Source organism: Flavobacterium sp. GW821-FHT12A05 (assembly GCF_058807735.1).
The window spans coordinates 1-115,343 of sequence record NZ_JBXAQY010000009.1 but is presented as its reverse complement, the minus strand read 5'-3'; the positions used below and the strand labels follow the sequence as shown (position 1 = coordinate 115,343).

Here is a 115,343-nt window from a genome sequence, read left to right as displayed (position 1 = left end):
TATATAACTTATCTATTAAGATGAAGAAATTTATTGAATCAATAAGTAATGTTTGGAAAATCGAAGAACTGAAAAACAGAATCTTAATTACATTAGGATTGCTTTTAGTATATCGTTTTGGTGCACACGTTACGCTTCCTGGAATTGACGCAACTCAATTAACAGGTTTAGCGGGACAAACTAAAAATGGTTTAGGATCTATCCTAGACATGTTTACTGGGGGTGCTTTCTCTAAAGCTTCAGTTTTTGCTTTAGGTATTATGCCTTATATTTCTGCATCTATTGTTGTTCAGTTAATGGGAATTGCGATTCCTTATTTACAAAAACTTCAAAATGATGGAGAAAGTGGTAGAAAAAAGATTAATCAAATCACTCGTTGGTTGACTATAGCTATTACACTGGTTCAAGGTCCAACTTATATCTATAATTTATACAGAACATTGCCTGGTAGTGCATTTCTACTAGGCTTTAATTCTCCTGAATTTTTGTTCTCGTCAGTTATCATCTTAGTTACAGGTACAATTTTTGCTATGTGGCTTGGTGAGAAAATTACAGATAAAGGTATTGGAAATGGAATTTCATTATTAATTATGGTTGGTATCTTAGCTCGTTTACCGCAAGCTTTTATTCAAGAGTTTACTACGAGAGTTACCAATAACAATGGAGGTCCAATGTTGTTAGTTATTGAAATTATTGTGTGGTTATTAGTAATCATTTCTTGTGTATTGCTTACAATGGCAGTACGTAGAATCCCGGTTCAATACGCTCGTCGTACAACAACTGGTGATTATGAGCAAGATTTGGCAGGTGGTAATAGACAATGGATTCCTCTAAAGCTTAATGCTTCTGGAGTTATGCCAATCATTTTTGCTCAGGCAATTATGTTTATCCCTGCAGCTGTAGCTGGACTGTCTAAGTCAGATACATCACAATCTATTGTTGGTGCATTTAGTAATATGTTTGGTTTTTGGTATAACTTTGTTTTTGCAACTTTAATTATTGTATTTACATTCTTTTATACTGCAATCACTGTACCTACTAACAAAATGGCTGATGATTTAAAAAGAAGTGGTGGTTTTATTCCTGGAGTTCGTCCGGGAGCTGAAACTTCAGATTTCTTAGATAAAGTGATGTCTTTAATAACTTTCCCAGGATCTTTATTCCTTGCTTTGATTGCTGTGTTCCCAGCTATTGTTGTAAGTATTATGGATGTACAACAATCTTGGGCAATGTTTTTTGGAGGTACCTCATTAATAATTATGGTTGGAGTTGCGATAGATACTATTCAACAAATCAATTCATACTTGTTAAACAAACATTATGATGGTTTAATGAAGACTGGTAAAAATAGAAAAGCAGTAGCTTAATATATTTATGGCAAAACAATCAGCAATAGAACAAGACGGATCAATCATCGAAGCATTATCTAATGCGATGTTCCGTGTGGAGTTAGAAAATGGACATATTGTAATTGCTCATATTTCTGGAAAGATGCGTATGCATTATATCAAATTATTACCTGGTGATAAAGTGAAACTAGAAATGAGTCCTTACGATTTGTCAAAAGCAAGAATTACTTATCGATATTAAAGGATATTCACTATGAAAGTTAGAGCATCAGTAAAAAAGAGAAGTGCCGAGTGCATTATCGTGCGTAGAAAAGGAAGATTGTACGTGATAAACAAAAAGAATCCTAGATTTAAACAAAGACAAGGATAATTATGGCAAGAATAGCAGGGGTAGATATCCCAAAAAACAAGAGAGGTGTTATAGCACTTACCTACATCTTCGGATTAGGAAAAAGTAGAGCGATTGAGATTTTAGAGAAAGCTCAAGTTAGCCAAGATAAAAAAGTTCAAGATTGGAATGATGATGAGATCGGAGCGATTCGTGATGCTGTTTCATTTTACAAAATTGAAGGAGAGTTACGTTCTGAAGTTTCTTTAAACATCAAACGTTTAATGGATATTGGTTGTTATAGAGGTATTCGTCATAGATCTGGTCTTCCATTAAGAGGTCAAAGAACTAAAAACAACTCTAGAACTAGAAAAGGAAAAAGAAAAACTGTTGCTAACAAGAAAAAAGCAACTAAATAATAAGTAATATGGCTAAAGCAACTGCAAAAAAACGTAAAGTTATCGTTGAATCAACGGGTGAAGCTCATATTTCTTCGACTTTCAACAATATTATCATTTCTTTGACAAATAAGAAAGGTGAAGTTATTGCTTGGTCTTCAGCTGGTAAAATGGGTTTCAGAGGTTCTAAAAAGAACACTCCGTACGCAGCTCAAATGGCAGCAGAAGATTGTAGTAAAGTAGCTCTTGAGGCAGGACTTAAAAAAGTAAAAGTTTATGTAAAAGGACCAGGAAACGGACGTGAGTCTGCTATCCGTTCTATTCATAACGGTGGAATTGAAGTTACTGAGATTATCGATGTTACTCCAATGCCTCACAACGGATGTCGTCCTCCAAAAAGACGTAGAGTTTAATACTCAAAAATTATAGTATAACCTAGATTGAAAATAGATTATCGAAGGATAAGACCTGAATTCATAATCTCAATCTTAAACAATTCAAAATGGCAAGATATACTGGTCCTAGTACAAGAATCGCTCGTAAATTTGGCGAAGCAATCTTCGGAGATGATAAATCTTTCGAAAAAAGAAATTACCCACCTGGACAACACGGGATGGCTAAAAAAAGAGGAAAAAAATCTGAGTACGCTGTTCAGTTAATGGAAAAGCAAAAAGCTAAATATTCTTACGGAATTTTAGAAAAACAATTCAGAAATTTATTCGAAAAAGCATCAGCTACTAAAGGAGTTACTGGTGAAGTTTTATTACAATTATGTGAAGCAAGATTAGATAATGTTGTTTTTAGAATGGGGATCGCTCCATCTAGAAGAGGTGCTCGTCAAATAGTATCTCACAGACACATTACTGTTAATGGTGAAGTTGTTAATATTCCTTCTTACCACCTTAAACCTGGTGATAAAGTTGCAGTTCGTGAAAAATCTAAATCTTTAGAAGCTATCGAACGTTCTTTATCAAATTCAAGTCATGTTTATGAATGGATTACTTGGAACAATGATCTTAAAGAAGGAACTTTCGTTTCTGTACCTGCAAGACTTCAAATTCCAGAAAACATTAAAGAGCAATTAATCGTAGAGTTGTACAACAAATAATAATTGACTTAGTCGAAATTTATGGCAATATTTAATTTTCAAAAGCCCGATAAAGTTATCATGATCGATTCAACCGATTTTGAAGGTAAATTCGAATTTAGACCTTTAGAACCTGGTTATGGATTGACAGTTGGTAATGCACTTAGAAGAGTTTTGCTTTCAGCATTAGAAGGTTATGCAATTACATCTGTTCGTATCGAAGGTGTAGATCATGAGTTTTCTACTATTTCAGGTGTTGTTGAAGATGTTACCGAAATTATCCTTAATCTAAAACAAGTACGTTTCAAACGTCAAATCGAAGATATCGATAATGAATCAGTTACTATTTCTGTTTCTGGTAAAGATCAATTAACAGCAGGTGATTTTCAAAAATTTATCTCAGGTTTTCAAGTTTTGAATCCAGACCTTGTTATCTGTAATTTAGATTCTAAAATCAAATTGAACTTCGATTTAACAATCGAAAAAGGTAGAGGATACGTTCCTGCTGAAGAGAACAAAAAACAGAATGCTGCAATTGGAACAATTTTTACAGATTCTATTTTTACTCCGGTAAAAAATGTAAAATATGCAATCGAAAATTTCCGTGTAGAGCAAAAAACAGATTACGAAAAATTAGTTTTTGAAATTAAAACTGATGGATCTATTAATCCAAAAGATGCTCTTACTGAAGCTGCTAAAGTTTTAATTCACCATTTCATGTTGTTTTCTGATGAAAGAATTACACTTGAGGCTGACGAAATTGCACAAACAGAATCGTATGATGAAGAGTCATTGCATATGAGACAATTGCTTAAAACTAAGCTTGTTGATATGGATTTATCTGTGAGAGCATTAAATTGCTTGAAAGCGGCTGAAGTTGATACACTTGGTGATTTAGTATCGTTCAATAAAAATGACCTAATGAAATTCCGTAACTTCGGTAAAAAATCTTTAACTGAACTTGATGAACTTGTTGCAGTTAAAAATTTAACTTTCGGAATGGATTTAGCTAAATACAAATTAGATAAAGAATAATTTACTTCATATTTTGCTCTCCATAGTGGATTGTAGCAAGATGAAGATAAAAAAAACACGTCATGAGACACGGAAAAAAATTCAACCACTTAAGCAGACAGACTGGACATAGAAAAGCTATGTTAGCTAATATGGCTTGTTCTCTTATTGAGCACAAACGTATTAACACAACTGTTGCTAAAGCTAAAGCGCTTAAACAATTCGTTGAGCCTTTAATCACTAAATCAAAAGAAGATACGACTCACAATCGTCGTATTGTTTTTGCATACCTACGTAGCAAATATGCTGTAACTGACTTGTTCAGAGATGTGGCTGCTAAAGTTGGAGACCGTCCAGGTGGATACACTCGTATCATTAAAGTTGGAAATCGTTTGGGAGATAACGCTGATATGGCGATGATCGAACTTGTAGATTTCAATGAACTTTACAATGGAGGTAAAAAAGAAGTTAAAAAAGCAAAAAGCCGTCGTGGTGGTAAAGCTAAAAAAGCTGAAGGTACTCCTGAAGCTCCTGCTGCTGAATCAGAAACGACTACTGAAGCTTCTGAATAATTATGAAAGTAATGATTCTATAGAAATCAAGGATAAGCTAATTTTTAGTTTATCCTTTTTTTTTGATTTTTTTTAAAGAGTAAAATTTAACTTATTTAGACGCCTTGGTTTTATTTTTATGAATGAAATTTTTAAAAAATCTTGGCAGCACTCTTTTAAAGAAGTAAATTTGCAAAATATCTAATTACAAATGAAACATCAAAAGTTTCATAAGACGATTAAAAACAATACAAATTAAAGAATGAAATACACAACACGACAAAGCGCCATTTTATTACTTAGCGATGGAACTATTTTTCATGGTAAATCTATCGGGATCAGCGGTAAAACTTTTGGTGAAGTTTGTTTTAATACTGGAATGACCGGATATCAGGAGATTTTTACAGATCCTTCTTATTTTGGTCAAATTATGGTTGCGACTAATCCGCATATTGGTAATTATGGTGTTAATGATTTAGAAGTTGAATCAGACAGCATTAAAATTGCAGGTTTGGTTTGTAAAAACTTTAGCTTTAATTATTCAAGAGAAGGTGCTTCTGGGAGTTTAGAAGATTACTTTACTAAGCAAAATTTAATTTGTATTTCGGATGTTGATACAAGAGCTCTTGTAAGTTACATACGTGACAATGGGGCAATGAATGCTGTAATTTGCACAGACGGTACTTCGATTGAAGATTTGAAAAAGGAATTGGCAGATGTTCCAAATATGGAAGGTCTAGAACTTGCTTCTAAAGTATCTACAACTGAACCGTATTTTGTTGGAGATGAAAATGCAACGTATAAAATTTCGGCACTTGACCTTGGAATTAAAAAGAATATTTTAAGAAATCTTGCTAAGAGAGATTGCTACATTAAAGTTTTTCCATACAATTCAACTTATGAAGATTTAAATTCGTTCAATCCAGATGGGTTTTTCTTGTCAAATGGACCTGGAGATCCAGATCCTTTATTTGGTGCGATAGAAGTAGCAAAGAAAATTCTTGCTGAGGATAGACCTTTATTCGGAATCTGTTTAGGACATCAAGTAATTGGCCTTGCGAATGGTATTGAAACTTATAAGATGTTTAATGGACACCGAGGGATTAATCACCCTGTTAAAAACATTCTTACTGGTAAAGGTGAGATCACTTCTCAAAATCATGGATTTGCAGTTAAGAAAGAGCAATTAGAAAATCACCCAGAGTTGGAGATTACACATGTTCATTTAAATGATGGTACTGTTGCCGGAATGAGAATGAAAAATAAGAATTGTTTTTCAGTGCAATATCACCCAGAAGCAAGTCCGGGACCACACGATTCGTCTTATTTATTTGATCAATTTGTTGAGAATATAAAACTAGCTACCTCTAAAACGATGTAGTTAATAAATAAAGGTGTTTAATAAGGAAAATACGTTTTTAATATTGAATATTTTTATAATTTCGGAAAAAAATATCTTATCTATTAATAAAAAACAAAAATAATGAGTATTATAATTAAAGTTCACGCAAGACAAATTCTGGATTCCAGAGGAAATCCAACTATTGAGGTTGATGTAGTAACTGAGAACGGAGTTTTAGGTAGAGCTGCGGTTCCATCTGGAGCATCAACTGGAGAACACGAAGCTGTTGAATTACGTGACGGAGGTAAGGCTTATCTTGGAAAAGGAGTTTTAAATGCAGTGAACAATGTAAATACTGTTATTGCTGAAGAATTAGTTGGAACTTCTGTTTTTGAACAAAACACTATCGACCAATTAATGATTGATTTAGATGGAACTCCAAATAAATCTAAATTAGGAGCTAATGCTATTTTAGGAGTTTCTTTAGCTGCTGCAAAAGCTGCTGCTAACGAACTAGGATTACCTTTATACAGATATGTTGGTGGAGTTTCTGCTAATACATTACCTGTTCCAATGATGAACATCATTAATGGAGGTTCTCACTCTGATGCGCCTATCGCATTCCAAGAGTTTATGATTTTCCCTGTAAAAGCAACTTCGTTTACTCACGCAATGCAAATGGGAACTGAAATTTTCCACAGCTTGAAAAAAGTTTTACACGATAGAGGTTTAAGTACAGCTGTTGGTGATGAAGGTGGTTTTGCTCCAAACTTAGCTGGTGGTACTGAAGATGCTTTAGATACTATCAAATTAGCGGTTGAAAAAGCTGGTTATACTTTTGGTGACGAAATTATGATTGCTCTTGACTGTGCTGCTTCTGAATTTTATGTAAATGGTAAATACGATTATACTAAATTTGAAGGTGAAACTGGAAAAATCAGAACATCTGAGGAACAAGCTGATTATTTAGCTGAACTTGCTGCTAAATATCCAATTATCTCTATCGAAGATGGTATGTACGAAGATGACTGGGATGGATGGAAGTACTTAACTGAAAAAATTGGAAACAAAGTACAATTAGTTGGTGATGATTTATTTGTTACTAATGTTGCACGTTTATCTACAGGTATTGAAAAAGGAATCGCTAATTCAATTCTTGTAAAAGTAAACCAAATTGGTACTTTAACAGAAACTATTGCTGCAGTAAATATGGCTAAAAATGCTGGTTATACTTCAGTAATGTCTCACCGTTCTGGAGAAACAGAAGATAACACAATTGCTGACTTAGCAGTTGCTTTAAACTGTGGACAAATTAAAACAGGTTCTGCTTCTCGTTCTGATCGTATGGCAAAATACAATCAATTATTAAGAATTGAAGAGGAATTAGGAAGTACAGCTTATTTTCCTGGTTTAAATGCTTTTAAGATTAAATAATCATAAGAGTTATATTAAGATAAACCATTCGTTTTCTAACGAATGGTTTTTTTTTGGACTTTTAACAAATTCATAGCAGTATTCTTTTTTTAATTAGTCTTAAATTCATTAGATTTGGTAAATTATTATTTAAAGAATTATTTCCAATATATTATGTCAAAAATAGCTACATTAGAAATAGATGGTAAAAAGATTGAACTTCCGGTAATCACAGGGAGCGAAAACGAATCAGCTATCGATATTAACAAATTACGTGATTTAACTGGTTTTATTACAATTGATCCAGGTTATAAAAATTCAGGGTCTTGTACAAGTGAAATCACTTTCCTAGATGGAGAAGAAGGAATTTTACGTTACAGAGGATATTCAATCGAAGATTTAGCAGAAAAAGCTAGTTTCTTGGAAGTTTCATATCTTTTGATTTTTGGAGAATTGCCAACTGCAGCGCAATTAGAAGATTTTGAAAATAATATTAGAAAACATTCTTTGGTAAACGAAGAGATGAAAAATATTATTGACGGTTTTCCAAAAACAGCTCACCCAATGGGCGTATTGTCAGCTTTGACAAGTGCTTTGACAGCATTTAATCCAAAAGCGGTTAATGTTGATAATGAAAAAGAAATGTATGAAGCTATTTGTAAAACAATGGCAAAGTTTCTTGTGATTGCGACTTGGACTTATAGAAAATCTATGGGTTATCCGTTAAACTACTACGATAACACAAAAGGATATGTTGAGAGCTTTATGCAGTTAATGTTTAAATTGCCAACAGGTCCTTACGCAGCAAATCCGGTTATTGTTAATGCTTTAGATAAATTATTTATTCTTCATGCTGATCACGAACAAAACTGTTCTACTTCGACAGTAAGAATGGTAGGTTCTTCTCATGCTGGTTTATTTGCTTCAGTTTCTGCAGGAGTTTCTGCTCTTTGGGGACCGCTTCATGGTGGTGCAAACCAGGCAGTACTTGAAATGTTAGAAGAAATTAATAAAGACGGTGGAGATACTGAAAAGTTCTTAGCAAAAGCGAAAGATAAAAATGATCCTTTCCGTTTAATGGGATTCGGACACAGAGTTTACAAAAACTTCGATCCAAGAGCCAAAATCATCAAAAAAGCTGCAACTGAAGTATTAGAGACTTTAGGTGTAGAAGATCCGATTTTAGATATTGCAAGAAAATTAGAAAAGGCAGCTCTTGAAGATGAGTACTTCAAATCAAGAAACTTATATCCAAACGTTGATTTCTACTCTGGAATTATTTACAGAGCATTAGGGATTCCAACAGATATGTTTACTGTAATGTTCGCAATTGGAAGACTTCCGGGTTGGATCGCACAATGGAAAGAAATGCGCGAAAACAAAGAACCAATTGGAAGACCAAGACAAATTTATACTGGACATCCTTTAAGAGAGTTCAAGTCTAACAAATAAAAAAACTAAAGCTTTACTTAACTGTAAAGCTTTTTTTATCTTTGCTCAAAATATAATAAAGTTATGTTGCAATTAAATATAAAGAACGAAACGTCAAGATTGCGTGCTGTAGTTTTGGGTTCAGCCGTTCATAATGGGCCAACTCCTTCATTAGATGAAGCCTATGATCCTAAGTCATTGGAACATATTAAGGCAGGAACATATCCTATCGAAAAAGATATGGTTGCAGAAATGGATGCTTTTAATGCTGTTTTTCAAAAGTATGATGTAACGGTTTATCGTCCGGAATTGATTGAGAGCTATAATCAAATCTTTGCCCGAGATATCGGATTCGTAATTGATGATGTTTTTGTAAAATCGAATATTTTACCTGATCGCGAACGCGAGTTAGATGCAATTCAGTACATAATTGATCAAATAGATCCTCTAAAAGTAGTTCGTCCGCCAGAAGAAGTTCATATTGAAGGCGGCGATGTTATGCTTTGGAATGACCATATTTTTATTGGAACCTATAAAGGAAGTGATTATAAAGATTATATAACAGCCAGAACAAATATGCATGGTGTTAATTTTATTAAAGAACTATTCCCAAATAAAATTGTAAAAGAGTTTGATTTGGTTAAATCCAAATTAGAAGCTCGCGATAATGCATTGCATTTAGATTGTTGTTTTCAACCTGTTGGAAAAGACAAAGGAATCATCTATAAAAGAGGTTTCCGCGAAGAAGCAGATTATTTGTATTTGGTAAATCTTTTTGGGAAAGAAAATCTGTTTCATATTGAAAGAGAGGAAATGTACAATATGTTTTCTAATGTATTTTCGATAGATAAAGATGTTGTTGTTTCTGAGAAAAACTTCACGAGATTAAACAACTGGCTTCGTGCAAAAGGTTTTACTGTAGAAGAAATTCCGTATGCCGAAATTGCAAAACAAGAAGGTTTGTTGAGATGTTCAACATTGCCTTTAATTAGAGATTAAAAAAGATTCTGTAGAGACGCATTGCAGTGCGTCTTTTATGATAAAAAATATATAAAATGAAACAAACAACAAACGCAATTGTAATGATCCGGCCTGTTGCTTTCAGAATGAATGAACAGACTGCTGTAAATAATTATTACCAAAAAGTATTAGACGGCTTATTGCCAAGTACAGTTAATGCTAAGGCACAACAAGAATTTGATGCTTTTGTTGAAAAACTTAGAGCTGTTGGCGTTGATGTAACTGTAATCGAAGATATTTTAGAAACAGATACTCCAGACAGTATTTTTCCAAACAATTGGGTTTCTTTTCACGAAAATGGAGATGTAGCTCTTTATCCAATGTTTGCCGAAAATCGTCGTCAAGAACGTCGCGAAGATATTTTGGATACTTTGGAGGAAAAAGGTTTTGAGATTTCTAATATAATGGATTATACATCTGCAGAAGATGATGGTTATTTTTTAGAAGGAACAGGAAGTTTGCTTTTAGATCGTGCTAATTCAAAAGCATATTGCGCTTTGTCACCACGTGCTGATGAAGAACTTTTTATTGAATTTTGTGAAGATTTCGATTATGCTCCAGTAATTTTTGAAGCATTTCAAACTGTTAACGGAGAGCGTAAGCTAATATATCATACGAATGTTATGATGTGTCTGGGAGAAACTTTTGCAGTTATTTGCGCAGATTGTATCGATGATAAAAAAGAACGTAAAATGGTTCTCGATAATTTAAAAGATGATAAAAAAGAAATTATCTTAATTACTGAGGACCAAGTAAATAATTTTGCAGGTAATATGTTAGAAGTTAGAGGAACAAACGATAAAAAATATATCGTTATGAGTGCATCGGCTCATCAAAGTTTAACTCCAAAACAAATCGAGCAATTAGAAAAACATGCCGAAATTTTAAGTTCAAGCTTAGATACTATTGAAGCTTGTGGAGGCGGAAGCGCTAGATGCATGATGGCTGAAGTATTTTTGCCAAGAAATTAAAACTTATTTTAATATAAAAAAAGGGGATAGAATTCAAGTTCTGTCCCCTTTTTGTTTTTTGTAAAAATGAATTAAAAATTCCCTTTGATGATATTTACAATAGAACTTACTATATATTGAATTCCAATAGAGATTACAATGAAACCTACAATTCTGGAAATTGCAACAATTCCTGACGCTCCTAAAATTCGTGCTAAATAATGTGCGCTTTTTAGAATGACATAAATGGCAACAGCAATTGCTAAAATAGCGAGACAGGAAAAAAGAATTTCTTCCATTTCATGATGTTCCTGATAAAAAGCAATTAATAAAGAAATAGAACCAGGGCCTGCAAGCATTGGTATAGCTAATGGGGTTAAGGCTATATCGTTTCTTTGCTGCACTTCGCTTTCTATTTTTTTATTAATTCCTCGTTTTTTATTGAATTTACCAGAAAGCAATGAAAAGCCAGAATTTACGATTACAATTCCGCCGGCAATTCTTAACGCATCAATACTTATTCCAAAAAAAGTCAAAACATATTGGCCAATGAAATAGGAAACCAATAAAATAATACCAACATTTATGGCTGTCCATAAAGAAATTCTTGAACGTTCTTTTTGAGAGTCATGCTGTGTTAATCCAACAAATATTGGAACAGTTCCAATTGGATTTAGTACTGAAAAAAGTGCTGCAAATAGATAAATAAAAAGATCCATACAATATTGGTTTATGTAGTAAAAATAGTTATTTTTTAATATCTGCAAGTATATTAATACTAGGATATTGTTTTTTTACAGTCAATATTCTAAATCAATAAGATAAGCTAAGCTCATCCTTTTTGACTACTTTTGTGGAATAATTTAAAAATGATGAAAAATAAAAAGACTTTACTTCTTGGTGCTACCACAAAACCAGATCGTTACGCTTATAGAGCAATAAATGCATTAACTGAAAAAGGGCATACTGTTCTTGCTATTGGACAAAATACTGGAGAAGTAGCCGGGGTAAAAATTCACACAAAAGCTGTTCCGGTTAAAAATATCGATACTGTAACTTTATATTTAAATCCTTCTCGTCAAAGAGATTATTACAATTACATTGTTGAGGCACAGCCAAAAAGAGTGATTTTTAATCCAGGAACAGAAAATCCAGAATTATATCAACTATTAGAACTAAATAATATAGAGGTAGAAGTTGCTTGTACTTTGGTTTTATTGGCTACAAATCAGTATTAATTCTAAAGTTTCATGTAATGAGTTTTTATGATTTCCCAGATCGAGTAAAAATTATAAAACGATTTCGTTTGTATCTGGTTTAGAAAGAATTAAAAAAATAACGATTTGTTACTGTAAAGTGTTGATTTTAGATGTGTCAACGCTAGTGATACCATTAAAAATATTACTTTTGCCGTCATGGAATTTTCATCAAAATTAATAGAAAAAGCAGTCAACGAAATGTCGCAATTGCCTGGTATTGGTAAGCGTACAGCATTGCGTTTGGTTCTTCATTTGTTAAAACAGCCAAAAGAACAAACGGGTTTTTTATCGCAGGCGCTGTTGAAGATGCGTGAAGATATTAAGTTTTGTGAAAATTGCCATAACATTTCAGATACCAAAGTTTGTGAAATCTGTGCAAATCCAGTTAGGAACCATCAAACTATTTGTGTTGTCGAAGATATTCGCGATGTGATGGCTATTGAAAATACAGGACAATATAAAGGGATTTATCATGTTTTAGGAGGAAAGATTTCTCCAATAGAAGGGGTTGGTCCAAGTCAGTTAAATATTTTTAGTTTAGTTGAAAAAGTGAAGTCAGGAAAAGTTGTCGAGATTATTTTTGCTTTGAGCTCAACAATGGAAGGAGATACAACCAATTTTTATATTTATAAACAAATTGCCGAATCAGAAATAATAATTTCGACCATTGCAAGAGGAATATCAGTTGGAGATGAATTAGAATACGCTGACGAAATTACACTCGGAAGAAGTATTCTGCATAGGGTTCCATTCGAAAAAACTTTCAAAAATAATTAACTAAAATCAAATAAAAACATAGATTTTCTGGATACTAAAGGAAAAGCTATATTTGCGCTAAAATTTTCATAAATGACAAAAAACAGCTTTTTTATATTATTGCTGATCAGCATATTTTTTACATCTTGTATTCCTGTAAAAGATCTTACTTATCTGCAGGATAAAAATTCTTCAAGTGAACAGACTAACATTGCGGTGGTAGAATCTAAACCATATAGACTTCAGGTAAATGATGTGATAAGTATTAATATAAAAGCAATCGACCCCAAACTGGTTTCTATCTTTAATACAACGGAAAGCAATACAACTACAGGAAGAACAGAATCAACTTTATATTTTGACGGATTTACAGTTGACGATCATGGAAATATAAGAATGCCAATTTTAGGAGAAATTAATGTTATTGGCTATACTCTTGAAGAAGTTAGAGTTAATATTGAAAAAAAATTACTTGAAGAACATTTTAAAAGTGAAGCTAATATTTTTGTTACGGTGAAATTAGCTGGTTTTAGATATACGATAAATGGGGAAGTTGGAAATACCGGCACAAAAACATTATTTCAAGAACGTGTTAATATAATGGAGGCGATTGCGAATTCTGGTGACATTACAACAGTTGGTAATAGAAAAGCAGTTACAGTTATTCGTCAGACACCTACCGGAGTTCAAATGCACGATCTTGATCTTACTGATGTTAATGTTATGAAGTCTCCTTATTATAATCTTCAGCCAAATGATTATATATATGTTAAGCCATTAAAGCAAAAAACTTGGGGAACCGGACAGACAGGTTTACAATCTATAGGGACTATTATAACTTTGTTGTCATTGGCAACAACAGTTTATTTGATAATCAAAAATTAAAACTCTAATCAAAAGATGTTAGATATAAAAGATTTTTCCATTTTCGAAAATCATTCAAATTTTGATTTTAAAGGTTTTTTGCTGAAGATTTTAAGTTATTGGAAATGGTTTTTGGCCAGTTTAATAATTGCCTTTACAATTGCATATCAGGTAAATATTCGAAAAGAAAAAATTTACGGAATGCAAACCATGATTTCTATTAAAGAAGAAAGCAATCCTTTTTTTACATCTAATACAAGTTTGGTGTTTAATTGGGGAGGAATTTCAGATCAGGTTAACGGAATTTCAACAATCTTGCAGTCAAGATCTCACAATGAATTAGTTGTTAATAAATTACAATATTATATTGACTATTTAGAACAAGGAAAATATAATTTAATCGACTCGTATGGAGCTGTTCCTTTTTATGTTGATATTGATAGAACAAAAGGGCAGCTTGCAAATACTTTAATCAAGATTAAGTTTTTGAGTGAAAATGAATATCAAATTGAAATTCCTTTTGAAAGTAATTCTGTTTCAATAATAACTTATTCAACTAATGCATATAGTAACACTTCTGTACAGCCTGTAACTTTTGCAAAAAAGTATAAAGTAGGTGAGCAGGTTTCTCTACCGTTTCTTAATTGGAAATTGCAAATTAATGACAACCCTGGTTTTTATAAAGGGAAAGAGTATTTTGTGAAATTTAACGATTTTGATGGAACTGTTGCCCGCTATCGAGGAATAAGTGTTGATGGAGATAAAAATGCAGGTTCGCTGTTAACCTTGAGTATGCAGGGAACTAACAAAGCCCGAATGGTTGAATACTTGAACTCAACTGTAAAAATGTTGATTAAAATTCAGTTGGATGGTAAAAATCAGTTTGCGACTAATACCATAAGATTTATTGATAGCACTCTTGTTGCAATGGAGTCTCAATTAAAACAAACGGGTAATGAATTAAAAACTTTTAGAAAAGATAAAAATATATTTGAGATAGAAGATGGCGGAGCAAAATTCTCAGATAAAATCATGGACTTCGATGTTGAAAAAGATTTAGTTACAAGAAAAATTGCCTACTATAATTCTTTAAAAACATATTTAAATAACAGTGTAGATTATTCAAGACTTCCTGCGCCTTCTGTTGCTGGTATAGAAGATCCTAATATTGTAACAAATGTTTCAAAACTTATTGCTTTATCTACACAAAGGTCAGAAATGGCTTATGCAGTAAAAAGTGATAAGATTTTCAAGGATTTTGATAATCAGATGCAAGCTGTAAAAAGTGTTTTGTTGGAAAATATTGCATCCGCGAAAGCTTCTTTGTTATATGATTTATCATTAGTGAATTCTAAAATTGGTCAGGCCGAAAGCACGGTAAAAAGACTTCCTGAAGAACAGCAGGAGTTGTTGAAGATTAAAAGAAAATATGATTTAAGTGATAATATTTATACTGAATTTCTTCAAAAAAGAAATGAAGCCGAGATTGTAAAAGCTTCTAATTTATCAGATATTCATTTTATTGATTCTGCAAAAGATATTGGCGGAGGATTAATTGGACCCAAAACTTCGGCAAATTATGTGTTGGCTTTGTTTTTAGGAATTTTAATTCCGCTGATGTTTGTTTTTGCGATTTTCTTTATAAATAATTCAATTCAAAATACGGACGATATTAATAAACTGACCGATATACCAATAATTGGTGTTGTGGGAGTTAATAAAGATTCGGTAAGTCTGGCAGTGTTTGATAAACCAAAATCAGCACTTTCAGAAGCCTTTAGAGGTATTCGTTCATCGTTGCAGTTTTTATACAAAAGACAGCAATTAAACGGTTCGAAAACCTTAATGATAACATCTTCTATAAGTGGTGAAGGAAAAACTTTTTGTTCTATAAATATTGCAACAGTTTTTGCTTTAAGCGAGAAAAAAACAGTAATCGTTGGTTTAGATTTAAGAAAACCTCGTTTAGCAGATGAATTTTGTTTGACTAATAGTCAATTGGGTGTTGTGAATTATTTGATTAGGCAAAATACCTTGGCTGAAATTACAAATTCAACCCAAATAGCAAATCTGGATGTTATACTTTCGGGGCCTATTCCTCCAAATCCATCTGAACTTATTTTGAGTGATGCCATGACGGAATTGATAGAGGAACTAAAACAAAAGTATGATTATATTATTTTGGATACACCTCCGGTTGGTTTAGTTTCAGATGCTTTAGAATTAGTTCAATATGCTGATGTTACACTTTATATCGTGAGACAGAATTATACTAAAAAAGATATGATCACGTTGCTGAATAATAGAATCAAAAGAGGAGAATTAAGTAATGCAAGCATTGTTTTTAATGGTTTCGAAAATAAAGCAAAATACGGTTCTACTTATGGATATGGTTACGGATATGGTGCGTATTCAAATGGGTATCATGAAGAAGAAGAAAAGAAGGGGATTATGAAAATGATTTCTAATTTATTTAGAAAAAAATAATTTACAGAAAATGGAAACTTCAATTCAAAATACAATATTAATTACTGGAGGAGCAGGATTTATTGGTTCGAATTTATCGGAATATTTTTTAGGATTAGGACATAAAGTGATTTGTTTAGATAACTTTTCTACAGGACATCGTCATAATTTGAAAGATTTTATTGAAAATCCTAATTTCAGATTAATTGAAGGAGATATTCGAAGCATTCAAGATTGTAATAATGCTGTTCAAGGAGTAGATTATGTTTTGCATCAAGCAGCCTTGGGATCAGTTCCAAGATCTATAAATGATCCAATAACGACAAACGAAGTAAATGTTTCAGGATTTTTAAATATGCTGGTTGCTTCTCGAGATGCAAAAGTAAAACGCTTTATTTATGCTGCGAGTTCATCTACCTATGGAGATTCTGAGGGATTGCCAAAAGTAGAAGAGGTGATTGGTAAACCTTTGTCGCCTTATGCAATTACAAAGTATGTAAATGAATTGTATGCTGAGATTTTTAGCAGAACCTACGGATTAGAAACTATTGGATTACGATATTTTAATGTTTTTGGAAGAAAACAAGATCCAGATGGCGCTTATGCAGCTGTTATTCCGAAATTTGTTAGACAATTAATGAATCTCGAAAGTCCTATAATTAATGGCGATGGAAATTATTCACGTGATTTTACATATATCGATAATGTAATTCAGATGAATGATTTGGCAATGACAACTGATAGTAAAGAGGCTGTTAATACGGTTTATAACACTGCTTTTGGAGATAGAAATACATTAAATGATTTAGTAAAGTATTTAAAAGAATACTTATCCGAGTTTAATCCGGAAATTGCAAAGGTAGAAGTTGTCTATGGCGAAAACAGAGCGGGGGATATTCCTCATTCATTAGCAAGTATAGAAAAAGCGAAAAAACTGTTGGAATATAATCCGAAATATTCGTTACAAGAAGGACTAAAAGAAGCGGTAAGCTGGTATTGGAATAATTTGAAATAAAAATAAGATAATAAGATAGTAAATGGAAATTACAAAAATTTGCTGCATTGGTGCTGGTTACGTTGGAGGTCCAACAATGGCAGTAATTGCTCAAAAATGTCCACATATTCAAGTTACGGTTGTAGACTTGAACGAACAAAGAATTAAAGATTGGAACGATCCAAATACTGATAATATTCCTATTTATGAGCCTGGACTTTCAGAAATTGTAGCAGAGGCAAGAGGAAGAAATTTATTTTTTTCAACAGAAGTTGAAAAAGCAATTGACGAAGCCCAAGTTATTTTTATATCGGTAAATACTCCAACCAAAACTTATGGTAAAGGAAAAGGGATGGCTGCTGATTTAAAATACATCGAATTATGTGCCAGACAAATTGCAAAAGTTGCAAAACAAAATAAAATTGTTGTGGAAAAATCTACTTTACCAGTTAGAACTGCCGAGGCAATTAAAAGTATATTAGACAATACAGGAAATGGAGTTCAGTTCCAAATTTTATCGAATCCTGAATTTTTGGCAGAAGGAACTGCAGTTACAGATTTATTAAATCCAGACCGAATCTTAATAGGGGGGGATTCCACTCCAGAAGGTGAAGCTGCAATTAATGCTTTGGTTGATGTTTATGCAAACTGGGTAAACAAAGATAAAATTCTAACAACAAATGTTTGGTCATCAGAGTTGTCGAAGTTAACTGCTAATGCATTTTTGGCGCAGCGTATTTCTTCAATTAATGCGATGTCTGAACTTTGCGAAAAAACTGGTGCTGACGTAAATGAAGTGGCAAGAGCAATTGGAATGGATAGCAGAATTGGACCAAAATTCTTAAAAGCTTCTGTTGGTTTTGGAGGTTCATGTTTTCAAAAAGACATTCTAAATTTAGTTTACATTGCAAAATCGTATGGATTAAATGAAGTTGCAGATTATTGGGAACAAGTTATTATTATGAATGATCATCAAAAAAGAAGATTTTCTAATAAAATTGTTCAGACATTATATAATACAGTAGCTGATAAAAAAATTACTTTCTTAGGCTGGGCATTCAAAAAAGATACCAACGACACCAGAGAGTCTGCAGCAATTTACGTGGCCGATGATTTAATTAACGAACAAGCAAAAATTTCTGTCTATGATCCGAAAGTTTCAAGAAATAAAATGCTGAGCGATTTAGATTATTTAGAAACAAGATCTGCGGAAGAAAATGCTAAAGCACTTACGATATTCGATAATGCGTATGAAGCTTGTAAAGGATCTCATGCAGTAGCAGTTTTAACAGAATGGGATGAGTTTACTACTTATGATTGGCAAAAGATTTATCAGTCAATGCATAAACCTGCTTTTATTTTCGATGGTAGAAATATTTTGAATGCAAAAGAATTGCAGTCAATTGGATTTGTTTACAACGGAATAGGTTCGTAATTCGGGCAGTTGAAAGAAGATAAAATTTAAATATGAAAATGAATAGATTGCAAAGGGCGATTAAAAAGTTTTATTTTCAAGATAAGCAAAAATTATGAATTGGTATGTAGTTTATACAAAACCGAAATGGGAAAAAAAAGTAGCTGAAAAACTCACTCAAATAGGAATTGAGTGCTATTGTCCATTAATTACTCAAATTAAAGAATGGTCTGATAGAAAGAAAAAAGTTGAAGTGCCACTTTTTAACTCCTATGTTTTTGTGCAGTTACCAGATTCAGATCGAAATTCGGTGTTTGAGATTGCAGGTGTTGTGCGATATTTGTTTTGGTTAGGGAAACCTGCAATTGTGAGAGATGAAGAAATAGCTAATATAAAGAACAGTCTAAGCGCTTCAAATATAGTAGACGTTTCGGTAACTCAAATTCAAGTAGGTGATAGAATAAAACTAGAAACAGGAGCATTTAGTAATCAAAATGCAATAGTGCAGGAGGTATCAAATACGCATTATATTTTAGTACTTGAATCATTAGGCTGTGTATTGAAAATAAAATATAAATAAATGCGTTTCTAAAAAGGAAACATATTAAATAGAAAGAGAGTTTAATCATTGTTTAATGCTTTATACTCTCTTTTTATTTGTAAATAAAATCTTTATTCGCTGATTAAGAGTTGTTTGTTTTTTTAAGGAAAATTTAATACGATTTCTTTTTTAGTAATACGGGAAACCGTATTGATTAAGTAATGTGAATATGTTATATTTGCCGAAAATGATTTTAAGGCATCTGAGGCAAAGGTTTGTGACTCAGAAGGGCGAAGCCGTGAGTTGTAATGAGTGAAATTATAAAAAAGTAATGAAATTGGAACAAAACATAAAAATAGCTGTTATTGGTTTAGGTTATGTTGGTTTGCCTTTAGCAAGATTATTCGCTACAAAATATCAAGTTGTTGGATTTGACATAAATGAAACAAGAGTTAAAAGCTTAAATTCGGGAATTGATTCAACTTTAGAAATTGATTCTGAGACTTTAAAAGCAGTGTTGGTTAATAATCAGAGTACTGAAATTGGCTTGTACTGCACAAATAAACTTGAAGAAATTGCAGACTGTAATTATTTCATAATAACAGTTCCAACTCCAGTTGATAAAAATAATCGCCCTGATTTAACGCCTTTATATAAATCCAGCGAATCAGTTGGTAAAATACTTAAAAAAGGTGATATCGTAATTTATGAATCAACGGTTTATCCTGGTGTTACGGAAGAACAATGTGTTCCGGTTCTGGAAAAAGTTTCGGGTTTAAAATTTAATGAAGATTTTTTTGCAGGATATTCACCCGAAAGAATAAATCCTGGAGATAAGGAACATACTGTAGAAAAAATTCTAAAAGTTACTTCTGGTTCCACCCCTGAAATAGGTTTAAAAGTAGATGCATTATACAAATCAGTTATAATTGCCGGCACACATTTAGCTCCATCAATAAAAGTAGCCGAGGCTGCAAAAGTAATTGAGAATTCTCAGCGAGACATCAATATTGCTTTTGTAAATGAATTAGCTAAGATTTTCAATTTAATGAATATCGATACGCAGGAGGTTTTAACTGCTGCTGCTACAAAATGGAATTTCCTCCCATTTAAGCCAGGTCTTGTAGGCGGACACTGCATAGGTGTAGATCCATATTATTTAGCACAAAGAGCACAGGAATTCGGATACCATCCCGAAATAATTCTGGCAGGAAGACGTCTGAATGACAGTATGGGAGAATATGTAGCTTCGCAAATCGTGAAGTTAATGATTAAAAAAGGGGTTTCAGTTAATGGAGCCACTTTATTAATGCTTGGAATTACATTTAAAGAGAACTGTCCGGACGTAAGAAACACTAAGATTGTTGATGTAATAAAAGCATTAAAAGAATACGGAATAGTAGTTACAATTTATGATCCTTTAGCCAATGTTGAAGAGGTTAAAAAAGAGTACAAACTAGAAACTATAAATTCTTTGCCAATAGAAAAATTTGATGCTATAGTTTTAGGAGTAGCACATAACGAATTTTTAAAATTAAATTTTTCAGAATTGCAAAAAGAAAATAGTTTGTTATATGATGTAAAAGGAGTTTTAGGTGCTGTGGCTGATAATAGGCTGTAGGATTTAAAAATCCTTTTTTTTATTTTAAATAAAATGGAAAATAATAATTCAATTATACATGTAATTTTAACAGGAGGTGTAGGAAGCAGGTTATGGCCTCTTTCTCGTAAAAGTCAGCCAAAACAATATTTAGAGATATTTGAAAATAAATCATTATTTGAAATGACCGTTGAACGTAATAGTCATTTAGCAGATAAAGTAATGGTGGTAGGGAACGTAGATAATCATCACTTGAGCGGAAAAGTGATGGATAAAACTAAAACTGCTTATTTAAATATTGTAGAAGCTACACCTAGAAATACCGCGGCAGCAATTGCATTTGCTGCCTTTGCATCTAATCCTGATGATATTTTAATTATAACTCCTTCAGATCATATTATTGATAAAATGGATGATTATAATAATGCTATCCAAGAAGCGGTTTTAAAAGCTAAAGAAGGTTATATCGTAACATTTGGAATTATCCCAACCAAACCTGAAACAGGATATGGCTATATTGAGTCAAAAGGTGATAAAGTAATATCATTTCGTGAAAAACCGAATGAAACTACTGCAAAAGAATTTATTGCGAGAGGTAACTTTTTATGGAACAGCGGTATGTTTTGTTTTAAAGCAGGCGTTCTTTTAGAAGAGTTAAAGCAGTTTCAGCCAGATGTTTATGAAAAATCTAAAGAAGTTTGGGAAGCATCGAAAGAGGGATTCTTAGATTTGGATTTATCAATGCAAATTCCTTCGATCAGTATTGATTATGCAGTAATGGAGCGAAGTAAAAAAATTAAAGTAGTTCCTGCTTCGTTTTCTTGGTCGGATTTAGGCTCTTTTGAATCTGTTTACGAGTATTTAGTTTCAAAAGGACATCCAATTGATGCAAATGGAAATATGGTAATAGGGTGTGATAGTCATACTACTTTTTTGGGACTAAAAAATACTATATTCGTACATACTGATACAGCCAATTTAATCTTACAAAAAGAAAATTCACAAGATGTAAAGGATATATATAATGAATTGGAAAAACAAAATTCGGATCTATTAAATTAATTGGAATTTAAATGAAAAAAATTTTAATAACTGGTGGTGCTGGTTTTATTGGTTCTCACGTAGTAAGACGTTTTGTTAATAAATATCCGGAATACCAAATCTATAATTTGGATGCTTTAACATATGCTGGAAATCTAGAAAATATAAAAGATATTGAAAATAAATCAAATTATACTTTTGTAAAAGGAGATATTGTAAATGAAGAATTTATAAACGAATTGTTTGTTAAGCATAATTTTGACAGCGTCCTTCATTTAGCTGCAGAATCACATGTGGATCGTTCTATTGAAGATCCTTTAGCATTTGTTAAAACAAATGTTATAGGAACAATGAACTTGTTAAATGCTGCAAAAAATCAATGGAAAGGAAATTTTGAAGCAAAGCGATTTTATCATATCAGTACAGATGAAGTTTATGGCTCATTAGGTGCAGAGGGGTTATTTACAGAGACAACGCCATACGATCCAAATTCTCCTTATTCTGCATCGAAAGCGAGTTCAGATCATTTTGTTAGAGCTTATGGAGAAACATACGGATTACCTTATGTTTTGACAAACTGTTCAAACAATTACGGATCCTATCATTTTCCTGAAAAATTAATTCCTCTGTTTATAAATAACATTATAAATAACAAACCTCTGCCTGTTTATGGCGATGGAAATTATACACGAGATTGGTTATTTGTAGAAGATCATGCGATCGCCATTGATTTAGTTTTTCATGAAGGTAAAAATCATGAAACTTATAATATTGGAGGTTTTAACGAATGGAAAAATATTGATTTAGTAAAGTTACTTTGTCAAATAATGGATCAGAAATTAGGAAGAGAAAATGGAGCTTCTCAAAATTTGATAACTTATGTTAAAGATAGACCTGGTCACGATTTACGATATGCAATTGATGCTTCAAAAATAAATAAAGAACTAGGATGGAAACCGTCTGTTACTTTTGAAGAAGGTTTAGAAAAAACAATAAATTGGTATCTTAATAATGAAGATTGGCTGCAAAATGTGACATCAGGATCTTATAAAGAATACTATCAAAAACAATATTTATAAAAACAATTTTAAATTAAACTTAATTTTTAAGATTAAATTAAATACACATGAAAAAAATAATATACGTTCTTATTCTGTTTTTTACTTTCTTAGTCTCTTTCAATGCACATGCGCAAGATATTCTTAAATCTAAAGATTTAAGTACAATAAAAGTAGATTATTTATCTGATGATGATTTAGCTAAAATAAGTGCTCAATTGAAAAGTAATAATGCTACTATTGAGCAAGTTGAGCCTATGGCTCTTTCGAAAGGAATGACCCAAACGGAATATAATAAGCTTAGAATTAAAATTAATGAATTTGAAAAGAAAAATTCTAAAGGAGATTCAAAAGACAATAAATCAAAATTAGTAACTAAGGATTCTGGAAGAAAACAAGAAGTAATCAAAAATGAAAAGGTTAAAGATTCTGTAAATGCCTTAATTTTCGGCTCAGAATTATTTGACAATCCTACACTAAATTTTGAACCAGATTTAAAGTTAGCAACACCAATGAACTATGTTTTAGGGCCTGGTGACGAATTACAGGTAAGTGTATATGGCGTTCAGGAATACAATGCCAGTATACCAGTTAGTGTTGAAGGTAAAATTACAATTGATTACGTTGGTCAAATTGCTGTATCAGGAATGTCAATTGAAGCAGCAACTCAAAAAATAAAAGCTGCTATTGCAAGAGTTTATAGTACTGTTCGCTCTGGACAGTCGCAAGTTAGTATTAGCTTAAGTCAAATTCGTACAATAAAAGTAACGATCGTTGGAGGTAAGCAACCTGGGAACTATTCTATTTCTTCTTTGGCAACAGTATATAATGCTCTGCATTTAGCAGGCGGGCCGGGTAAAAACGGAAGTTATAGAAATATTGAATTAATCCGTAATAATAAAGTTTATAGAAACATTGATATCTATAAATTTCTAGTTAAAGGAGATCAATCTGATAACGTTAGTTTAAAAGAAAATGATGTAATTAGAATTCCAGCTTATAGCCAAAGAGTAACAGTTGAAGGAGAAGTAAAACGCCCTGGAATTTTTGAAATGAAAAAAGGAGAAAAATTCTCTGATTTATTAAACTTTGCTTCAGGATTTAATGAATTTGCTTATACAGCTTCAGTAAATGTACTGCAAAAGACAGGAAAAGAATTTAAAGTACATGATATAAACGAAAGTGAATACAATACTTATCAACCACAATCAGGGGATGTTTTTAGAATCACAAAAATTTTAAATCGATTCGAAAATAGAATTAAAATTGAAGGTGCTGTTTTTAGACCTGATTACTATTCTTATAGTGAAGGAATGCGTATTTCGGATCTTGTTACAAGAGCAGAGGGATTAAAAGAAGATGCTTATACAAAAAGAGCAAGAATAATTCGATTAAAAACAAATTTAACTACAGAAATTGTAAATGTAGATTTAAGTGCAGCATTATCAGGAGACTTAAGCGCTGATATAGAATTAAAAAGAGAAGATATTGTAACAGTTTATTCTATTTTAGATTTTAGAGAAGAATATAAAGTGACAATTGATGGAGAAGTTAAAAATCCTGGCGAGTATGAGTATTTTGAAAATTTAACTTTGAATGATTTAGTTGTACAAGTTGGTGGTTTAACTGGCTCAGCTTCTAAAAGAGTTGAGATTGCCAGAATGGTCAAGTCAGATGAAATTGATGATGCTAACCCAAAACGAATAGAATTAGTTGAACTTGAAATTACGGCGGACAATAATGAACAAATTAAAAATTTTGTTCTAAAACCATTCGATGTTGTTAATATTCGCAGAATGGCAGTTTATGAAAAACCTGAGATGGTTAAAGTAAGTGGGGCAGTTACCTATCCAGGTAAATATGTTTTAGCAAATAAAAAAGAAACTGTTTATAATGTCGTAATGAGAGCTGGTGGACTTACATCTATTGCTAATTTAGATGGTATGAAGATAAAGAGGCCAATTAAAGAAGAACAGATTGAACAATTAGAAAGTATTAATCTAAATCTTGAGAAAAAGCAAATTAGTGAAGACGGGAAAGAATTAGATGTAAAAAATAAGGATACCCTAAGTTCTAAATTATCTAAAAAGTTAAGAGATGAATTAAAATTTGCTACAATTCCAGTTAATTGGGAGAAAATTGTAAAAGACAAAAATCATTATTCAAATGTTACATTATTTCCGGGAGATGAGATTGAAGTGGCAGTATACAATGAAGGAGTAAAAGTTACAGGTAATGTTTTGTTAACTTCTGAGATTCCATATAGAAGCGGGAAAGGATTTAAATATTATATAAATTCTGTGGGAGGTGTTGATAATAAAGGGTGGAAAAGAAAAGCTTATATAATTTATCCAAATGGTAAGGCTGCTGTAACAGGATCTTTTTTGTTTTTTAGATCTTATCCAAAAGTAGAGCCTGATTCTCAAATTGTTGTTCCAGAAAAACCAGATAGGAAAAAGATGAGCACGGGAGAATGGGTTGGTATTGGTAGTGTAATTTCTAGTTTAGCATTGTTAATTGTTACAGCGTTTAAATAAATATTTTTGATGAAAGATAAAGCTATTGATAACGATGAAATCTCGTTAAAAGAATTAGTGCAAAAAGCAATAGAATGGTATTACTATTTGCTTTCTCAATGGAAAATTATAGTATTAGTTGGGATAGTTGGAGCTATTTTAGGTTTAACATATTCATTTGTTAAAAAACCTATTTATACCGCTACATTGACGTTTGCTTTAGAAGATGAAAAAGGTGGTGGAGGTATTGGCGGAGCATTAGGCTTAGCTAGTTCATTTGGGTTAGATTTAGGAGGAAATGGCGGTGGAATATTCACTGGCTCAAATTTGACTGAATTGTTTAAATCGAGATCAATGGTGGAGAAAACATTATTATCTCCAGTAAGTGTAAATGGAAAAGTGATTTCTTTGGCAGAAATGTATATTCAGAACAATAACTGGCGTAATAATCCAAAATTTCCTTCTGTCAAATTTCTGCCAAATGATAATAGAAAAACATTTACCAGAGAACAAGATAGTATAATGGGGATGATGTATCAGAATTTATATCAAGGTGCGTTATCTGTTGCCCAGAAAGACAAAAAGATTTCAATAATAAATATTGATGTTCATTCTACAAATGAATTGTTCGCAAAATATTTTTGTGAAGCTTTAGCTAAGCAAGTCTCAGATTTCTATATAGATACTAAAAGTAAAAAAGCTAGAATGAATATGGCTGTTTTAGAACATCAGGTGGACTCAATTAGAGGAGAACTTAACGGTGCAATTACGGGAGTTGCTATTGCTAATGATAACACATTTAATTTAAATCCAGCTTTAAACGTTCGAAGAACACCATCCGCTAGAAGACAAGTAGATGTACAAGCAAACACTGCCATATTAACAGAGTTAGTAAAACAATCAGAACTGGCAAAAGTTACTTTGAGAAAAGAAACTCCATTGATTCAAGTTATTGATAAACCTATTTTACCACTTTTTAAAGAACGTTTTGGTAAAGCAAAAGGACTAATTTTAGGTGGTTTTTTAGGTGGCTTTTTAATTGTTTTTTTTTTAATAGCTAGACGATTGTTCAAATCTATGATGCAATAAAATCAATATTATAATTAATTAAATAAATGAACATTCTAAAACTAATAGGAAGAGAAGAAGAGATATTTGAAAAAGATATTTCAACTTACGAAAATGAATTGTGTTCTATTGTCAATAGTTCTTCTTTTTTGGTGATAGGTGGTGCGGGATCAATAGGCCAGGCAGTAACTAAAGAAATTTTTAAGCGTAATCCAGCAAAATTGCATATTGTTGATATTAGTGAAAACAATATGGTAGAATTGGTCCGTGATTTAAGAAGTTCGTATGGATATATTGATGGAGATTTTCAGACTTTTGCTTTGGATATTGGGTCAATAGAATATGATGCTTTCATAAAATCCGACGGAAAATATGATTTTGTATTAAATCTATCTGCATTAAAACATGTAAGAAGTGAAAAAGATCCTTTTACGTTAATGAGAATGATAGATGTAAATGTTTTTAATACTGATAAAACATTACAACAATCAATCGAGAATGGTGTTAAAAAATATTTTTGTGTTTCAACAGATAAGGCTGCAAATCCAGTGAACATGATGGGGGCATCCAAGAGAATTATGGAGATGTATTTGATGCGGAGAAGCCAGCAGATTAAAATTTCAACTGCTCGTTTTGCTAATGTTGCTTTTTCAGATGGATCACTATTGCACGGATTTAATCAACGGATTCAAAAAAGGCAGCCAATTGTTGCTCCAAATGATGTTAAGCGATATTTTGTGACACCAAAAGAGTCTGGTGAGCTTTGTTTAATGTCGTGTATTTTTGGAGAAAATAGAGATGTATTTTTTCCCAAGTTAAACGAAAGTCTGCATTTAATTTCTTTTGCTGATATTGCTGTTAAGTTCTTAGAGGAAATAGGTTATGAACCTTTTTTGTGTAAAACAGAAGCTGAAGCAAGGAATAATGTTGACGATTTAATCAAGCAAAAAAAATGGCCTTGTTTATTTACTGAAAGTGATACTACAGGGGAAAAAGATTTTGAAGAGTTTTTTACAGCTAATGAGATTTTAGATATGGAGCATTTTGAAAATTTAGGAGTTATCAAAAACGAGGCTAATTTTGACAATTCTAAATTGGATATTTTTACAGCTCGAATCAATAAAATGAAAGCTGATAAAAAATGGGAGAAAGAGGAAATTGTTGAGATGTTTCATGCGATGATTCCTAACTTTGGACATAAAGAGACAGGCAAATATTTAGATTCAAAAATGTAATTATGAGTGCTATAAATTCAGCCATATCTTTTATAAAAGAACAATATAAAACTGAAAGTTTAATACCTCTTCACGTACCATATTTTGGTGGTAATGAAAAAAAATATTTATTAGAAACAATAGATTCTACTTTTGTATCTTCTGTTGGAGCGTATGTCGACCAATTTGAAGTACAAATGCAAAATATAACTCAAACGCAAAAAGCTGTTGCAGTTGTAAATGGCACTTCTGCAATTCAAGTAGCTTTACGCTTGATTGGTGTGGAAGCGGGAGATGAAGTTTTAACCCAAGCTTTAACTTTTGTAGCTACAGCAAATGCTGTCTCATATCAAAATGCAATTCCAGTATTCTTAGATGTTGATTTAGATACAATGGGATTATCTCCTAAAGCTGTTGCTGTTTTTTTGGAAGAATTCGGAGACTTACGTGAGGATGGATGTTATAATAAAAAAACTAAAAGGAAGATAAGTGCTTGTTTGCCAATGCATACTTTTGGATTTCCTGTTCATCTAGACGAATTAATTGCTGTTTGTAGTGCATGGAAAATACCTGTGTTAGAAGATGCAGCTGAATCCTTAGGAAGTCAATATAAAGGAAAACCAACGGGTAGTTTTGGTAAGTTAGGAGCTTTTTCATTTAATGGGAATAAAATTGTTACATGTGGAGGTGGTGGAGCAATTGTTACAAATGATTTGAATTTAGGAGAAAAAGGGAAGTATCTTACAACAACCGCAAAAATCCCACATCCTTATGAATATGTTCATGATGAGATAGGGTATAACTTCAGAATGCCTAATTTGAATGCTGCTTTAGCTTGTGCACAATTAGAACAACTAGATGTTTTTTTAGATGAAAAAAGAAGTTTGGCTCTTGAATATAAAACTTTTTTCTTAACCAATGGAATCAACTTTAGAACTGAAACTCCTAATACAAAAAGTAATTATTGGTTAATGTGTGTGGAATTATCGGATAAAAATGAACGTGATTTGTTCTTAAAAGAAACAAATAGTAGAAATGTGATGACGAGGCCTATATGGCAATTAATGTTTCGTTTACCAATGTATTCCCATTGTCAAAAAGATGAACAAAGGAATGCTGTTTTTTTAGAGGAAAGAATAGTTAATATACCAAGTAGTATTAGATCGATTAAATGAGAATATTGATAATAAGTGATGTTCATGGAAATTTACCATCCTTAGAATATGTACTTAAACAAGAGAAAACAGTAGATTTAATCGTATCATTAGGTGACGTAGTTAATTATGGGCCTTGGAGTAACGAATGTGTGGATTTATTAGATACAGTAGAGAAAAAAATTCTAATAATTGGAAACCATGAGGAAGCTTTCATTTCAGGGATTTATCCTGGAGAAAACCTAATTGCTAAAACTTTTTTTGAACAATGTTATCCTTTATTTAAAAGAAAAGAAAAAATAAGTACTTACATTGAAAATTTTTCTTTTGGTGATTCTCAATTCACACATACCTTAAATAAAAGTTATATATTCCCAGATACTGATATAGAAATAAACAGTAATTTTTTTATAGGACATTCCCATCGGATGTTCAGTAAAATGATTGAAAATTATCGTTTGGTTAACGTTGGAAGTGTTGGCCAAAACAGAGTAAACATTGACGAGATAAATTATGTTGTTTGGGATACTGAAAAGGATTTAGTAGATTTAATTAGAAAAACATTCTCTGCTGATAAATTAATTAAAGAAATGCAAGTCAAAAACTATCCTCAGATTTGTATTGAATACATATTATCAAAAAGAAACTTTTCATTATGAAAAATAAAATAAACATTGCAGTTACCGGAATTGGAAGCTTAATCGGACAAGCTGTCATTAAGTCAATACAGCGATCGGATTTAAATGATAAAATAAATATTATTGGATTTGATTATTTTAAAGATACTGTTGGGAGTTTTTGGATAAATGAGGAATATATTTTGCCTGATATATTAAAACCTGAGGTAACACATCAAGAATGGCTAGATATTATTATTAAAGTAATTATTGATAGAGATATCAAAATTCTATTTGTAGGTGTTGATTTTGAATTACCGATTTTTGCAAAGTATAAAGAAGATATTGAGAAACAAACAGGAGCTGTTATTATGGTTAGTTCAGCAGAAGTTGTTGAAATAGCTGACGATAAATACTTAACATATGAATTCTTAAAGAAGAATGGTCTTCTACATCCTGAATCTTATTTGCCTGAGGAGGTAGATTATGATAATTTAAACTATCCAGTAATAATTAAACCTAGGAAGGGAGCAAGAAGCGTTGGTGTCCATAAGATTAAAGATAAAAATCAGTTATTAAAAATAATAGATGAAGTAACTAGTCCAGTTATTCAAGAATGTGTTGGAAACGATGTTGATGAATTTACATGCGGGACTATTTATTTAAATAATGAATTAAAGAAAATTATTGTTTTACGACGAAGCCTAAAAGAGGGAAATACATTTATATCCCACTATATGAATGATTTTCCCGATATAATAACTACATATTTAAAAGAGGTTACTGAGTGTCTTAAACCTTTTGGAGCATGTAATTTTCAATTAAGATTAGATAAAAATGGATTGCCTAAGATATTTGAGATTAATTCTCGTCATTCAGGTACTACATATATACGTTCTTTATTTGGATACAAAGAAATCGAATATATTATTAACTTACTTTTATTTAATAAAGAAATCGAATTTGATTTGAGTGAGGGAACAGCAGTAAGATATTATGATGAGTTTTTTATACCAAAAAAATAAAATTACTAATCAATATTAATAAATTATTCAAATGTTTAAGCATCTTAAATTTATCCTATTTTATCCTAAGATTGGTCCTGACATGTATTTAACACATTGGTTGTTGTTTTTTAAAACTTCCAGATTATGGTTTCAAAAACGTAAAATCGGACAAATAGGTAAAAATTCTGAAATTAGGCCCTATTGTACAATTATAGGGACAAAAAATGTGGTAATTGGGAAAAATGTTATTATACCGAACGGAACAACCTTAGGCAGTTTGCCAGGTGATAAAAATTCAATTATTTATATTGATGATGATGTATTATTAGGGCCAAATGTTGCAATTTATAGTAGTACTCATAATTTTCAGGATATAAGTAAACCAATAAAAGAGCAAGGATATAACGTGGCCATTACAAGGCTAAAAAGTGGTTGTTGGATAGGTATAAATTCAGTTATTTTACCTGGCGTTACCATAGGAAAAAACAGTGTAGTTGCAGCTAATTCAGTTGTGAATAAGGATGTTCCTGATTTTACAGTTGTTGGAGGATGTCCTGCTAAAATAATAAAAAAAATAGATGGTAGTAAATAAAGAAAAGGTTTTTATAATTGCTGAAGCAGGTGTTAATCATAACGGAAGTATGAAACTTGCTAAAGAGTTAATTGATGTTGCTGTAGCTGCTAAAGTAGATGCAGTTAAATTTCAAACTTTTATTGCGGAAAATGTAATTTCTAAACATGCTGAAAAAGCTGATTATCAGAAAACAACAACAGGACAGAATGAGAGCCAATTAGAGATGGTTAAGAAATTACAATTAAGTTTTGATCAATTTGACGAATTAAAACTTTATTGCGAAGAGAAAGATATTATGTTTCTTTCTACACCATTTGATATGCAAAGTATTGATTTTCTTAAAACCATGCAAATGGGATTGTGGAAAGTTCCTTCAGGTGAAATAACAAACGTTCCCTATCTTCAAAAAATTGGTTCATTTAATGAAGAAATTATTTTTTCAACAGGGATGTCAACTTTGGGGGATATAGAAAATGCTTTGGCAATTTTAATTGATGCCGGTACACAAAAAGAAAATATCACTGTGCTTCATTGCAATACCGAATATCCTACGCCAATGCATGATGTGAATCTTAAAGCTATGTTGACAATAAAACATGCATTTGGAGTAAATGTCGGTTATTCAGATCATACATTAGGAATAGAAGTTTCTGTTGCGGCAGTAGCAATGGGAGCAAGAGTTATAGAAAAACATTTTACAACAAGTAATTTGTTAGAAGGTCCAGATCATAAAGCTTCATTAGAACCAGATGAATTGAAAAGTTTAGTAAGTTCTATTCGTAATATTGAGAAAGCAATAGGAACGGGAATAAAATTACCTACTCAGTCAGAAAAAAAGAATATCAACATCGCAAGAAAGAGTATTCATTTAGGAAAAGATATTAAAAAAGGTAAAGTGTTAGAGTTCGATGATTTAGTAGTTAAGAGACCAGGTAATGGGATAGATCCAAAATTTATTAGTGAAATTGTTGGGTGTATTGCAAAAGAAGATTTGAGAGAAGATACTCTTTTGCATTTTAATAATATAGAATGGAAATAGCGGTATTAACTAGTTCTAGAGCTGATTTTGGATTTTATAAACCTCTTTTGAATATTCTTGCAGATAAAAAAGAAGTTCACGCTAACTTAATAGTCTTTGGAACTCATCTTTCCCAAGCACATGGTTATACAATAACTGATATAATAGATTCAGGATACAGCGTATTTAAAGAAATAGATGTAATACCGAAAGGAGATACTCCGGAAGATATTGCTAAAACAATAGGTAATGCTCACATAAAGTTTGCAGATTTTTGGGCTATGAACCATTTTGATTTGATTCTTTGCTTAGGTGATAGGTATGAAATGTTTGCAGCTATATCTGCTTCGATCCCTTTCAATATACCTATTGCTCATATTAGTGGAGGTGAAGAAACATTAGGAGCGATTGATAATGTATATAGACATTCCTTATCATTAATGGCTAAATTTCACTTTACTAATACTCAGAATAATGCAGAAAGAGTAAAACAAATTACAGGTTCAACAACAAATATCTACCATACAGGATCGTTAGCAATTGATAATGTCAATGATACAAAGCTTTATAATTCAATTGAATTTAAAGAAATTTTTAACTTTGATTTAGATCAACCTTTTATCCTGTTTACTTTTCATCCTGAAACAGTAGAGTATGAAAAGAATAAAGAATATGCTCAAATTATTGAAAATCTACTAATAGATATAGAATATAGTGTTTTAGTAACAATGCCTAATGCAGATACAATGGGAGGTGTTATTAGAGAGGCCTTACATAAAGCTGCAGATAAGAATAAGAATATTTGTCTTATTGAATCATTGGGGTCGAAAGGTTATTACACTGCTTTAAAAAATAGTATTTTAGTTCTTGGAAATTCATCGAGTGGTATCGTTGAGGCTGCCTCTTTTTCAAAATATGTTATAAATCTTGGCAATAGACAGTTAGGAAGAGAAACTGGAGATAATGTAATAAATAGTAAAATAGATAAAGATGAAATTTCTAAAGCAATTAAAAGAGTTCAAAAATTACCGAAGTTAGATAATAAAAATATATATGGGGACGGTAATGCAAGTATAAAAATTTATGAGGTGTTAAAAAGGATTAGTAATGATCTTCAAAAAAATAACATAAAAATTATTTCATAAAATTTAAAAAAAATAATCATTATGAGGATTTATAAAGATCATTTAATTCTTTCTGGGAGTAGAGTTAGAGAAGCATTGATTTTGTTAGATGTGTTGTCTCAAGATGCTATTCTTTTTGTAGTTGATACTGAGGATAAATTAATTGGTGCACTTACTGATGGTGATGTGAGACGTGGATTAATAAAAGGTTTTACTGTTGACAGTGTTATCGATGAAATTATACAAGGTAATCCGCGATACATTACTAAAGGAGAGAATAATCTGGAAAAAATTATTGAATATCGCGATAGTTTTTTTAGAATTGTTCCAGTACTTGATGAAAATCATAAGGTTGTTAATGTTATTAATTTCCGGAAAATCAGATCTTATTTACCTATTGATGCCATTATTATGGCGGGTGGGCGTGGACAAAGATTACGACCTTTAACAGATGTAGTTCCTAAACCACTGTTAAAAGTTGGTAATAAAGCAATAATGGAGCACAACTTGGACAGATTAGCATTATATGGAATTGATGATTTTTGGGTCTCTGTAAAATATTTAGGAGAACAGATTGAAAGTCATTTTGGGGATGGAAATGAAAAAAATGTTAAGATTAAGTATGTTTGGGAAAACGAACCATTAGGAACAATAGGTGCCGTATCTCAAATTGATAATTTTAAGCATGACTATATTCTTGTTACTAATTCGGATTTATTAACAAATATTGATTATGAACAGTTTTTTCTTGAGTTTTTAAGGCAAGATGCTGATTTGGCAGTGTTGACCATTCCGTATCAAGTAAATATTCCATACGCCGTTTTGGAAACCAATGATGGAAAAGTGAAAAGTTTTAAAGAAAAACCAACTTATACCTATTATTCAAATGGCGGAATTTATCTAATAAAGAAGGAAATGTTAAGTTTTATTCCTAAAGATACTTTTTTTAATGCGACAGATTTAATGGAAAAATTAATTCAAAATAATTTAAAGGTAATTTCTTTTCCATTTTCGGGTTATTGGTTAGATGTTGGAAAACATGAAGATTTTGAGAAGGCTCATGTCGATATTCAAAATATAAAATTTTAAAATGAAAGTATTAGTAACTATATGCGCTAGAGGTGGTTCTAAAGGGATACCTGGAAAAAACATCAAGGTTATCAATGGTAAACCACTTATTGCCTATACTATTGAGTTGACAAATAAAATAAAGTCAAAATTTAAAGCCAAAGTTGCTTTATCTACAGATGATCTACAAATAAAGACGGTGGTAGAGTCTTATGATTTGTTTACTAGTTACATAAGACCAGATTACTTAGCTACTGATGCAGCAGGTAAAATTGATACTATTAAAGATTTACTTCTTTATGAAGAATCTTTGATTAATGAGAAATATGATTTTATTCTCGACCTTGATGTAACATCTCCATTAAGGACTTTAGAGGATGTTGAAAAAGCATTAGCGTTGATTATTGCAAAACCAGAGGCAGAAAATTTATTTTCAGTAAATCCTGCTGCCAGAAACCCATATTTTAATATGGTTGAAGAGAACGGGAGCGGTTTTTATTCGTTAGTAAAAACTAATCCTGATGGAACACTTATGACTCGACAATCTGCACCAAAGGTATATGACTTGAATGCTTCATTTTATTGGTATAGGAGATCTTTCTTTGACTCTGGTGCAAAAAGTGCAATCACTGATAAATCTTTAATTTATGAGATGGATCATGTATGTTTTGATTTAGATCATCCCATTGACTTTTTGTTTATGGAATTTTTATTGGAAAACAATAAGCTTGATTTTGAATTATGAATATCTTAATAGTTGGTCTGGGATCTATTGCAAGAAAACATATTGCAGCATTACAATTTCTAAAAATTGATGCTAAAATTTTTGCATTACGTTCTAATTCAAACGCTGAAATTGAAGAAGGAATTGAAAATGTTTATAATTTAAGTGATCTTCTTATTTCAATTGATTTTGCAATCATCTCTAATCCATCAAATTTACATTATCGATTTATTGAAATTTTGGCTAAAAGAAATATTCCGTTATTTATAGAAAAACCAGCTGTGCATTCTCTTGAAAATGTAGAAAGATTAATCGATTTAATTGAGCAAAAACAGTTAGTAACTTATGTAGCCTGCAATTTGAGATTTCATCCTTGTATTACTTTTCTAAAAAAGAAGCTGAGTAGCGAAAGTTTAAGAATAAATGAGCTTAACGTATATTGTGGTTCGTATTTGCCAGACTGGAGACCCGGAAAAGATTTTAGATCAATATACAGTGCCAATGAATCGATGGGTGGGGGTGTACATTTAGATTTATTTCATGAACTAGATTATACTACCTGGCTGTTTGGTTGGCCTAATAAAAGCAAGTCTGTTTTAAAAAATACTTCAACTTTAGAAATTGATGCTGTCGATTACGCTAATTTTTTATTAGAGTATGATTCTTTTACAGCTAATATAATTTTGAATTATTACAGAAGAAAACCTAAACGTGAGATAGAAATTGTTTTTGAAAATGAAACTTGGACTATTGATATAATTAAAGCTGAGATTAAAAATGATGCTGATGAATATTTACTAAAGGCATCAGATTTTAATATTAAAGATACATACGTTTTGCAATTGGATTATTTCATAAACTGTTTAAAACAGAAAGCAACACCGATGAATTCTTTTAAAGACTCTATACAAAATCTAAAAATATGCTTAAACGATGAATAGTCTAAAAGATAAAATAATAATAGTAACAGGTGGCTCAGGGTTACTAGGCAAAGAAATTATAAATCATCTTATTACAAAAGAGGCAATTGCTATTAATGCAGATATCGATGTTGAAACAGATTTTGATAAAAATACTGTGAAAGTTGATATAACCTCGGAAGAATCAATTATAAAAGCCATAAAGGAAGTTGTTGATTTTTATGGAAAAATAAATGGGCTGGTTAATAATGCCTATCCAAGAACTAAGGATTGGGGTAGTAAATTTGAAGACATTAGTTATGATTCATGGAAGACAAATGTAGACATACAAATGAATACTACTTTTTTGTTTATTCAGAAAATAATGCCAGAGTTATTAAAGACTAAAGGAGCTATTGTCAATATGGCTTCAATATATGGTGTAGTTGGAAATGATTTTACCATTTATGAAAATACAAGTATTGGCACAGCAGCACAATACTCAGCTATAAAAGGTGGAGTTATAAATTTTACAAGATATCTTGCATCCTATTTTGGAAGAAAAGGAGTTAGGGTAAATTGCGTATCTCCAGGAGGAATTTTTGATAACCAACACAAGACTTTTGTGACTAATTATGAGAAAAAAGTCCCAATGGGTAGAATGGGTAATCCAGACGATATAGCACCATCAGTATCATTTTTATTATCAGATGATGCAAAATATATTACAGGTCAAAATTTAATTGTAGACGGAGGCTGGACTGCAATATGAAAACAAGTTTAATAATCGGTGCTGGTCAATTAGGCAGTCGACATCTTCAGGGCTTAGTAAAATTAGAAGAACAAATTGAAATCTATGTATTAGATTTGTCAATTGATTCTTTAAAAATCGCTCAAGAAAGAGAGAAAGAAATTAATCATAATCATAAAATAGTTTATACAAAATCTTGGGATATATTACCTGTCTTTTTTGATATTGTAATTATTGCAACAAATGCAAACATTAGAGAATCAATTATTAACCAGTTGCTTTCAAAACATAAAGTGCATTTCTTAATTTTAGAAAAAGTACTTTTTCAAGAATTAGAAGCTTACCAGCGAGTTCACGAATTATTGCTTAAACATGATGTAATCACTTATGTTAATCATCCGCGAAGAATGTTTAAATCATATGCTGATCTTAAGTTAAAGATGGAGACCAACGTACAAAGTATTTATAGTATTGTTGGAGGTAACTGGGGATTAGGTTGTAATGCATTACACCTCTTAGACTTAATTGTTTATTTATCAGGACATAAAATTATAGATATCGATATAAATTCTGTTGATGATGAATTATTGGAAAGTTCTCGAGTTGGATTTGTTGAATTTACAGGAACATTAACTGGACATTTATCAGATAACTCATTTTTTAGTATTAGTTCATTAAAAGGTAATCTAAGTTCTCTATCTATAGCAATCTTTAATAGTGAACAACGTTTTGTTATTCAGGAAGGTGGTACACCGAAAATTTATGAACTTGCACAGAATAATTCATTTAAAATTGAAAATCAAGAATTTAATATTCAATATCAAAGCCAGCTGACAACAAATATTGCGTTAGAGTTGTTTGAAAATAATTTTTGTTTATTGCCAACATTTGATGATGCCAGAAATACGCATGAATTATTTATTAGAGAAATGTTAGTGAAATATAATAAAATTACAGGATTGAATTCCTGTATCCTGCCTGTTACATAATGGAAAAAACAATATTAATAGTAGGAACTGGTCCTATGGCTCTAGATTATGCAAAGATATTATTAGCTCAAAGTATTCCTTTTCAAATAGTTGGAAGAGGAGTAGAATCAGCCTTGAAATTCGAATCTGTAACTGGAATAAAACCATTTGTTGGAGGACTTGAAAAATATCTAGAGAGTAATACTTTACCTCTTAACACTTATGCAGTAATTACTACAGGAACAGAGGCCTTAATGTCTTCACTTCTTTTAGTTTTGAAAGGCGGTGCACACAAAGTCCTCATAGAAAAACCAGCAGCAATTAGTATCGAAGAATTAATTGAAAACGAGGATAAGTTAAAAGCATTTTCAGAAAATATTTTTGTTGCTTATAATAGACGGTTTTATGCATCAGTTGAAGAAGCTCATAAATTAATTGAGGAAGATGGTGGCTTACAAACAATGCATTTTGAGTTTACGGAATGGTCGCACATAATAGAACCGTTAACAAAGGCACCAGGTGTTAAAGAAAATTGGTTTTTTGCAAATTCTACACATGTTGTAGATCTTGCATTTTATCTAGCTGGTAAACCAGTACTGTGGCAGGCTTATTCTAAAGCAGGAACTTTAAAGTGGCATTCTAAAACTAATTTTACTGGGGCAGGAATTACAGAAAATGGCGTTTTATTTAGTTACTTATCCAATTGGGAAAGTGCAGGAAGGTGGGCAGTAGAACTACTGACAGAAAAACGCCGAATTTATTTAAAACCTATGGAAGGTATCAGTATTCAGGAAAAAGGTACAGTTGCAGTTGTAGAACATAAATTTGATAACACTGCAGATTTAGAATTTAAGCCAGGTTTGAAAAAACAATTGGAGGCATATTTAAATGACGACGAAACGAAATTGTTAAAGATAAAAGATCACTTATCTGTTTCCAGAGAAGTGTATTTAAAAATAATTTCATAGCTTTTTTTTAATTTTAAAATCAATTTTTACTAAGTATCAGATTATTAGTAAATGAAAAAATATAGTTTAAAAGTTTATAGTATAAGGAAAGAAACAAGCGATACAATTACGCTTTGTTTCAAACAGCCTGGACTTAAGAAAATAAAATATGAAGCAGGCCAATACCTGACTTTGTCTGCCAGAATTAATGGCAGGAAATATTCAAGACCATATTCTTTTTCTTCAGCGCCTTCTTGTGATTCTCTTTTAGAAATAACCATTAAACGTGTTCCCGGAGGAATTTTCTCAAATTATATTCATGATGTTGTACAAATTGATGATATAATTGAAGTAATGGAGCCTATGGGCGATTTTGTTTATCAACAAGATGAAAACTTTGATACAATTTACTTTTGGGGAACGGGTAGTGGAATTACACCATTAATTTCTATCATGAAGGAAATTTTAGCTTCGGATTCAAAATTAAAAGTGAATCTTATCTATGGAAACAAAAACTTTGAATCGACAATATTTTCTGAATTAATTGAAGAAATGATTGATAAACATCCAGACAATTTACAGGTTTGGTATCTGCATTCTCAACACTGTGAAGATCAAAATCATCATTTAGTAAAGAGTGGACGTATTAGTAAAGACTTTATTTACGAGATATTCAAAAATATTGATTTACAAACAACGAAGCATTACATTTGTGGCCCTAATGATTTAAAGAGCACAATTAAAGAAACTTTGAATGTTTTGAAATGTCCTGAAGATAATATTTTTTCAGAAGATTTCGAATTGGTTAAAAATCCAACAGATTTTGAAGATATAGAAACTCATAATGTGGATATTAATTTTCAGGGCACCACTACCATTGTTGAAGTTGAAAAAGGTAAAAGCATTTTAGAAGCTGCTCTTGATCTTGGAATGGAATTACCATATTCATGTCAGACGGGAAGTTGTAACACTTGCAAGGGCAAATTAAAAATCGGAGAATTGAGAATGATTGGACTTTCAAAAGAAAGACATGATTTGGATAAAGATGATTATTTATTATGTTGCAGCTATCCTTTAACAGATAATGTTTCAGTTGAAATTTAAAGATAAATAATAATATAAAACATGAAAGTAGTAATTTTTGCAGGTGGTTTTGGTACTCGCCTTATGGAAGAAACAGAAGCAAGGCCAAAACCAATGGTTGAAATTGGAGGAAAACCTATTTTATGGCATATTTTAAAAATGTTTGAGCAGCATGGTTATAATGAATTTATAATTTGTCTGGGCTATAAGGCTACTTATATCAAAGAATATTTCTATAATTACTATTTGCATAATTCTGATGTAACGATTGAATTGGCCAACAATAATATTAATGTCCATTATTCAGAAACAGAATCTTTCAAAGTTACTTTGATAGATACGGGTTTGTATACAAATACAGCAGGAAGGTTAAAGCGTATTCAAAAATATGTTAAAGATGAAACTTTTATGCTTACTTATGGAGATGGAGTAGCGGATGTTAATTTATCTGAATTACTTAAATTTCATAAAACACATGGTAGATTGGCAACCTTAACAAGTGTACAAGTTCCGGGACGTTTTGGTAATTTAGAAATTGGCAGTAACGGTGAAGTTGATAGTTTTATTGAAAAGCCAGCTGGTGATGGAATGTGGATAAATGGTGGTTTTTTCGTTTTGGAACCTGGAATCTTTAAATATCTTGAAGGAGATGTAGAAGATACACAATGGGAAAAAGAACCATTGGGTTCTATCGCAAAAGATCAGCAGCTAGCGGCCTATAAACATACAGGTTTTTGGAAATGCATGGATGCACTAAGAGATAGAATTGAATTAGAAGCTATGTGGAGTTCTGGTAACGCAAAATGGAAGACATGGTAGCATCATTATTTGATCAGCTGAAAAAAACCTACGAAGGAAAAAAAGTTTTTTTAACTGGCCATACGGGATTTAAAGGTTCATGGATGTTAAGAACTCTAGCTCTTCTGGGAGCTGAAGTAAAAGGATATGCTCTGGCTCCGCAAACCAAAGACGATTTATTTTATTTAATTAACGGAGAAACAATCTGTAATTCTGTTATAGCAGATTTGAGAACCAAAGAGCGATTGAAAGAAGAGTTAGTCTCTTTTCAGCCTGATTTTGTCTTTCATTTGGCAGCACAGCCTTTAGTACGCTTATCTTATGAAATTCCTGCAGAGACTTTTGAAGTAAATGTAATTGGTACTGCTAATGTTTTGGATGCAGTTAATCTACTTGAAAAACCTTGCAGTGTTGTTTTAATTACTACCGATAAGGTATATCATAACTATGAATGGATTTACCCTTATAGGGAAAATGACAGATTGGGAGGTTATGATCCTTACAGTGCCAGTAAAGCCTGTGCTGAATTAGTAATTGATTCTTATCGAAATTCATTTTTTAATATAAAAAATTATAATAAGCATAAAAAAGCTCTTGCAGTAGCCAGAGCAGGTAATGTAATTGGTGGAGGTGACTGGTCTAAAAACCGATTAATTCCAGATATCGCAAAGGCATTTGCTGTAAGAAAACCGGTAACAATTAGAAATCCTCAATCTGTTAGGCCATGGCAGCATGTTTTGGAGCCGGTGATAGGATATTTGATATTGGGAGGAAAATTATATTCAGATCCTGTAAAATATAGTGCGGCGTATAATTTCGGACCGCAATTATCAGATGCTTTACCAGTTGAAGAAATGTTGCAATTGGCAATAGATAATTGGGGTAAAGGTGAATATGTAGTAGAACAGACAGAAGATCAACTTCATGAAGCGGGATTATTAAAACTTGATATCAGTAAAGCCGTTGTAGAACTAAAATGGAACCCTAAAATGAATGCTAAACAGGCCGTCAGTATTACTATGGATTGGTATAGAGAATTTTTTAAAGGAAATAACATTAGCCTGTTTACAGATTTACAGATAAAATCTTTTTTACAATAAATATAATTTTATGAATATTGAATCTACTGTTTTTAATGATTTGTTTATAATGAACTACAATTCGTTTAAAGATGAAAGAGGTGAATTTGTTAAGACAATCCATAAAGATACTTTTATAGAGAACAATTTAGAATGGAATTTTGCTGAAAGTTTTTATTCGGTCTCACATAAGAATGTTTTTAGAGGAATGCATTTTCAATATAGTCCAAATGATCATGAAAAATTGGTTTACGTTGTTAAAGGATCAATTTTGGATGTAGTTCTTGATTTAAGATCTACTTCAGGCACATATGGTAAATATTTTATAATTGAGCTTTCTGATGCAAATAGAAAAGGATTATATATCGGCAGAGGGTTTGCACATGGCTTCCTGTCTTTAGAAAATAATACAATTGTTGAATATCATACAACAACGATACAAAATAAAGAAAATGAAGGAGGCGTAAAATGGAATTCTTTTGGATTTAATTTGCCTGTTCTGGATCCTATAATTTCTTCACGTGATATCTCTTTTGAAGATTTTGATGTCAATAAAAAGTATTTCTAATGAATATAATTATAACCGGAGCTACCGGATATGTCGGAAAAAAATTAATTTCTGCATTTTTAAGACAGACAAATTATAAATTATTTGCTATTACCCGAAATACTTCAAATTTACCAAAAGAAGTAGTTGTTATAAAAGATGATTCGAATTTAGAGAAAAATATTGTTTCGGTAAAGCCAGATTTAGTAATTCATTTAGCATCATACCTTACTTCAAGAGCAGAAATTGAAGACATAGAGAAACTAATATGTTCAAATATTACTTTTGGAACAAGATTATTGAACGCGTTAAAGAGTGTACAATTAAAGTGTTTTATAAATGTTGGCAGTTTCTCAGAATTTCATTTTAATGACGGAGTAATCAATCCCACCTACTTATATTCTGCGACTAAATCAGCATTTAGACCTATACTTAAATATTATTCTGAGATTAGTAAATTTAAGGTGGTAAATGTAACGCCTTTTTCTATTTATGGCGGAATTGATAGTCAAAAAAAAATAATGGATATTTTATTTGATGCAGTAGATGCTAAAGAGCCAGTAAAAATGTCTGATGGTTTTCAGTTTTTAGACTTTATTCATATTGATGATGTTGTTGACTTTTTTGTTCATCTGAGCAATAATTTTGCACTTCTTGATGAAGAAGAATTATATTTAGGTACCGGAAAAGCTTATAATTTAAGAGAAATTGCTGCTAAGATTGAGCAGATTACAGAAAGAAAAATTAATGCAGATTGGGGAGCCTATCCTCCCAGAGCGAGAGATACCAATCATGCATGTGCTCCTATTGGTAGATTAAAAGAAAAATTGAATTGGCAGCCTAAAATTACTATTGAAGCTGGTTTAGTATTAAAATATAAAGGCAAAGAGGTATGATATTAATTTTAGGTGCTGGCTTAGCTGGTATAAGTTGTTCTTACCACTTGAAACATGATTGTCTGGTGGTTGAAAAGAACAGTTATGCAGGAGGCCATATTTATTCACACAAGATAAATGACTTTACATGGGATGAGGGCCCACATGTTTCTTTTACAAAACATCAATATGTAAAAGACTTATTCAGTTTAAGTGTAGAAGGAGAATTTTTAGAATATCCGGTTTTTCCAACTAATTATTATAAAGGGCATTGGATAGCACATCCGGCTCAGTCTAATTTATATGCAGTTCCAGAACCTACAAGATCAAAATGTCTCACTGACTTTTTGAAAACTAGAAAAAACATAGATAATCATGTTCAGCCAGCTAATTATGATGAGTGGATTAAATTAGCTTTTGGTGATGAATTTTCGAATGAATTTGTGAAAAAATACACAAAAAAATATTGGACATTAAATCCTGAACAATTGTCTACAGATTGGGTTGGGGATCGAGTCTTTTTTCCAGATGTGGAAACAGTTAAAAAAGGTTTTGAGGGTCCGCTTGATGAATCTACACATTACATAACAAGTGTTCGATATCCAAAAACAGGAGGATATTATAGTTATTCGAACCTTTTGAGAAAGAACATGAATGTTCAATTAAACAAATGCGTTAATAAAATAGATTTAAATTATAAAACCGTTTATTTTACTGATGGCACCGAACAAAAGTATTCTAAACTTATTAATACACTCCCTTTACCTGAATTTGTAAAATTTCTTGATACCCCTGACGAGATACAAGATGCTGCCAAAGATTTAGCATGTTCAGAACTTCTGCTGTTAAATTTTGTGGTTAATCATCCGGCAGTAATTAATTCTCATTGGTTGTATGTCTATGATGATGATAAATATGCGACTCGAATAAATTTTACGGAATTATTATCTCCTGATAATGGAATTCAAGGGAAATGTGGAGTTCAGGTAGAAGTTTATTTTTCAAGATATAAAGAACAAGAAGAAACAATTGAACAAATTTGTAAAAAAGTTGCAGAGGAGCTTGTAGAGATGGGGCTTGTTGAAAATGAAAGTTGTATAGAAGAGGCTAATACAAACTATATTAAATATGCTAATGTTATTTTTGACCATAAAAGACAAAAATCATTAAATACAATTCTCGATTATTTAACAGATTTTGGATTATTACGAGAAAATGATGATTTAACTCCTGCTACAGATTGGAGTAAAAAAGATGTAGTAAAAAACAAATTTGGCGATATTATTTTGGCAGGTAGATTTGGACAATGGAAATACTATTGGACAGATGATTGTATACTTAGAGGAAAATATATTGCAGAAAACATAAATTAAAATTTATAAAATAAAAAAAGAATATAATTAATAAGGAAAGAAATGGAATATAAAAATATTGATGATACACTTAAAAGCCAATTATTACCATTTATTGGAAAGAATATAGGTAAAGAAATAAAACCTGGAATTGATTATATTCCTGTGACTGGAAAAATAATAAGTGCTGAAGATATTTTAAATGGAGTTGATGCAGCAATGGATGGATGGTTAACTGCGGGACGTTTTGCCAATCAATTTGAAGATGATTTTGCTAAATATTTTGGAGCACATAGATCTTTATTAGTTAATTCAGGATCTTCGGCAAATTTAGTTGCTTTTTATGCCTTAACATCCCCAAAATTAGGAGCTCGTGCAATTAAACCAGGAGATGAAGTGATTACAGTTGCCGCAGGCTTTCCTACCACAATTAATCCTATCATCCAGTTTGGAGCTATTCCTGTATTTATAGATGTTGATATTGCAACACATAATGTAAAGGGAGACATGATAGAGGCAGCTGTAAGCCCCAAAACAAAAGCGATAATGATTGCTCATTCTTTAGGTAATCCATTTGATTTAGATGAGGTTATGCGTGTAGCAAAAAAATATAATTTATGGGTAGTAGAAGATGATTGTGATTCACTTGGAGCTACATATAATGGTAAAAAAACAGGAACTTTTGGAGATATTGCTACTTTTTCATTTTATCCTGCACATCATATTACAATGGGCGAAGGTGGAGCAGTGTTGATAAATAATCCTGTATTGTCAAAATTGGCAGAAAGTTTTAGAGACTGGGGCAGAGACTGCTATTGTGAACCAGGTAAAGATAATACTTGTGGATGTCGTTTTGATCAGCAGTTAGGAACTTTGCCTTTTGGATACGATCATAAATATACTTACTCTCATATTGGTTTTAATTTGAAAGTGACAGATATGCAAGCCGCTTTCGGAGTATCACAAATAAAAATGATTGATCAATTTGTTGAGCGTAGAAGAGAAAATTATGCGGCATTATACGAAAGAATGAAAGAATTTGAAGAAGTATTTATACTTCCTGAACCAACTCCAAATTCTGACCCTTCGTGGTTTGGTTTTTTACTTACTCTTAGAGAAGGTGATGCAGCTGATAGACATATGTTAGTTCAACATCTCGAAGAGAAAAAGATTGGAACGCGTCTCTTATTTGGAGGTAACTTATTACGCCAACCGGCTTATGCAAATATTGAACACCGTGTAGTTGGGGATTTGACTAATACAGATATTATAATGAACCAATCTTTTTGGCTAGGAGTTTGGCCAGGTCTTAACGAGAGTCATTATGATTATATGGCTCAGGTTATTAGAGAATATTTAAACTCGTAATGGAGAGTTAATAAATATATTCAAGTTAAAATAATGAATAATTTTACATTAATAATTCCAACACATAATCGGCATCATTATTTAAAACGCTCTATTGAGTATTTTAAAGATTTGAATGCAAATGTGATTTATTGCGATTCTTCTTCTAAAAAATATGAAGGAGGACTATATGATAATGTGAGTTATTTGCACCTCCCGGGTCAAAATTTTGCTGCAAAGGTACTGTTTGCTCTTTCTCGAATAGAAACGAATTTTATTGCACTTTGTGCAGATGATGATTTTATAGTAATTGAATCATTATATAAAGGCTTTTCTTTTCTTAACGATAATAAAAATTATAAAACGTTAGTTGGAAAATATATATCTTTTAAAGATGTTTTTGACGGTCACTACTATCCCATTTATCAACAACTGCCAGATGATATTGACCTAAGTTTTGAAAGGAATGCAGAAGTGTTTTTTCAAAATTATTATCAGGTTTTATGGGCTATGTATGATAAAGAAGTTTTGATAAAGGCATTTCAAATTATAAATGAGGCTAAATTTTATAACGACAACTTTATTGAATTAGTGATTGGTACATGTGCATGTCATGCGGGAGGAATAAAGTTTTTAAAAGAAATCTGGGGAGTTCGTGAAATAACTACTGTGGAGCATTGGGGTAATAGACACGCCTCAATTACGAGTATGCAAGTTGCTCAGGTGAATGAGGATTATAACAAGTTTAAGGAATTAGTAGATAGAAATACACATATTGGATACGCCGATAAGGTTATGAATAGTTATTTGTATGGACAAAAGAAAAATACCAGGCTTGTCATTAGATCTAAGATTGCTAAAGTGATTCCTGAGCCTGTAAAAAAAATAGTTAAAAATATCTTTCTTCAAAAATCAGAACCCAAAATTGTTTTAGACCAAATAAATGATGAAAATCTTCATTCAATAACATTATTGTTAAAAAATATAGATTTTCAATTAAATGATTAAATTTTAAATAGTTAATGAGCAATTTTGCAGGTTTTTTGAAACATGGAGGAAATTATCTTATTGCAAGTGTTGCAACGAGTGCTTTAGGCTTTATTTCGATACCCATTTATACAAGATTACTTAGTCCTGAGGATTATGGAATTGTTAGTATTTTTATGGGAATAGTGGGGCTCTTAGGAAGTGTTATGTCGTTTAGTGCTGACAGGTCAGTGAGTAGATATTTTTTTGATCAAAAGGATGAGTTAGATTTTAAAAGATTTGTTGGAACTTCTTCTATTTTAGGAACAGTATTTTTTATTCTTAATTCTTTTCTGCTCTTTCTATTTGCAGATGAATTTGGAAATCTGATAGGATTAGATAAAAATGTCGTTTATTTGATAATACCAATTTCTGCTATAAATATCATTGGACTAACATTTGAACAAATATATGGACCTTTAAAAAAAAGTAAGGAAGTTGCTATTTCCTCTGTAGTTAGGGTATTTCTTGGCTTTGGTTTCTCTGTCGCCTTTATACTTTTATTGGGAAAAGATAAATTTTTAGGGCAAATTTTTGGACAAATACTTGCTGGCTTCTGCATAGTTTTTTTTTGGATTCGATTAATAAAACCTTATTTTAAATGGTCATTCGATACCTCTTACATTAAATACATATTTACTTATTCAGTACCATTAATTCCGTATGCGCTCAGTGGTGTAATAATAGAGCAATTTGGAAAACTTGCAATAGGTGGATCACAGGGAATGAGCAAAGCAGGATTCTATAATTTAGCATTAGCTGTAAGCAGCATTGTTAATATAGCTATTGCTGTAACACATCAAGCTTGGAATCCGTATTATTTTGAATACATGAATTCTAAAAATTATAAGCAGCTAGATACTGATTTTGTTAGAATTTTTAAGCTTACAATATTGGTTGCTTTTGGGGTTGCTTGTTTTGGTAAAGAAATAGGTTTATTATTAGCTAAAAAAGAATTTTCTGAAGCACTATACCTTGTTCCGGTTTTTACTATAGGTTATATATTCTCCCAATTGTCTTTCGCTTACATAAGAAATTTTGGGTATACGAAAAAAACACAGTACATGACAATAACTATTCTTGTAAGCGGTATAAGTAATGTGATCCTCAATGTTTTTTTTATAAAATCATTTGGAGAATTAGGTGCCGCAATTTCATTTGTGTTATCGTATGTAATTATGACCGTATTGGCCTGGTTTATTAACGCCTATTTTGTAAAACTCCATACAACCCCCTTTAAGATTTTATTGTTTCCTTTACTTTTAACCATTCCTTTTTATGTTTTATTGTATTTTATAATAGACATTGAATCAATTTTTTTGGCAGTAATTATAAAAATTCTCATTTATTGTTTATTTGTACTACTTATTTTTTGGAATGATAGAAAAGAGATTTCTCTTTTTTCAAAGAAAATTTTAAAACGAAACTAAAATAAAAGTAAGAAGATGCAATTGATTCATAAATTCCATAAAATGGAATCAGAAAATAATCTTTTTGACCTAGGAAAAGAGATTAATTTGCCATTATGGGATATAATACGTTATAATGTTTATTTGAAGTATTACTATCCGGAGAAAGATCGTATAAAATTATCCAAGAATGTTAAACATGGATTTAAAGACTATTTCAAAATAGTTATTAAATTGATTACTTTTATAGTTGGTGTTCTTAGAAAAAAAAGTGAAATAGTTATTTTGACAGCCTCAAGATATACTAATGAAAAAGGTAAGTATTATGATAAATCAGCAATGCCTTTAATAAAAACTTTGGATGGTAAATGTATGGTAGTTGAGCCTATTCTGTCTGCAGAACTTGCTTACGATTACATATACGATTTCAGTAATGTATTTAGGCGATTTTCTAAAAAAAGCAACATCTCAATTGAGTTTTATAATTTAATAAAGAATGCTCTAGAAATAGAATTTGGAGAATGTCTAATCTCATTTAGCGAAATAAATTTAATTATAAGAGATTTTAAAAGTGATTATTTGTTTTATAAAACATTTTTTTCTTTAGTCAAAAATCGTAAATTAATTATCTGTACCGGAAACCCAAAAGCATCTATACTTGCTGCACATGATTGTAATTGTGAAACTTATCTTATGCAACATGCAGGAATAGAAATCGATGAAGTTGATTATTCTTATCCTCAGGGTATCTCTGAAAATTCGTTTATTATATATCCTAAATATGTGCTTACTTTTGGTGAATATTGGTGCAGAGGTATAAATGTACCGGTAAAAAAAATCATACCTATAGGTAACGATTACTTTTCTAATACACCAAAAATTGAATTAGATGGTTCTATTCTGGTTATTTCTACTCGGGTTCATGGAGGAGAGTTGAGTAAATTAACATTAACATTAGCGATCGAAAGACCAGACTTAAAGTTTGTTTATAAGTTACATCCAAACGAATTTCATTTAAGTGATGAATATGTAGAGTATTTTAAAGGCAATACCAATGTTAGTATAATTACAAATGAGGTTGATACTACAATTTTAATTGCAAAGTCGCAGTTGGTTGTTCTTATTGTATCAGCAGTAATTTACGAAGCTCTAAATCAAAACAAGAAAGTAGCAGTTTTAAAAAAAATAAATTATAAAAGGCAGCTGCATTTATCTCAATTTAAGAATCTTTATTTTTTCGACTTACCAGAAGAGATCTATGATATTTTGGACAAAAAAGCTGAAGAAAATAATTGTGATTTTTACAAAAAATCAGATAGATACTTAATTAAAACAATTTTTCAATAGATAGCTTTATACATTTTTGTGTTTAGTTTCATCACTTCAATATGATATTAATTTATTTCATTTTATTATTTATTATTTATCTACGATCAAAATCGATAGTAACCTTTTTTATTTTATTACAGGTTATTTCTTTAATCGGAATGATATTTATAGGTCAAGATTATGAAATAAACACTCTTTTTAAATTTTTTAATCTTGTATTGACAATCGTTCTATTAACTTTAATTATTTTACCTTGGCAAAGCTTTAAGCAGATAAAAGAAATAACTTTTAAAAATGAAGCAAAACTAAAAAAGCTGACAAAATTTCTATTATTTATTTCAATTATACCCTTCATTACTTTTTTAATAACCTCAGTATTTGTTTTTTTATTTGTTGAAGACATCAATACTTTTAAATACGCTGAGGGAGTTTCTACAGATTTTTATTACAGCCTTCCATTTGATGTACGATTAATAATTCTTTCGTCTTTTATATATGGTTATAGCTATTTTTTAATTCCATTACATTTCTATTATCTAGCGAAAAAAAATTATAAATTATCTATTTGGTGTTTTGTATTGTCTTTAAATATTGTACTATTTGGTCTTACTTACTTTTCGCGGGCAGTTTTTGTTCAATATGCTTTAATTTATATAGCATTTTTGATAATGTTATATGGTACTCTTGAAAATAAGATTAAAAAATATATTAAAAACACTGTATTTGTGTTGCTTTTTTTAATGGTTCTTTACTTTGTAAATATTAGTGTTAGGCGGTTTACTGAAGATAATTTATATGCAGAAACTATTCCTTCAAATTCATTTATTCAAGATCCAGTTTTGTACAGTTACTTCGATTACCTTTCTCAATGGTACTACAACAACATGTACGTGCTTAATTCCTATGATTTTACAACTTTTAATAGTCAAATATCATTGCAGCCGGTTTTAAGCCTTTTAGGTCAATACAATATTATTAGTTATGATCCAAATGCATATTTAGCTTTTAGACAGAAAATATGGCCATTACATTGGTATACTTTTAATGGATTTGTTGCTTATACAGTTTTTGACTTAGGGTATATTTTGGCGTTAATTTCTTGTTTAATTTATTATTTTGTAATTATTAAATTAAAGCCAAAAAAGAATAAAATATCCTTGTCAAATTTATTTTTAATAGTATTGTTAATTCAAATACCATTATTAGCCATATTTTACTCTGCAGCTGGAGGTATTCTAATACCATTGTTGTTATCAATACCTATTTTTATTTATTTGAAAATTTCTTTTAAAACTAATTCTCAAACTAATACAAGTGATAGCAAGGAAAAAAACAATATAAATAATTAATAATATTGGAATGAAGTTTTTATTTATTGGCGTCTATGCCAATCAAGATGATATAATTAATTTAAATAAATTATCAAAGACTGATGCTAATATGTCAGTTGCTGCTATGAAATATACTCGTCTTATTGGGGAAGGTTTAAAACATAATGTTGGAGATAATAGTACTAATTTATTTTTGGTGCCAATTGGAATGTATCCTGCTTGTAAATTATTTTTATGGAATAAAAGAGAAGCAGATGGGAATCATTATATTCCTTTTATAAATATTATACTTTTAAAACAATTAACAATTTCATTGTATTTGTTTTATTTTTCAATCAAATGGTATTTAAAAAATAGCAGAGAAGAGAAAAAAGTAGTTGTTTTTAGTTTTATATATCTTCCATTTCTTATTGCAGTTGCTCCTCTAAAATTTTTTAAAAATTTTTATATAACTACTTTTGTGCCAGATATGCCAGAGTACGAATTTTCATATTCTAAAACTAGTTTTTCACTTAAAAGTTTTCTTGTACCGATATATATATGGCTATGCAGAAAGGTTATTTCAATAACAGATTATTTTGTTTTTATAACTAAATATATGGTAGATTTTTATCCCAAAAGACCTTATTCTATTACAGAAGGTTTTACAGATAGTCAAATTAATGACGAATTAATAATTGAATATTCAAATAAAAATGCAATAATGTACGCTGGAGCATTATTTGAAAAATTTGGAGTAAAACTTTTAATAAATACTTTTATAAAGCTTAAAGGAGATTATGAATTGTGGCTTTTTGGGAGTGGAGATATGGAAGCGGAGGTAATAAAGACAGCAAAGAAAGACCCCCGGATTAAGTACTTTGGAAACAGACCAAATGAGGAAGTTTTAAGTTATGAGAAAAAGGCTAAATTGCTAATTAATCCAAGGTTTTCTGATAATGAATTTACGAAGTTTTCTTTTCCATCTAAACTAATGGAATATATGGCTTCAGGTACTCCTGTCTTGACAACAAAACTCCCTGGGATACCAGACGACTACTTAGATAAAATGTTTTACATTGAATCAGAAACAAAAGAAGGATTTGAACAATCAATATTGGATTGTTTGTCAAAATCACAGAAAGAACTTGATGTGTTTGGCGAATCTGCTAAATCTTATGTATTGCAAGAAAAAAATAATTTTATGCAAATAAAAAAGATTTTAGAGAGTATGAATTATGAATTAACCAAGTAACAAAAAATGCCAAAACTTTTACAAATAGCAGTTGAAGCTAATAAGGGCTCGGTTGGTAGAATTGCAGATCAAATTGGTGATACAGTTATCGAAAATAGCTGGTCTAGCTATGTTGCATATGCAAGAAGTGATAACTCGAGTACATCTGAGTTAATAAAAATCGGGACAGAATTTGATGTTTATTGGCATGGAATTGAGACAAGAATTTTTGATAATCATTGTATGAGCTCAAGACAGGCTACTAAGAATTTTGTGAAATTGTTAGATACAATTAAGCCGGATATTATTCATTTACATCATCTTCATGGTTATTTTATTAATATAGAAATTTTATTTAATTATTTAAAGGAAAGTAATATACCTGTAGTTTGGACCTTTCATGATTGTTGGTCTTTTACTGGACATTGTGCGTATTTTGATTTTGTGGGTTGTGAAAAATGGAAAACTGAATGTTATCATTGTGAACAAAAAAACGAATATCCCAAGAGTTTAATTTTTGATCGATCTAGACAAAACTTTTTAGATAAAAAGAGAATTTTTACATCCTTACAAAATTTAACAATTGTCCCTGTATCAAATTGGCTGGCAGAAAAGGTTTCTGAATCATTTCTTTCAGAGATTCCTCTCCAAGTAATTCAAAATGGTATAGACTTAAAAACCTTTTATCCTAAAAATTCTAGAGAATTTATAAATGAGAAATATGAATTGAAGGATAAATTCATTATTTTGGGTGTAGCGAGTACTTGGGATAAAAGAAAAGGATTTGATGAATTCATTAAATTAAATGATTTAATTGATAAAAATATCTATTCTATTATCTTAGTAGGATTGGATGATGATTTATTAAAAAAAATACCTAGCAATATAATAGGAATTAAACGAACGGAGAGCGTTAATGAACTTGCGGATCTTTATTCTGCAGCGGATGTCTTTGTGAACCCAACTTTTGAAGACACTTTTCCCACAACAAACTTGGAATCACTTGCTTGTGGAACTCCTATTATCACTTACAAAACAGGAGGGAGTACTGAATCAGTAAGTGAAGATACTGGAATAATTATAAACAAGGGAGATGTTGTAGGTTTGTTAAATGCAGTAGAGTCAATAAAAAATAAGGGCAAAAATTTTTATGTAAAAAATTGCATTAATAGTGCAATTTTAAATTTTGATAGAAAAATAAAGTTCAACGAATATTTTAAACTTTATAATGAATTATTAAATAAGAAATAACTATGAACGAAAGATCGTATAAAATTTGTACAAAAACTATAATGGATACTTCAGATCCAAATATCATATTTAATGAAAATGGTGAAAGTGATTATTATGTTAATTTTATAAATGAGATACTTCCTAGTTGGAATACAGGTCAGGAAGGTATGGCAGAACTAATGCGTACTGCAGAAAAAATAAAAAAAGATGGTAAAAATCGTGATTTTGATTGCATAATAGGCTTAAGTGGTGGACTTGATAGTTCATATGTAGCATATATTGCAAAAGAAGTTATGGGATTACGTCCATTATTATTTCATGTCGATGCTGGATGGAATACAGATAAAGCAGTTGGAAATATTGAGAAATTAGTAAATGGATTAAATGTTGATTTATATACAGATGTTATAAATTGGGAGGAAATGAAAGATTTACAAAGAGCCTTTTTTAAATCTCAGATAGCAGACCAAGATATGCCTCAAGACATTGCATTTTTTTCAAGTCTATATAAATTTGCAAAAAAAAATAAAATTAAATATGTACTAACAGGGGGGAATTTTAGCACAGAATGCTGTCGAGAGCCTGAAGAATGGGGTGCATATCCAGGTATAGATAGTACACTTATTAATAGTATTTACAAAAAATTTGGAAATAGAAAATTAAAAACATTTCCTATTGTTGATATCATAAAATATAAACTGTACTATAAATACGTTTTAGGAATGGAAGTTTTTAAGCCATTAAATTTAGTTCCATATGTAAAGAAAGATGTTGAGGAATTATTATTTGAAAAATTTGGATGGGAAAAATTTCAACATAAACATCATGAATCTAGATTTACAAGATTTTATGAAGATTATTGGATGCCAAGAAAATTTGGTTATGAGAAAAGAAGAGCCCATTTTTCGAGTTTGATTTTAACAAATCAGATGACAAGAGAAGAAGCCTTGGAAAGAATTTCAAAACCTGAATTAGATGAATTTACACTTCAAAAAGAATTCGATTATGTTGCAGAAAAATTAGATTTTTCTAGAGAAGAATTACAAAACATTTTTGAAGGAGAAAATAAAACCTTCCATGATTATAAAAATAAAAGAATTCTAATTGGTTTAGGAGCTAAGACTATGCGTAAATTTGGATTAGAAAAAAGATTATTCAGATAATGATAACATTAATTGATTACGGAGTTGGAAATATAGATGCTTTTGCTAATGTTTACAAACGTTTAAATATAGAAACTAGAGTTGCTAAGTGTCTGGCTGATCTGGAATATGTTGAGAAAATAATTTTACCAGGCGTTGGTTCTTTTGATTATGCTATGGAAAGACTCAATCAGTCAGGAATGAGAGAAAGACTAGATGAACTGGTATTAATAAATAAAGTACCAGTAATTGGAATTTGTGTAGGAATGCAAATGATGGGAAACAAAAGTGATGAAGGAAATTCAGAAGGTTTAAAGTGGATCGATGCAGATATTATTAAGTTTGATCCAGAAAATATAAATTTTGTTACGAAACTTCCTCATATGGGATGGAATGATGTTGTTCCAACTAAAGAGACAAAACTTTTTACCAGTTTAGAAAAAGATAGTTTATTTTATTTCTTGCATTCGTATTATTTTAAGTGTAATAATAACGAAGACAGTATAGCTGAGACTGAATATGGAGATTTTTTTACTTGTGCAGTAAATCACGAGAATATTTACGGGATCCAATTTCATCCTGAAAAAAGCCATCATTATGGTGAAATTTTGTTGAATAATTTTGCTAAATTATAAAATATGTTAAGACCAAGAATTATTCCAAGTCTACTTATTCATGAGGGAGGATTAGTAAAAACTGTAAATTTTAAAAATCCTAAATATATTGGAGATCCTATAAATGCCGTTAAGATTTTTAATGAAAAAGTTGTTGATGAACTTGCAGTTTTTGATATTGACGCATCAGTTTTAGGAAGAGAACCTAATTACAAACTAATAAAAAACCTTGCTGTTCAGTCAAGAATGCCACTTTGTTATGGAGGAGGTGTAAAAACAGTTCTCCAAGCACAAAAAATTTTTGGACTTGGTATTGAAAAAATTGCATTAAGTTCAGCTGTCTTAGAAAACCCAAAAATTATTACTGAAATTGCTGATAAAGTTGGGTCACAGAGCGTTATAGCTGTGTTAGATGTTAAAAAAAAACTTTTAGGAGGTTATGAAGTGTATATTCATAATGGAAAAAAAGCAACAGGAAAAGATCCTTTAAAATTTGTTGAAGAACTTCAATCTCTTGGTGTGGGTGAGATTATCATTAACTCAATAGATCAAGATGGTGTTATGAAAGGTTATGATTTGAACCTTATTAATAAAGTCCGATCAAAAATTAGCGTACCATTAACTGTGCTTGGCGGTGCTGGGAGCTTAGAAGATATTCAAAAAGTGATACAAGCTCATGGAGTAATAGGCGTAGCAGCAGGAAGTTTATTTGTTTTCAAAGGTAAATATAAAGCCGTTCTTATTAATTATCCGGTAAAGAGTGAAAAGGAAAACTTATTTAGATAAAAATATGAAATTTACAAATAAAACATTATTAATAACAGGAGGTACAGGATCTTTTGGAAATGCAGTACTTAATAGATTCTTAACTACAGATCATTTTAGTGAAATACGCATATTCAGTAGAGATGAAAAGAAACAGGATGATATGCGAAATCATCTAAAAAATGATAAACTAAAGTTTTATATAGGAGATGTAAGAGATTACAATAGTGTAGAACGTGCCATGCGTGGTGTTGATTATGTGTTTCATGCCGCTGCTTTAAAACAAGTTCCTTCATGCGAATTTTTTCCTTTAGAAGCTACAAAAACAAATGTTTTTGGGACACAAAATGTTATTGATGCAGCTGGGTTTAATAAAGTTAAAAAAGTAATTTGTTTAAGTACAGATAAGGCTGCATATCCTATTAATGCTATGGGAATTTCAAAGGCTTTAATGGAAAAAGTTGCAGTTGCCGCATCAAGAAATCTTACAGACACAACAGTTTGCCTTACTCGTTATGGTAATGTAATGGCCTCTAGAGGATCTGTTATTCCTTTGTTTTTAAAACAAATCAAAGAGAATAACCCAATTACGATAACAGATCCTAACATGACACGTTTTTTAATGTCATTAGATGAGGCAGTAGAGTTGGTATTATTTGCTTTTGAAAATGGTAATCCAGGTGATTTGTTTGTAAATAAGGCTCCTGCAGGAACCATTGGTGATTTAGCACAAGCGTTAAAAGAACTTTGTAAAGCAGATACTGAAATCAAAATTATTGGAACACGTCACGGGGAAAAATTATATGAAACGCTATGTACTCGTGAAGAAATGGTTAAAGCTGAAGATATGGGTGAATTTTATCGTATCCCTGCTGATAACCGTGATTTAAATTATGCTCAATACTTCTCAGAAGGAGAACAGGATATCTCTTTGATCGAAGACTATCATTCTCATAATACTGAACAGCAAGGAGTAGAAGGTATGAAGAAATTATTATCTACTCTTCCTCTTATTAGAAAAGAAGTTTTTGGTGAAGATGTGGCTCAAATGCCAGGTTAAGAGTCATGACGCGATTAAAATTAATTTCAGGTAATTGTCACGCAGACCAAAGAGGCTTTTTGTTTTATAATAATGAGTTTGACGCTTCAAAAGTTAAAAGAATATATATTTTAGAAAATATAAATATTGATTTTATAAGAGGTTGGCAAGGACATCAAATAGAGCAAAGATGGTTTTCTGCAATTACAGGAAAATTTAAAATAGAATTGATTCAAGTAGATAATTGGGAAAAACCTTCTAAAAAATTAGAAGTAAATACATTTATAATTTCTTCAGATACTTTAGATGTAATTCATGTTCCTCAGGGATATATTAGTAGTATCCAATCACTAGAGTCTAATTCTAAATTGTTAGTAATGGCTGATTATTTATTAGGAGAAACTCAAGATGAATATCGTTATGATATTGATTATTTTAAAATTTAAAATCAAAGAATGTTAAAAATAGGAATTACTGGACAAGCTGGATTTGTTGGATCACATTTGTATAATACAATTGGTTTATTTCCAGAAGAATTTATACAAATTAATTTTCAAAAAGAATTTTTTGAAGATGAAAATAGATTAGATGATTTTGTAGCTGAATGTGATGTAATTGTACATTTGGCAGCTATGAACCGTCATAATGATCCCCAAGTAATTTATGAAACAAATTTAACTCTGGTAAAAAAGTTAATACACTCTCTAAAGAAAACAGAAAGTAAAGCTCATGTTATTTTCTCATCTTCTACACAAGAAGACAGAGATAATCTATACGGAAAATCTAAGAAGGAAGGTAGAGAATTAATGATTGATTGGTCAGACAATTGTCAAGGTAAATTTTCTGGTATGATTATACCTAATGTATTTGGCCCTTTTGGTCATCCTAACTATAATTCTGTTATTGCAACTTTTTGTTATAAGTTATCACACAATGAAACACCTTCTATTGATGTAGATGGAGATTTAAAATTGATTTATGTAGGAGAACTAGTTGAAGCCATAATTGATGAAATTAGAGGCCAGAAAAGCAACCCAGAAATAGTTGTAAAACATACATCAGAATCTAAAGTTTCGAAGATTTTGAGTTTGTTAGAGAAGTATAAGTCAGAATATCAGTGCAAAGGAATTATTCCATCTATAGACAACACATTTGAGTTGAATTTATTCAATACTTATCGTTGCTACATGGATATAAAGAATCATTTTCCAGTAAAATTTGTTGAGCATACAGATCCTAGGGGCTCATTTGTAGAAATTATTCGTTTAGGAGTGGGTGGTCAAGTTTCATTTTCAACAACAGTTCCGGGAATTACTCGTGGTAATCATTATCATACCAGGAAAATAGAACGTTTTGCGGTTATAAAAGGAAAAGCATTAATACAATTGCGTCGCATAGGCACAAATGAAGTTTTAGATTTTTATCTTGACGGGAATGAACCTTCTTACGTTGACATGCCAATCTGGTATACTCATAATATTAAAAATATTGGAGATGAAGTATTGTATACCAATTTTTGGATAAATGAATTTTATGACCCAAATGACCCAGATACTTATTTTGAAAATGTTTAATAATAATATAATAGCAGCAATATAATGAAATCAAGATTAAAAGTAATGACTGTGGTTGGTACAAGGCCAGAGATTATTCGCCTTTCGAGAGTTATGGCGGCTTTAGATAATTCGGATGCTATTGAGCATTTAATTGTACATACAGGTCAAAACTATGATTATGAATTAAACCAAATATTTTTTGATGATTTAGGAATTCGTAAACCTGATTTTTTCTTAAACGCCGCTGGCGCAACAGCTACCGAAACTGTAGGTCAGATTTTAATTAAAATTGATCCTCTTTTAGAGACAGAAAAGCCTGATGCATTTTTAGTTTTAGGGGATACTAATAGCTGTCTTTGTGCTATTCCTGCTAAAAAGCGACATATTCCTATTTTTCACATGGAGGCAGGAAACCGTTGCTTTGATCAACGTGTTCCAGAAGAAACGAATAGAAAAATTGTAGATCACGTTTCAGATGTGAATTTAACATATAGTGATATTGCCAGAGAATATTTATTAAGAGAAGGCTTGCCAGCTGATAGAATTATTAAGACTGGTTCACCTATGTTTGAAGTTTTAAATCATTATTTACCATATATAAAATCGTCTGATGTTTTAGAAAGATTAGAATTAAAAGAAGGTGAATTTTTTGTAGTTTCTTCACATAGAGAAGAAAATATCAACAGCGAGAAAAACTTTCAAGGTTTAATGGATAGTTTAAATCTTATAGCTGAAAAATACAATTATCCAATTATTGTCAGTACTCATCCACGAACTCGCAATATGATTGAGAAAAAAAATATTCAAATGCATAAAAATGTTCAATTTTTAAAGCCATTAGGTTTTAATGATTACAATGCTTTGCAAATGAAATCCTATGCAGTTTTATCAGATTCAGGGACGATTTCAGAAGAATCTTCTGTATTAAACTTTAGAGCTCTTAATATTAGAGACGCACATGAAAGACCAGAAGCGATGGAAGAAGCTTCTGTAATGATGGTTGGATTAAGTCCCGAAAGAATCATGCAAGGTTTAGTGCAACTGCAATATCAAAAAACAGGAAACGAAAGAAATTTTAGACCAGTTGAAGATTATTCGATGCCAAATGTTTCAGAAAAAATGGTACGTATCATTTTGAGTTATACAGATTATGTTAAACGTGTTGTTTGGAGCGAGCTATAGTCTAGAAAAATGAAAGTACTTTTTTTGACTATGGTTAAGATAAATTCCTTCACAGATAGAGGAATATACAATGATTTACTTCGAAAGTTTTATAAAGAAGGTCATGAAGTTTTTGTTGTTTGCCCAATTGAAAGAAGAGAAAAAAAGAAAACATATATCCTAAACCAAAAAGAAGGTGTTATTTTGAATGTTCAAACTTTGAATCTTCAAAAGAGTAATATTGTTGAAAAAGGAATTGGTACTTTGGCAATTGAATATCAATTTCTTTCTGCAATAAAAAAAAACTTTTTTGGGATAAAGTTCGATGTTATTATTTATTCTACGCCTCCAATCACATTTTCAAAAGTAATTAGTTTTATAAAAAAAAGAGATCAAGCTTATTCCTATTTACTTCTTAAAGATATTTTTCCTCAAAATGCAGTTGATATGAAAATGCTAAAAGAGAAAGGATTATTGCATAAACTATTCTTAAAAAAAGAAAAAAGACTTTATGAAGTTTCGGATACAATTGGATGTATGTCAGAAGCTAATAAAAAGTATATAATAGACCATAATCCAAATATTGATTTGAAAAAAATTGAAGTAAATCCCAATTCTATTGAGCCAATAGATTTTTTTCAAAGTAATGAGGATAAAATAGCAATAAGAGTAAAATATAATTTGCCTGTCAATAAAAAGATATTTGTCTACGGAGGTAATCTCGGAAAACCACAAGGAATTAATTTTTTATTAGAAACTATTGAATTTAATTCAAATCCGGATGCTTTTTTCTTAGTTGTGGGTTCTGGAACTGAATTTAATAGAATTAAAAAATGGTTTGAAGAAAAAGATCCAAAGAATTCTAAATTATTAGAGGGATTGCCAAAAAAAGATTATGATATGCTATTAAATGCATGTGATGTTGGTATGATTTTTTTGCATAAAGATTTTACGATACCAAATTTTCCTTCTAGATTATTATCTTATTTAGAAATGAAAAAACCCATCATTGCAGCGACAGATTTAAATACAGATATTGGTTTAGTTATTGAAAAAAATAATTGTGGATATTTTGTTGCCTCTGGAGATGTTCTGTCTATGAACAATGCTATCGAAAATATGGTAAATAATGAAGATGTTTTTCAAATTATGAGAGAAAACGCTTTGAATTTGCTTAAAGATAAATATACTGTAGATATATCATATGAATTGATAAAACAAAAAATAGATGTATAGATTTTTTTTTAAAAGGCTTATTGATTTTTTAGCTTCTTTTTTGGTTCTTCTTATTTTTTCTCCATTAATAATCGTTTTGATTTTATTCCTGGCTTTTGCTAATAATGGGAAACCTTTTTTTGTCCAAAAACGTCCAGGGAAGAATGGGGAAATATTTAAAATAATAAAGTTTAAAACGATGAATGATAAAAAAGATTCAAATGGGAATCTTTTATCAGATGCAGAAAGATTAACGAGAATTGGTATGTTCGTAAGAAAAACATCTCTAGATGAAATTCCACAGTTAATTAATGTTTTAAAAGGTGATATGAGCTTAATTGGTCCTAGGCCTTTATTGCCAGAATATTTGCCATTATATAATGACTTTCAAAAAAAACGCCATGATGTTAAACCTGGTATTACAGGCTGGGCACAAGTTAATGGAAGAAATTCGGTGTCTTGGGAAAAAAAATTTGAACTTGATGTCTGGTATGTTAACCATTTAAGTATACTTGTAGATTTGCGAATCATTTTCCTTACTCTAAAAAAGGTAATTATTTCAGACGGAGTTTCACCAGAAGGGTTTGTTACAATGCCAAGATTTGATGATTTAAAACTAAATAAAAATAATGAATAAAAATATATTAGTTACAGGAGCTGGAGCTCTTTTAGGACAAGGTATTTTAAGGCTGTTGCAAGTAGCAGATTTTCCAAAAAAAATATTTACTGCTGATCCTGATTCAAGGTCAACTGGCCATTGGTTAGGAGATTATGCAATTACAATTCCTAAAGCAAACGACGATCTTTATATTAATAAAATTATAGATATAGTAAAACTTCATAGTATTGATGTTATTCTGGTAGGGACAGATGTAGAATTACCTATATTTTCAAAGTATAAAAAACATTTTGCTGCTGAATTGAATTGTTTAGTAATTGTTAGTGATGAGGATGTTATAAATATCGCTAATGATAAATTTTTGACGGCTTCCTTTCTTGAAAAAAATAATTTTCCATATCCAATTTCTGTTATGGCAAATGATATGTCAAAATTGAAGGAAATTGAAGAAAAACTTGGTTTCCCTCTTTTTGCTAAACCATTTGATGGTGCAAGATCATTAGGAATCAAAAAAATTAATAATCATGATGAACTTATGGAAATTTATGATCCAAACAGTAATCTGGTCGTGCAGCAATTTTTATCTGAAGATGAAGGAGAGTTTACTTCCGGATGTGTTGTTCTGAATGGAGTATGCAGAGCTATTGTAACTCTGAAAAGAGATTTAAGAGATGGTAATACTTATAGAACTTATAGAAATTCGGAAACTTCAAAATATGATAAATTTATTATTCCTATTGCAGAAAAACTAAACCCTGATGGGCCAGTTAATTTTCAATTTAGGATTAAAGATGATAAACCGGTAATTTTTGAAATAAACGGAAGATTTAGTGGAACAACCCCTCTTCGTCATTTTTATGGATTTAATGAGGTTGAGAAGATTTTGAAATATCATTTATATGGGGAAGAGATTGTCGCACCTAAATTAAAAAATGGTGTTGTAATGAGAACATGGTCAGATGTATTTGTAGAGGAATCAGAATTTGATGCACTGAATAATAATAATATATTAGAAAGTCCAAAAGGTGAATTTCATAATTTTAGTTTAACAAAATAATATATATTATGGTTGCTGTAATTGGTGCAAATGGTTTTTTAGGTAGTCGTTTGACTTATTCTTTATTGCAAAAAAACAAAAAAGTTATTGCTGTTCATAACGGTAATACTTCTAGTATTGATTCTAGAGCGACTTTAATAAAAACAGATTCTTTTTTAGATTCAGATCTTAATCCAACTGAGATTTATTTCTCTGCGGGAAGCTACTCATGCTCACACCAAGAGCTGCTTCAAATAAATAATTTATTATATGAAATTTCAAAAAAATTTATTACTTCAAAAATAATATTTATATCAAGTACAAATGTTTATGGAATGCATAAGGATGTGATTTCGATAAATTCATCATTTAATGATCCAGGCTTATATGCAATATCAAAAATTGCTGGAGAATTTATAGTTCGGTCACATGAAAAATATGCTATTCTTCGACTTACTTACTTATATGGTCCAGGCTTAAATAATAAATCTTTTTTACCAAATTTAATTGCCAATTCAAAAGAAAAAGGAGAAATTACTCTTTTCGGAGATGGAAAGCGATTTCAGGATTACTTATATATTGATGATGCAATTTCTTTATGTATGGCTTGTGAAAGTTTGAAAACAAATGAAACTTTAGTGGGAGCAACAGGAATTTCGATTTCAAACAAAGAGGTTGCCTCAATAATTAGCTCTTTTAATCAATGTCAAATCAATTATACAGGAGTCGAGACTAGCCAATCATTTAGATTTGATATTGAACATACTTTGAATAAAGTGAATTGGTCTCCTAAAATTTCTTTTAAGGAAGGCTTAAACAGCGTTCTTACTTCGTAAGAGTTTGATATGTAATTTTTATGATTATATTAAAAAAAGATAATTTAAAGCGACTAGAAAAAAATAAGAAAAAATGAATAATTTAAAAATATGGTTGTCTTCACCGCACATGGGAGGTACAGAACAAAAATATGTACAAGAAGCTTTTGATACAAATTGGGTTGCACCTTTGGGACCAAATGTAAATGCTTTTGAGAAAGATTTAGAGAATTATTTAGGGTATGATACTCAAATTGGGGCATTGAGTTCTGGAACAGCAGCAATTCATTTAGGATTAATTATGCTAGGGGTCGAAGCTGGCGATGAAGTTATTTGCCAAAGTATGACTTTTTCAGCATCTGCAAATCCAATAATGTACCAAGGGGCTATTCCTGTTTTTGTTGATAGTGAATTGGATACTTGGAATTTATGTCCAGTGGCTCTTGAAAACGCAATTGTAGATAGAATCTCTAAAGGAAAAACACCAAAAGTAATTATTGCTGTACATCTTTATGGAATGCCATATAAGATTGATGAAATTCATGATGTTGCTGCAAAGTATAATATTCCAATTTTAGAAGATAGTGCAGAAGCTTTAGGTAGTCATTATAAAAATAGAAAATGTGGGACTTTCGGAAAAATTGGAGTGCTTTCTTTTAATGGAAATAAAATTATTACAACTTCAGGCGGAGGAGCCATTGTAACCCAAAACAAAGTAATGAAAGATAAAGCTGTTTTTCTTTCTACGCAAGCACGAGATAATGCACCGCATTATCAACATAGTCATGTTGGATACAACTATAGAATGAGTAATATTTGTGCAGGTATTGGTAGAGGGCAAATGGAGGTTTTAGATGCTCATGTTCAATTACGAAGAAATATGCACGATTTTTATGTAAAGTATTTTAACAATATCAATGGTGTTACTATTTTGACAGAGCCAAATAAGGATTATTTTTCGAACCATTGGTTGTCTGCAATTGTTATAGATCCTCAAAAAACAAACGGAAAAACCAGAGAAGACTTACGTCTAGCTTTAGAGAGTAAAAATATTGAAAGTAGACCTCTTTGGAAGCCAATGCATTTGCAACCCGTTTTTGAAGATTATCCATATTATGGAAACAATGTAGCAGAAAGTCTATTTGAAAATGGATTGTGTCTGCCTTCAGGATCTAATATAACAAAAGAGGAGCTGAATAGAATTAAGAGTGTTCTTGACGGATTCTTCGATAAAAATTAATTTAATTTCATGAAATCTGAAAAAACGCCAATAAAAGATTTGTTAATTATTGAACCAATTGTTTTTGGAGATAACAGAGGCTATTTTTTTGAATCTTACAGTAAAAGTAAATTTGAAGAATTAGGTGTTAATATCAATTTTATACAAGATAATCAATCATTTTCAAAAAGAGGAACTTTACGAGGATTACATTATCAAAACCCACCATTTGCGCAAACAAAATTGATTCGAGTTATAGAAGGCGAAATTATTGATGTTGTAGTAGATTTAAGAAAGGATTCTGTTACCTATGGTAAATCATTTAATATATTGTTGTCAGCAGAAAATAAAAAGCAATTGTTAATCCCGCATGGCTTTGCACATGGTTTTTCTGTTATTAGTGAGACAGCTTTAATAACGTATAAATGTGATCAGTTTTATAACAAGGATTCTGAGGGTGGAATTAAATTTGATGATCCATCTCTAAATATTGATTGGGGAATGGATTTAGAAAAAGCTATTGTTTCTGAAAAAGATCAGGCACTTCCTTTTATGGATAATTGCAATAGTTTATTTTAATGAAAAAGATTCTTGTAACAGGAGCTAATGGACAATTAGGATCTGAATTTTCGGTTTTGTCAAACTCTTATCCGGAATTTGAATGGATTTTTGCAGACAGAACAAAGATCACATTGGATAATTTAGAATTGCTTAGGGGTCAGCTAAATGAAATTAAACCAGATTTTATCTTTAATTGTGGGGCTTATACAGCAGTAGATAAAGCAGAAACTGAAAAAGACTTAGCATTTACTATAAATCATTTGGCTGTAGAATTAATTGCAAAGTATACATTCGAAAATAACATAAGACTAATTCATATTTCAACAGACTATGTATTTGACGGATCTTCTTCTTCTTCTTTGAATGAAGAGGCAGATACAAATCCAATAAATGTATATGGAGAAAGTAAATTAGCAGGTGAATTAGCTTGTTTAAAAGAAAACCCGAATTCGATTATCATTAGAACTTCTTGGGTTTATAGCAAATTCGGCAATAATTTTGTCAAAACGATGCAACGATTAATGCAGGAGAGAGACGAAATTAATGTTGTAAATGACCAGATTGGCTCACCAACATATGCGGCAGATCTGGCTCAGGCAATGATTGATATCTTAGGGTCTTCTAATTGGATTCCGGGGATCTATAATTATTCAAACGAAGGAGAAATAAGCTGGTATGAATTTGCACTTTCTATAAAAGAATTAGGAGGATATAATTGTAACGTTGGCGGAATTCCTTCATCGTCTTATCCGACACCAGCAAAACGTCCAAAATTTTCATTATTAGATAAGAAAAAAATAAAAGAAATTTATAATCTGCCTATATCTGGTTATAAGAAAAGTTTAAAAAAAATGTTTATATAATTATGGTCATAAGATCTAATTAAAATCAAGATTTATGAAAGGAATTATTTTGGCAGGAGGGTCTGGTACACGTTTACATCCTTTAACATTAGCAATGAGTAAGCAAATGATGCCTGTTTATGATAAACCGATGATTTATTATCCATTATCAACTTTGATGATGTCTGGAATAAATGAAATTCTTATCATATCAACTCCTCATGATTTACCAAACTTTAAAAAATTATTGGGTGATGGATCGAGTTTAGGTTGTAAATTCAGCTATGCAGAGCAGGCAATTCCTAACGGTCTAGCACAAGCATTTGTTATAGGAGAAAAATTTATAGGTAATGATGATGTAGCATTAATATTAGGTGATAATATTTTTTTCGGTTCTAATATGCAAGATTTACTAAAATCTAATACAAAACCTAATGGAGGGGTAGTTTTTGCTTATCATGTTTCTGATCCGGAACGTTATGGTGTTGTTGAGTTTGATAAAAACCTAAATGCTATCTCCATTGAAGAAAAACCTGAAGAACCAAAATCTAATTTTGCAGTGCCAGGATTATATTTTTATGATAATTCAGTTATTGAAATTGCTAAAAATATTAAACCTAGCGCTCGCGGAGAGTACGAAATTACTGATGTTAACAAAGTGTATCTAGCAAAACAAGCCTTGAAAGTTGGAATATTAAGTAGAGGAACAGCTTGGTTAGATACGGGAACTTTTAATAGCTTAATGCAAGCAGGTCAGTTCGTTCAGGTTATTGAGGAAAGACAAGGTCTAAAAGTAGGTTGTATCGAAGAAATTGCATGGAGACAAGGTTTTATTAATGATGAACAATTAGAAAATCTAGCATTGCCTTTGGTTAAATCCGGTTATGGGACCTATTTAATAGAATTTTTAAAACAAAAGAGAAAAGGATCCAAAGTTTAATTTACATAAGAAATAAATTTTTAAACCTTTAATTTGTATTTTTGTAAGACAGATTGTGTTTACAAAACTAAACCAAACCAAATTGGATACAGATAATCAAACTAAAATATCATCCCTATTGTATAATTCTTTGTCACCAAGGAATTTAAGAGCCAACATAAATAGCTTAAGTTATTTGCCTAGATGGATCATTGTAGCTATTGATGTCATGGTCCTGATTTTTTCGTTTACTTTTACCTATATGCTTTTCGAAGGGACAGCATTAGGATATATTGTCACCTCACACCAATTCTATTATGTTGCAAGTTTACTTTTTGTAAACATATTTTTCTTTTGGTTGTTTAGGACCTACTCAGGAATTATTAGACACTCCTCTTATATTGACGCTATAAAACTGCTGTTTTCACAAATGTCAGTTTTAGTTTTTTTCTTATTTTTTAATTTAGTTTTTGAATTATATACCGGTCATAAAGCTTTTTTAAATACGGCACTTTTTATCAATTTGGTATTGTCATTTTGTGGCTTATTTTTATATAGAGTTATTGTGAAACAGACTTTTGAGATGTATTTTTCAGAAAAAACCAACTCAAAACTCATTAGAACCGTAATTTATGGAACTGATGCCAATGCAATTTCTGTTGCCAATGCACTGAAATTCGAAACCCCGTCTCGTTTTAAAATTGTTGGGTTTGTAGATAAAAACAATCAAAACGCATCTAAACGTATGTTAGATTTGCCAATCTTGATTTTACGTAAAAAGCTTCCAGCTTTAATGCGTTCTGTCGCTGCTGAAGGGGTTATTATTGCAGACAAGAGTTTAACAAAAGATGAGCAATTAATTATCGTTGATCAATGTCTTGAATTTAACTATAGGGTTTATACTGTTCCTTTAATTTCAGATTGGGAAAATCAAAAAGAGATTTCTCAAAAAGTAAAAAATATACAAATTGAAGATTTGTTAGAAAGAAAGCCTATCGTGTTAGATAGTAAGTCAATTTCTAAACAATTAAAAGATAAAACAGTTCTTATTACTGGAGCTGCCGGATCTATAGGAAGTGAGATAGTAAGACAAGTTCTTGGGTTTAATCCTAAAACAGTTATTATTCTGGATCATGCTGAAACGCCATTACACAACTTGTGTTTAGAAACGCTTAGCATGAATTCTACGGCTAAAATTGTAGCTGTTATTGCAGATGTAAAAAGTAAAAAAGCGCTAGACAAAGTCTTTAAAAATTACAACCCGCATGTGGTTTACCATGCGGCGGCTTACAAACATGTTCCTTTAATGGAAGAAAATCCATCACAGGCTATTTTAACAAATATAAAAGGAACAAAAAATCTGGCAGACTTATCTTGTAAATATCATGTGAAGAAATTTGTAATGGTATCGACAGATAAAGCTGTGAACCCAAGTAATGTTATGGGGGCCAGTAAGCGAATAGCTGAAAAATATGTACAGTCGTTATCTTTGAAAAATCAAATGGAGAATATTCCGGGCGTAACGAAATTCATTACAACTCGTTTCGGAAATGTTTTGGGTTCGAATGGATCTGTAGTACCTTTGTTTACCAAACAAATTGCAGAAGGGGGGCCGGTGACAATTACGCATCAGGATATCATCCGTTATTTTATGACTATTCCAGAAGCTTGCCAATTAGTATTAGAGGCTGGTGCAATGGGTAATGGTGGAGAAATCTATATTTTTGATATGGGCAAACCAGTTAGAATAATTGATTTAGCTAAGAAAATGATCAAACTTGCCGGGTTTATTCCTGACAAAGAGATTAAAATAAAAATCGTTGGATTAAGGCCTGGAGAAAAATTATATGAAGAATTACTAAATGATACTTCTAAAACGTTGCCGACTTATCATAATAAAATCATGATTGCTCAGGAAATCCAAGATGAATATGAAGATTTACATATTGATATTGATGAGTTAATTGGCATAGCAGATTTTTATGAAAATGATGATATTGTTGCGAAAATGAAGAAAATAGTGCCCGAGTTTAAAAGTATGAACTCTGCTTTTGAAGTTTTAGATAAATAAATTTAAAATGACATAAAACTTTTAGCTGAATAAAAAAGGTGTTTTTTTACAAAACACCTTTTTGCATTTTAAGGATTTTTCAAAAGAGTAAAAATCCTGTTAATTTATAATCGTAATAACATTCATACAATACACATTTATTTAAAATATTAATGAATAATACAAATTCGTCAACTGATTGGTTGTTTGAGATAAAACCTAAAAACAAGTTTTTATCCCTTAATCTTAAAGAAATTTGGCAATATAGAGATTTATTGTTACTGTTTGTAAAAAGAGATATAATTACAGTTTATAAACAAACTATTTTAGGCCCGCTATGGTATTTAATTCAGCCTTTGTTTACCTCTGTAACTTTTACTATTATATTTAATAATGTTGCAGGAATTCAAACAGGCTCTGTTCCTCCATTTTTATTTAATTTAGCCGGAATTACAGTTTGGAATTATTTTACAGCTTGTCTTAATGGAACCTCTGATACATTTAGAGCAAATGCAAGCATATTTGGCAAAGTCTATTTTCCAAGAATTATAACACCGCTTTCAGTTGTAATATCTAATTTAATAAAATTTGTAATTCAATTTTTGATTTTTATTGCATTCTATATTTTTTACTTTATCAAAGGCTATGATTTAGCTTTGAATTGGTATGTCTTGCTCTTTCCTGTGTTAATTATAATAATGGGGATTTTGGGATTAGGATTAGGGATGTTAATTTCATCTGTAGTGACTAAGTACCGTGATTTTAGTAATTTAATTAGTTTCGGAATACAATTACTAATGTATTTGTCAGCTGTTATATATCCTATGGAATTAGTTAAAACTAAACTCCCTGCTTATGCATGGATCGTGGAATATAATCCTTTAGCCTATATTATAGAAACATCTCGTTATATGCTTTTAAATATTGGTGAAGTTTCTATTTTAGGATTAAGTTATACATTAGGAGTTACAATTGCTATTTTCTTCTTAGGTCTTTTAGTTTTTAATAAAACTGAAAAAAACTTTATAGATACAGTATAAATTCAATCTGCTGTTTTATTAATTAATTTTTTTATTTCTAATTCTATTCTAAGTTGAAAGACATTATTTTAAAAGCCGAAAATATTTCTAAACAATATCGTTTAGGACAAGTAGGAACTGGGACTTTAAGTCATGACCTTAATCGTTGGTGGCACCAAATTCGTGGAAAAGAGAATCCGTATTTAAAAATTGGAGATACAAATGATCGTTCTATTAAAGGAACTTCAGACTATGTTTGGGCATTACAGGGTATTAATTTTGAAGTCCAGCGTGGAGAAGTTTTAGGTATAATTGGTAAGAATGGTGCTGGAAAATCGACGCTTTTAAAAATACTTTCAAAAGTAACTGCGCCTACAACCGGTACTATAAAATCTCGTGGGAGAATAGCATCTTTATTAGAAGTAGGAACTGGGTTTAATGGAGAGATGACAGGAAGAGAAAATATTTACCTTAATGGTGCTATTTTAGGAATGACCAAAAAGGAAATTACTTCTAAACTGGATGAGATTATTGAATTTTCAGGATGTGAACGTTATATTGATACTCCTGTAAAAAGATATAGCTCTGGAATGACTGTTCGTTTGGCATTTGCTGTAGCAGCTTTTTTAGAACCTGAAATTTTAGTTATTGATGAGGTGCTTGCAGTAGGTGATGCTGAATTTCAGAAAAAAGCAATTGGTAAAATGCAGGATATTTCAAAAGGGGAAGGAAGAACTGTTTTATTTGTAAGTCACAATATGGCGGCTGTAAAAAGTTTGTGCACTAGAGGAATTATTTTAGAACACGGAAAAGTAGTTTTTGAAGGCGGAATTGAAAATGCGGTAAGTTACTACCTGGGGGGAGATGCTGAGGCAATAAATTTAAAAACATTTGTAAAAGACTATGACTTTCCAGTCTTTAAGTTAAATGAAATTTCTTTGAAAAATGAAGGAAGAAATTCAGATGATGTGTTACTAGAAAATGAATTAATTATTTTAAGTACAAAACTAGAAATAAAAACACAGGATGCGGAAAGGTATCATTTAACATATCATTTGTATAATGAAATGGGAGAGGCTATGTTTTCGTTTTCTAATTCAGGATCAACTTCATTAAAAAGTGGTCAAAATACCATTTCTTGTAATTTTCCCAAGTCATTTTTTCAATCAGGTCAGTATTTTTTATCTCTTTTTATTGTAAAAGATTCAAAACAGCCAATTTTTGTAGAAAATGATATAATTTCTTTTACGGTTGTTGATTCTGGAAGAGAGTTGGGAACTTATATGGGGAGAGAGCCTGGTTATATAAGACCGCAATTTGAATGGACAATAGAATAATTTAAAAGATAGATCAATGTCAAGAAATATAAAGGTCAGCGTTTGCATGATAACCTATGGTCATGAAAAATTTATTGAAGAAGCAATAAATAGTGTGCTGATGCAAGAGGCTGATTTTGAAATCGAATTAATTATTTCTAATGATGCTTCTCCAGACAGAACTGACGAAATTGTTAAAACTGTTATACAAAACCACCCCAGAGGCAATTGGATTAAATATATAAAGCACGAGTCTAATTTAGGAATGATGCCAAATTCTATATTTGCTTTGAAAGCTTGTCAAGGCGAATTTATAGCGGGCTGTGAAGGCGATGATTATTGGGTTGATCCTTTGAAACTACAAAAGCAGGTTGATTTTCTGGAAAAAAATCCACAGTTTAGTTTGTGTTTTCATAATGCTATTTTGAAAAGTGGAGAAAATGAAAAAAAAATGCTTGGACAACTCGATAAACAAGAATTTGATACCAATGATATTTTAACCCAATGGTTTATTCCTAGTGCTTCAATTGTTTTTCGAAATTATCCGGATTTTATTTTTCCAGATTGGTATGTAAATTGCCAAAGCGGCGATATACCATTATTGTTACTGTTGTCCTTGAAAGGTAATTTAAAATATATAGATGAAACAATGTCTGTTTACAGACTTCATCCCGGTGGAATTTCAAATCAGCATAAAGACTATTCTAAAGTAATAGGCATGATATATATATATCAGTCTTTTAATTTTCATACTAATTTACAATTTAATAAAAAAATAAAAGAGGCTATTATTCTTGAAATTCAGTCTCATTTACCGGAAATACAAGAATTAAAACATTTGAGAAGATTAAGAAACACTTTTTTTAAAAGGACATTGAAAAGAATAAAAAGTAAAGTCAAAAAATATTTTTAGATAATGAAAAAGATACTATTTATTTCACATCAAAATTCATTATCAGGTGCCCCTCTTGTTTTATTGTATTTTATGCAATGGTTAAAACAAAATCATGCAAATTATCAAATTGATCTTTTGGTATTAAATGAAGGAAGACTTTCGGATGATTTTAAAAAGATTTCAAGAAACTATTATAGTTTTAGCAGCCTAGAGAATAAATTTATTTTACATAATCAAATTCCACCATCTTTTAAAGTAAGGATAGATAAAATATTAAAAAAAAGATTTTTAGATAAGGTCCGAAATAATAAATATGATATCATATACGCAAATACTGTTGCGACCTTACCTGTTGCCCGAGAATTAAAAGAAGGCTCAAAATCTGAATTAGTTATTCATGTACATGAATTAAGTACTGTAATTAATCAAATATTACCTGATTTCGAAAATTTGAAAAACTTCGGAGATAAATTTATCGCAGTTTCAGATTTAGTTAAAAATGAACTGACTGAAAAATGGGGTATTGAAAATCAGAAAATCAAAAAAATATATGAGTTTTCAAAAGTTGAGAAATTTGATCAGTTGCAAAAAAATATTTCTGAAGAATTTGTCGTATGTGGATGCGGATATGTAGATTGGAGGAAAGGCACAGATCTTTTTATTCAAGTTGCCCGATGTATTCAGAAGAAAAAATATAACAGGAAAGTAAAATTTGTCTGGATAGGAAAAGTTAGTTATAACGATCGATTAATTATTGAAGCTGATCTAAATAAAATGGGATTATCAGATTTTGTGGATTTTGTGGGAGAAGTACTTAATCCTCATGATTTTTTAAAGAATTGTGATGTCTTTTTATTGCCATCCAGAGAAGACCCTTTTCCTTTAGTATGTATAGAAGTCGGCATGTTAGGCAAACCCATTATTTGTTTTGAAAGAGCTACTGGAATATCTGAAATAGTAGCTACAGGAGGTGGCTTTGTGATACCTTATCTCGACGTAGATATAATGGCCGAAAAAGTAGATTATTACATACATAATCCACAAATTATGTATGAAGACGGACTTGTAAATCAGCGAAATTTTTCAAATTTTACACCAGATAAAATATCCCCGGAAATATTTGATTTTATATATGAAGACCAAATAATCTAGTTTTACCAATAAAATATAAAGTTTGATACAATGATCTCCATTATAATATGTTCAATAAGAGAATCGTATTTTGATTCTTTGAAAGCAAATATTCAAGAAACTATAGGATTTAGTGACTATGAAATTATAAAAATCGACAATCTTATCAATAAGCTGTCAATAACACAAGCCTATAATAAAGGTATAGAAAAATCAAAATTTGATTATCAGCTTTTTATTCATGAAGATATAATATTCCATACTTTAAATTGGGGTGAAATATTACTTTCAATATTTAGAGAAAATTGTCGAATTGGATTGATTGGTATTGCAGGAGCAAAGTATAAAAGTTTAGTTCCGAGTGCTTTTTGGCATACTGAAGAAAAAATGCTTAACATTAATTTGATACAGCATTATAAAAATAAAAAAACTAGTTTACTGTATAAAGGATTTGAAAATAAAAATCTGGAAGAAGTAGTTGTTATTGATGGAGTTTTTATAGCACTAAAAAAAAGTACAGGAGTAAAATTTAATGAAAATATTAAAGGTTTTCATTGTTACGATTTAGGAATAAGTATCGATACATTAGAAAAAAAACATCTAATTTATGTTACAAACCAGATTTTAATTGAACATTTTTCAATTGGTAATACTAATTTAAATTTTTTAAAAAGTGTTATCGATTTCCATAAATTATATAAGAAGAAATTGCCAAAGTATATAGATGCAAAAAATCGTTCTTTAGAACTTTTTGCCTTGAAGAGTTTTTTAAGTGTATGCCTAGAGAATAAATATGTGCCTTTTAAATTATGGATCTTCAATTTAATAAATAATCCTCTAGACAAATTAAATTATAGTTTTATAAAACTAGTTCTTAATAAAACAAAAAATAAATGCCAAAGGTTTCAATAATTATACCCAGTTATAATCACGCCACTTTTATTATTGATAGATTAGAAAGTATAGCAAATCAAATTTATACAAATTGGGAAGCCATAATTATCGATGATAATTCAACCGATGATAGTGTTAAAATCATAAATGACTTTTTAAACCAAAATCGAAATTTTAATGTAAAGCATTTTATAGTTAATGATGAAAATTCAGGAAGTGGTTATAAATCTTGGAAAAAAGGAATTGAATTAGCAGCGACCGAATTTATTTGGATTGCAGAAACAGATGATTATTCAGATTCTTATTTTCTAGAGGAAATGGTTAGGGTTTTAGAGAATAATCCACAAACAGTTTTAGCATTTTGCAACTCTAATTATGTTGACAGAAACAAAAAGTATTTATATGATAGTTCTAAAAGGATATCACGTTTAAAAGTAGATAAAGACGAATACAAAATATTTGACGACGAGATTTTACTAGATTCAATGCCGTTAAGTCCATTAATAACAAATGGGAGCAGTGTAGTTTTTAGAAAGCCTTCAAGTGTTATTCCAGAAGAAATATTTCAGCAGAAACAGTTATCGGATCTTTTTTTATGGACTTATTTGGCAAAAAATAAAAATTTTGGTTTTTTGAATAAGAATTTAAATTTCTTTAGAAGACATGAAGATTCTACTACAACAAAAAATCAGTTAACAAATCAAGAAAGATTATTTGATGAAATGATTTTTTATAGTAACTATTTTAAGCTTTCAAAAGAGAAAGTAAAAGCTATAATTTCTCATTTTGTGGAGATTTTTTTATTTTCAAAAAATTTAGGGTATATTTTTTCAAAGAATCCCTTAAATAAAATCGAAAGCTTAAATAAGATAGAGATTAGATGGTACTACACTAAATCAATTTGTCAAATCTTTATCAAAAAACTAATAAAATCTTTATGCCGAGTGTTTCAATCATAATTCCAACATACAATAGGGCAAAGTATTTAAATTTAACATTGCAAAGTATTGCTCAACAAACCTATCAGGATTTTGAAGTAATTGTTGTTGATGATGGTACTCCCGGTGATGAAAATGAAAGTATTTGTTCAGAATTTGAGAAAGTTCGTTATTTTAAAATTAAAAATAGTGGAGGACCTGCCAGTCCAAGAAATTTTGGTATTCAAAAAGCATCAGGAAAATACATCGCTTTTGTTGATGATGATGATTTATGGCAGCCTCAAAAATTAGATGTACAAGTTAAAATCTTAGATACTAATCCAGATTTTGGATTAGTTCACAGTTGTTGTGAAGTTATTGATGAGAACGGTGTTTTGCAAAATGAGATTGTTGGGAGGCCAAGAACTCCAGATGTTAAACATGGAGATGTTTCTTTACGAATGATAGGAAACTGGACGATAATGATGCCTACTTCTTTGCTTAGAAAAGAAGTTATTAAAAAAGTTGGTTTTTTTAATGAAAAAATGATTGCAGCGGGAGAAGATGCAGAATATTGGTCAAGATGTTCTTTTGAAACAAAATTTTATTATTTAGATGAACCTTTAGCCAGATATAGAATTCATGTAAATAATATATCTGCATCGAAAGAAAAATATCGAAAACTGCCCTATCATTTAAAAGAAGTTTTAGTAGCTAAAAGAAAAGAAAGAAAAATAACAAGGATTGCTTATAAAAGAATGATAAGTAAGATGTGTACAAATCAAATAAATTATATACGTGATCATTATAAATTAACACTAGCTATATTATTCGAATTAGATAGTTTTTGGTTTTTAAGATTTAAAAATTTCCAATGTCTCATTTATAATGTTTTTTTTAAAAAATAAATTACACATGTTTAAACTTACAGATATTAAGGTTGGCTATTTTGTCTCATATGATTACGAATACTTACTAACTTCAATTAAAACTCTTTATGATTATGTAGATCATATAGTCTTAGCCATAGATATTAATAGAAAAACCTGGAGTGGAAATAAATTTGATATACCAGAATCTTTTTTTGATTCAATAAAAAAGTATGATAAAAAAGGTATTATTGAATTTTATTTTGAAGATTTTTATGTTCCTAATTTGACTCCTATGCAATGCGAAGTAAGAGAACGTAACTTAGTATTAAAAAAATTGGGTAAAAGAGGCTGGAAAATTCAATTAGATGTAGATGAGTACATTTATGACTTTAAAAGCGTTAGCAATTTTCTAAAAAGAAATTGGATATTTAACGTTTTTCCACAATTAACCCCAATGCAATTTCGAGGCAAGTATATAACATTATTCAAAGAAACCCCAAAAGGTTTTTTATATATAGACAATAAAGAACGTTTTTCATTTATAACCAATGGTGTTGAAAACGAATGGGCTAGATTAGACACAAAAAAACCTAGTTTCTATTCTAATATTTCAGTAATACATCAATCGTGGGCAAGAAAAAATGAGGAAATAAAGCAGAAAATTAATAATTGGGGACATAGAGATGATTTTGATACATTATCTTACTATGATTTTTGGATGAAATTAAATGACGATAACTTTAAAGATTATAAAAATTTTCATCCTATGAATTCAAAAATGTGGGATGAGTTATATTTTTTAGAATCGGAAGATATACATGATTTCATTAAAAAATATTCAACATCTAATCCTCAACAAATTATAAAGCTTGATGTGTTTTTTTTGTATAATAAAATAAAAAACAAACTTTTTAAGAAATGATCACGGTTTTAATACCTTATTATAAAATAATTTTTTTTAAAGAAACGTTACTTTCACTTGCTGAGCAATCAGATAAAAGATTTCATGTATTTATATGTGATGATAACAGCAAAGACAGCCCAAAAGAATTATTAAAGGAATTCTATGGAAAATTTTCTTTTACGTATCATAAGTTTACTGAGAATTTGGGAGGTATTTCTTTAGTAAAACATTGGGAACGGTGCCTGGCTTTAGTAGAAAATCAGGAGTGGATTATGATTTTGGGCGATGATGATGTTTTGGAACCAAATGTAATACAGGGTTTTTATGATAACTTGGATGAAATTAATACATTAAACATTGATGTTGTCAGATTTTCGACATTAATAATTGATGATAACAGCAAAAAAATATCTGAAACCTTTGTGCATCCAAAAATTGAAAAGGCAACAGATTTTTTAATAAGAAAAACTAAAAATTTGACCAGAAGTTCGTTGAGCGAATATGTTTTTAGAAAAGAAAATTTTCTTAATTATTCATTCAAAGATTTTCCAAATGCATTATATTCTGATGATATTTTGATTTTAGAACATTCCTCTTTTGGTAATATATTTACAATAAACTCATCCGTAATGCAAATTAGGAGAAGTAAAGTAAATTTATCAGGAGGTTTAAAATTAACAAATAGACATGAAGCAATATTAAAATTTTATAAAACGTTACTTTTAGAATTTAGACAAAAAATTAATAGTCGTCAAATTGCTTATCTTGAAAGTAAATTAGAAAGAGAATTATTCAATCATAGAAAATCGAGTATATTAATTTTTCTAATTAAATATTACATCAAACATTTTCAACTTTTGAAACTATTTAGATTAATAATTTCAATCTTTGCCAAAATCCCTAAATTGATTTATTTAAAATTGACTTCAAATAAAAGTGTTTAATTATAATTAAGAAGAAATTTTTCTACACCTTTTTAAATAATAGTATGCGATTAGGATTTAATCCCAATAGAGATAAATTAAAAAAAGCAGATGATTTTTTTCATCATGTTGTCATTCCTGTTTACATACCAGATGCAGAAGGATATTTTAAAAATAGTTTTAAAATTTTAAAACTTTGCTTGGAATCATTATTTAAAACATGCCATCCTAAGACTTTTGTATCAATCGTAAACAATGGAAGCAGTAAGGAAGTTCAAAATTATTTGAATGAATTATTGATTCAAGGCAGTATACATGAGTTAATACATACTCATAATATTGGTAAACTAAATGCTGTTTTAAAAGGGTTCTCCGGACATGATTTTACATTTGTAACCGTTTCAGATTGTGATGTTCTTTTTTTAAACAACTGGCAGAAAGAAACGTACAATGTTTTTGAAAAATTTCCAAAAACAGGAGCTGTTTGTCCTACACCTTCTTCAAGATCACTTAAAAATCACACATCTAATATTTGGTTCGATTTATTACTATCAAAATCACTTCGTTTTACAAAAGTGAAAAACCCTGTTGCTTTAAAGGCATTTGCAGAAAGTGTAGGAAATCCGAATATGTATCATAATTGTCATCTGGAAAAATATCTCACTGTTGCTAATGGTGATTTTAGAGCGGTTGTGGGAGCAGGGCATTTTATTACGACATATAGAAAAGAAGTTTTTGAGAAAAGCGATATAAAATATTCAGGTTTTATGCTTGGAGGGGATAGTGAAAGCAAGTTATTAGATATTCCGGTAGTAAAAAAAGGAATGTGGAGACTTTCTACAGAAGATAATTTTGCTTACCATTTAGGAAACGTTGAAGAAAAATGGATGAATGAAGTTTTTAACGAAATAAAACCAAATGATTTTCTGCCTCAATCACCAATAATTTTAAAAAACATACGGTTTTCTAAAATAGCATTTTTTTTAAAATATAAATTGTTCTCAAAAATTATTTCGAGAAAAAAAATATGGATTTACTGCATCATTCTAAAAGGATTATCTAAAAAAGAAGCAATAAATTACACTCAAAAAACATGAACAATAGTGTAAAAGTCATTTTGATTTCTCAAGTACCATTGCCTTTTTTAAAAATTGGCAGCTGGACAACTTTATATAAAAACTATTTAGAAGATGATAACCAAATAGATTATATTGTATGCTGTAAGCCCGAAAAATTATTCGACGGGGTACAATACAGTTTTGTCAATTTAACGATTTGGAATAAAATCCAAAGCAAAATTTTAAAGAAGAAGAAAACAGAATATATTCAAGCCTTGGATAAACTAATTGTTCCTGGAGAAAAATATATAATTCAGATTGTCGATAATTACGGAATGGTTAAACCACTTCGTGATTATCTTGTTTTAAAAGGAATTTCACATAACTGTTATATACAGTTTTTTTATCATGGTTTTTTGCCATATCCACAATTGAATTCCGGTTCAAATTTTTACGGATTGATCAATGAACTAACCCTTTTAACTCAGGATAGTTATCAGAAACATGTAAAAAATATTGAGATTTTGCCTGATCATTTCTCTGTTCTTCATAATGGTATTGATACTGGAAAATTTAAGAAAGTTTCGGCATCTAGAAAAAAAGAATTAAAGCAGGAATTTGGACTTAATGATAAAAGAGTCTTTATTTGGTGCTCCCAAGATAAGCCGAAAAAAGGTTTAGATCTAATTTTAAAGGTTTGGAGAAACATTTATATAAAACAAAAAAACATTGTATTATTGGTGATTGGGTGTGATCCCAGAGAAGAAACGAGTGGAGTTGTTTTTTTAGGGAAAATACCAAACGATGAACTCCCAAAGTATTATCAGGCGTCAGATTGTTATCTTTTTCCAACCTTGTATCAGGAAGGCTTTGGATTGAGTTTAGTTGAAGCTTTACATTGTGGTAATTATTGTATTGCATCTGCCCTTGGAGGAGTTCCGGAAGTATTGCAATATGGAAAATTAGGAAAATTAGTAGAAGATCCTAATTCCATTTTGGAATGGGAGAATGCCATCAATGATTTTTTAAATGAAAACTTTGAGATTCCGGAGTTTTCATCAGAATTATATTCATCAAAAACATGGAATGTTGAAATGAATAAAATTATAGTCAATGCTAAAAACAGATTAATTCAATGAAAACGATTGCTATAATACCCGCTCGTGGAGGATCTAAACGCATTCCTGAAAAGAATATTCAACTTCTAGGAGAATTACCTTTATTAGCACATTCAATAAAATACGCAAAAGAAAATAACGAAATTATCGATGAAGTTTATGTTTCGACAGATAATGCTGAAATCAAAAATATAGCATTACAATATGGAGCTAAAATCATTGACAGGCCTGAATCTATTTCTGGAGATTTAGAACCAACAATTTCGGCCTTAAAACATACTTTAGAAATAATAAAGGATAAGGTTGATAATATAGTTTTATTGCAAGCTACAAATCCTTTACGCCCGGCAGGTTTATTGAAAGAAGCTTTTGAGAAATTTCAAAAAGAAAATTGGGATAGTTTATTTACTGTTTCCAGAAATCATCAAAAATTTGGAAAAATTACAGACAATAAATTTTTGCCATTTAATTATACTATTGGCCAAAGAAGCCAGGATTTAGAGCCTCTTTATTTTGAAAATGGATTATTATATATAACAAAAGCGTCTTTAATTCTCAATGATATAATTATTTCTGAAAATGCATTTCCATTCGAAGTAAATCATATTTTTGCACACGTTGATATCGATACTCCAGAAGACCTGGATTATGCAAAATATCTACATCAAAAAAATAACCCCCAAAGTTAAAACATAATGAATCCATACATAGAAATTGCAGGTCGCAAAATTGGACAAGATTTTCCACCCTTAGTTATTGCCGAAATAGGAATCAATCACGAAGGCTCTTTAAAAGTTGCCAAAGAAATGGTTGATGCAGCACATCGTGCAGGAGTTGAGGTTGTAAAACATCAAACACATATTGTTGAAGACGAAATGTCAGGCGCAGCAAAAAAAGTGATCCCGGGAAATGCAGATGTTTCTATTTATGAAATTATGGAACGATGCTCTTTGAACGAATCAGATGAGTTAGAATTAAAAAATTATGTAGAAAGTAAAGGCATGATTTTTATTTCAACGCCTTTTTCTCGTGCCGCTGCAAATCGTCTACAGAAATTTGATATCCCAGCTTATAAAATTGGTTCAGGAGAATGTAATAATTATCCTTTGTTAGAACATATTGCATCATTTGGGAAACCTGTAATTTTAAGTACAGGTATGAATACAATTGAAAGCGTTCAAAAAGCAGTTGCAGTTTTTGATAAACATAATATTCCAGTAGCTTTACTACACACCACAAATTTATACCCAACCCCAATTCATTTAGTTCGTTTTGGTGCAATGGTCGAGCTGCACAACGCTTTTCCGGATAAAGTTTTTGGATTAAGCGATCATACTTTAAATAATAATGCCTGTTTAGGAGCTGTTGCACTTGGTGCGAGTATTCTAGAAAGACATTTTACAGATTACATGCAGCGCACAGGTCCGGATATTATTTGCAGTATGGATGAAAAGGCGTGTGCAGAATTAATTACATCTAGTGCAGAAATTGCTTTAATGCGAGGCGGAACAAAAAAACCTGCTCTTGAAGAACAGGTAACGATAGATTTTGCTTTTGCTACTGTTTGTGCTATTAAACCAATCAAAAAAGGAGAAATAATATCAAAAGAAAATATTTGGGTTAAACGTCCTGGAACAGGTAAAATTTTAGCAGAACATTTTGATAGTTTGATTGGTAAAACAGCTTCAAGAGATATTGAAAATGACGAACAATTAGATTTTACTGATTTTGAGTGATTCTTTAAAAAAAATAGTATTCCTTACCGGAACTCGTGCAGATTTCGGAAAAATAAAATCATTAATTCAAACTCTTGAAGAACAACAAGATTTTGAAGCTTTTGTTTTTGTTACCGGTATGCATCTGCAGGAAATTTATGGATATACACTAATAGAAATAGAACGTTGTAATTTTACAAATGTTTTTACATTCGAAAATCATACTCACGAAACTACAATGGATCTTACATTGGCCAAAACCATTGAAGGGTTGTCAAATTATTGTAAAACTATAAATCCTGATATGATTGTGGTTCATGGTGATAGAGTCGAAACACTTGCGGGCGCTATCGTAGGATCTTTAAACAACATTTTGGTAGCTCATATAGAAGGAGGTGAAGTTTCAGGAACTGTAGATGAATTAATTCGTCATAGTGTTAGTAAACTAAGTCACATACATTTTGTTTCTAATAAGCAGGCTGCAAAGAGATTACTTCAAATGGGAGAGGTAAAAGAATCTATTTTTACTATTGGCTCGCCAGATATAGATATTATGTTTTCTAATAATCTGCCTGCGCTTGAAACAGCAAAGAAATATTATGTAATTCCATTTGATGATTATGCACTTGTAATGTTTCATCCTGTTACGACAGAGTTTCATTCTATGAAACAATATGCAATTGATTTTGTAGATTGTTTACTCGAAGACAATCATAATTACATTGTAGTTTTTCCTAATAATGATTTGGGAAGCCAATATATTATTGACGAGTTTAAAAGATTAGAAGGAAATACAAGATTTAGAATTTTTCCATCACTTCGATTTGAGTATTTTTTAACATTATTAAAAAATAGCCAGTTTATAATTGGTAATAGCAGTGCCGGAATTCGCGAAGCTCCTTATTACGGAATTCCAATTATAAATATTGGAACCCGCCAGCAAAACAGAGCAATTCATGCAGATATAATTAATACTGATTATTCGAAAAAAGATATAAAAGAATCACTTTCTAAAATCGATTCTCACAAAGTTCAAATTTCTGATAATGATTTTGGAGAAGGAAATAGTAACGAATTGTTTTTACAATCATTAAAGAAAAACGATATTTGGCGCCTCAACCATCAAAAACAATTTAGAGATATATAATTTTGTTTTTGCTAATACCACTTTAAGTACCTATGTTTTTTAATTCTATAGCATTTGCTATTTTTCTGCCAATCGTTTTTTTTCTGTATTGGTTTGTTTTCAATAAAAACAAAAGCACACAAAATGCTTTATTAATCGCAGCGAGTTATTACTTTTATTCTTGTTGGGATTGGAGATTTCTATTCTTATTAGTTTTTTCAACTTTTTTAGATTACTACACAGGAATCCAAATAGAAAAAGGAAAATCGGAGAAAAGCCGAAAATTTTGGTTTTGGTTAAGTATTCTGGTAAATCTGGGTTTTCTTGGGATATTCAAGTATTATAACTTTTTTGCTGCCTCTTTCACAGAACTACTAAACTCTGCAGGACTAAAAGCAAGTCCTATTTTAATAGACGTAATACTGCCTGTAGGAATTTCATTCTATACTTTCCACGGACTTTCTTATGTAATCGATATTTATTTTAAAAGAATAAAAGCTGAATACAATTTTGTCGATTATTCTTTATTTGTTAGCTACTTTCCGCTTTTAGTTGCAGGTCCAATCGAGCGTGCAACACATTTATTACCGCAGGTTAAAGTTAAGCGTGAGTTTAACTTTCAAATGGCAAAAGAAGGAATATATCAAATTATTTGGGGACTAGTAAAAAAAGTAGTTATTGCAGACACTTGTGCAGCTTATGCAAATGCAATTTTTGATAATTACACTTCAATGAACTCTTTCTCATTAATCATGGGAGCGGTATATTTTGCTTTTCAGATTTACGGAGATTTTTCAGGATATTCAGATATAGCACTTGGGGTATCAAAACTCTTTGGTCTGGATTTACTAAGAAACTTCAATTACCCGTATTTTTCAAGAGACATAGCCGAATTTTGGCGTCGTTGGCACATATCACTTTCATCTTGGTTCCGAGATTATTTATATATTCCGCTTGGAGGAAGTAAAGGCGGACTTTGGATGAAGATTAGAAATACATTTATCATTTTTATAGTCAGCGGATTTTGGCATGGAGCCAATTGGACCTATATAGCCTGGGGATTTATCAATGCAGTTTACTTTCTTCCTCTGCTTTTGGCAAAAAGCAACAGAAACAACATAGACGAGATAGTACTGAAACGAAATTTTGATTCAGTAAAAGTTCTTTTAAATATTTTGTCAACTTTCATTATAACGTGTATTGCCTGGGTATTTTTTAGGGCGAAAACTATTACTGATGCTATTTTATATTTAAAACGCATTATCACCAGTAAAGATTTTAGTTTTCAGTATCTGGACAATGAGCGATACAATTATGAATTACTGCTTCTGATTGGATTATTTGTTTTAGTTGAATGGAATAATCGCAGCAAAATAGAACCGCTTTCCGGAAAATGGAGCACACTAAAAATAGCTTTGGCAATTTTAGCCATTATGGCTTTTGGAACCTTTTCTGATTATAAAGAATTTATATATTTTCAATTTTAATGAAGAAATTTTTAATTTATATAGCTAAGATTATTCTAGTAATTGTTTTGTTAGCATTTTTATTAGATGGATTATATACTTATATTTTTAGGCATTCTAATAATAGAGGGAAAATTGAAAAAGTTTTTAATTCAAAAGCTCAAAAATTCGACGTAGTTATTTTAGGATCTTCTAGAGCAAATAATCATTTTGTAGCGCAAATGTTTGAAGATAAAGGATTAAAAACATTTAATTATGGAATGAGCGGAGGGCACTTATTTGAAGCTTCTCTAATGTTGAAATTAATGATCGAAAGAAAATATCAAATTAAAAACGTGATTCTCGAAGCCGATTTGAATTTGTCTAATGAACATCAGGCAGAAGGTATTGCTGCTTTATTTCTGCCTTACATTCACAATTCCAAAATAATTAAAGAACATTTTGAGGAAGAAAAGGATTTTGCCGAATTGTATTATTTACCTTTTTACAGATATATCAAATACGATAATAAAATTGGTTTTAGAGAAACACTATTTGCAGCATTTCAGAAAAAGACAAATTCATTAGACAATTTAGGTTACTATCCTTTGGAAAAGCATAAAAATGCAAATATGAAAAATGATATTGTCAATTTAAATCCCTTGCCGCACAATAAGTATTATGAAGAAATTAAAAATCTTTGTAAAGCCAATCATATCAATTTTATAGCATTAATGACACCAATGTGTGAAAATACTAAAGGGATGAATTACTTCGATAAAGTAAAAAAAGCCTATCCAGAAATTCATAATTATGAAAATGTAGTTATAGAAGATAAATACTTTGCATCTTGCGGACACATGAATGATGCGGGAGCTAGAATTTTTACAGCTAAAATATTAAATGACTTTTTTTCTAAAAACTAAATGAAAAAAGAGAAAGTATTATTGTTTTTTCCAGACGGAGTTGGAATTAGAAATTATCTCTATTCTAACGTATTCAATAATTCAAAACAAGATTTAGTTTTGTTTCATAACTTTGATCCTGAAACTATAACGGCTATTAAGCAATATACTCATTTTGATGAAGAAATTACAATTCCTGGTTACAAGGAATCTGTAAAAGAAAAGTTTTTGAGAGAATTGATTTGTCTTTCTAGATTAAGATATAATAATTCGAAAGTCAACAATCCTTCTTTATTGAATAATTGGAATTGGAATCAAAAAACAATTCCTAATAAAATCTTTTATAAAACGATCGAAGTTTTAAGCCTGCTTTTTAAAAGCTATTCCAGTATTTTAAAATTAGAAAAAAAATATCAGAAAGCGATTAGACAAAACTCTTTTTATGTTCAGGTTAAAGATCTTATAAAGAAAACAGACCCTAAAGCTATCTTTTGTTCACATCAAAGAGCTTTAAAAGCAGCGACAATATTTGCTGCTGCTGCAGATCTGGGGATTCCTTCATCAACGGTAGTTTATTCCTGGGATAATTTGCCTAAAGCACGTTTAGCTTTACGAGCAGATAATTATTTGGTTTGGTCAGATTATATGAAAGAGGAACTGAAATTATATTATCCTGAGATTTCTTCAGATCAGATTCAAGTTACGGGAACACCACAATTTGAATTTTATAAGGAACAGCAAAATATAATTGAAAAAGATGTTTTTTTCAAAAGATATAATCTGGATCTAAATAAAAAAATAATCTGTTTTTCCGGAGACGACGTTAAAACATCTCCAGATGATCCAAGTTATCTAAAAGATATTGCCGAGGAAATTTTAAAAGCAAATTTACAAGACGAATATCAAATAGTATTAAGAAGATGTCCTGTTGATTTTTCTGGAAGATTTGATGCAGTTATCAATAAGTATAAAGATTTAATTAAAGAAACTGTTCCATTATGGTATTTTAATACTTCAAAAGAATGGAACTCTATTTACCCTTCTTTTGATGATGTTAAATTACTGGTAAGTACTGTTTTTTATTCAGAAATTGTAGTAAATGTTGGTTCAACTATGGCTTTTGATTTCGGAATGTTTAATAAACCATGTGTGTTTATTAATTATGACCAACAGAATCAAACAAATAAAAATTGGTCAGTAAAAACAATTTATCAGTTCCAGCATTTTAAAAGCATGCCAAACCATAACGCTGTAATTTGGCTTAATAGCAAAGAAGAAATTATAAGTAAGATCATAAATAAAGAAGATGCGCATTCAATGGAAAATCTCAAAGAATGGTTTGAGGTTATAAACGGAAACAATGCCAATACCGCATCATCTAAAATTGCAAAAGTTTTAGGGAATAAAATAGATGCAATAATAATATGATAAAAATAAGCATACACCTGAAAAGATTGATGTCTTAAATGCTATTAGCTGGTGGAATTGGTTTGAAGAAAAAATTAAATTTAATATAAATGATTTCTATCTGCCAATTGAAACTTTTATCCAAAAACATACATAAATGCATATATGTTTCTTAACAAATGAATTTCCAAAAGAAGGTTTTCCGCATGGAGGAATAGGCAGTTTTGTAAAAACGGCCGCAACTGCATTGGCGAAAAAGGGAATAAAGGTATCTGTTGTTGGAATAAACTATGAAGCAAAAGAGGAAATTGAGATCATAGAAGCCGTAAAAGTTTACAGATTAAAAAAGAGTACAACAAAAGGAATTTCATGGTATTTAAATTCCAATAAAATCAATAATAAAATTAAGGAAATCCATAAAAGAGACCCAATAGATATTGTTGAAGCTTCGGAACTTGGATTCGCTTTTATCAATAAACTAAAAAGCATTAAATATATCATACGTTTACACGGAGGACACCATTTTTTTGCTGAAGGAGAAAACAGAAAGATCAATAAATGGAAAGGATTTCAGGAAAAAAGATCTTTTAGCAAAGCTGATGCTTTTATTGCAGTTTCTCAATATGTTAAAAATCATACAGAGAAATATCTAAGTTATCATAATAAACCCATAGCATATATAAGCAGCCCTATCGATACCCATTTTTTTAAACCAATAATCAATAAAGGATCTGAAAATAAAATTGTTTTTGCCGGAACCGTCTGCGAAAAAAAAGGAATACGCCAATTGATTCAGGCTTTTCCGTATGTTAAAAAAGAATTTCCAGATGCCACATTAGAAATTTATGGAAGAGATTGGTTCTTTGCTGATGGAAGGTCTTATATTGAAATGCTTAAAGAAAAAGTATTGCCTCAATTAGGGCAAATCGTAAAAGACATTCACTTTCATGGAAGCATTTCTTATACCAATATACCATTAGCATATTCACAAGCTTCGGTTTGTGTTTTCCCTTCGCATATGGAAACTCAAGGACTGGTAGCACCAGAAGCTATGGCAATGGCAAAACCAGTAGTCTTTACAAAATTAGGGCCGGGTCCCGAGGCAATAAAAGAGTATGAGACAGGATTGTTATGCGATCCTCATAACCCTCAAGATATTGCAGCAAAAATTATCTGGGTTCTTTCTAATAAAGAACAAGCAGAAGTAATTGGTAAAACGGCAAGAGAATTCGCTATTCAAAAATATGGATTAAATGCTATTGTAGATCAAAATAGAGCTTTTTATCAATTACAAATTAAATAAAAAAACTAAAGAAAATCGTTTGTATGAATTTATTTCAACTCATAAAATCAGATTATAAGAAATATAAAAAATATGGAGGCAGCTTCTTTGGAATCATATTTTTAACACAAGGATTTTGGGCTGTTTTTCAATATAGAATCGCTCATTTTATTTATTCAAAAATAAAATGGCAGCCATTTAGGTTTTTAGGATTGTTTATTATTCTTGTCAATCAGAAAATCATTGAAATTATTACCGGAATTTCAATTTCAGCCGCTTCAAAAATTGGAGATTCATTTTATATAGGTCATTTTGGAGGTATTGTTATTCATCCTGGCGCTGTAATAGGAAATAATTGCAATATCTCGCAAGGAGTAACAATAGGAGTGTCAGGTCGTGGCGAAAAAAGAGGCGTTCCTGTAATTGGTAATGAAGTTTATATTGGTGCTAATACCGTTGTGGCTGGAAATATTATTATAGGAAATGGAGTTTTAATTGGAGCTTGTTCCATGGTCAATAATTCAGTTGAAGATAATTCAGTAGTTCTTGGAGTTCCTGCAGTTATATTGTCCTACAAAGGATCTAAAGGTTACATTTAATGAAGCTAGTAATTATTTCATCGGCTCCATTACTATTTAGAGAAGGGAAAGCTTATGCTTACAGCCCTTATGTGAAAGAAATAGTAATTTGGGAAAAATATACAGAAGAGATTGTTTTTTGCTGTCCAATATGGGAAAATCAAAAAAAATTATTAATCGATGAAATTCCGTTCGAATTTAGCAAACATCATAAATTAATTGATTTTAACTTAAACAGTGTTAGAAATATTAGTAAAAGTTTTTTTTGCTCTATTTTTAATTTGCTGGTTATTTTTAAAGCGATGTATAGTGCAGATCATATACATTTAAGATGCCCTGGAAACATAGGTTTATTAGGGTGTTTTGTTCAGGTTTTTTTTCCAAAGAAAATAAAAACGGCAAAGTATGCCGGAAATTGGGATCCTCAAAGCAAGCAGCCTTGGACTTACAAATTGCAAAAAAGAATTTTAAGTAATACTTTTTTAACTAAAAACATGACAGTTTTAGTTTATGGAGATTGGAAAAATCAAACCAAAAATATTAAGCCTTTTTTTACTGCAACATATTCAGAAAATGAAAAAAATGCCATTGAAAAGCCATTTTTAAATTCAGTAATCGAATTTGTTTTTGTTGGAAGTTTAGTTTCGGGTAAATCTCCTCTTTATGCGATTAAATTAGTTGAAGAATTAATTAAAAAAGGGCATAATAGTGTTTTAAATTTATATGGCGATGGTGTCGAAAGAGACTCTTTAGAACAATATATAAAAGAGAATAGGTTAGAGAATAATATTTTCTTAAAGGGAAATCAAAATAAAGAAACATTAAAAAAGGCATATCAAAAAAGTCATTTCGTAATCTTGCCTTCTAAAAGTGAAGGCTGGCCAAAAGCAATTGCAGAAGGAATGTTTTGGGGCTGTGTTCCCATATCTACAAAAGTTTCCTGCGTTCCTTATATGCTTGATTATGAAAAAAGAGGGATATTAATTGATATGGATCTACAAAAAGATGTGTCAAAAATAGTAGATTGTTTAAAAGAAAATCGGTTTTTAGAAACTAGTAAATCTGCTGCTGCTTGGTCTCAGGATTATACAATAGAAATTTTCGAATCTGAAATTAAAAAACTTTTAATTAAATGAGAGTACTGCAATTAATAGATTCCTTAGAAGCCGGAGGTGCCGAACGAATGGCTGTAAGTTATGCAAACTCATTGTCTAAAAAAATCGCTTTTTCAGGTTTAATTGCTACCAGAAAAGAAGGTCAGCTGTTGGATCAAATTAGCGAAAGTGTTTCGTATTTGTGTTTAAACAAAAAGAAAAAAATTGATACCAAAGCGATCTTTAAATTGAGACAATACATAGTCAAAAATAAAGTTGATATTATTCACGCTCATAGTTCTTCTTTTTTTATTGCTGTTTTGGTTAAGTTGACTTTGCCAAAAGTTAAGATTATATGGCACGAACATTATGGAACCCGGGTTAAAGAATCACGAAAAGAAAATAAAGTTTTGTTTTTTTTCTCCCTTCTTTTTACCTCCATTTTTGTAGTCAATTATCAATTAAAAGACTGGAGCGAAAAGAATTTGCTTTGCAAAAAAGTAGTTTTTATACCTAATTTTACCATTGATAAAAAAGACAATACCCAAATCACAAATTTGAAAGGAGAAGAAGGCAAGCGAATTGTTTTTTTGGCAAACCTAAAAAAACCTAAAAACCATATTGCAGTACTTAAAGCCTTTTTTGATTTAAAATTGCATGATTCAGATTGGAGTCTTCATTTAATTGGAAAAGATTTTTTAGATTCTTATTCGAAGGCATTAAAAGATTTTATAAAATTAAATTCATTAGAAAATCATATACATTTGTACGGAGAAAGGAAAGATATCCATTATATTTTATCGCAATCCTCAATTGGGGTTTTAGCTTCAACGGAAGAAGGATTTCCTGTTACGTTGTTAGAATATGCTATGAGTAATTTAAGTGTAGTTTCTACTAACGTGGGTTTTTGTTCTGAAATTATTCAAAATGAAATTAATGGATTATTATTTGATCCTCTAAATGATGTAGAGTTGAAAAAACAATTGCAAAAAATGACGAGTGATGAAGTATTTAGAAAAAAAGCATCAAGTAGTTTTAAAGCATTTGTCAGCGAGAATTACTCCGAAGAAATTGTAACTGAAAAATTAGTTGAAGAATATAAAAAAATAAAGCAATGAAAAAAATCATTTCATATGGTTCTCTAATTTTCATTCATGCAGTAATTGCTTTCATAGTTTTTGCAATACCATTTTTATCAAAAATTTATGCTCTTGTAATTCCTGTAGTAGGTCTTTACATAGTTATCCGCAATAAAGACCAAAATAACGAAGTACTTTTAGTAAGTGCTTATTTGGTTGGTGTAGAAGTTTTTTTAAGAATGACCGGTGGTAATTTTAATAATGAATATGTAAAATTTTGCATTATTATATTTATGTTACTAGGAATGCTTTATAGAAATTTCTCAATAGGAGCATTAATATATGCAGTATTTCTGCTTCTATTAATTCCAGGAATTTTAGTGGCTGTCACAACTTCCCATTTTGAGGCAGATATAAAAAAAGCTTTAGTGTTTAATTTATCGGGACCATTTTGTTTGGGTATTTCTGCCATCTATATGTATAAAAAAAGAATCTTATTTACAGATTTGCAGAATATTGTAAAAGTTATGGGACTGCCAATAGTTTCAACTGTAGTTTATCTTTTTCTTTATAATCCTAGTATAAAAGACGTGGTGACGGGCACTAGCTCTAATTTTGCAACTTCCGGTGGGTTTGGACCAAATCAGGTTTCAACAATCTTAGGATTAGGAATATTCATTTTCTTTTCACAATTAGTTTTATCCTCCAAATCTAAAGTATTGATTCTTATAAATGGGGTTCTTTTGATTTTTGTGAGTTATCGAGGAGTTGCCACTTTTTCCAGAGGAGGAGTTATAACGGGAATTGTTATGATTGCGTGCTTACTCTTTGTATTGTATTATTTTTCTAATTCAAGAGGAAAGACAAAAGTAAGTCTAGTCTTCGTTTTATTGAGTTTTTTAGGAATTGGAATTTGGGCATACACTTCTTCACAAACAAAAGGGCTAATTGAAAAAAGATATGCTAATCAAGATGCAAAAGGGAGAGTCAAAAATGATCGTTTGGGAGGAAGAGAAGCTATTATTGATGCAGATTATGAATTGTTTCTAAATAATCCTATTATGGGAATAGGTACGGGAATGGGAAAAGAATTAAGAAAAGAGGCATTAGGAGGACAAGAGGCCGCTTCTCATAATGAAATTTCAAGGATGTTTAGCGAGCACGGTTTGTTTGGTATTTTTGGACTATTAATTTTATTTATAACTCCTTTTGCATTATATATCAATAACAGGCAGCACTTGTATTTTTTATCTTTCTTTGTATTTTGGCTCCTTACAATAAATCATGCCGCTATGCGAATAGCAGCACCTGCGTTTGTTTATGCATTATGCCTGCTTTCTGTTCAGGTAAAAATTCCTGAAAAAACAGATTAGCCTATTAGGTAAATTGTTTTTTTATAATACATTTGCCTCCAATTAAAGCCCTTTAATCTACCTAATTATATGCGTTCAAATAGAAAGAAAATGCATTTTGAAATTTCAGAACGAAAAGTTTTGCTTTTTGCATTTGATACTTTATTTGTTGTTTCAATATTATATCTGTTAAATGTTTTTTTTGATTTTCATTATTTTGTATTTGAAATCGAAACTATTTACAGACCAATTATATTTGTTGGTTATTTACTGATTTTTGGGACTATTTTTGAAATGTATAATCTGCAAGTTGCAAGCAGCCAGTTCCAGATAATAAAAAGTGTTGTTCTTTCTGTTTCAACAACAGTTTTAGTTTACCTTCTTACGCCGGTATTATCTCCGGAACTTCCAAAACAGCGTTTAGTAATTTTGATTTTTTACTCTGCAATATTGCTTGTAATGCTGCTGTGGCGTTTTTTTTATGCCATTTTTCTTGCCTCACACCGTTTTTCTCAAAATGTAATATTAATTTGTGGTAAAGATCAGGTAGAAGAATTAGTTTCGGGGCTTGAAAATGTTGATCCGCATTATAGAATAATTGGTTTTGTAAATTCAGATGCACTTTCTGAAAAAAATTCAGATGTTCATTACGTAAAAGAAATTAGAAAAAGTTATCTGGAGAGATTTGTTGCTAAACACGGAGTTTCGGAAATTGTTATAGCATCACAAAAAACAGATGGTATCACACCCGATTTATATCAGCAGTTATTACATCTTTTAGAATCTGGAAACATCATTAGAGAATATACGCAAGTTTACGAAAGTAAAACACAACGTATTCCGGTGCATTATATCGAACGCGATTTTTATCGTTTTTTCCCTTTTAGCCGAAGTAACAACAATAAATTATATTTGTTTTTGATTCGCTTTTTAGAATTTGTTTTTTCTTTGACCGGTCTTTTGGTTTGTTTTGTTTTTATTCCTTTTATTTTTATCGGAAATCTTATTGCAAATAAAGGAAGCCTATTTTATACACAAGAAAGAGTGGGGAAAAACGGAGCTGTTTTTAAAATTTATAAATTCAGAACCATGATAGAAGCATCTGAAATTAATGGTGCTGTTTTTGCAGTTGTAAATGATAAAAGAATAACTCCATTTGGTAAATTCATGCGTAAATCACGAATAGACGAATTACCGCAGTTTTATAATGTTTTAAAAGGAGATATGGCTGTAATTGGGCCAAGACCCGAAAGACCATTTTTTGTTGAGGAAATCGCCAAAATAATGCCTTTTTATGAAACCCGTCATGTTGTTAAACCAGGACTTACAGGCTGGGCTCAGGTAAATTATTCTTATGGTGAATCAATTGACGAAAGTTTGATAAAATTACAATACGATCTTTATTACATCAAACATAGAAGTATTTTTCTTGATTTGAGTATTACTTTCAAAACAATTACCACCGTTTTATTTTACCGCGGACAATAATTATTAGATTATTATTGGAATACGTTTTTTGTTTCGTATTGCAACTCGCACTAAGACAAACCCGCTTGTAATAATCAGCGGAAGCATGATTAAAAAATGTGCTTTGTTTATCATAAATGTGCTGTAAACAACTAAAAATAGTAAATGTAAAACAGCAAATCGATACGTCCAGCGTTTGTTTTTTGCAATCGAAAAGAAAATCAAAATCAATAAAAGCGGACTAAATAACAACACATTATAATTCATCGCCAGTTCTTGGTGAAAAGAATAAAATCCAACCGATACAAAAAAGATTCCCATTAAAGATAAAATCAAAAGATAGATTTTGTCTACTACTTTGTTGTGCACAAGAACTACAAAACCTAAAATAATTAGGTAGGTGTAAATATTATTCCACCATGAACTTGGAGTTTCTTTTTTAAAACTTAAAAGCGTTTTGCTTTGTGCTGCCAAAAGATGACCTTGAAAAGTAGTATCTTCTAAGCTGTTTTTTAGTTCAAAAGGCAGGAAAATTTTGGTTCCTAGTTGGTCAACTTTCGTTCCAAAAATAATGCTTGTTCCTAATTGATCGTAGAAATGACCATCAAAATAAGGGAATAAAATAGAGCGGTACGTTTTATCAGTATCTTTCTTTTTTATAATTACATTTCCGCCTAAAGTCGAATTGATAACATCAACAACCATTGAGGTACAGTTCTTATCAATAAATTTATAAGTGTAATAACGTTCATTTGAAAATAAAACAGCATTTAGTTTGTCAAAAAGCTTTTGTTTTAATTCTGGAGAAATAAGTAACTCCTGTTCAAAAACACTTCTTTTTTCATTCGTATAATCGTTTATAAACTCCGCAAATGAATGAGCAACCACAAAATACTGTAAATCACCTTTGGCAAATTTAGCCACGAAATTAGGAGTTCTAAAATCAAAAGCGCCATAATTGTAAACAACATCAAGGTTATTTATAGGATCTGCAACTCTAATTGCGGTGTGTCCAAAGTAAGAATACGTTTCATTACCAAGACCACAAGTGATAACGCTTATTTTGGCATATTTTGATAAAGGAACATTTTGGCTAAAGCCAATGGTGAAACTTAGTAATAATAGTAAACTAAAAAGTGTTTTTTGTAAAAGGACTTTTTTCATAATTTAAAATTTTAAGAAGTTCAACGTTTTTGTAATTATTATCTAAAAATACCCAAATCTACTTTTATCGAAAAAATATTCGAGTACAAAGCTGCACTTTGATTTCCTAAGTCAGTTAAAGCATAATCGACCTGAATGCCTTTGTATTTAAAACCCAGACCAATATTAGGCTGAAAACTTAATTTCTCAGTATTATCCAACTGCATTACATTTTGAAAATTTCCGGCACCGGCTCTTAAAAATACAAGATCTGTATATCCAAATTCAAAACCAAGTGCAGGATCAATACTTACTACTTTTGACGAAATAATATCGTTTGTCTGCTCAAAACGCATATTCAAATTTCCGGCAGCTAAAAGACTGTAATCGTTATGAAATTCAAATTTCTTAGAAATTCCTAATTGTGCTTTTGGCAGCGTTATTTCGGTACTTTCAGGAAGTTCGTTGTTTTCTCCTGGAATAGCATTTGCAATTTTTTTATATTCTTCCTCATCAATATTCCAAACATTATAAGTTGTTGTAATATCGCGAAGCATCAATCCAAATTTCCAGTCGTTATGTTCAAACTGAAGTCCGACATCAAAACCAAAACCCCATGAATTAGCGAATTTTCCAATTACTCTTCGAATGATTTTGGCATTTACTCCATATTGAAAACCATCTACAGGAAGTTTTCTGGCGTATGAAAACGTAAAACCATAATCAGCAGTCGAGAACAAACGAATTCTATTATAATCAATATTTCCCTGACTGTCGATTAATTGTGTGGTGTCCATAATATCATCGACTCCAAAACGAATCATCGAAATTCCCCAGGCACTTCGATCGTCAATTGGACTTGCATAACCAATAAAATCATATTGCGCAATATTGGCAAAATAACTGGCGTGCATTAACGAAAGCTGATGATCTTCAAGATTGGTTAAACCTGCCGGGTTCCAATAAACAGAATTTACATCGTTTGTAGAAGCGGTCACGGCGCTCGACATTCCTAACGCGGCCGCATCAACACCAATATTCATAAACTCATTCGAATATTTTCGAACAGTTTGTGCGTACTGTGAAGTAAAACTCCAAAATAATAAAAACGCAAAAAGTTTTTTCAATCGATATTTTTTTGCAGACTGAGGCCTGTTTTAATTTTTACCAAAAATATAATATTTTATGCATCTAATTTCTTCCTTTTGATAAATATTGCGAAAGTCAGAATTTCAAATAAAAAACAATTGCAAAAACACGTTTTTCCTATGCATATTATGCTAAATTTGTTGTCCAAGATTATCAAAATTTATAAAACATGAATATCAAAAAGCACATTCCGAATTTAATTACATTAATTAATCTTTTTTGTGGCTGCGTTGCAATAGTTTTTATTTCTGAAGCTAATTACGAAATGGCTTTTTACATGGTTTGCCTCGGAATCTTTTTCGATTTTTTCGATGGTTTTTTTGCCAGATTATTCAAAGTTTCAAGTCCGCTTGGTCTACAGTTAGATTCATTGGCAGATATGGTAACCAGCGGCGTTGCACCGGGATATGTTATGTATACGATGTTCAATAACAGCGGACATGAATTAGGAACGAATACTTTTATTCCGTTTTTAGGATTTATTGTGGCTTTAGGATCTTGCTATCGTTTAGCAAATTTCAATATCGATACCCGTCAGACAGATTCATTTATTGGTTTGCCAACTCCTGCAAATTCACTTTTTATCTTAAGTCTTCCTTTAGTATTAAAGTTTTCAGATTCTTTAATGCTTCTTGAAATCTTAACAAATCAATGGGTTTTATTGGTTATTACTTTATGCAGTGCTTATATTTTAAATGCCGAAATACCGTTGTTCTCTTTAAAAGTTAAAAAGTTTAATTTGAAAGATAATGCATTGCAAATCATCTTTCTTATTATTTCTTTCATTCTGCTTTTATTGTTTCACTTTGGAGCTGTTCCTCTGATTATTATTTTTTACGTTTTACTTTCAATCGTAAACAATTTGTTTCTGAAAAAGTAGTTTTATTCGAATGGCAAGAAAAACGACAAGACGAACTTCTTATTCCCGAAAACCACAGCCCAGCCGATCTTTTTTTGGCAGAGTAATCCGTTTTATTGTTTTCTCACTTCTGGCTTTAATTTTCATTGGAACAATTTACCATTATCGTGCAGGATTGGCGTATTACCTCGGATTTAAAACAGATAAAGTTTTAGATGAAGATGAAGTAGATAAGCATCTTTCTGATGTGAGAAATATTCGCGTTCTGGAAAACCATAAAGGAAAAGTGGTTGGAATTGATGTATCTGAATTTCAGGGAGAAGTAGATTGGGAAGAAGTAGAAATTCTGGACGAAAAATATCCGGTAAAATTTGTGTTTATTCGTGCAACAGCAGGAAACGATCGTGTTGACGGTCAGTTTAAACGTAATTGGGAAGGGGCAAAAGAAAACAAAATCATACGCGGTGCTTATCACTATTATCGTCCAAACGAAAACTCTATTGAGCAGGCGAATCTTTTTATTAAAACTGTAAAACTTCAAAAAGGAGATTTACCTCCCGTTTTAGATATTGAAAAATTACCAAAAAATCAGCCTTTAGATAGTTTGAAAAAGGGTTTGAAACGTTGGTTGAATAAAGTAGAAAAACATTATCAGGTTCGTCCGATAATTTATTCCGGAGAACGATATTATTCTGATTTTTTAAAAGAAGAATTTGGAGAATATTTGTTTTGGATAGCCAATTATAATTTCTATAGAGAAAAAATCGAAGACGACTGGCTGTTTTGGCAGTTTACAGAAAAAGCTTCTCTGCCGGGAATAAAACATCGTGTTGATGTTAATATTTATAATGGCGATTTAGAGCAGCTGCAGTTTATTACGGTTGAATAAGTTTGCAGTCGCAGTGGCAGTTTTCAGTATTTACGAGACTGAAAACTGAGACTGAAAACTTTTTAAAGTTATTTTAATAAAACCAGAATAATTATTATCAGTAAAGGTAATAGAAGCGCTACGGAGTAGGGATTAGCAAAATTTATCGTAAGCCCCATCCATTCAATCCTTTTTGGAGGCATTAACCGTTTGTCTTTCGGATTATAATAAAAGCAGCCCAAATACCAATTTTTGGGATCTTTGTGCCAATTATCGTAATCTTCCTGAGTTGGTTTTTCTGGCTTCATTTTTTAAATAGTTTTCAGTCTCGGTTTTCAGTATTCACTGAGACTGAAAGCTGAGACTGCATACTTTTTTTAAAATTCAAGTTTCTTTTTACGAAGTTCGAAGTTTTGACCAAGATAAACACGGCGAACCATTTCATCTTCTACCAATTCTTCCGGAACTCCGGCTTTTAGAATTCCTCCTTCAAACATTAAGTATGTTTTATCTGTAATTGCTAAAGTTTCCTGAACGTTATGGTCAGTAATTAGAATTCCGATATTTTTATTTTTTAGCTGCGCTACAATTCTTTGAATATCCTCAACAGCAACCGGGTCAACTCCGGCGAAAGGCTCATCCAATAAAATAAATTTTGGATCTGTTGCCAGAGCACGTGCGATCTCGGTTCTACGACGTTCTCCTCCCGAAAGTAAATCACCTCGGTTAGTGCGAATATGTTCTAAGCTGAATTCTTCAATTAAACTTTCCATTTTCGCGATTTGTGCTTCTTTAGAAAGTTTGGTTAATTGTAAAACGCTTAATATGTTGTCTTCAATGCTTAATTTTCTAAAAACAGAAGCTTCCTGCGCCAAATAACCAATTCCTTGCTGAGCACGTTTGTACATTGGATAATCGGTAATATTCAAATCATCAAGATAAATATTTCCTGAATTTGGTTTTACCAATCCCACGATCATGTAAAAAGAAGTTGTTTTTCCGGCACCATTTGGCCCCAAAAGACCCACGATTTCTCCTTGGTTTACTTCAACAGAAATTCCTTTTACAACACTTCGGCCTTTGTATGTTTTGATTAAATTATCGGCTCTTAATTTCATTTTTTTAGTTTAATCGTTTAATCGATAAATCGTTTAGTCGTTGCAAATTAACGAATAAACGATTCAACAGTTAACCGTATTAACAATTATTTATTTTCCAGCTTCTTCTAAAGCTTCCCAGAATTCGTAAGCTCTTCTTAAATGCGGAATTACAATTGTACCTCCCACAAGAGTTGCGATTCCCATTGCTTCCATCATTTCTTCTTTAGAAACTCCTTCTTTATAGCTCGTTTCTAAATGGTATTTTACGCAGTCGTCGCAGCGCAAAACAGCAGAAGCAACTAAGCCTAAAAGTTCTTTTGTTTTTACATCAAGAGCTCCCGGTGCATAAGCATTGGTGTCCAGATTAAAAATTCGCTTCACAATCTTGTTATTGTCAGCTAGTAATTTTTCGTTCATTTTAGAACGATAGTCGTTAAACTCTTGAATTAATTCAGACATTTTCTTTTAATTTATTTCTATAAACAACCTTCGAAATCCAAATACTGATCTCGTAGATAATTAACATTGGGATTGCTACAATAGTTTGACTCACAACATCTGGAGGTGTTACAATTGCGGCAATAATTAAGATGATTACAACGGCATATTTCCAATATTTTCTTAAGAATGCAGGAGTTACTAACCCTAATTTAGTTAAGAAATAAATGATAATAGGCAGTTCAAAAAACAAGCCGCTTGCCAGAACACTCGTTTTTACCATTCCCATATAAGAGTCTAAAGTAAATTGATTTATAACCACATCACTAATAGAGAAAGTGGCTACGAAATTTACAGACATTGGTATTACAACATAATAACCAAATATTACTCCTAAAAAGAAAAGCAGAGATGAAGTAAAGATGAAAATCTTAGCATGTTTTCTCTCTTTTTCATAAAGAGCCGGGCTGATAAATTTCCAAAGTTCCCATAAAATATAAGGGAAACTTAATATGAAACCGGCCAAAAGGCACATCCATACAAAGATGTTTACCTGACCTTCCATTTCGGTATTCTGAATGATAAAGTTTAGTTTGGTAATACAGATACTATCTGCAAAACCTAATTGATGAGATAAATCACAAAACCAAACGTAAGTAAAAAAACTAGGTCTTGTTGGTCCTAAAATAATCTGATCAAATAAATAATCACTAATAAAATACGTAACAAATGCCATAATACATATTGCAAATGTACTTCTAACTAATAACCATCTAAGTTCTTCAAGATGGTCTAAAAATGACATCTCGCCAAGGTTTTTCTTTGCCATTATACGATTCCTTCTTTTAAAATGTCATGTAAATGTAATACTCCTCTATACTCGCCGTTGTCAGCAACAATAAGCTGTGTAATCGAAAAATCTTCTAAAATATTCAAAGCATCAACCGCCATAGTTTCTGATGATACTAATTTAGGATTTTTTGACATAATATCTTTTGCAGTTAAGTCAGCAATAGTATCTACGTCATTTAGCATTCTTCGGATGTCTCCGTCAGTAATAATTCCGATAATTTTATTGTCTTCGATTACAGCCGTTACGCCTAATCTTTTTTCTGAAATTTCAAAAATTACCTTTTTAACCGAAGTATCCGGAGTAACAGCTGGTTTTAATGAATGCTCGATCATGTCTTTTACACGAAGCAGTAATTTTTTTCCTAAAGCACCTCCAGGATGATAAACCGCAAAATCTTCGGGTTTAAAATCACGCATTTCCATTAAGCATATTGCCAGAGCGTCTCCCATTACAAGCTGTGCTGTAGTACTGTTTGTTGGGGCTAAATTGATAGGGCAGGCTTCTGCATCAACCGTTGTATTTAAAACGTAATCAGAGCCTTTTGCTAAAAAAGAAGTTACATTTCCGGTAATGGCAATTAAAGTATTTCCAAAGCGTTTTAATAACGGAACTAAAACTTTGATTTCCGGACTGTTGCCACTTTTTGAAATACAGATTATTACATCTTCATTCTGAATCATTCCTAAATCGCCGTGAATTGCTTCTGCAGCATGCAAAAACATTGACGGTGTTCCGGTCGAGTTAAAAGTAGCGACCATTTTTTGAGCAATTATCGCGCTTTTTCCAATACCGGTAACGATCAATCGGCCTTTAGTTTCATAAATACGTTGGGTTGCTTCGAAGAAATTTTCATCCAGAAAATCGATTAATTTTGTAATCGCCTCACTTTCAGAGAGTATTGTTTTTTTGGCGATTGCCAATATATTTTCTTTTGTTATCAAAACAGAATATTTAAAATTTGTATGTATAAAAGAAAGTTGTATCTTTATGTGTTGCAAATTTATACAAAATATCCATTAATATAAAGAATGAATTCAAACGAAATTGAAATACACAAGGAATTAAAGAAGTATTTCGGCTTTAGCCAATTTAAAGGCTTGCAGGAGCAAGTTATTACGAGTATTTTAGGTAAAACGAATACTTTCGTAATTATGCCTACGGGCGGCGGTAAGTCTCTTTGTTATCAATTACCCGCTTTAATTCAGGACGGAACAGCCATTGTTGTTTCTCCTTTAATTGCTTTGATGAAAAATCAGGTAGATGCGATTCGAAGCCTTTCATCTGAAAACGGAATTGCACATGTCTTGAATTCCTCTCTTACCAAAACAGAAATTGCCCAAGTTAAAAAAGACATTAGTTCTGGTTTAACCAAACTTTTGTATGTTGCTCCCGAATCTTTAACCAAAGAAGAATATGTGGCCTTTTTACAAAGTGTGCCAATTTCATTTGTAGCGATCGACGAAGCACACTGTATTTCAGAATGGGGGCATGATTTTAGGCCGGAATACAGAAATCTTAGAAATATTATTAAACAATTAGGTAAAGTGCCAATTATTGGACTTACCGCTACCGCAACACCAAAGGTTCAGGAAGATATTCTTAAAAACCTGGACATGGCCGATGCCAATACTTTTAAAGCATCTTTCAACAGGCCGAATTTATATTACGAAGTACGTACAAAAACAAAAAATATAGAATCGGATATTATTCGATTTATCAAACAGCATAAAGGCAAATCTGGAATTATTTACTGCTTAAGCCGTAAAAAAGTAGAATCGATTGCCGAAGTTTTACAAGTAAACGGAATCAGCGCTGTTCCTTATCACGCAGGTTTAGACGCAAAAACACGTGCGAAACATCAGGATATGTTCTTGATGGAAGACGTAGATGTTGTTGTGGCGACAATTGCCTTTGGGATGGGAATTGATAAACCCGATGTTCGTTTTGTAATTCACCATGATATTCCAAAATCACTCGAAAGTTATTATCAGGAAACGGGTCGTGCCGGTCGTGATGGAGGAGAAGGACATTGTCTGGCTTATTACTCCTATAAAGATGTAGAAAAGTTAGAGAAATTCATGTCCGGAAAACCAGTTGCCGAACAGGAAATTGGTTTTGCCCTTTTACAGGAAGTGGTGGCTTACGCCGAAACCTCAATGTCGCGCAGGAAATTCCTTCTGCATTATTTTGGAGAAGAATTTGACAGCGAAACCGGAGAAGGTGCAGATATGGACGACAACGTTCGTAATCCGAAAAATAAAATCGAAGCCAAAGAACAAGTCGTTAAACTGCTTGAAATTGTTCGCGATACCAAACATATTTATAAGTCAAAAGAAATTGTGTTTACTTTAATTGGCCGAATCAATGCGGTTATTAAAGCACATAAAACAGATACACAGCCTTATTTTGGTTCTGGTTCAGATCATGACGAGAAATATTGGATGGCTTTATTGAGACAAGTTTTAGTTTCGGGTTATCTTTCAAAAGACATAGAAACTTATGGCGTTATAAAAATCACGAAAGAAGGTCTGGATTTTATCAAGAAACCAGTTTCGTTTATGATGTCAGAAGATCATGAATACAGCGAAGCCGATGACGAGGCAATCGTTGCATCTGCAAAATCATCTGGTACTGCCGATGAAGTTTTAATGGGAATGCTTCGTGAACTGCGTAAAAAAGTAGCTAAAAAATTAGGAGTTCCTCCATTTGTTGTTTTTCAGGATCCTTCTCTTGAAGACATGGCTTTAAAATATCCAATTTCGTTAACCGAATTGTACAATATTCACGGAGTTGGTGAAGGAAAAGCTAAAAAATACGGTGGCGAATTTGTTACCTTAATAAGTAGGTATGTTGAGGATAATGATATTATTCGTCCAGACGATCTGGTTGTGAAATCTACCGGAGTAAATTCAGCCAACAAATTATACATCATTCAGAACATCGATAGAAAATTACCGTTAAGTGATATTGCTTCTGCAAAAGGACTAACGATGGATGCCTTGATTAAAGAAATGGAACAGATTGTATATTCTGGAACCAAATTAAATATCAAATACTGGATTGATGATATGCTCGACGACGATCAGCAGGAAGAAATTCATGATTATTTCATGGAATCAGAATCTGATAAAATTGAAGATGCACTTAAAGAATTCGACGGCGATTACGATATTGACGAACTGCGTTTAATGCGTATAAAGTTTATCAGTGAAGTAGCGAACTAAAAAAGTTTTCAGTCTCAGTTTATAGTTTTCAGTTTTTACTGAGACTGAAACTGAGACTGGGATTTAAATATATATTCTCAGTGCAAAACTGTAAACTGCCACTGAGAACTGAAAACTATTCGTAGAGTTCCCCTCGATGCGGTTTCAAAGCATCTCTCACCTGAATCATATTTTCATCGGTAACCACCATAAAAGCGGTTGCATGCATGTCGTTTACGATTTTATATCCTGTAATATTCAGGGGCAGCTTTTCTATAGCGATATATTCTTTTAAGTGAATTTCGTGATGTTCTGCCGTTTTTGCAGCAACAGGGCCGCGGAAATCCCAAATCAGTTTTATTTTTCTAGACATTTTTTTTAAGGTGCAAAGGTTCAGAGGTGCAAAGGTACAAAGGTTAGTTGAAAAAAAAGGTGCTGAGGTTCTGAGTGACTAAGATTCTAAGTTTTTTCTGTAGAGACGCACTGCAGTGCGTCTAACTGATTAAAAGAAATCTTTTTAATCCATTTAATCTGTGGCTGAAAAATATACATGATAAATATAAAATCTGTTTAAATCTGTGGCCAAATTTTACACTAAACATAAAATCTCATTTCAAAATAGTACTTTTGCATCTTCTTTTCATAGAAAGAAAAGCTAATAGAATAAAAAAGATACAATGCCAAGAGAACTTTTACTTCAGGTAACGCCGGAAATTGCAGCAACCGAATCGCTGCTTAAAGACTATTTGTCTAAACAAATAAAAGTTTCTCCGCAGGAAATTCAGCATATTACCATTTTAAAACGTTCGATTGATGCGCGCCAAAAAGCGATTAAAATCAATTTGAAAGTTATTATATACTTAAAAGGAGAACCTTTTCAGGAAACTAAAATTGAACTTCCTGTATATAAAGATGTTTCTTCTGCTCAGGAAGTGATTGTAGTTGGTGCAGGTCCGGCAGGACTTTTTGCGGCTTTGCAATTAATTGAATTGGGTTTAAAGCCAATTGTACTCGAACGCGGAAAAGACGTTCGCGGACGCCGACGCGATTTAAAAGCAATAAACCGTGAACACATCGTTAACGAAGATTCCAATTATTGTTTTGGAGAAGGCGGAGCAGGAACATATTCTGATGGAAAATTATACACACGCTCTAAAAAACGCGGCGATGTAACCCGAATTTTGGAACTTTTGGTTGCTTTTGGAGCTTCAGAAGATATTTTGGTAGAAGCGCATCCGCATATTGGAACAAATAAACTTCCTAAAATTATTGAAGACATTCGAAATAAGATCATCGAGTTTGGCGGTCAGGTTTTGTTTGATACAAGAGTTACTGATATTTTGGTAAAGAATAATGAAGTGGAAGGAATCGTAACTCAAAACGGAGATAAAATTCTGGCAAACAAATTGATTTTAGCAACCGGACATTCGGCTCGTGATATTTTTGAATTATTAGATAAAAAGAAAATCCTAATCGAAGCAAAACCTTTTGCTTTAGGAGTTCGTGCAGAACATTCTCAGGAATTAATTGACAGTATTCAATATAGCTGTGATTATCGCGGCGAACATTTACCTCCGGCGCCTTATTCGATTGTGAAACAAGTTAACGGCCGCGGTATGTACTCCTTTTGCATGTGTCCGGGTGGAGTAATTGCGCCTTGTGCGACAAGTCCGGGTGAAGTGGTTACCAATGGCTGGTCACCATCTAAAAGGGATCAGGCAACAGCAAATTCAGGAATTGTAATTGAGTTGAAATTAGAAGATTTTAAACCTTTTGCAAAATTTGGAGCTTTGGCCGGAATGGAATTTCAAAAAAGTATCGAACAAAAAGCATGGCATTTGGCTGGAGGCTTGAGCGCTAGCGAACTGGCGAAGCAAACTCAAAAAGTTCCGGCACAAAGAATGATCGATTTTACGCAAAATAAAGTTTCTACGGATATTCCTAAAACTTCTTATGTTCCGGGAACCACTTCGGTCGAAATGGGACAGGTTTTTCCGGGATTTTTATCGCAGATTTTACGCGAAGGTTTTAAGGAATTTGGAAAATCAATGCGTGGTTATTTAACCAATGAAGCAATTTTACATGCGCCGGAAAGCAGAACTTCATCGCCGGTTAGAATTCCGAGAGATCCTATGACTTTAGAACATTTGCAGATAAAAGGATTATATCCTTGCGGAGAAGGAGCAGGTTATGCCGGCGGTATTATCTCAGCCGCAATTGATGGTGAAAAATGTGCTTTAATGATTGCTGAAGCTTTGAAATAATTCACTCGCTGGGTTTCGGGTTATTAAAAATTGTAATATATTTATTGCTTTAGTTTGATAATTATACGCCCAATGAAAAACTTTTTCTCCAATCTATTTAATAGAAACAACGATCCAAAATCAATAATTTCTTTTGATGTTATTGATCCAATTTATTCGTATTTATATAATGAGCAGGCGAGTCTTGAGCTTAAAGTAAAAGGAATTAAGGAAGAGGTATCTGTTAATTTGTTTTATTTTCCAGGTTCATTAGATCATGAAGAAGGTAAGGCAGAAATTAAAAAAGCAGGTTTTACTAATTCTTATGAAGTTTTAAATGAACTTTATAAAAAGATGGATATTGGGATTCTTTCTCCAGAGATAATGGAACAGGGATTAGAGTATGATTTTATACACATTCAGTTTTATTCGGAGCCCACTGCTGATGAAAAAAAATTCTTTAAGCGTTCCATAAAAAACTTCATTATCTTTTTTTGCTGTACCAATAGTTTAGAAACCAACGATTTTAAAATTTTATATTCGGGAACACATTTCTTCGATTATACAAAAGGACTTTTAGAAAGTGAGCTTTTAGATTTTAATAACCCGAAAAATGAAAGTCAGGAAATAGGGGTTAAGGATTTTAAATTGGTTTTACAGGGAATCTGTCAGCATTTAAATATTGAAATTCCGGAAAGTGTTGAACTTCCTTCACAGGAAAATTTGATAGAAGTTGAAGAAGTTAATCTGGAAACGTTTGAAGAGTTTATCAAATTAGTTTCAAGAGAAAATATCGAGGAAAAAGAACTAAAAAAACAATCTAAAAAGCTTTTCAAAAACTATCAAAAAGACACTAATGAATATCACGCTATAGTTGATGGTCATTTTAATTTCTTCGAAAGTATCGATGCCTGGAACAGCGACTGGAAATTTGATCCCGAAGATGCTGAATATTTCATTTCTGAAATGATTGGCGAAGATCTTAATTTCGAATATCCAGAAGAAACCTATAGTCATGATTTGTTCCCGTATATTCAATCGGCATTAGAAAAGCGCGGTTTCGAATTAATGAGTTACAATACAAATGGAGATAATTATTTGTTTTTTGTTGCCAATAAAGAAGACGTCAGCAGGATTTTAGAATTATCTGAAATTACTAAAATTGAAGTTGATCAATTGTAGGTTGTATAAAAGTATTTTTCTCAATCTTGTCATCCCGAGGAACGAGGGATCTCCGCAAGAAACTCTATAGCGAAAATCGACAATCTTTGTAGAGCTGCTAGTGGAGATCCCTCGTTCCTCGGGATGACAAGATTGTGGTGAGAACTGTCATTGAAAACTGAAAACCGAGACTGAAAACCGCGACTGCGACTGAAAACGGATCACTACAGTCAAGGAATCAAAATAATCTTTCCAGTACTTTTTCGGCTTTCCAGATAATCATGCGCCAGTTTTCCTTCTGATAATCTGAAAGAAGCAGGTTCTGGAAGTTTGATTTTACCTTCGATAATCCAATTGAATAATTGAGAGGCACGTTTAATTCGTTCTTCTTTAGAATTTAAATAACTCCATAAATCACCTCCGGTTAAAGTTTTAGAACCGTCCATAAGTATTCTTGGATCTACTGGTGCCGGATCACCGCCCGCCATTCCGAAGAAAACAACTTGACCGCATTCTTTAGTCACTTCAAAACTTTCCATAAGTGTGCTTCCAATACTGTCATAAACAACATCAACGCCATTTGGAGCAACTTTAAAAACCTGTGATTTCCAATCGTCATTATAAAGAAAAACATGATCTGCACCTTGGTCATAACCAACTTTTGCTTTTTCTGCAGATGAGGTTAAACCAATAACATTAGCACCCAAAAGTTTACTTATTTGCGTAAGGATTTGTCCAACTCCGCCTGCAACGGCATGAATTACTACTGTTTCATTTTTTGTAGTTTTGTGGCTGTCGGTTGCTAAATAATGTGCTGTTAAACCTTGCAGTAAAACAGAAGCAGCAGTTTCAAAAGAAATATTTTCGGGTAAAGGTAAAACGTGATTTGTGTTTACGGCAACCAATTCGGCATTTGCGAAAGGAACATCGGCGAAAGCCACACGATCACCAACTTTGTATTCCGGATGATTATTAGTATCGACTACAATTCCTGCACCTTCATAACCCGCAATAAAAGGCGGATTTCCTTTTAAATGATAGTTTCCTTTTCGCCTGTAGACATCGGCAAAATTTAATCCGATGGCTTTCATCTCAACTAAAATTTCATCACTTTTTAATTGCGGAGCTGGAATTTCGATATATTCTAAAACATCAGAATCGCCAAAAGTAGAGAAGGTAAGTGCTTTCATTTTTAAATTATTTTAGGAATACAAAGTAAGGGAAAAATCAAAAAGAAAATGCCTCAAAATATTGAAGCTTGGATTTTATTTTTTTAGCCACAGATTAAAGGAATTTATACAGATTTTTTTTAATTTAATTTAAAAATCTTAATAATCCTTTAATCTGTGGCTAAAAAAAAGAAATATTTTTTGGCTTTTGATCGTTGTAAATTACAGTAAAATGAAATCGCAAAGGTGTAATTTAAATATTTGGCCAGTAATAATTTAAATAAAATGATGTAACTTAGATGTCAGAAAATTACAGCTTTAAATAAAATCCGGCTTGTTGATGTTTTTGGAGAAAGTTTAATTAGAGTAAAATTAATTTTTAAGTAGAGGTACAACTGGGCATGAATATTGCAAATGGAATGTTTGTAAGAAAATTTAATCTTCAAAAAACAAATTATATTAATCTTTAAAAATCTATTTTATGAAAAAATATACTATTGCCATCGTTTCGGTTTTAACTTTATTTATTGCTTCATGTAACGCCTCAAAAGAGACTGCAAGCGCAGGAAATCTTTTTGATACAACTTGGGAACTAGAATACATCTCTGGGCCTAGAATTGCTTTTGAAGGATTGTACCCAAATAAAAAGCCGCAAATTACTTTTGATAAAAAAGAAACCAAAGTTTTTGGTAATAACGGATGCAACGGCTACAGCGCACCTTATACTTTAAGCGGAAAATCGTTGACTTTTGGTGAGCCTGGACCAACTACAATGATGTTTTGTGAAGGCGGCGGAGAACAGCAGTTTTTAGGCCAAATGAAAAAAATAACAAGCTATTCTATTGATAAAGATGGAAAATTAAATTTAATCGAGGGTGATGTGCCAATGATGCGATTTAAAAAAGTGGCGAAACAATAGTTTTAAAAATAAAGAATAAAAGAAAAGAGAAATGATTCGTTCATTTCTCTTTTCTTGTTTTATGCTGATGCAGTTTTACTTTAGTTTTAACTGCTCGATATTTTTGCTGATGATGTTTTTGTCGGCTGTAGTTTTGGCTAAACCAATCGCAGTTTCAAAATGTTGCAATGCTTTTTTTGAATCAATTCCCGAATACAAATTTCCGAGTAAGGAATAATAAAAATGATTATCGGTTAAGTTTAATTTTTCGGCTTCGTGAATTGCTTCTTCTCTGCCTTTTACTTTAGATAAGGCATACGTTCTGTTTAAGGCGACAATTGGCGAATATTCTAAAATAATTAGATTGTTGTAGAGTTCCAGAATATTTTCCCATTTTTCAATTGTTTCTGTTTTTATGGTGTGCCAATAGGCAATTCCGGCTTCTAAGTGATATTTTGAAAGTGTATTTCCGGTTGAGGACTGGCTTAGGAAATAAGTTCCTTTGTCGATTAATTCTTTATTCCACAACGATTTGTCCTGATCTTCATATAAAATAATTTCACCGTTCAAACCTGTTCGGGCATCAAACCTTGAAGAATGAAAACACATTAAGGCCATTAAAGCATTGGTTTGCGGTAAATTTGTACTTTTATTTTGAATTAACAAATAAGTCAAACGCATGGCTTCGGTACAAAGGTCTTTTCGTAGAGTGGTATTTTGAGAAATAGAATAATAGCCTTCGGAATACAGCAGATAAATGGTTTTTAAAACCGTTTGTATTCTATCTTTTATTTCAGAATTGCTGGGATTTTGAATTTTTATATTTTCTTCCTTCAATTTTTCTTTGGCGCGATTAATCCTTTTGTAAATGACTTCTTTATTAGAAAGGAAAGCGTCAGAAATTTCATTTATGCCAAAACCGCACAATAAATTTAAGGCAAGGGCAATTTGAGCTTCTTCGGAATTACAAGGATTACAAACTGTAAATATCATTGCGAGCTGACTGTCGGCAATATTTTGATCAGATAAATCAATATCGATTTCAGGATTGTTTAATGGAGTATTGTGTTTTATTTCGGAAACTATTTTGGTTTCAAAAACGTTATTTCTTTTCAGGTGGTTTTTGGTTTTGTTTTTGGCCACCGTGTAAAGCCACGCAGTTGGGTTTTCTGGAATTCCTTTAATTGCCCAGGTTTCTGAAGCGGTCAGGAAAGTGTCGCTTACAATATCTTCGGCAATTTCGATATGATGAATGCCAAACAAACTGCAGAGAACCGAAACTATTTTTTGATACTCTGTTCGAAATAAATTTGGGATAAGTTCTTTGTGCTCCATATTTTTAAGAAAAAAATGCCTAAGTAAAGATACAAAGGCATTTTATATAAGTTAGTTCAAAATCTAAACGGCCATTCTAATTTCGACATTTCCACCAAAATTAAGTACCGGACATCCTTGCGCGATTTCGGCAGCTTCCTCATAATCTTTGGCTTTAATGATAATTAAACCGCCAATCGATTCTTTGATTTCAACAAAAGGGCCGTCTGTAATTCCTTTGCTCGAGTTTACAAGTTTTCCTTTTCCGTCCCATCGCTGCAAAGGTCTGGCTAGTTTATCCTGAGCGGCCAGGCTTCCAAACCAGTTTTGCCATTGTTGTAAATGCTGCTGTAATTCTTCTGGAGAAGGTTGTTTTTCTTTTGTCACAAAATCTCTTCTGAAAATCAATAAAAACTCATTCATTTTTTTATGTTTTATAAGTGATCTATTTCTTTTTAAGCTGTATAAAGTTAATCGTTTTTAGAAAACAATCAATTGGTTTATTATCCAAATTGACCCACTCTGTAAGTTCCCGGAGTATTAGAAAAAGCAATATTTATGCGATTCCAGGTATTAATTGTTGCTATAGCAAGCGTAAGATCAATTAATTCTTCTTCTGTAAATTCAGCTTTTGCAATGTCGTAAATTTCATCAGGAACGTCGCAGGCATTTACAGCTTCGGCATAAGCAAGAGCGACTCTTTCTCGTTTAGTATAATAAGGGGTTTCTTTCCAGGCGCTTAATCCAAATAAACGCTGTGTAGTTTCACCATTAGCCAAAGCCTCTTTTGAGTGCATGTCTAAACAATAAGCGCAATTGTTAATTTGAGATATTCTGAAATCTACTAATTCCATTAAAGATCTCTCGATTGTTGATTTTTTCAAATAACCCGTAACTCCAAATAAAGTACTGATTGCTTTTTGGCCTTTTTCGAATACATTAATTCTAGTTTCCATGTTGTATAATTTTAGATGTTTATACCCTAATAACAATCGAACTTTCAGGATTGGACAAAAAAATGAAAAAAAAAGTAAAATATTTTTCAATTAAGAGAAAACCCAGTGTTTATGGGAGTTTATGAAATAAAAAAAAAGCTGTTTCGATAGAATATTTATAAAATTATTCTATCAGCAAACCCCATCGGGGTAAAATATTTATAGAATTTTAATAAGACAAATAAAAAAAGCTCCGGAGGAGCAACATATATTAGATTAAAAAAAATATGTCGCTCCTCCGGAGCTTTAAAATGTAAAAAAAAACATTTTTGCTATAAATATTTCGCTTCTCCGAAGCTTGCAAAATAAACAGGCTGTCTTTTTGAGACAGCCTGTTTATAATATTGTTTAATATTCTTTATTTCTTTTTGAGTTTGTCTTTAAAAACTTTTTCAAACTTTTCTATTTTTGGCTGAATAACCATTTTGCAATACGGCTGATTTTTATTGTTTGCATAATAGTTTTGATGATAATCTTCGGCTTTATAAAAAGCTTTAAAAGGTTCTACTTTTGTTACAATCGGATTATTGTAGACTTTTGCTTTGTTTAGTTCGGCAATAATGCTTTCGGCAGCTTTTTTCTGTTCGTCGTTTTTATAAAATATGACAGAACGGTATTGTGTTCCAACATCCGCACCTTGACGGTTTAAAGTAGTGGGATCATGAACGGTAAAAAAGACTTTGAAAATTTCATTAATATCGGTTACGTTTTTGTCATACGTAATTTGAACGACTTCGGCATGACCGGTTGTTCCGGTACAAACTTCTTCATAAGATGGGTTTGCGACTTTTCCTCCAGAAAATCCCGAAACCACAGATTTCACTCCGTCCAGATTTTCGTAAACAGCTTCAACACACCAGTAGCATCCGCCGCCAAGCGTAATAGTTTCTAAATTCGGTTTTTTGTTTTGAGAAAATCCGTTAATTGATAAAGCAAAAAGGCAGATTAAAAGTGTATTTTTCATTTGTAAATTATTTGTTATCAGGGATAAAATCAAGAGCAATCGAGTTCATGCAGTAACGCTTTCCGGTAGGAGCGGGGCCATCATCAAATAAGTGGCCTAGGTGTCCGCCGCAACGTCCGCATAGAGCTTCGATTCTTTCCATTCCCAACGAGTTATCATTTTTGTAAACCACACTTTTTTTATTGTCTTGTTCAAAAAAGCTAGGCCATCCGCAGCTGCTGGCAAATTTTGCTCCGGATCTAAAAAGTTTGTTACCGCATGAAGCGCAGTAATAAGTTCCTTTTTCGTCAGTGTTCCAATATTTTCCTGTAAAAGGTCTTTCGGTATCGGCTTCACGCATAACGGCGTAAACATCTTCGGGTAAAACCTTTTTCCATTCGGCATCGGTTACATTTAATTTGGTCGTGTCGGTGTTAGAATAATAAGGATTTCCGGGTTTACTAATTTTGTTTTCCATAGTTACCGTTTTAGCGGGTTGTTTTTTTGTGTTTTGTCCGCATGCTTGTAAAATAAACAGCGGAATCAAAAAGCAAAGGCTGAAAATTAAGTTTTTAGATTTCATAAATTTTTGGATGCATTAATCTGAATTTCAAAGATACGGTGAGTTTTAACTTCGAAATGTCGCCTATATTACAATTCAGATATATTTAAGTATGTTTTAACTTTTTATTATTTACGTAAAACAAATGGCTGTAGTTTTTATATCTTATTTTTAAAGGATTTTTGAGGTGAAATAAACTGCAGTGTATTGTAAATCAAAATTTTATAAAAATTATACAGTAGTTAAACTTTTCACAATGTCTTCTAGGATTTTATAGCCATTTCTTTTTTCGTATTTTTGTTAAATCAATACGCCTTATGACAGAAGAAAACGTAATATTAGTTAATCAGAACGATGAACAAATTGGCTTAATGCCAAAATTAGAAGCACATGAAAAAGCGCTTTTGCATCGCGCATTTTCGGTTTTTATTTTAAATAGTAAAAATGAAATCATGCTGCAGCAACGCGCTCATCACAAATATCATTCTCCTTTACTCTGGACCAATACTTGCTGCAGTCATCAGCGTGAAGGTGAAACAAACATCGAAGCCGGAAGCCGAAGATTGTTTGAAGAAATGGGATTTAAAGCCGAATTGAAAGAGTTGTTTCATTTTATATACAAAGCACCTTTTGATAATGGTTTAACAGAACATGAATTAGATCATGTTATGATTGGTTATTATAATGATGAACCAGCCATAAATCCTGATGAGGTCGAAGACTGGAAATGGATGAGTATTGAAGATGTTAAAGCAGATATTGAAAAACAGCCCGAAATTTACACGGTTTGGTTTAAGATAATTTTTGATGAATTTGATCATTATCTCGAAGACCACAAATTATAACCAAAGTTAACCAAAACCTAAATGAGAGTAACCATATCAAGAAAAGCGCATTTTAATGCTGCACATCGATTGCACAGAAAAGATTGGTCATTAGAAAAAAACAATGCTGTTTTTGGAAAATGTAATAATCCCAATTTTCATGGTCATAATTATGGTTTAACAGTAAGTGTTACAGGAAAAATTGACCCGGAAACTGGTTTTGTTTTAGATGTGAAAGTATTGGCGGATATTATACTGGAAGAAGTAGAAATTCCGTTTGATCACAAAAACCTGAATCTGGACGTTCCGGAATTTCAGGATTTGAATCCAACTGCAGAAAATATTGCTGTTGTGATATGGAATAAAATTAGAAAAAGAATTCAGCCCGACTTTGACTTAGAAGTTGTGCTTTATGAAACAGACCGCAATTTTGTAACTTATAAAGGAGAATAATAAATGTCATTAAAAATAGGAGATATAGTTCCGAATTTTACTGCAAAAGATAGTCACGGAGAAGTTTTTGAAAGCAAAAATGTTTTAGGACGAAAACCTTTAGTGATTTATTTTTACCCAAAAGATAATACGCCCGGATGTACTACCGAGGCCTGCAGCTTTAGAGATCAATACGAAGATTTTTCAGCTTTAGGTGCAGAGGTTATTGGTATTAGTGCCGACAGCGTAAAATCGCATCAGAAATTTGCCAATAAACACAAACTTCCATTTATTTTACTTTCTGACCAGGACAAAAGATTGAGACATCTTTTTGGCGTGAAAAATAATTTGTTTGGACTTTTGCCGGGAAGAGTAACGTATATTATCGACAGGAATGGAGTAGTTATTTATATTTTTGATAGTATGAATGCCGAAAAACATATTTCGAAAGCCTTAGAGATAATAAGAGAATTAGTATTATAGATTTAAAAAATCGTATTAGATCGTTGTTTAATTAATATAGATATTAGCCTTTAAAATTAAAATATGAAACCAAATTTGTACCCTTTGCAATTTGAACCAATCCTGAAAGAAAGAATCTGGGGCGGCGAGAAATTAAAAACAGAATTAAACAAACCGATTACTTCTAAAATTACTGGTGAAAGCTGGGAATTATCTACTGTAGAAGGCGATGTGAGCACAGTTGCTAACGGAGACTTAAAAGGAAAATCATTAATGGATCTTATTAATGAAACTCCAAATGAAATTCTTGGAACCAGAGTTTACGATCGTTTCGGGAAACAATTTCCATTACTTTTTAAATATTTAGATGCCCGCGAAGATCTTTCGATTCAGGTTCATCCAAACGATAAACTGGCAAAAGAACGTCATAACTCTTTTGGTAAAACCGAAATGTGGTATGTAATGCAAGCCGATGCTGATTCTAGAATTATTGTTGGTTTTAAAGAAGATTCAAGTAAAGAAGAGTATTTAAAACATTTACACGATAATACTTTAATTTCTATTTTAGATGATGTAAAAGCAAAAGCGGGAGACGTTTTCTTTTTAGAAACGGGAACTGTTCACGCAATTGGCGCCGGATTAGTGGTAGCCGAAATTCAGCAGACATCAGATATTACCTATCGTTTATACGATTTTGATCGTGTAGATGCACAGGGAAATAAAAGAGAACTGCATGTAGACTTAGCACTTGATGCTATAAACTACAATAAAGTTGATACACAAAAGAAATACGACTCAAAAGCCAATACTTCTAATGTTGTTGTAGATTGTCCTTATTTCACGACCAATTTTATTCCGTTAGAAGATAAAGTAGAAGTTTCTAAATCTGGAGAAACATTTACCGTTTATATGTGTATTGAAGGAAGCTTTGAAATCGAATATGACGGATTTAAACATACTTACATAAAAGGAGATACTGTTTTGGTTCCGGCTGCGATAAATTCATTTGTTTTGAGCGGAAAAGCTTCAATTTTAGAAATTTACATTTCATAGCACTTAATCTAAAGATAATGTGTACTTTTGCAGACGCAAATTAAAATTATAATAAAAATGGCAAACGTTAAGAATTTAAAGAAAGACATCAATTTTGTATTAGGAGATATTATTGAGGCAGTTTACTTGTTTGAGATGTCTACAACAGGAAATCCTACTCCAGAAACGAATGCTTTAATCGATGAAGCTATTGCTGCATTTGATACTTTGATTACAAAAGTGAACGCTAAGAACGTTGAAAATAAAAAAGCACACTTCAAACAAATCAATGTTGAATTAGAACAAACTGCTAATCAATTGATTGAAAAAATCAACGCACTATAAGCAAAAAAAAGTGTAAAAAAGTGCAAATTTATTTTGGGAAAACGAAAAACCGCTTTATATTTGCACCCGTAATGAGGCCGATGTAGCTCAGCTGGCTAGAGCAGCTGATTTGTAATCAGCAGGTCGTGGGTTCGAGTCCCTCTATCGGCTCAA

The 115,343-nt window shown here is 31.3% G+C and carries 117 protein-coding genes and 1 tRNA gene (1 of these 118 running past the window's edge); 103 read left to right on the top strand and 15 right to left on the bottom strand.

Annotation, left to right across the window (positions count from 1 at the left end; all coding sequences use genetic code 11):
• From rplO to ctlX, 14 genes are all read left to right on the top strand, one after another.
• A protein-coding gene (gene rplO / locus AC1RRQ_RS20340; RefSeq protein ID WP_417939587.1) for a 50S ribosomal protein L15 crosses the window boundary here: on the top strand, positions 1 to 7 show its end. 446 nt of this gene lie to the left of the window's left edge; 7 of the gene's 453 nt are visible here — the last part of the coding sequence; the start codon falls outside the window, past its left edge; the stop codon is at positions 5 to 7.
• A gap of 13 nt (positions 8 to 20) precedes the next feature.
• Complete coding sequence (gene secY, locus AC1RRQ_RS20335) at positions 21 to 1,367, top strand: preprotein translocase subunit SecY (protein ID WP_017495008.1); 1,347 nt, start codon at positions 21 to 23, stop codon at positions 1,365 to 1,367.
• Positions 1,368 to 1,374: 7 nt separating this feature from the next.
• Positions 1,375 to 1,590: a translation initiation factor IF-1 gene (gene infA, locus AC1RRQ_RS20330; protein ID WP_007136545.1), complete on the top strand. Its 216-nt coding sequence runs from the start codon at positions 1,375 to 1,377 to the stop codon at positions 1,588 to 1,590.
• Between the two features lie 12 nt (positions 1,591 to 1,602).
• Entirely contained in the window at positions 1,603 to 1,719 is a 117-nt protein-coding gene (gene ykgO, locus AC1RRQ_RS20325; protein WP_002987490.1) for a type B 50S ribosomal protein L36, read from the top strand.
• Between the two features lie 2 nt (positions 1,720 to 1,721).
• On the top strand, positions 1,722 to 2,096 hold the full coding sequence (rpsM, locus tag AC1RRQ_RS20320; RefSeq protein ID WP_012022478.1) for a 30S ribosomal protein S13: 375 nt from the start codon (positions 1,722 to 1,724) through the stop codon (positions 2,094 to 2,096).
• A gap of 8 nt (positions 2,097 to 2,104) precedes the next feature.
• On the top strand, positions 2,105 to 2,488 hold the full coding sequence (gene rpsK / locus AC1RRQ_RS20315; RefSeq protein ID WP_012022477.1) for a 30S ribosomal protein S11: 384 nt from the start codon (positions 2,105 to 2,107) through the stop codon (positions 2,486 to 2,488).
• An 89-nt stretch (positions 2,489 to 2,577) separates the two neighbouring features.
• On the top strand, positions 2,578 to 3,183 hold the full coding sequence (rpsD, locus tag AC1RRQ_RS20310; RefSeq protein WP_029272055.1) for a 30S ribosomal protein S4: 606 nt from the start codon (positions 2,578 to 2,580) through the stop codon (positions 3,181 to 3,183).
• Positions 3,184 to 3,204: 21 nt separating this feature from the next.
• On the top strand, positions 3,205 to 4,197 hold the full coding sequence (locus AC1RRQ_RS20305; protein ID WP_008464329.1) for a DNA-directed RNA polymerase subunit alpha: 993 nt from the start codon (positions 3,205 to 3,207) through the stop codon (positions 4,195 to 4,197).
• A 62-nt stretch (positions 4,198 to 4,259) separates the two neighbouring features.
• On the top strand, positions 4,260 to 4,748 hold the full coding sequence (gene rplQ / locus AC1RRQ_RS20300) for a 50S ribosomal protein L17 (protein ID WP_017495007.1): 489 nt from the start codon (positions 4,260 to 4,262) through the stop codon (positions 4,746 to 4,748).
• Positions 4,749 to 4,989: 241 nt separating this feature from the next.
• A complete protein-coding gene (gene carA / locus AC1RRQ_RS20295) occupies positions 4,990 to 6,108 on the top strand; it encodes a glutamine-hydrolyzing carbamoyl-phosphate synthase small subunit (RefSeq protein ID WP_035650443.1) in 1,119 nt (372 codons plus the stop codon).
• Between the two features lie 102 nt (positions 6,109 to 6,210).
• Entirely contained in the window at positions 6,211 to 7,503 is a 1,293-nt protein-coding gene (gene eno, locus AC1RRQ_RS20290; protein WP_053470835.1) for a phosphopyruvate hydratase, read from the top strand.
• A 153-nt stretch (positions 7,504 to 7,656) separates the two neighbouring features.
• Positions 7,657 to 8,934, top strand: coding sequence for a citrate synthase (locus tag AC1RRQ_RS20285; protein ID WP_493024820.1), 1,278 nt, complete (start codon positions 7,657 to 7,659; stop codon positions 8,932 to 8,934).
• A gap of 63 nt (positions 8,935 to 8,997) precedes the next feature.
• A complete protein-coding gene (locus AC1RRQ_RS20280) occupies positions 8,998 to 9,912 on the top strand; it encodes a dimethylarginine dimethylaminohydrolase family protein (RefSeq protein WP_493024819.1) in 915 nt (304 codons plus the stop codon).
• A 56-nt stretch (positions 9,913 to 9,968) separates the two neighbouring features.
• The gene (gene ctlX, locus AC1RRQ_RS20275) at positions 9,969 to 10,904 is read left to right on the top strand and encodes a citrulline utilization hydrolase CtlX (RefSeq protein ID WP_493024818.1); all 936 of its coding nucleotides are present in this window, start codon (positions 9,969 to 9,971) and stop codon (positions 10,902 to 10,904) included.
• A gap of 71 nt (positions 10,905 to 10,975) precedes the next feature.
• Here the strand turns inward: ctlX and AC1RRQ_RS20270 are convergent, their stop codons facing one another.
• Positions 10,976 to 11,602: a MarC family NAAT transporter gene (locus tag AC1RRQ_RS20270; RefSeq protein WP_493024817.1), complete on the bottom strand. Its 627-nt coding sequence runs from the start codon at positions 11,600 to 11,602 to the stop codon at positions 10,976 to 10,978.
• Positions 11,603 to 11,755: 153 nt separating this feature from the next.
• Here AC1RRQ_RS20270 and AC1RRQ_RS20265 point away from each other — a divergent pair, with 153 nt between their 5' ends.
• From AC1RRQ_RS20265 to AC1RRQ_RS19885, 77 genes are all read left to right on the top strand, one after another.
• Positions 11,756 to 12,121, top strand: a complete 366-nt coding sequence (locus AC1RRQ_RS20265) for a CoA-binding protein (RefSeq protein ID WP_493024816.1) — start codon at positions 11,756 to 11,758, stop codon at positions 12,119 to 12,121.
• A 177-nt stretch (positions 12,122 to 12,298) separates the two neighbouring features.
• Entirely contained in the window at positions 12,299 to 12,919 is a 621-nt protein-coding gene (recR, locus tag AC1RRQ_RS20260) for a recombination mediator RecR (RefSeq protein ID WP_493024815.1), read from the top strand.
• Positions 12,920 to 12,991: 72 nt separating this feature from the next.
• Positions 12,992 to 13,783, top strand: coding sequence for a polysaccharide biosynthesis/export family protein (locus AC1RRQ_RS20255; protein ID WP_493024814.1), 792 nt, complete (start codon positions 12,992 to 12,994; stop codon positions 13,781 to 13,783).
• Between the two features lie 15 nt (positions 13,784 to 13,798).
• Positions 13,799 to 16,249, top strand: coding sequence for a polysaccharide biosynthesis tyrosine autokinase (locus tag AC1RRQ_RS20250; protein WP_493024813.1), 2,451 nt, complete (start codon positions 13,799 to 13,801; stop codon positions 16,247 to 16,249).
• 10 nt (positions 16,250 to 16,259) lie between these two features.
• Positions 16,260 to 17,243, top strand: a complete 984-nt coding sequence (locus tag AC1RRQ_RS20245) for an SDR family oxidoreductase (protein WP_493024812.1) — start codon at positions 16,260 to 16,262, stop codon at positions 17,241 to 17,243.
• 22 nt (positions 17,244 to 17,265) lie between these two features.
• Positions 17,266 to 18,657 (top strand): UDP-glucose 6-dehydrogenase, encoded by a 1,392-nt coding sequence (locus AC1RRQ_RS20240; protein WP_493024811.1) that lies wholly within the window; start codon positions 17,266 to 17,268, stop codon positions 18,655 to 18,657.
• Between the two features lie 94 nt (positions 18,658 to 18,751).
• Positions 18,752 to 19,216, top strand: coding sequence for a UpxY family transcription antiterminator (locus AC1RRQ_RS20235; RefSeq protein WP_493024810.1), 465 nt, complete (start codon positions 18,752 to 18,754; stop codon positions 19,214 to 19,216).
• Between the two features lie 292 nt (positions 19,217 to 19,508).
• Positions 19,509 to 20,798, top strand: coding sequence for a nucleotide sugar dehydrogenase (locus tag AC1RRQ_RS20230; RefSeq protein ID WP_493024809.1), 1,290 nt, complete (start codon positions 19,509 to 19,511; stop codon positions 20,796 to 20,798).
• A 33-nt stretch (positions 20,799 to 20,831) separates the two neighbouring features.
• Positions 20,832 to 21,839: a mannose-1-phosphate guanylyltransferase gene (locus tag AC1RRQ_RS20225; RefSeq protein ID WP_493024808.1), complete on the top strand. Its 1,008-nt coding sequence runs from the start codon at positions 20,832 to 20,834 to the stop codon at positions 21,837 to 21,839.
• An 11-nt stretch (positions 21,840 to 21,850) separates the two neighbouring features.
• On the top strand, positions 21,851 to 22,897 hold the full coding sequence (rfbB, locus tag AC1RRQ_RS20220) for a dTDP-glucose 4,6-dehydratase (RefSeq protein ID WP_493024807.1): 1,047 nt from the start codon (positions 21,851 to 21,853) through the stop codon (positions 22,895 to 22,897).
• A gap of 47 nt (positions 22,898 to 22,944) precedes the next feature.
• Entirely contained in the window at positions 22,945 to 25,413 is a 2,469-nt protein-coding gene (locus AC1RRQ_RS20215) for an SLBB domain-containing protein (RefSeq protein ID WP_493024806.1), read from the top strand.
• Between the two features lie 9 nt (positions 25,414 to 25,422).
• Positions 25,423 to 26,481: a Wzz/FepE/Etk N-terminal domain-containing protein gene (locus tag AC1RRQ_RS20210; protein WP_493024805.1), complete on the top strand. Its 1,059-nt coding sequence runs from the start codon at positions 25,423 to 25,425 to the stop codon at positions 26,479 to 26,481.
• A gap of 26 nt (positions 26,482 to 26,507) precedes the next feature.
• Positions 26,508 to 27,695, top strand: a complete 1,188-nt coding sequence (locus AC1RRQ_RS20205) for a UDP-N-acetylglucosamine 4,6-dehydratase (protein WP_493024804.1) — start codon at positions 26,508 to 26,510, stop codon at positions 27,693 to 27,695.
• Positions 27,696 to 27,697: 2 nt separating this feature from the next.
• The gene (locus tag AC1RRQ_RS20200) at positions 27,698 to 28,849 is read left to right on the top strand and encodes a LegC family aminotransferase (RefSeq protein ID WP_493024803.1); all 1,152 of its coding nucleotides are present in this window, start codon (positions 27,698 to 27,700) and stop codon (positions 28,847 to 28,849) included.
• Positions 28,846 to 29,487 carry a metallophosphoesterase family protein gene (locus AC1RRQ_RS20195; RefSeq protein ID WP_493024802.1) on the top strand — a complete coding sequence of 214 codons (642 nt, stop codon included), beginning with the start codon at positions 28,846 to 28,848 and terminating at the stop codon, positions 29,485 to 29,487. Before AC1RRQ_RS20200 ends, AC1RRQ_RS20195 begins: the two co-directional genes overlap by 4 nt.
• Positions 29,484 to 30,470 carry an ATP-grasp domain-containing protein gene (locus AC1RRQ_RS20190; RefSeq protein WP_493024801.1) on the top strand — a complete coding sequence of 329 codons (987 nt, stop codon included), beginning with the start codon at positions 29,484 to 29,486 and terminating at the stop codon, positions 30,468 to 30,470. Before AC1RRQ_RS20195 ends, AC1RRQ_RS20190 begins: the two co-directional genes overlap by 4 nt.
• Positions 30,471 to 30,501: 31 nt before the next feature.
• Entirely contained in the window at positions 30,502 to 31,044 is a 543-nt protein-coding gene (locus AC1RRQ_RS20185; protein ID WP_493024800.1) for an acyltransferase, read from the top strand.
• Positions 31,031 to 32,065, top strand: a complete 1,035-nt coding sequence (neuB, locus tag AC1RRQ_RS20180) for an N-acetylneuraminate synthase (RefSeq protein WP_493024799.1) — start codon at positions 31,031 to 31,033, stop codon at positions 32,063 to 32,065. The genes AC1RRQ_RS20185 and neuB (AC1RRQ_RS20180) overlap by 14 nt, the downstream gene beginning before the upstream one ends.
• Positions 32,056 to 33,189 carry a UDP-N-acetylglucosamine 2-epimerase gene (gene neuC, locus AC1RRQ_RS20175; protein WP_493024798.1) on the top strand — a complete coding sequence of 378 codons (1,134 nt, stop codon included), beginning with the start codon at positions 32,056 to 32,058 and terminating at the stop codon, positions 33,187 to 33,189. The genes neuB (AC1RRQ_RS20180) and neuC (AC1RRQ_RS20175) overlap by 10 nt, the downstream gene beginning before the upstream one ends.
• Positions 33,190 to 33,210: 21 nt before the next feature.
• On the top strand, positions 33,211 to 34,257 hold the full coding sequence (locus AC1RRQ_RS20170; protein WP_493024797.1) for a nucleotidyltransferase family protein: 1,047 nt from the start codon (positions 33,211 to 33,213) through the stop codon (positions 34,255 to 34,257).
• Position 34,258: 1 nt separating this feature from the next.
• Complete coding sequence (locus AC1RRQ_RS20165) at positions 34,259 to 34,981, top strand: acylneuraminate cytidylyltransferase family protein (protein WP_493024796.1); 723 nt, start codon at positions 34,259 to 34,261, stop codon at positions 34,979 to 34,981.
• A complete protein-coding gene (locus AC1RRQ_RS20160; protein WP_493024795.1) occupies positions 34,978 to 35,901 on the top strand; it encodes a Gfo/Idh/MocA family protein in 924 nt (307 codons plus the stop codon). Before AC1RRQ_RS20165 ends, AC1RRQ_RS20160 begins: the two co-directional genes overlap by 4 nt.
• Positions 35,894 to 36,631, top strand: a complete 738-nt coding sequence (locus tag AC1RRQ_RS20155; protein ID WP_493024794.1) for an SDR family oxidoreductase — start codon at positions 35,894 to 35,896, stop codon at positions 36,629 to 36,631. Before AC1RRQ_RS20160 ends, AC1RRQ_RS20155 begins: the two co-directional genes overlap by 8 nt.
• The gene (locus tag AC1RRQ_RS20150; protein WP_493024793.1) at positions 36,628 to 37,599 is read left to right on the top strand and encodes a Gfo/Idh/MocA family oxidoreductase; all 972 of its coding nucleotides are present in this window, start codon (positions 36,628 to 36,630) and stop codon (positions 37,597 to 37,599) included. The genes AC1RRQ_RS20155 and AC1RRQ_RS20150 overlap by 4 nt, the downstream gene beginning before the upstream one ends.
• Entirely contained in the window at positions 37,599 to 38,546 is a 948-nt protein-coding gene (locus AC1RRQ_RS20145; protein WP_493024792.1) for a Gfo/Idh/MocA family oxidoreductase, read from the top strand. The genes AC1RRQ_RS20150 and AC1RRQ_RS20145 overlap by 1 nt, the downstream gene beginning before the upstream one ends.
• Before the next feature lie 51 nt (positions 38,547 to 38,597).
• Positions 38,598 to 39,629: an FAD-binding oxidoreductase gene (locus AC1RRQ_RS20140; protein ID WP_493024791.1), complete on the top strand. Its 1,032-nt coding sequence runs from the start codon at positions 38,598 to 38,600 to the stop codon at positions 39,627 to 39,629.
• Positions 39,630 to 39,650: 21 nt separating this feature from the next.
• On the top strand, positions 39,651 to 40,427 hold the full coding sequence (gene rfbF, locus AC1RRQ_RS20135) for a glucose-1-phosphate cytidylyltransferase (RefSeq protein ID WP_493024790.1): 777 nt from the start codon (positions 39,651 to 39,653) through the stop codon (positions 40,425 to 40,427).
• A complete protein-coding gene (rfbG, locus tag AC1RRQ_RS20130; RefSeq protein WP_493024789.1) occupies positions 40,421 to 41,506 on the top strand; it encodes a CDP-glucose 4,6-dehydratase in 1,086 nt (361 codons plus the stop codon). Before rfbF ends, rfbG begins: the two co-directional genes overlap by 7 nt.
• Positions 41,507 to 41,516: 10 nt before the next feature.
• Positions 41,517 to 42,053 carry a dTDP-4-dehydrorhamnose 3,5-epimerase family protein gene (locus tag AC1RRQ_RS20125; protein WP_493024788.1) on the top strand — a complete coding sequence of 179 codons (537 nt, stop codon included), beginning with the start codon at positions 41,517 to 41,519 and terminating at the stop codon, positions 42,051 to 42,053.
• Positions 42,053 to 42,928, top strand: a complete 876-nt coding sequence (locus tag AC1RRQ_RS20120; RefSeq protein ID WP_493024787.1) for an NAD-dependent epimerase/dehydratase family protein — start codon at positions 42,053 to 42,055, stop codon at positions 42,926 to 42,928. The genes AC1RRQ_RS20125 and AC1RRQ_RS20120 overlap by 1 nt, the downstream gene beginning before the upstream one ends.
• Entirely contained in the window at positions 42,925 to 44,280 is a 1,356-nt protein-coding gene (locus AC1RRQ_RS20115; RefSeq protein WP_493024786.1) for a protoporphyrinogen/coproporphyrinogen oxidase, read from the top strand. Before AC1RRQ_RS20120 ends, AC1RRQ_RS20115 begins: the two co-directional genes overlap by 4 nt.
• A gap of 42 nt (positions 44,281 to 44,322) precedes the next feature.
• On the top strand, positions 44,323 to 45,627 hold the full coding sequence (gene rfbH, locus AC1RRQ_RS20110; protein WP_493024785.1) for a lipopolysaccharide biosynthesis protein RfbH: 1,305 nt from the start codon (positions 44,323 to 44,325) through the stop codon (positions 45,625 to 45,627).
• A gap of 33 nt (positions 45,628 to 45,660) precedes the next feature.
• A complete protein-coding gene (locus AC1RRQ_RS20105) occupies positions 45,661 to 46,614 on the top strand; it encodes a TIGR00180 family glycosyltransferase (protein WP_493024784.1) in 954 nt (317 codons plus the stop codon).
• Positions 46,615 to 46,628: 14 nt separating this feature from the next.
• Positions 46,629 to 48,062 (top strand): lipopolysaccharide biosynthesis protein, encoded by a 1,434-nt coding sequence (locus AC1RRQ_RS20100; protein WP_493024783.1) that lies wholly within the window; start codon positions 46,629 to 46,631, stop codon positions 48,060 to 48,062.
• A gap of 42 nt (positions 48,063 to 48,104) precedes the next feature.
• Positions 48,105 to 49,388 carry a hypothetical protein gene (locus tag AC1RRQ_RS20095; protein WP_493024782.1) on the top strand — a complete coding sequence of 428 codons (1,284 nt, stop codon included), beginning with the start codon at positions 48,105 to 48,107 and terminating at the stop codon, positions 49,386 to 49,388.
• A gap of 41 nt (positions 49,389 to 49,429) precedes the next feature.
• The gene (locus AC1RRQ_RS20090; protein ID WP_493024781.1) at positions 49,430 to 50,719 is read left to right on the top strand and encodes an oligosaccharide repeat unit polymerase; all 1,290 of its coding nucleotides are present in this window, start codon (positions 49,430 to 49,432) and stop codon (positions 50,717 to 50,719) included.
• Between the two features lie 10 nt (positions 50,720 to 50,729).
• A complete protein-coding gene (locus AC1RRQ_RS20085; RefSeq protein ID WP_493024780.1) occupies positions 50,730 to 51,935 on the top strand; it encodes a glycosyltransferase in 1,206 nt (401 codons plus the stop codon).
• A 6-nt stretch (positions 51,936 to 51,941) separates the two neighbouring features.
• Complete coding sequence (locus AC1RRQ_RS20080; RefSeq protein ID WP_493024779.1) at positions 51,942 to 53,165, top strand: glycosyltransferase; 1,224 nt, start codon at positions 51,942 to 51,944, stop codon at positions 53,163 to 53,165.
• 2 nt (positions 53,166 to 53,167) lie between these two features.
• Positions 53,168 to 54,310, top strand: a complete 1,143-nt coding sequence (locus AC1RRQ_RS20075) for an N-acetyl sugar amidotransferase (protein WP_493024778.1) — start codon at positions 53,168 to 53,170, stop codon at positions 54,308 to 54,310.
• Positions 54,310 to 54,924, top strand: coding sequence for an imidazole glycerol phosphate synthase subunit HisH (gene hisH, locus AC1RRQ_RS20070; RefSeq protein WP_493024777.1), 615 nt, complete (start codon positions 54,310 to 54,312; stop codon positions 54,922 to 54,924). The genes AC1RRQ_RS20075 and hisH overlap by 1 nt, the downstream gene beginning before the upstream one ends.
• Positions 54,925 to 54,927: 3 nt before the next feature.
• Complete coding sequence (locus AC1RRQ_RS20065; protein WP_493024776.1) at positions 54,928 to 55,689, top strand: AglZ/HisF2 family acetamidino modification protein; 762 nt, start codon at positions 54,928 to 54,930, stop codon at positions 55,687 to 55,689.
• A 4-nt stretch (positions 55,690 to 55,693) separates the two neighbouring features.
• Positions 55,694 to 56,728 carry a polysaccharide biosynthesis protein gene (locus AC1RRQ_RS20060; protein WP_493024775.1) on the top strand — a complete coding sequence of 345 codons (1,035 nt, stop codon included), beginning with the start codon at positions 55,694 to 55,696 and terminating at the stop codon, positions 56,726 to 56,728.
• A gap of 5 nt (positions 56,729 to 56,733) precedes the next feature.
• The gene (locus AC1RRQ_RS20055; protein WP_493024774.1) at positions 56,734 to 57,153 is read left to right on the top strand and encodes a WxcM-like domain-containing protein; all 420 of its coding nucleotides are present in this window, start codon (positions 56,734 to 56,736) and stop codon (positions 57,151 to 57,153) included.
• Positions 57,154 to 57,162: 9 nt separating this feature from the next.
• The gene (locus AC1RRQ_RS20050) at positions 57,163 to 58,281 is read left to right on the top strand and encodes a polysaccharide biosynthesis C-terminal domain-containing protein (RefSeq protein WP_493024773.1); all 1,119 of its coding nucleotides are present in this window, start codon (positions 57,163 to 57,165) and stop codon (positions 58,279 to 58,281) included.
• A gap of 24 nt (positions 58,282 to 58,305) precedes the next feature.
• Positions 58,306 to 59,445: a non-hydrolyzing UDP-N-acetylglucosamine 2-epimerase gene (wecB, locus tag AC1RRQ_RS20045; RefSeq protein WP_493024772.1), complete on the top strand. Its 1,140-nt coding sequence runs from the start codon at positions 58,306 to 58,308 to the stop codon at positions 59,443 to 59,445.
• Between the two features lie 9 nt (positions 59,446 to 59,454).
• Positions 59,455 to 60,660 carry a glycosyltransferase family 4 protein gene (locus tag AC1RRQ_RS20040; protein ID WP_493024771.1) on the top strand — a complete coding sequence of 402 codons (1,206 nt, stop codon included), beginning with the start codon at positions 59,455 to 59,457 and terminating at the stop codon, positions 60,658 to 60,660.
• The gene (locus AC1RRQ_RS20035) at positions 60,653 to 61,276 is read left to right on the top strand and encodes a sugar transferase (RefSeq protein WP_493024770.1); all 624 of its coding nucleotides are present in this window, start codon (positions 60,653 to 60,655) and stop codon (positions 61,274 to 61,276) included. Before AC1RRQ_RS20040 ends, AC1RRQ_RS20035 begins: the two co-directional genes overlap by 8 nt.
• Positions 61,269 to 62,315 (top strand): ATP-grasp domain-containing protein, encoded by a 1,047-nt coding sequence (locus AC1RRQ_RS20030; protein ID WP_493024769.1) that lies wholly within the window; start codon positions 61,269 to 61,271, stop codon positions 62,313 to 62,315. The genes AC1RRQ_RS20035 and AC1RRQ_RS20030 overlap by 8 nt, the downstream gene beginning before the upstream one ends.
• Before the next feature lie 8 nt (positions 62,316 to 62,323).
• On the top strand, positions 62,324 to 63,130 hold the full coding sequence (locus tag AC1RRQ_RS20025) for an NAD-dependent epimerase/dehydratase family protein (RefSeq protein WP_493024768.1): 807 nt from the start codon (positions 62,324 to 62,326) through the stop codon (positions 63,128 to 63,130).
• A 73-nt stretch (positions 63,131 to 63,203) separates the two neighbouring features.
• Positions 63,204 to 64,349 carry a DegT/DnrJ/EryC1/StrS family aminotransferase gene (locus AC1RRQ_RS20020; protein ID WP_493024767.1) on the top strand — a complete coding sequence of 382 codons (1,146 nt, stop codon included), beginning with the start codon at positions 63,204 to 63,206 and terminating at the stop codon, positions 64,347 to 64,349.
• A 9-nt stretch (positions 64,350 to 64,358) separates the two neighbouring features.
• Positions 64,359 to 64,907: a dTDP-4-dehydrorhamnose 3,5-epimerase gene (rfbC, locus tag AC1RRQ_RS20015; RefSeq protein ID WP_493024766.1), complete on the top strand. Its 549-nt coding sequence runs from the start codon at positions 64,359 to 64,361 to the stop codon at positions 64,905 to 64,907.
• Positions 64,907 to 65,752, top strand: coding sequence for a dTDP-4-dehydrorhamnose reductase (rfbD, locus tag AC1RRQ_RS20010; protein WP_493024765.1), 846 nt, complete (start codon positions 64,907 to 64,909; stop codon positions 65,750 to 65,752). Before rfbC ends, rfbD begins: the two co-directional genes overlap by 1 nt.
• A gap of 34 nt (positions 65,753 to 65,786) precedes the next feature.
• Positions 65,787 to 66,671 (top strand): glucose-1-phosphate thymidylyltransferase RfbA, encoded by an 885-nt coding sequence (rfbA, locus tag AC1RRQ_RS20005; protein WP_493024764.1) that lies wholly within the window; start codon positions 65,787 to 65,789, stop codon positions 66,669 to 66,671.
• An 82-nt stretch (positions 66,672 to 66,753) separates the two neighbouring features.
• Positions 66,754 to 68,721: a polysaccharide biosynthesis protein gene (locus AC1RRQ_RS20000; protein ID WP_493024763.1), complete on the top strand. Its 1,968-nt coding sequence runs from the start codon at positions 66,754 to 66,756 to the stop codon at positions 68,719 to 68,721.
• 152 nt (positions 68,722 to 68,873) lie between these two features.
• A complete protein-coding gene (locus AC1RRQ_RS19995) occupies positions 68,874 to 69,740 on the top strand; it encodes an ABC transporter permease (RefSeq protein WP_493024762.1) in 867 nt (288 codons plus the stop codon).
• Positions 69,741 to 69,793: 53 nt separating this feature from the next.
• A complete protein-coding gene (locus AC1RRQ_RS19990; RefSeq protein WP_493024761.1) occupies positions 69,794 to 71,056 on the top strand; it encodes an ABC transporter ATP-binding protein in 1,263 nt (420 codons plus the stop codon).
• A 16-nt stretch (positions 71,057 to 71,072) separates the two neighbouring features.
• A complete protein-coding gene (locus AC1RRQ_RS19985) occupies positions 71,073 to 71,948 on the top strand; it encodes a glycosyltransferase family 2 protein (RefSeq protein ID WP_493024760.1) in 876 nt (291 codons plus the stop codon).
• A gap of 3 nt (positions 71,949 to 71,951) precedes the next feature.
• On the top strand, positions 71,952 to 73,082 hold the full coding sequence (locus tag AC1RRQ_RS19980) for a glycosyltransferase family 4 protein (RefSeq protein ID WP_493024759.1): 1,131 nt from the start codon (positions 71,952 to 71,954) through the stop codon (positions 73,080 to 73,082).
• Positions 73,083 to 73,112: 30 nt separating this feature from the next.
• Entirely contained in the window at positions 73,113 to 73,973 is an 861-nt protein-coding gene (locus tag AC1RRQ_RS19975) for a glycosyltransferase (protein ID WP_493024758.1), read from the top strand.
• Positions 73,955 to 74,914 carry a glycosyltransferase family 2 protein gene (locus AC1RRQ_RS19970; RefSeq protein ID WP_493024757.1) on the top strand — a complete coding sequence of 320 codons (960 nt, stop codon included), beginning with the start codon at positions 73,955 to 73,957 and terminating at the stop codon, positions 74,912 to 74,914. Before AC1RRQ_RS19975 ends, AC1RRQ_RS19970 begins: the two co-directional genes overlap by 19 nt.
• Entirely contained in the window at positions 74,893 to 75,780 is an 888-nt protein-coding gene (locus AC1RRQ_RS19965; protein ID WP_493024756.1) for a glycosyltransferase family 2 protein, read from the top strand. Before AC1RRQ_RS19970 ends, AC1RRQ_RS19965 begins: the two co-directional genes overlap by 22 nt.
• Before the next feature lie 7 nt (positions 75,781 to 75,787).
• Positions 75,788 to 76,666 (top strand): hypothetical protein, encoded by an 879-nt coding sequence (locus AC1RRQ_RS19960; protein ID WP_493024755.1) that lies wholly within the window; start codon positions 75,788 to 75,790, stop codon positions 76,664 to 76,666.
• Positions 76,663 to 77,592 carry a glycosyltransferase family 2 protein gene (locus AC1RRQ_RS19955; RefSeq protein ID WP_493024754.1) on the top strand — a complete coding sequence of 310 codons (930 nt, stop codon included), beginning with the start codon at positions 76,663 to 76,665 and terminating at the stop codon, positions 77,590 to 77,592. Before AC1RRQ_RS19960 ends, AC1RRQ_RS19955 begins: the two co-directional genes overlap by 4 nt.
• 44 nt (positions 77,593 to 77,636) lie before the next feature.
• Positions 77,637 to 78,668, top strand: coding sequence for a glycosyltransferase (locus AC1RRQ_RS19950; protein ID WP_493024753.1), 1,032 nt, complete (start codon positions 77,637 to 77,639; stop codon positions 78,666 to 78,668).
• Positions 78,665 to 79,768, top strand: coding sequence for a glycosyltransferase family 4 protein (locus tag AC1RRQ_RS19945; protein WP_493024752.1), 1,104 nt, complete (start codon positions 78,665 to 78,667; stop codon positions 79,766 to 79,768). Before AC1RRQ_RS19950 ends, AC1RRQ_RS19945 begins: the two co-directional genes overlap by 4 nt.
• On the top strand, positions 79,765 to 80,436 hold the full coding sequence (locus tag AC1RRQ_RS19940) for an acylneuraminate cytidylyltransferase family protein (protein WP_493024751.1): 672 nt from the start codon (positions 79,765 to 79,767) through the stop codon (positions 80,434 to 80,436). Before AC1RRQ_RS19945 ends, AC1RRQ_RS19940 begins: the two co-directional genes overlap by 4 nt.
• Before the next feature lie 6 nt (positions 80,437 to 80,442).
• The gene (gene neuB, locus AC1RRQ_RS19935) at positions 80,443 to 81,483 is read left to right on the top strand and encodes an N-acetylneuraminate synthase (RefSeq protein WP_493024750.1); all 1,041 of its coding nucleotides are present in this window, start codon (positions 80,443 to 80,445) and stop codon (positions 81,481 to 81,483) included.
• Positions 81,476 to 82,609, top strand: coding sequence for a UDP-N-acetylglucosamine 2-epimerase (gene neuC, locus AC1RRQ_RS19930; protein ID WP_493024749.1), 1,134 nt, complete (start codon positions 81,476 to 81,478; stop codon positions 82,607 to 82,609). The genes neuB (AC1RRQ_RS19935) and neuC (AC1RRQ_RS19930) overlap by 8 nt, the downstream gene beginning before the upstream one ends.
• A gap of 32 nt (positions 82,610 to 82,641) precedes the next feature.
• Positions 82,642 to 84,075, top strand: a complete 1,434-nt coding sequence (locus AC1RRQ_RS19925) for an MBOAT family O-acyltransferase (RefSeq protein WP_493024748.1) — start codon at positions 82,642 to 82,644, stop codon at positions 84,073 to 84,075.
• Entirely contained in the window at positions 84,075 to 84,959 is an 885-nt protein-coding gene (locus AC1RRQ_RS19920) for a hypothetical protein (RefSeq protein WP_493024747.1), read from the top strand. The genes AC1RRQ_RS19925 and AC1RRQ_RS19920 overlap by 1 nt, the downstream gene beginning before the upstream one ends.
• Positions 84,960 to 86,366: a glycosyltransferase family protein gene (locus AC1RRQ_RS19915; protein ID WP_493024746.1), complete on the top strand. Its 1,407-nt coding sequence runs from the start codon at positions 84,960 to 84,962 to the stop codon at positions 86,364 to 86,366.
• A 136-nt stretch (positions 86,367 to 86,502) separates the two neighbouring features.
• Positions 86,503 to 87,648, top strand: a complete 1,146-nt coding sequence (locus AC1RRQ_RS19910; protein ID WP_493024745.1) for a glycosyltransferase family 4 protein — start codon at positions 86,503 to 86,505, stop codon at positions 87,646 to 87,648.
• A gap of 23 nt (positions 87,649 to 87,671) precedes the next feature.
• Positions 87,672 to 88,226: a serine O-acetyltransferase gene (locus AC1RRQ_RS19905; protein WP_493024744.1), complete on the top strand. Its 555-nt coding sequence runs from the start codon at positions 87,672 to 87,674 to the stop codon at positions 88,224 to 88,226.
• Positions 88,226 to 89,341, top strand: coding sequence for a glycosyltransferase (locus AC1RRQ_RS19900; protein ID WP_493024743.1), 1,116 nt, complete (start codon positions 88,226 to 88,228; stop codon positions 89,339 to 89,341). Before AC1RRQ_RS19905 ends, AC1RRQ_RS19900 begins: the two co-directional genes overlap by 1 nt.
• On the top strand, positions 89,338 to 90,417 hold the full coding sequence (locus AC1RRQ_RS19895; protein ID WP_493024742.1) for a glycosyltransferase: 1,080 nt from the start codon (positions 89,338 to 89,340) through the stop codon (positions 90,415 to 90,417). Before AC1RRQ_RS19900 ends, AC1RRQ_RS19895 begins: the two co-directional genes overlap by 4 nt.
• Positions 90,414 to 91,751 (top strand): O-antigen ligase family protein, encoded by a 1,338-nt coding sequence (locus AC1RRQ_RS19890; protein ID WP_493024741.1) that lies wholly within the window; start codon positions 90,414 to 90,416, stop codon positions 91,749 to 91,751. Before AC1RRQ_RS19895 ends, AC1RRQ_RS19890 begins: the two co-directional genes overlap by 4 nt.
• A 90-nt stretch (positions 91,752 to 91,841) precedes the next feature.
• Positions 91,842 to 93,218: a sugar transferase gene (locus AC1RRQ_RS19885; protein ID WP_493024740.1), complete on the top strand. Its 1,377-nt coding sequence runs from the start codon at positions 91,842 to 91,844 to the stop codon at positions 93,216 to 93,218.
• Between the two features lie 3 nt (positions 93,219 to 93,221).
• Here the strand turns inward: AC1RRQ_RS19885 and AC1RRQ_RS19880 are convergent, their stop codons facing one another.
• Positions 93,222 to 94,361: a lipoprotein N-acyltransferase Lnb domain-containing protein gene (locus AC1RRQ_RS19880; RefSeq protein WP_493024739.1), complete on the bottom strand. Its 1,140-nt coding sequence runs from the start codon at positions 94,359 to 94,361 to the stop codon at positions 93,222 to 93,224.
• A 38-nt stretch (positions 94,362 to 94,399) separates the two neighbouring features.
• Entirely contained in the window at positions 94,400 to 95,467 is a 1,068-nt protein-coding gene (locus tag AC1RRQ_RS19875; protein ID WP_493024738.1) for a putative type IX sorting system protein PorV2, read from the bottom strand.
• Between the two features lie 191 nt (positions 95,468 to 95,658).
• On the opposite strand from AC1RRQ_RS19875, the gene AC1RRQ_RS19870 reads away from it, so the two are divergent.
• Positions 95,659 to 96,369, top strand: coding sequence for a CDP-alcohol phosphatidyltransferase family protein (locus tag AC1RRQ_RS19870; protein WP_493024737.1), 711 nt, complete (start codon positions 95,659 to 95,661; stop codon positions 96,367 to 96,369).
• A 10-nt stretch (positions 96,370 to 96,379) separates the two neighbouring features.
• Positions 96,380 to 97,237, top strand: a complete 858-nt coding sequence (locus AC1RRQ_RS19865; RefSeq protein ID WP_493024736.1) for a glycoside hydrolase family 25 protein — start codon at positions 96,380 to 96,382, stop codon at positions 97,235 to 97,237.
• 68 nt (positions 97,238 to 97,305) lie between these two features.
• On the opposite strand, the gene AC1RRQ_RS19860 is transcribed toward AC1RRQ_RS19865, so the two are convergent.
• The 5 genes from AC1RRQ_RS19860 to AC1RRQ_RS19840 all read right to left on the bottom strand — a co-directional run bounded on the left by AC1RRQ_RS19860 (position 97,306) and on the right by AC1RRQ_RS19840 (position 100,548).
• Positions 97,306 to 97,524 (bottom strand): DUF5808 domain-containing protein, encoded by a 219-nt coding sequence (locus AC1RRQ_RS19860; RefSeq protein ID WP_493024735.1) that lies wholly within the window; start codon positions 97,522 to 97,524, stop codon positions 97,306 to 97,308.
• Between the two features lie 69 nt (positions 97,525 to 97,593).
• Positions 97,594 to 98,334, bottom strand: a complete 741-nt coding sequence (lptB, locus tag AC1RRQ_RS19855; RefSeq protein WP_017494919.1) for an LPS export ABC transporter ATP-binding protein — start codon at positions 98,332 to 98,334, stop codon at positions 97,594 to 97,596.
• A gap of 90 nt (positions 98,335 to 98,424) precedes the next feature.
• Complete coding sequence (locus tag AC1RRQ_RS19850; protein ID WP_493024734.1) at positions 98,425 to 98,775, bottom strand: carboxymuconolactone decarboxylase family protein; 351 nt, start codon at positions 98,773 to 98,775, stop codon at positions 98,425 to 98,427.
• The gene (tatC, locus tag AC1RRQ_RS19845; protein ID WP_493024733.1) at positions 98,768 to 99,583 is read right to left on the bottom strand and encodes a twin-arginine translocase subunit TatC; all 816 of its coding nucleotides are present in this window, start codon (positions 99,581 to 99,583) and stop codon (positions 98,768 to 98,770) included. The genes AC1RRQ_RS19850 and tatC overlap by 8 nt, the downstream gene beginning before the upstream one ends.
• The gene (locus AC1RRQ_RS19840; RefSeq protein WP_493024732.1) at positions 99,583 to 100,548 is read right to left on the bottom strand and encodes a KpsF/GutQ family sugar-phosphate isomerase; all 966 of its coding nucleotides are present in this window, start codon (positions 100,546 to 100,548) and stop codon (positions 99,583 to 99,585) included. Before AC1RRQ_RS19840 ends, tatC begins: the two co-directional genes overlap by 1 nt.
• An 87-nt stretch (positions 100,549 to 100,635) precedes the next feature.
• Between AC1RRQ_RS19840 and recQ the strand changes: the two genes are divergently transcribed.
• Complete coding sequence (gene recQ, locus AC1RRQ_RS19835) at positions 100,636 to 102,831, top strand: DNA helicase RecQ (protein ID WP_493024731.1); 2,196 nt, start codon at positions 100,636 to 100,638, stop codon at positions 102,829 to 102,831.
• Between the two features lie 115 nt (positions 102,832 to 102,946).
• On the opposite strand, the gene AC1RRQ_RS19830 is transcribed toward recQ, so the two are convergent.
• Positions 102,947 to 103,183: a hypothetical protein gene (locus AC1RRQ_RS19830; RefSeq protein ID WP_493024730.1), complete on the bottom strand. Its 237-nt coding sequence runs from the start codon at positions 103,181 to 103,183 to the stop codon at positions 102,947 to 102,949.
• 304 nt (positions 103,184 to 103,487) lie between these two features.
• Between AC1RRQ_RS19830 and AC1RRQ_RS19825 the strand changes: the two genes are divergently transcribed.
• Both AC1RRQ_RS19825 and AC1RRQ_RS19820 read left to right on the top strand, forming a co-directional pair.
• Positions 103,488 to 105,074 (top strand): NAD(P)/FAD-dependent oxidoreductase, encoded by a 1,587-nt coding sequence (locus AC1RRQ_RS19825; RefSeq protein ID WP_493024729.1) that lies wholly within the window; start codon positions 103,488 to 103,490, stop codon positions 105,072 to 105,074.
• Positions 105,075 to 105,146: 72 nt separating this feature from the next.
• Positions 105,147 to 106,235 carry a DUF6630 family protein gene (locus AC1RRQ_RS19820; protein WP_493024728.1) on the top strand — a complete coding sequence of 363 codons (1,089 nt, stop codon included), beginning with the start codon at positions 105,147 to 105,149 and terminating at the stop codon, positions 106,233 to 106,235.
• A gap of 209 nt (positions 106,236 to 106,444) precedes the next feature.
• On the opposite strand, the gene AC1RRQ_RS19815 is transcribed toward AC1RRQ_RS19820, so the two are convergent.
• On the bottom strand, positions 106,445 to 107,404 hold the full coding sequence (locus tag AC1RRQ_RS19815) for a quinone oxidoreductase family protein (RefSeq protein ID WP_493024727.1): 960 nt from the start codon (positions 107,402 to 107,404) through the stop codon (positions 106,445 to 106,447).
• Positions 107,405 to 107,864: 460 nt separating this feature from the next.
• Between AC1RRQ_RS19815 and AC1RRQ_RS19810 the strand changes: the two genes are divergently transcribed.
• The gene (locus AC1RRQ_RS19810) at positions 107,865 to 108,302 is read left to right on the top strand and encodes an META domain-containing protein (protein ID WP_493024726.1); all 438 of its coding nucleotides are present in this window, start codon (positions 107,865 to 107,867) and stop codon (positions 108,300 to 108,302) included.
• Between the two features lie 75 nt (positions 108,303 to 108,377).
• Here AC1RRQ_RS19810 and AC1RRQ_RS19805 read toward each other — a convergent pair whose 3' ends face one another.
• The 5 genes from AC1RRQ_RS19805 to msrB all read right to left on the bottom strand — a co-directional run bounded on the left by AC1RRQ_RS19805 (position 108,378) and on the right by msrB (position 112,116).
• Positions 108,378 to 109,616, bottom strand: a complete 1,239-nt coding sequence (locus AC1RRQ_RS19805; protein WP_493024725.1) for an RNA polymerase sigma factor — start codon at positions 109,614 to 109,616, stop codon at positions 108,378 to 108,380.
• 63 nt (positions 109,617 to 109,679) lie between these two features.
• Positions 109,680 to 110,018 carry a YciI family protein gene (locus AC1RRQ_RS19800; RefSeq protein WP_493024724.1) on the bottom strand — a complete coding sequence of 113 codons (339 nt, stop codon included), beginning with the start codon at positions 110,016 to 110,018 and terminating at the stop codon, positions 109,680 to 109,682.
• 80 nt (positions 110,019 to 110,098) lie between these two features.
• Positions 110,099 to 110,551 carry a carboxymuconolactone decarboxylase family protein gene (locus AC1RRQ_RS19795; RefSeq protein ID WP_493024723.1) on the bottom strand — a complete coding sequence of 151 codons (453 nt, stop codon included), beginning with the start codon at positions 110,549 to 110,551 and terminating at the stop codon, positions 110,099 to 110,101.
• A gap of 397 nt (positions 110,552 to 110,948) precedes the next feature.
• Positions 110,949 to 111,554, bottom strand: coding sequence for a peptide-methionine (S)-S-oxide reductase MsrA (msrA, locus tag AC1RRQ_RS19790; protein ID WP_493024722.1), 606 nt, complete (start codon positions 111,552 to 111,554; stop codon positions 110,949 to 110,951).
• Between the two features lie 7 nt (positions 111,555 to 111,561).
• On the bottom strand, positions 111,562 to 112,116 hold the full coding sequence (gene msrB, locus AC1RRQ_RS19785) for a peptide-methionine (R)-S-oxide reductase MsrB (RefSeq protein WP_493024721.1): 555 nt from the start codon (positions 112,114 to 112,116) through the stop codon (positions 111,562 to 111,564).
• Between the two features lie 296 nt (positions 112,117 to 112,412).
• On the opposite strand from msrB, the gene idi reads away from it, so the two are divergent.
• From idi to AC1RRQ_RS19755, 6 genes are all read left to right on the top strand, one after another.
• Positions 112,413 to 112,940: an isopentenyl-diphosphate Delta-isomerase gene (gene idi / locus AC1RRQ_RS19780; protein ID WP_493024720.1), complete on the top strand. Its 528-nt coding sequence runs from the start codon at positions 112,413 to 112,415 to the stop codon at positions 112,938 to 112,940.
• Between the two features lie 21 nt (positions 112,941 to 112,961).
• Complete coding sequence (locus tag AC1RRQ_RS19775; RefSeq protein WP_012022374.1) at positions 112,962 to 113,372, top strand: 6-carboxytetrahydropterin synthase; 411 nt, start codon at positions 112,962 to 112,964, stop codon at positions 113,370 to 113,372.
• A gap of 3 nt (positions 113,373 to 113,375) precedes the next feature.
• The gene (locus AC1RRQ_RS19770) at positions 113,376 to 113,834 is read left to right on the top strand and encodes a peroxiredoxin (protein ID WP_493024719.1); all 459 of its coding nucleotides are present in this window, start codon (positions 113,376 to 113,378) and stop codon (positions 113,832 to 113,834) included.
• 63 nt (positions 113,835 to 113,897) lie between these two features.
• Positions 113,898 to 114,866, top strand: a complete 969-nt coding sequence (locus AC1RRQ_RS19765) for a type I phosphomannose isomerase catalytic subunit (RefSeq protein WP_493024718.1) — start codon at positions 113,898 to 113,900, stop codon at positions 114,864 to 114,866.
• Between the two features lie 57 nt (positions 114,867 to 114,923).
• The gene (locus AC1RRQ_RS19760) at positions 114,924 to 115,190 is read left to right on the top strand and encodes a hypothetical protein (protein ID WP_012022371.1); all 267 of its coding nucleotides are present in this window, start codon (positions 114,924 to 114,926) and stop codon (positions 115,188 to 115,190) included.
• Positions 115,191 to 115,266: 76 nt separating this feature from the next.
• Positions 115,267 to 115,340 (top strand) — tRNA-Thr (locus AC1RRQ_RS19755).
• Positions 115,341 to 115,343 lie beyond the last annotated feature (3 nt).

What these genes read in the sequence shown, in the direction of transcription:
- neuB (WP_493024799.1), top strand. Translation starts at nt 31,031, where the DNA reads ATGGTAGTAAATAAAGAAAAGGTTTTTATAATTGCTGAAGCAGGTGTT.
- AC1RRQ_RS19945 (WP_493024752.1), top strand. Translation starts at nt 78,665, where the DNA reads ATGAACAATAGTGTAAAAGTCATTTTGATTTCTCAAGTACCATTGCCT.
- AC1RRQ_RS20105 (WP_493024784.1), top strand. Translation starts at nt 45,661, where the DNA reads ATGAATAATTTTACATTAATAATTCCAACACATAATCGGCATCATTAT.
- AC1RRQ_RS19985 (WP_493024760.1), top strand. Translation starts at nt 71,073, where the DNA reads ATGTCAAGAAATATAAAGGTCAGCGTTTGCATGATAACCTATGGTCAT.
- AC1RRQ_RS20270 (WP_493024817.1), bottom strand. Translation starts at nt 11,602, where the DNA reads ATGGATCTTTTTATTTATCTATTTGCAGCACTTTTTTCAGTACTAAAT.
- AC1RRQ_RS20255 (WP_493024814.1), top strand. Translation starts at nt 12,992, where the DNA reads ATGACAAAAAACAGCTTTTTTATATTATTGCTGATCAGCATATTTTTT.
- AC1RRQ_RS19880 (WP_493024739.1), bottom strand. Translation starts at nt 94,361, where the DNA reads ATGAAAAAAGTCCTTTTACAAAAAACACTTTTTAGTTTACTATTATTA.
- AC1RRQ_RS20025 (WP_493024768.1), top strand. Translation starts at nt 62,324, where the DNA reads ATGGTTGCTGTAATTGGTGCAAATGGTTTTTTAGGTAGTCGTTTGACT.
- recR (WP_493024815.1), top strand. Translation starts at nt 12,299, where the DNA reads ATGGAATTTTCATCAAAATTAATAGAAAAAGCAGTCAACGAAATGTCG.
- AC1RRQ_RS20170 (WP_493024797.1), top strand. Translation starts at nt 33,211, where the DNA reads ATGAGGATTTATAAAGATCATTTAATTCTTTCTGGGAGTAGAGTTAGA.
- AC1RRQ_RS19915 (WP_493024746.1), top strand. Translation starts at nt 84,960, where the DNA reads ATGAAAAAAGAGAAAGTATTATTGTTTTTTCCAGACGGAGTTGGAATT.
- rfbA (WP_493024764.1), top strand. Translation starts at nt 65,787, where the DNA reads ATGAAAGGAATTATTTTGGCAGGAGGGTCTGGTACACGTTTACATCCT.
- AC1RRQ_RS19770 (WP_493024719.1), top strand. Translation starts at nt 113,376, where the DNA reads ATGTCATTAAAAATAGGAGATATAGTTCCGAATTTTACTGCAAAAGAT.
- AC1RRQ_RS19850 (WP_493024734.1), bottom strand. Translation starts at nt 98,775, where the DNA reads ATGTCTGAATTAATTCAAGAGTTTAACGACTATCGTTCTAAAATGAAC.
- AC1RRQ_RS20150 (WP_493024793.1), top strand. Translation starts at nt 36,628, where the DNA reads ATGAAAACAAGTTTAATAATCGGTGCTGGTCAATTAGGCAGTCGACAT.
- AC1RRQ_RS19890 (WP_493024741.1), top strand. Translation starts at nt 90,414, where the DNA reads ATGAAAAAAATCATTTCATATGGTTCTCTAATTTTCATTCATGCAGTA.
- AC1RRQ_RS20095 (WP_493024782.1), top strand. Translation starts at nt 48,105, where the DNA reads ATGGAATCAGAAAATAATCTTTTTGACCTAGGAAAAGAGATTAATTTG.
- AC1RRQ_RS20085 (WP_493024780.1), top strand. Translation starts at nt 50,730, where the DNA reads ATGAAGTTTTTATTTATTGGCGTCTATGCCAATCAAGATGATATAATT.
- infA (WP_007136545.1), top strand. Translation starts at nt 1,375, where the DNA reads ATGGCAAAACAATCAGCAATAGAACAAGACGGATCAATCATCGAAGCA.
- AC1RRQ_RS19800 (WP_493024724.1), bottom strand. Translation starts at nt 110,018, where the DNA reads ATGAATGAGTTTTTATTGATTTTCAGAAGAGATTTTGTGACAAAAGAA.
- AC1RRQ_RS19820 (WP_493024728.1), top strand. Translation starts at nt 105,147, where the DNA reads ATGAAAAACTTTTTCTCCAATCTATTTAATAGAAACAACGATCCAAAA.
- neuC (WP_493024798.1), top strand. Translation starts at nt 32,056, where the DNA reads ATGGAAATAGCGGTATTAACTAGTTCTAGAGCTGATTTTGGATTTTAT.
- eno (WP_053470835.1), top strand. Translation starts at nt 6,211, where the DNA reads ATGAGTATTATAATTAAAGTTCACGCAAGACAAATTCTGGATTCCAGA.
- AC1RRQ_RS19760 (WP_012022371.1), top strand. Translation starts at nt 114,924, where the DNA reads ATGGCAAACGTTAAGAATTTAAAGAAAGACATCAATTTTGTATTAGGA.
- rpsM (WP_012022478.1), top strand. Translation starts at nt 1,722, where the DNA reads ATGGCAAGAATAGCAGGGGTAGATATCCCAAAAAACAAGAGAGGTGTT.
- AC1RRQ_RS20155 (WP_493024794.1), top strand. Translation starts at nt 35,894, where the DNA reads ATGAATAGTCTAAAAGATAAAATAATAATAGTAACAGGTGGCTCAGGG.
- AC1RRQ_RS19775 (WP_012022374.1), top strand. Translation starts at nt 112,962, where the DNA reads ATGAGAGTAACCATATCAAGAAAAGCGCATTTTAATGCTGCACATCGA.
- AC1RRQ_RS20185 (WP_493024800.1), top strand. Translation starts at nt 30,502, where the DNA reads ATGTTTAAGCATCTTAAATTTATCCTATTTTATCCTAAGATTGGTCCT.
- AC1RRQ_RS19865 (WP_493024736.1), top strand. Translation starts at nt 96,380, where the DNA reads ATGGCAAGAAAAACGACAAGACGAACTTCTTATTCCCGAAAACCACAG.
- carA (WP_035650443.1), top strand. Translation starts at nt 4,990, where the DNA reads ATGAAATACACAACACGACAAAGCGCCATTTTATTACTTAGCGATGGA.
- recQ (WP_493024731.1), top strand. Translation starts at nt 100,636, where the DNA reads ATGAATTCAAACGAAATTGAAATACACAAGGAATTAAAGAAGTATTTC.
- AC1RRQ_RS19860 (WP_493024735.1), bottom strand. Translation starts at nt 97,524, where the DNA reads ATGAAGCCAGAAAAACCAACTCAGGAAGATTACGATAATTGGCACAAA.
- AC1RRQ_RS20090 (WP_493024781.1), top strand. Translation starts at nt 49,430, where the DNA reads ATGATATTAATTTATTTCATTTTATTATTTATTATTTATCTACGATCA.
- AC1RRQ_RS19895 (WP_493024742.1), top strand. Translation starts at nt 89,338, where the DNA reads ATGAGAGTACTGCAATTAATAGATTCCTTAGAAGCCGGAGGTGCCGAA.
- secY (WP_017495008.1), top strand. Translation starts at nt 21, where the DNA reads ATGAAGAAATTTATTGAATCAATAAGTAATGTTTGGAAAATCGAAGAA.
- AC1RRQ_RS20035 (WP_493024770.1), top strand. Translation starts at nt 60,653, where the DNA reads ATGTATAGATTTTTTTTTAAAAGGCTTATTGATTTTTTAGCTTCTTTT.
- tatC (WP_493024733.1), bottom strand. Translation starts at nt 99,583, where the DNA reads ATGGCAAAGAAAAACCTTGGCGAGATGTCATTTTTAGACCATCTTGAA.
- AC1RRQ_RS19965 (WP_493024756.1), top strand. Translation starts at nt 74,893, where the DNA reads ATGCCGAGTGTTTCAATCATAATTCCAACATACAATAGGGCAAAGTAT.
- AC1RRQ_RS19995 (WP_493024762.1), top strand. Translation starts at nt 68,874, where the DNA reads ATGAATAATACAAATTCGTCAACTGATTGGTTGTTTGAGATAAAACCT.
- AC1RRQ_RS19940 (WP_493024751.1), top strand. Translation starts at nt 79,765, where the DNA reads ATGAAAACGATTGCTATAATACCCGCTCGTGGAGGATCTAAACGCATT.
- rfbC (WP_493024766.1), top strand. Translation starts at nt 64,359, where the DNA reads ATGAAATCTGAAAAAACGCCAATAAAAGATTTGTTAATTATTGAACCA.
- AC1RRQ_RS20205 (WP_493024804.1), top strand. Translation starts at nt 26,508, where the DNA reads ATGAACATTCTAAAACTAATAGGAAGAGAAGAAGAGATATTTGAAAAA.
- AC1RRQ_RS19795 (WP_493024723.1), bottom strand. Translation starts at nt 110,551, where the DNA reads ATGGAAACTAGAATTAATGTATTCGAAAAAGGCCAAAAAGCAATCAGT.
- AC1RRQ_RS20040 (WP_493024771.1), top strand. Translation starts at nt 59,455, where the DNA reads ATGAAAGTACTTTTTTTGACTATGGTTAAGATAAATTCCTTCACAGAT.
- AC1RRQ_RS20050 (WP_493024773.1), top strand. Translation starts at nt 57,163, where the DNA reads ATGTTAAAAATAGGAATTACTGGACAAGCTGGATTTGTTGGATCACAT.
- AC1RRQ_RS20020 (WP_493024767.1), top strand. Translation starts at nt 63,204, where the DNA reads ATGAATAATTTAAAAATATGGTTGTCTTCACCGCACATGGGAGGTACA.
- AC1RRQ_RS19870 (WP_493024737.1), top strand. Translation starts at nt 95,659, where the DNA reads ATGAATATCAAAAAGCACATTCCGAATTTAATTACATTAATTAATCTT.
- neuB (WP_493024750.1), top strand. Translation starts at nt 80,443, where the DNA reads ATGAATCCATACATAGAAATTGCAGGTCGCAAAATTGGACAAGATTTT.
- AC1RRQ_RS20060 (WP_493024775.1), top strand. Translation starts at nt 55,694, where the DNA reads ATGAAATTTACAAATAAAACATTATTAATAACAGGAGGTACAGGATCT.
- hisH (WP_493024777.1), top strand. Translation starts at nt 54,310, where the DNA reads ATGATAACATTAATTGATTACGGAGTTGGAAATATAGATGCTTTTGCT.
- AC1RRQ_RS20195 (WP_493024802.1), top strand. Translation starts at nt 28,846, where the DNA reads ATGAGAATATTGATAATAAGTGATGTTCATGGAAATTTACCATCCTTA.
- AC1RRQ_RS20190 (WP_493024801.1), top strand. Translation starts at nt 29,484, where the DNA reads ATGAAAAATAAAATAAACATTGCAGTTACCGGAATTGGAAGCTTAATC.
- AC1RRQ_RS19910 (WP_493024745.1), top strand. Translation starts at nt 86,503, where the DNA reads ATGCATATATGTTTCTTAACAAATGAATTTCCAAAAGAAGGTTTTCCG.
- AC1RRQ_RS20100 (WP_493024783.1), top strand. Translation starts at nt 46,629, where the DNA reads ATGAGCAATTTTGCAGGTTTTTTGAAACATGGAGGAAATTATCTTATT.
- AC1RRQ_RS20265 (WP_493024816.1), top strand. Translation starts at nt 11,756, where the DNA reads ATGAAAAATAAAAAGACTTTACTTCTTGGTGCTACCACAAAACCAGAT.
- AC1RRQ_RS19970 (WP_493024757.1), top strand. Translation starts at nt 73,955, where the DNA reads ATGCCAAAGGTTTCAATAATTATACCCAGTTATAATCACGCCACTTTT.
- AC1RRQ_RS20200 (WP_493024803.1), top strand. Translation starts at nt 27,698, where the DNA reads ATGAGTGCTATAAATTCAGCCATATCTTTTATAAAAGAACAATATAAA.
- AC1RRQ_RS19920 (WP_493024747.1), top strand. Translation starts at nt 84,075, where the DNA reads ATGAAGAAATTTTTAATTTATATAGCTAAGATTATTCTAGTAATTGTT.
- rpsK (WP_012022477.1), top strand. Translation starts at nt 2,105, where the DNA reads ATGGCTAAAGCAACTGCAAAAAAACGTAAAGTTATCGTTGAATCAACG.
- AC1RRQ_RS19765 (WP_493024718.1), top strand. Translation starts at nt 113,898, where the DNA reads ATGAAACCAAATTTGTACCCTTTGCAATTTGAACCAATCCTGAAAGAA.
- AC1RRQ_RS20160 (WP_493024795.1), top strand. Translation starts at nt 34,978, where the DNA reads ATGAATATCTTAATAGTTGGTCTGGGATCTATTGCAAGAAAACATATT.
- wecB (WP_493024772.1), top strand. Translation starts at nt 58,306, where the DNA reads ATGAAATCAAGATTAAAAGTAATGACTGTGGTTGGTACAAGGCCAGAG.
- AC1RRQ_RS19810 (WP_493024726.1), top strand. Translation starts at nt 107,865, where the DNA reads ATGAAAAAATATACTATTGCCATCGTTTCGGTTTTAACTTTATTTATT.
- AC1RRQ_RS20140 (WP_493024791.1), top strand. Translation starts at nt 38,598, where the DNA reads ATGAAAAAATATAGTTTAAAAGTTTATAGTATAAGGAAAGAAACAAGC.
- AC1RRQ_RS19975 (WP_493024758.1), top strand. Translation starts at nt 73,113, where the DNA reads ATGATCTCCATTATAATATGTTCAATAAGAGAATCGTATTTTGATTCT.
- AC1RRQ_RS19980 (WP_493024759.1), top strand. Translation starts at nt 71,952, where the DNA reads ATGAAAAAGATACTATTTATTTCACATCAAAATTCATTATCAGGTGCC.
- msrB (WP_493024721.1), bottom strand. Translation starts at nt 112,116, where the DNA reads ATGAAATCTAAAAACTTAATTTTCAGCCTTTGCTTTTTGATTCCGCTG.
- AC1RRQ_RS20030 (WP_493024769.1), top strand. Translation starts at nt 61,269, where the DNA reads ATGAATAAAAATATATTAGTTACAGGAGCTGGAGCTCTTTTAGGACAA.
- rplQ (WP_017495007.1), top strand. Translation starts at nt 4,260, where the DNA reads ATGAGACACGGAAAAAAATTCAACCACTTAAGCAGACAGACTGGACAT.
- AC1RRQ_RS20080 (WP_493024779.1), top strand. Translation starts at nt 51,942, where the DNA reads ATGCCAAAACTTTTACAAATAGCAGTTGAAGCTAATAAGGGCTCGGTT.
- rpsD (WP_029272055.1), top strand. Translation starts at nt 2,578, where the DNA reads ATGGCAAGATATACTGGTCCTAGTACAAGAATCGCTCGTAAATTTGGC.
- ctlX (WP_493024818.1), top strand. Translation starts at nt 9,969, where the DNA reads ATGAAACAAACAACAAACGCAATTGTAATGATCCGGCCTGTTGCTTTC.
- rfbB (WP_493024807.1), top strand. Translation starts at nt 21,851, where the DNA reads ATGAAAAAAATTTTAATAACTGGTGGTGCTGGTTTTATTGGTTCTCAC.
- AC1RRQ_RS20280 (WP_493024819.1), top strand. Translation starts at nt 8,998, where the DNA reads ATGTTGCAATTAAATATAAAGAACGAAACGTCAAGATTGCGTGCTGTA.
- AC1RRQ_RS20250 (WP_493024813.1), top strand. Translation starts at nt 13,799, where the DNA reads ATGTTAGATATAAAAGATTTTTCCATTTTCGAAAATCATTCAAATTTT.
- AC1RRQ_RS20055 (WP_493024774.1), top strand. Translation starts at nt 56,734, where the DNA reads ATGACGCGATTAAAATTAATTTCAGGTAATTGTCACGCAGACCAAAGA.
- AC1RRQ_RS19825 (WP_493024729.1), top strand. Translation starts at nt 103,488, where the DNA reads ATGCCAAGAGAACTTTTACTTCAGGTAACGCCGGAAATTGCAGCAACC.
- AC1RRQ_RS20125 (WP_493024788.1), top strand. Translation starts at nt 41,517, where the DNA reads ATGAATATTGAATCTACTGTTTTTAATGATTTGTTTATAATGAACTAC.
- AC1RRQ_RS19955 (WP_493024754.1), top strand. Translation starts at nt 76,663, where the DNA reads ATGATCACGGTTTTAATACCTTATTATAAAATAATTTTTTTTAAAGAA.
- rfbF (WP_493024790.1), top strand. Translation starts at nt 39,651, where the DNA reads ATGAAAGTAGTAATTTTTGCAGGTGGTTTTGGTACTCGCCTTATGGAA.
- AC1RRQ_RS20305 (WP_008464329.1), top strand. Translation starts at nt 3,205, where the DNA reads ATGGCAATATTTAATTTTCAAAAGCCCGATAAAGTTATCATGATCGAT.
- AC1RRQ_RS20075 (WP_493024778.1), top strand. Translation starts at nt 53,168, where the DNA reads ATGAACGAAAGATCGTATAAAATTTGTACAAAAACTATAATGGATACT.
- AC1RRQ_RS19905 (WP_493024744.1), top strand. Translation starts at nt 87,672, where the DNA reads ATGAATTTATTTCAACTCATAAAATCAGATTATAAGAAATATAAAAAA.
- AC1RRQ_RS20115 (WP_493024786.1), top strand. Translation starts at nt 42,925, where the DNA reads ATGATATTAATTTTAGGTGCTGGCTTAGCTGGTATAAGTTGTTCTTAC.
- rfbG (WP_493024789.1), top strand. Translation starts at nt 40,421, where the DNA reads ATGGTAGCATCATTATTTGATCAGCTGAAAAAAACCTACGAAGGAAAA.
- AC1RRQ_RS20235 (WP_493024810.1), top strand. Translation starts at nt 18,752, where the DNA reads ATGAATTGGTATGTAGTTTATACAAAACCGAAATGGGAAAAAAAAGTA.
- AC1RRQ_RS20215 (WP_493024806.1), top strand. Translation starts at nt 22,945, where the DNA reads ATGAAAAAAATAATATACGTTCTTATTCTGTTTTTTACTTTCTTAGTC.
- AC1RRQ_RS20210 (WP_493024805.1), top strand. Translation starts at nt 25,423, where the DNA reads ATGAAAGATAAAGCTATTGATAACGATGAAATCTCGTTAAAAGAATTA.
- AC1RRQ_RS20145 (WP_493024792.1), top strand. Translation starts at nt 37,599, where the DNA reads ATGGAAAAAACAATATTAATAGTAGGAACTGGTCCTATGGCTCTAGAT.
- AC1RRQ_RS19830 (WP_493024730.1), bottom strand. Translation starts at nt 103,183, where the DNA reads ATGTCTAGAAAAATAAAACTGATTTGGGATTTCCGCGGCCCTGTTGCT.
- msrA (WP_493024722.1), bottom strand. Translation starts at nt 111,554, where the DNA reads ATGAAAAATACACTTTTAATCTGCCTTTTTGCTTTATCAATTAACGGA.
- AC1RRQ_RS20285 (WP_493024820.1), top strand. Translation starts at nt 7,657, where the DNA reads ATGTCAAAAATAGCTACATTAGAAATAGATGGTAAAAAGATTGAACTT.
- ykgO (WP_002987490.1), top strand. Translation starts at nt 1,603, where the DNA reads ATGAAAGTTAGAGCATCAGTAAAAAAGAGAAGTGCCGAGTGCATTATC.
- AC1RRQ_RS19950 (WP_493024753.1), top strand. Translation starts at nt 77,637, where the DNA reads ATGCGATTAGGATTTAATCCCAATAGAGATAAATTAAAAAAAGCAGAT.
- AC1RRQ_RS19885 (WP_493024740.1), top strand. Translation starts at nt 91,842, where the DNA reads ATGCATTTTGAAATTTCAGAACGAAAAGTTTTGCTTTTTGCATTTGAT.
- AC1RRQ_RS19805 (WP_493024725.1), bottom strand. Translation starts at nt 109,616, where the DNA reads ATGGAGCACAAAGAACTTATCCCAAATTTATTTCGAACAGAGTATCAA.
- AC1RRQ_RS20245 (WP_493024812.1), top strand. Translation starts at nt 16,260, where the DNA reads ATGGAAACTTCAATTCAAAATACAATATTAATTACTGGAGGAGCAGGA.
- AC1RRQ_RS20165 (WP_493024796.1), top strand. Translation starts at nt 34,259, where the DNA reads ATGAAAGTATTAGTAACTATATGCGCTAGAGGTGGTTCTAAAGGGATA.
- AC1RRQ_RS19960 (WP_493024755.1), top strand. Translation starts at nt 75,788, where the DNA reads ATGTTTAAACTTACAGATATTAAGGTTGGCTATTTTGTCTCATATGAT.
- idi (WP_493024720.1), top strand. Translation starts at nt 112,413, where the DNA reads ATGACAGAAGAAAACGTAATATTAGTTAATCAGAACGATGAACAAATT.
- AC1RRQ_RS20240 (WP_493024811.1), top strand. Translation starts at nt 17,266, where the DNA reads ATGGAAATTACAAAAATTTGCTGCATTGGTGCTGGTTACGTTGGAGGT.
- lptB (WP_017494919.1), bottom strand. Translation starts at nt 98,334, where the DNA reads ATGAAATTAAGAGCCGATAATTTAATCAAAACATACAAAGGCCGAAGT.
- AC1RRQ_RS19900 (WP_493024743.1), top strand. Translation starts at nt 88,226, where the DNA reads ATGAAGCTAGTAATTATTTCATCGGCTCCATTACTATTTAGAGAAGGG.
- rfbH (WP_493024785.1), top strand. Translation starts at nt 44,323, where the DNA reads ATGGAATATAAAAATATTGATGATACACTTAAAAGCCAATTATTACCA.
- AC1RRQ_RS19815 (WP_493024727.1), bottom strand. Translation starts at nt 107,404, where the DNA reads ATGAAAGCACTTACCTTCTCTACTTTTGGCGATTCTGATGTTTTAGAA.
- AC1RRQ_RS19925 (WP_493024748.1), top strand. Translation starts at nt 82,642, where the DNA reads ATGTTTTTTAATTCTATAGCATTTGCTATTTTTCTGCCAATCGTTTTT.
- AC1RRQ_RS20230 (WP_493024809.1), top strand. Translation starts at nt 19,509, where the DNA reads ATGAAATTGGAACAAAACATAAAAATAGCTGTTATTGGTTTAGGTTAT.
- AC1RRQ_RS20120 (WP_493024787.1), top strand. Translation starts at nt 42,053, where the DNA reads ATGAATATAATTATAACCGGAGCTACCGGATATGTCGGAAAAAAATTA.
- AC1RRQ_RS20065 (WP_493024776.1), top strand. Translation starts at nt 54,928, where the DNA reads ATGTTAAGACCAAGAATTATTCCAAGTCTACTTATTCATGAGGGAGGA.
- rfbD (WP_493024765.1), top strand. Translation starts at nt 64,907, where the DNA reads ATGAAAAAGATTCTTGTAACAGGAGCTAATGGACAATTAGGATCTGAA.
- AC1RRQ_RS20225 (WP_493024808.1), top strand. Translation starts at nt 20,832, where the DNA reads ATGGAAAATAATAATTCAATTATACATGTAATTTTAACAGGAGGTGTA.